We start from the raw sequence: 96,174 nt of genomic DNA, 5'->3' as shown, positions 1-96,174 counted from the left end.
CAACCGCACCACGCTTGAACTCCGCACTGAACTTCCTTCGCTTCGACATGAACACTCCTCACGGCCTCGATCGGCCTTCTCGTAAGTGTCCGGGATAACGGGGGTGAACCCATTCCACTTCTGGCGTCAGCTAATCTGCGGGTGGATTACCGAACAACCTACTGAGAGATCACACCTGCGATCAGGATGAGTGTTGCCCACTGACGCGCGAATCGAGGTGCATTAGCGCCTCTTTCAGAAAGGGCTTCCCGAAGGCCAACCGCTCAACGGCGCTGCAGATATTGCCCACAAGCTCCGCCGACGAGCCAGCCTGAATGGTCGAGTCGATCAGCCCTTTCGCTTCACCGATGCTCGAAATGTCCCCTCGCTCAATCTTGTTCATGCTGCTGCTCTCCACTGGTTGAGCAAGAAGAAAAGCACAGAATTTCCGCGAGTCAAAACTGCTGTAACACCTGAAAACAGAGGGGAGACCACCGAGAAATGCGCGCGTAGCAAACGCGAAACGGCCGCAATACTTTCGCGAGATGAGACACAGCAGCGTGCGCTGGCCTTAGCCGGCGACGGTCGCGGGAGGGCGAGTGACGCGCGCACGTGCTGTGGTCACAAGGTGCGGAGATGCCGGAATTGGGAGCATCGGTAGGCGCCGCGATCAGATGTCGGAAAGATCCGGCGCTGAATTCTCAGGACCCGCTGAAAGTCAGGGATCGGATTTGGGATCCGACCCTTTTCGATCTGATCCGTTTACCGTGCAATAGTTCCGACCGAAGGGAGGATTCTGATGGCTGACCTGGTCTCAACAGTGGTGGGCGGCGCGCTTGTTCTAACCGCCACCTTCGTCATGGAAAAAACGAAGAGGTTCTGGGCGAAAAAGGAGAACTCCGGACATCTCGGCGTGGTCGTGCTAATCCAACTAGAGCGTCTCATAGCGGACTGCGCAGCCGTCGTAGGGGACGACGGCACGAGCTCCGGCCAGATGTTCCGAGACGGCAATGGTGAGGAGTACTACATGCCCCAGGTGAAGCTTCCTACCTTCGAGTTAGGTGGCCTCGGGGTTGAGTGGCGCTCGATATCGCCTTCCCTGATGTATGAGATCCACGCCATTCCGCTGGCACTAGACGAGGCAAAAGCCTATCTGGACTTCTACTCGGATCACGATTTCCCGCCTTACGCCGACTACATGTTCGAAAGGCAGCTGAAATTTGCCTCCCTCGGAATTCAGATCCTTGGGACGACCGAGCGTCTTCGATCTGAAACGAAAATTCCCGCCCGTCCAGCAAGGGACTGGACCCCCGAGAGCTATCTACTGGAACGACATAAGTCACTCACGGAGCAGCAGGAGGCGAGCCAAGCCGCCCAAGCGCAGTCTTGGAAGGAGCTCTCAGAGCTAGTCGAGCGGCGCAACCTAGCACAGAGCGATACGCCGGTGTAATCCCGGTGTAACCGTGTCAGGAAATCGCGGGAAATTGGAGGTACGGGAAGGAACGCCACTACAACCTGATCCGCGAAAAACCCCTAGGAAAAGGCTCTAGGAGTGGTGGCCGGGGAGGGAATCGAACCCCCGACACGGGGATTTTCAATCCCCTGCTCTACCAACTGAGCTACCCGGCCACTGCGGGACGCGCATGATACGGGGCGCGCCGCAGAACGGCAACCGTTTCGTGATCGTCCCTTTTCGACGGCGGCTCGACCAGGCATCGGCCGGGTGCGGCGACGCGTTAACATCGTGGGCCCACCCTCGACGGAGCGCTGCGATGAAGCCGTGGAAGTTGCTGACGATCCTGCTGGCGACCTGCGTGGTCGCGGCCTGCGCCACCACGCCGCGCCGGGTCTCCGAGCCGGCGGCGAGCATCCAGCAGCTGAGCGTTGCGGCCGATGGCAGTTGGTCGGTGGACCTGCGGGTGCAGAACTACAGCAGCGTGCCGATGCGCTTCGAGTCGATCCGGCTCGACCTGACGGTCGGCGGCGACGCGGCCGGCACGCTGGCGTCCTCGACGCCGATCACGATCGGGCCGGAGTCGGCCGATGTGCTCACGCTGGCGTTCGCGCCGAGCGCACAGGCGCGGTTGCAGACGGCCGATGCGCTGGCTGCCGGACGCGGCCTGCCCTATCGCATCGACGGCACGCTGCGCGCCGCCCCCAACGACCGCGGCGCCGCCCGCGACTACACCGTCCGCCGCGACAGCGCGCTCAGCCCCGTGCCGGGCCTGCCCGGCGTGCTGCGCTGATCCCGGCGCACGTCCAGCCGCGCACGCATCGCGTGCCCGCCCTCCTCCTGCAAGAGCCGATGCCATGAGCACCTACCACGCCCCGCTGACCGATATCCGCTTCGCGCTGCACGATGTGCTGCAGGTCGAGTCCCTGTTCGCCGCTCTGGGCTTCGAGGACGCCAACCGCGAGACGGTCGATGCGGTGCTCGACGAGTGCGCCCGGCTGTGCGAGACCGTGCTCGCACCGCTCAACCGCATCGGCGACGAGCAGGGCGTGCGCTACGACAAGGCCACCGGTGCGGTGACCACGCCCGACGGGTTCAAGGACGCCTACGACCAGTTCGCGCAAGGCGGCTGGACCGGCATGAGTGCACCGGCCGAGTTCGGCGGCATGAACATGCCGCACACGGTCGGCATCTGCCTGGAGGAGATGATCGATGCGGCCAACCTGGCGTGGAGCAACTTCCCGCTGCTCTCGCACGGCGCGGTCAACGCCTTGCACCACCACGGCGAGGCGTGGCAGAAGGAAGTCTTCCTCAAGCCGCTGATCGCCGGCACCTGGACCGGCACGATGTGCCTGACCGAGCCGCACTGCGGCACCGACCTCGGCCTGCTCAAGACGCGCGCCGAGCCTGCGGCCGACGGCGCCTATGCGATCACCGGCACGAAGATCTTCATCACCGCCGGCGAGCACGACCTGACCGACAACATCATCCACCTGGTGTTGGCGCGCCTGCCTGATGCGCCGGCCGGCAGCAAGGGGATCTCGCTGTTCGTCGTGCCCAAGGTCAAGGTCGGGCGCGACGGTACGCTCGGCACGCGCAACGCGGTGCGCTGCGGCGCGGTCGAGCACAAGATGGGCATCCACGGCTCGGCAACGTGCGTGATGAACTTCGACGGCGCCGAGGGCTGGCTGGTCGGCCAGCCGCACAAGGGTCTGCTGGCGATGTTCACCATGATGAATACTGCACGCTTGGGCGTCGGCGTGCAGGGCCTGGGCCTGGCGACGCGCGCTTACGAGAACGCATTGCGCTATGCACGCGAGCGCCTGCAGTCGCGGTCGCTGTCGGGCCCCAAGTTGCCCAGCAAGCCGGCCGACCCGATCCTGGTGCAGCCCGACGTGCGCCGCATGTTGCTGACCTGCAAGGCGCTGACCGAGGGCGGCCGCCTACTCGCTTACCACGCTGGCTCGCTGGTCGATGCGGCGCACGGCGCCGGCGACGAGACCGCGCGCCGCCAGGCCGACGACCTGCTCGGCTTCCTGACCCCGATCGTCAAGGCCTGCCTCACCGAGTGGGGCAACGAGTGCACCTATCACGCGCTGCAGTGCTTCGGCGGCCACGGCTATATCGCCGAGCACGGCATGGAGCAACTGGCGCGCGATGCGCGCATCACCACGCTCTACGAGGGCACCACCGGCATCCAGGCGCTGGACCTGGTGGGCCGCAAGGTGCTGCAGTTGCAGGGCGCAGGGCTGCGTGTGTTCCTGGGCATGATCGAGGCGTTCTGCAGTGAGCACGAAGGCGATGCGCAGTTGGCCGAGTTCGTCGGCCCGCTGCGCGAGAAGGCCGCGCAATGGCAGGCGCTCACCCGCGCCATCGCCGAGCGCGCAGCGGCCGACCCCGAGGAGATCGGCGCCGCCGCGCACGATTACCTGTTCTTCTCCGGCTACGTCGCCCTGGCGTACTGGTGGGCGCGCAGCGTGGCCGTCGCCGACGCCTCGTCGCGGTCGGAGACGTTCAAGGCCGGCAAGCGCGAGACCGCGCGGTTCTATTTCGCGCGTCTGCTGCCGCGCACGCTGGCGCACGCCGCGGCGATCGAAAGCGGCCCGGCACCGCTGTTGTCGCTGGCCGACGAGGCCTTCGACAGCTGACCCAGGCCGGGCGCGCCACTGCGCTGATACAGCCAGTGGCGCGCCCGGCCCGTTGACCTGCGGCGCCTCCACGATCCAGCCGGCGCGCGCCTTGCACAAACCGTCACAGTTCGGGTATATGCTCGATTCCCGATGGAGACCGACTGCGCGCGCCCTCGCCTCGTCCCCACCGGTTCCGATCCGGCGCCGGTCGCCGAAGCATCGGCGTTCGATTCCGCCCCCCGCCCCCACACTGCCGGCGTGCGTCTGCTTGCCCTCGACGCGCATGGCCGGGCATTGAACTGGATCAGCTGGCAGGATGCGGCGTGTCTGTACGCGCGCGACGCGGTGGCCTGGACGCTCGGCGATCCGTGCATCACGGTGCTGGGCGGGCTGTGCCGGGCGACCGGCCACCGCAGCCGGCTGGACCTGCACCCGATCATCGCCGGCCGCAGCCATGCCCGCGCCAGTGCGATCGATCCGACCCCGGCCTTGACCAATCCCGCGCTGTTCGCCCGCGACCATCACCTGTGCCTGTACTGCGGCCGCCAGGTCGGGCGCCAGTCGCTGACCCGCGACCATGTCGCCCCGCTGTCCCAGGGCGGGCTCGACATCTGGGAGAACGTGGTCTCGGCCTGCGTGGCCTGCAATTCCCGCAAGGGCGGGCGCACGCCGCAACAGGCCGGCATGCCGCTGCTGGCAGTGCCTTTCCGGCCGAGCTGGATCGAGCATCTGATCCTGAGCAACCGCAACATTCTTGCCGATCAGATGAGCTTTCTGAGCGCCCATCTGCCCCGCCGCGGCCCGCGCGCCGTCATCTGAAGGTGACACGGGCATCGGCGCGGCGCGTTGACGCCCCGCGTGTCGCATTGGCCTGTCCACCGGGTGACCCCACAGTACGCGGGGCGTCGCCCGGCGCGTGCGTGACTGCGGCATGACGCCCGGACGGGGCCAGGCCTTACAATGCGCAAATGATCGATTCCTCGCGCTACCCGCGCCTTGCGCGCATCGACGCGCCGTCCGACCTGCGCCAGTTCGACGAGAGCGAACTGCCGGCGATCGCCGACGAGCTGCGCGCCTACCTGATCGAGTCCGTCGGCCGCAGCGGGGGCCACTTCGGCGCCGGGCTGGGCGTGATCGAGCTCACGACCGCGCTGCACTACCTGTACGAGACGCCCGAAGACCGCATCGTCTGGGACGTCGGCCACCAGACCTACCCGCACAAGATCCTCACCGGCCGCCGCGACCGCATCCATACGGTCAAGCAGAAGGATGGCGTGGCGCCGTTCCCCAAGCGCGAGGAATCGGAGTTCGACACCTTCGGGGTGGGCCACTCGAGCACGTCGATCTCGGCCGCGCTGGGCATGGCCATCGCCAACGCGCACGCCGGCAACGAGCGCCGCGTGGTCGCGGTGATCGGCGACGGCGCGATGACCGCCGGCATGGCTTACGAGGCGCTCAACCACGCCGGCGGCATGGAGCCCGAGCCCGACCTGCTGGTGGTGCTCAACGACAACCGCATGTCGATCAGCGAGGCGGTCGGTGGCCTGACCCAGATGCTCGGCCGCATGACCGGCAGCCGCACGCTCAATGCCCTGCGCGAAGGCGGCAAGAAGCTGCTTGGCGACAAGAACAACCCGACGGCGAAGTTCGTGCGCCGCTGGGAAGAACACTGGAAGGGCATGTTCGTGCCGTCCACGCTGTTCGAGGAGATGGGCTTCCATTACACCGGCCCGATCGACGGCCATGACGTGAAAGCGTTGGTGGGCGCGCTCAAGACGCTGCGCGGTCTCAAGGGGCCGCAGCTGCTGCACGTGATCACGACCAAGGGCAAGGGCTATGAGCTCGCCGAGGGCGACCAGATCGGCTACCACGCCGTGTCGCCGTTCGACCCGAACACAGGCGTGGTCGCCAAGGGCGGTGCGAAGAAGCCGACCTATACCGATGTCTTCAGCGACTGGCTCTGCGACATGGCGGCCGCCGACGACCGCCTGCTGGGCATCACCCCGGCGATGCGCGAGGGCTCGGGCCTGGTGCGGTTCTCGAAGGAATACCCCGAGCGCTATTTCGACACCGCGATCGCCGAACAGCACGCCGTGACGCTGGCCGCAGGCATGGCCTGCGAGGGCGCCAAGCCGGTCGTGGCGATCTACTCGACCTTCCTGCAGCGCGCCTACGACCAGCTGGTGCACGACGTCGCGGTGCAGAACCTCGACGTGCTGTTCGCGATCGATCGCGGCGGTGTCGTCGGACCGGACGGCGCCACGCATGCGGGCAATCTCGACCTGAGCTTCCTGCGCTGTGTGCCGAACATGGTCGTCATGGCGCCCGCCGACGAGGACGAGGCCCGGCGCATGCTCACCACAGGATTCCGCTATGAGGGCCCGGCCGCGGTGCGCTACCCGCGCGGCACCGGCCCCGGCGCCGAGATCGCGCCCGGCCTGGAGACGCTGCCGATCGGGCAGGCGCAGATCCGCCGGCAAGGCCGCCGCATCGCCCTGCTCGCCTTCGGCGCCATCGTGCCGGCCGCCGAGGTCGTCGCCACCGAGTTGGATCTGACGATCGTCAACATGCGTTTCGTTCGCCCGCTCGATCGTGCGCTCGTACTCGAGCTCGCGCGGTCGCACGACGGCTTCGTGACACTGGAGGACAACGTCGTGGCCGGGGGCGCCGGTTCGGGCGTGGCCGAACTGCTCAACGCCGAGGGCATCGCGCTGCCGGTCCTGCACCTGGGCCTGCCCGATGCGTTCCAGCACCACGCCAGCCGCGAGGATCTGCTGGCCGAGGCCGGACTCGATATCGCCGGCATTCGTGCCGCCGTGCTGGCACGCTGGTCGGATCTGGCGGTGGCTGCCACACCGGCTGTGGGCAGCGCCGCAGGCTGAGCCTGCGGCGCGTCCTGGCCCCCGCCGCCGGTGGTGACCCGCGCACCGGGCGGACCACCGGACCAACAAGCGTTGACTGACGCCCGCGCTACCGGGCGCGTGCCTCGATCTTGTCGGGCAGCGCGAAGCAGCCGATGAACTGCGCGGCCAGCGCGCGGTCACCGCTCAGGCGCAGCGCGCCCGCGGCTTCGGCCTCGTCGAACGACAGGCCGCCATAGACCAGACCGGCGAAGGCCGTGGTCGTCTCGGTCTCGAATACGACATCCACGCTATCGGAGTCGCCTCGCTCGATCGCCAGCCCCGCTGAAGTCAGCCGGCCGATGAAGGCACTGCCGGGAAAGCGGAAGGCCACCGACATCGTCAGCGGCGCACGATCGGGCCGCAGCATCGTCCGCAGCGACAGCATCGTCGAGACCGCCGACAGCGGCCGCGTCGGGTCGTGCAGCGGCGAACGCACCGCCCAACGGCCCAGCACCTGGAAGATCGGCTCGGCCTCGTAGCCCCAGGCCGTTAGTTCGTAGGCCTGCACCCGAGCCGGCGGCGGCAGCTGGCATTTGCGCAGCACGCCGATGCGTTCCAACCCCGCCAGCCGCTGCGTCAGCACGTTCGCGCTGATCCCGGTGAGGTCGGCCTTGAGATCGGAAAAGCGGCGTGGGCCGAACATCAGTTCACGGATCACCAGCAGCGCCCAACGCTCGCCGACGAGTTCCAGCGCGAGCGCGGCGCCGCAGGCGTCGTCGTACCAGCGGCCGGCCATCGCCTGGGTTATTTCAGTTTCTTTTTCTAACTTCATAGTTGTTTTTTATAACTTCATAGCGCAGGATCGGCAACGCGTCCTCCAGGACGCCTCGTTCCATTCGACAGGAGATGACGCATGACCTATGTCCAGGGTTTCGTGGTTGCGGTCCCGACCGCCAACAAGGACGCATATGCACAGCATGCCCGCGATGCGTTCAAGGTGTTCAAGACGTATGGACACGTCCGGTGCGTGGAGGCCTGGGGCGACGAGGTGCCACGGGGCAAATGCAACGATTTCCAGGGCGCTGTGCAGGCGACCGACGCGGAGACCGTGGTGTTCAGCTGGATGGAGTATCCCGACCGCGCCGCCCGCGACCAAGCCCACGAGAAGATGATGGCCGACCCGCGCATGCAGCAGATGCCGGAGATGCCCTTCGACGGCAAGCGCATGATCCTGGGCGGCTTTGCGCCCTTGGTCGACGTCGGCACCGGCCGCGGCGACTATGTCGACGGCATCGTGCTGCCGGTCCCGGCGCGTGCACGCGATGCGTACACCGCGATGGCGCGCAAGACCGCCGAGGTCTTCCTGGAATACGGCGCGGTCCGCGTGGTCGAGGCCTGGGGCGATGACGTGCCCGAAGGCAAGCACACCGATTTCCAGCGCGCAGTTCTGCGCAAGGACGACGAGCAGGTCGTGTTCTCGTGGATCGAATGGCCCAGTCGGGAGCTGCGCAATGCGGCGTGGCCGAAGCTGATGGAGGACCCGCGGATGCGCCCCGACGGCGAAATGCCGTTCGATGGCAAGCGCATGATCTATGGCGGCTTCGCCCTGCTCGTGGAGGCCTGAGCCCGCGCACGCCGAACGCACGCGTCCGCCACGCCGTGGGTGCCGGCGGACCTGCGCTAAGGCGCTTGGACCTCGTAGCCCTTCGCCGCCAGCTTGGCGAGATAGCCATGCTCGCCAAGCACGAGCGACATCGGCAGCACCGCGAACGTCGTCCGGTTCTGCGCGAGCGCGGTCTCGGCAGCTTCGAGCCAGCGCGCCTCGACGCGCCGGTCGACGTCTTCGACACCGAGTCGCTTCGCCAACGCGCCCTGGGTGAAGGTCCGCATGCAGACGGTGTAGGCGTTCTCGCCCTGCAGCGCGCGCAGCGCATCGATGTCGCCGACGGCCCAGGCATTGGCGCGCTCGCCCATGTGCTGCAAGTCGCGCTCGATCCGCGCGAGCATGCGCTCGAAACAGGGCAGATCGTCGAGTGGCGCGCCGCCGAACTCGCGCAGCGCCGCCTTCGTGTCCGCAACCCGGATCTCGAGGTCGGTCCGGACGATGGGCACCCGATGCGCCTTCGCCAGGCGCGTGACCACCGGCTCGATGATGCCGTCCTGGCGCATGCGCATGCGTGCGATCGCCGAGGCATAGAGCTCGCCGGCCGCGAACACCGGCCGCCAGCGCTCGACGCGATCGCTGCGCCCGATCCATCGCGCCTTCAATGGCGCCCAGCGCGCGTAGAGCGCGGGCGGCACGACATCCTGCAACTGCTTACCGTCGGGATTGCGCCGGGCCCGCAGCAGCGCCGGCACCATCAGCAGCGTCCGGAACCGGCCGACATCGGCGCGCAGTTCGATCTGCGGCGCGGCGATCACCGTCTGCGCGCGCGCGATGACCGCCTCGACCTCATCGGTGTTCCAGTCGATGTCGCGCGGCAACGGCGACACCTCGCCGAGCACATAGAGTGTGTGATCACCGCGGCGCACCTGCCAGAGCCCCGGGCCCGGCTGGACGCCCGAAACCACGACCGGCCCCATGTCGACGATGCCCGCCTCACCGGACGGCGGCGGCGCCGCGCCCGCAGCGGGCGCCTGCGCCCACGCCGGGGCCGCGCCTGCGATCAGCGCCATGCCCATCACGATTCCGACGATTCGCCCGCGCATCGATGGCTTTCCAGATCCGAAGCCGCGATTGGAGGCCGGCCTGGCCCGCCGGGCAAGCCTACGGCGATCCAGCCACCAGGCCGCAGTCAGGTGGGCGCGCCAAAAAAAGACCCGCGCAAGGCGGGCCTCAATATTTGGTCGGGGTAGCCGGATTCGAACCGACGACCACTTGTCCCCCAGACAAGTGCGCTACCAGGCTGCGCTATACCCCGGAAAGCTGAGCAGTATACCCGTTGGAGGGCGTTTCGCCCATGCCTGCGTCAACGCTTGAGCAGTTGCAGCACGTCCTCGAGCTCCATGCGCACCTGGCGCACGATCTGGCTGCTGAGCGCCGACTCCTGCTTGGCGCCCTCGCCTTCCAGCCGCAGGCGCGCGCCGCCGATCGTGTAGCCCTGCTCGTAGAGCAGGCCGCGGATCTGGCGCACCATCAGCACGTCGTGGCGCTGGTAGTAGCGGCGGTTGCCGCGGCGCTTGACCGGGCTCAGGCTCGGGAACTCGGTCTCCCAGTAGCGCAGCACGTGCGGCTTGACGTCGCACAGCTCGCTGACCTCGCCGATCGTGAAGTAGCGCTTGGCCGGGATCGGCGGCAGTTCGCGGTTGCTGCCCGGATCAAGCATGAGCAGCTCCCACGCCAACGGTGCCGGTGTAGGCCTCGACCCGCTCCTTGAGCTTCTGCCCTGGGCGGAAGGTGACCACCGTGCGCGCGGAGATCGGAATCTCCTCGCCGGTCTTGGGGTTGCGGCCGGGGCGCTCGTTCTTGCGCCGCAGGTCGAAGTTGCCGAAGCCCGACAGCTTGACCTGACGGCCGTGCTGCAGCGCTTCGCGCAGGACGTCGAAGAACGCATCGACGAACTCCTTGGCCTCGCGCTTGTTCAGCCCGACTTCTTCGTAGAGCTTCTCGGCCATGTCCGCCTTCGTCAACGCCACGCCCGCATCCCCTTGTGCACCTCAGCCTCGGATCTTCGCGCCGTGATCGCGCGCCAGCGCTTCGACCACGTTCGCGACCACTGTTTCGACATCGCGATCGGTCAGAGTGCGTGAAGTTTCCTGCAGAATCAAGCCCATGGCGAGACTCCTGAAACCCGATTCGACGCCCTGCCCGGCATAGCGGTCGAACAGCCGGATCCCGGTCAGCAGCGGACCGGCGGCCGCGCGTGCGGTGGCCTCCAGCGCGGCCCAGTCGACGGCGTCGGGGGCGACGATCGCCAGGTCGCGACGCACCGACGGAAAGCGCGAGAGCGGCGCCACACGCGGCAGCGCGCGGGCCTGCAGCGCCGCGGCATCGAGCTCGAACGCCACGACCGACACGTCGATATCCAGCGCGCGCAGCAGGCGCGGATGCAGCTCGCCGATCCAACCGACCTGCACGCCATCGCGCAGCACGTCCGCCGAGCGGCCGGGGTGGCCATGCGCCGCGGTCGAGCGCCTGAACGTCAGGTGCGCACCCGCGACCGTGGCCAGCGCCTCGAGGTCGCCCTTGAGGTCGAAGTAATCGACCGGCCGCGCCGGTTGGCCCCACTGCTCGGCCTGCGCATCGCCGGCCACGGCCGCTGCGACCCGGAGCGTCTCCACCGGCGCGCCCGCCGTTCCCGATGCCCGATCCGCGCTTTCGAACACCTTGCCGAGTTCGAACAGCCGCACGCGCGTCTGCTGGCGGGCGAGGTTGCGCGCCAGCGTCGCGACCAGCCCCGGCAGCAGCGCGGTCCGCATGACGCCCAGTTCCGCGCTGAGCGGGTTGGCCAGCGGCACGGCGCCGTCTTCGGCCTGCCAAGCCGCAAGCAGTGCGGCGTCGACGAAGGCGAAATTGACCGTCTCCAGGCAGTCACGGGCCACCAGTTGGCGACGCAGTTCGGCCTCGGCAACCCGGGTCTCGCTGGGGGCGGCGATGCGCGTCGCGCCGCCGGGCAACGTCGTGGGCACGCGGTCGTAGCCGTGGATGCGCACGACCTCTTCGATCAGGTCCTCCTCGATCGCCAGGTCGAAGCGCCGCGTCGGCGCAGTGACCTGCCAGCCCTCGGCATCGGCGACGACCGCCAGCCCGAGCGCGCGCAGGATGCGCTCGACCTCGGCGTCGTCGACGGTCAGCCCGAGGACGCGCGCCAGCCGTGCGCGGCGCAGCGCGATCGTGCGCGGCTGCGCGAGATGCGCATCGAGCTCGGCGGCCGTCACCGGGCCCGCCCGGCCACCGGCGACATCCAGGATCAGCCGCGTCGCGTACTCGAGTGCGGTGCGCGGCAGCTCGGGGTCCACACCGCGTTCGAAGCGATGCGCGGCATCGGTGTGCAGGCCCAGGCGTCGGCTGCGACCGATGATCGCGTCGGGGGCGAAATGCGCCGATTCCAGGAACACGTTGCGCGTGGCCTCGGTCACCCGCGTATCGAAGCCGCCCATCAGGCCGGCAAGCGCGACGACGCGGTCGTTGTCGGTGATCGCCAGGAACTGCGGGTCGAGCGTCGCGTCGCGGCCGTCGAGGAGCTTGAGCGTCTCGCCCTGGCGCGCACGGCGCACGCCGACCGGACCGGCCAGCAGGTCGCGGTCGAAGGCGTGCATCGGCTGGCCGAGTTCGAGCATCACGTACTGGGTGACGTCGACGAGGAAGCTGACCGGGCGGATGCCGCTGCGGCGCAATCGCTCGGCCATCCACACCGGCGTCGGACGCGTCGCGTCGACGCCCTCGATCACCCGGCCCAGGTACCGCGGCGCGTCGCTGCCGGCATCGAGGGTGACCGGCAACGCGGCGTCCGATGCGACGTCCACGGGCGGCGCCTGCAGCGGCGCGACCTGGCTGCCGAAGGCGGCGGCCACGTCGAACGCGATGCCGCGCACGCTGAAGCAGTCGGCGCGGTTGGGGGTCAGTTTGAGCTCGATCGTGGCGTCCGGCAGGCCGAGATAGTCGGCCAGCGGACGACCGACCGGTGCGTCGTCGGGCAGCTCGAGCAGTCCCGAGGCATCCGCATCGAGCCCCAGTTCCTTGGCCGAGCACAGCATGCCGTTGGACGCGACGCCGCGCAGCTTCGCCGCCTGGATCGTCAGTTCGCCCACACGTGTGCCGATCGTCGCCAGCGGCGCAACCAGGCCCGGGCGCGCATTCGGCGCACCGCAGACGATCTGCAGCGGCGCCGCGCCGCCGACGTCGACCTGGCACACCTGCAGCCGGTCGGCTTCGGGGTGCTTGTCGGCCGAGACGATGCGCGCCACGACCACGCCCTCGAGCGCGCCGCCCAAGGGCACGATGTCCTCGACCTCCAGGCCGATCGCGGTCAGCGTCGCGGCCAGATCCTCGCGCGATGCCTCGGTGCGCACGTGCTGGCGAAGCCAGCTTTCGGAAAATTTCATGCTGAAATTCCGTGATTCGTCATAAGTGAGTCGTGATTCGAAAAGGTGGCGTGGCCCGATGGCGCGGCGTGCGTGATCCGTCTGTGTCGATCACGGATCACGCATCGCCGATCCCGGCCCTCAGGCGAACTGCCTGAGAAACCGCACGTCGTTTTCGAAGAACGCGCGCAGGTCGTCGACGCCGTAGCGCAGCATGGCGAAGCGCTCCACGCCCATCCCGAACGCGAATCCGGTATAGCGCTCGGGGTCGATGCCGACGGCCTTGAGCACATTGGGGTGGACCATGCCGCAGCCCAGCACCTCCAGCCAGCGGGTGCTGCCGTCGGCCTGCTGCCAGGCGATGTCGACCTCGGCGCCGGGCTCGACGAACGGGAAATAGCTGGGACGGAAGCGCATTTCGAAATCGCGCTCGAAGAAGGCGCGCACGAATTCGCTGAGCGTGCCCTTGAGGTCGGCGAACGTCGCGTGCTCGTCGACCAGCAGGCCTTCGACCTGGTGGAACATCGGCGAGTGGGTCTGGTCGCTGTCGGAGCGATAGACCTTGCCGGCGGCGATCATCCGCAGCGGCGGGCGGTGCTCGCCCATGTAGCGCACCTGCACGCCGGAGGTGTGCGTGCGCAGCAGGCGCGCGACGCCGGCCGCGTCGGGCGCGAAGTAGAACGTGTCGTGCATCGCGCGCGCCGGATGGTGCGGCGGGAAGTTCAGCGCCTCGAAGTTGTGCCAGTCGTCCTCGATCTCCGGACCGTCGGCCAGTTCGTAGCCCAGCCGGCCGAAGATGTCGGCGATGCGCTCGAGGGTGCGACTGATCGGATGCACGCCGCCGCGACCGGCGTCGCGTCCGGGCAGGGTCACGTCGATCGTCTGCGAGGCCAGGCGCGCATCGAGCGCGGCGTCCTCGAGCGCCGTCTTGCGCCGGGCCAGCGCCGCGCCGATCGCATCGCGCGCGCGGTTGATCGCCTCTCCGGCGGCCTTGCGCTGGTCGCCGGGCAGCGCGCCGAGCGCCTTGAGCTGGGCGGTGATGCTGCCGCTCTTGCCCAGCAGCGACACCCGCAGCGCTTCGAGCGCCTCGGGCGTGGCCGCCGCGTCGATGTCGGCCAGCGCCTGGCTCGACAGGGATTCGATTTCGCTCATCTACAGGCCCGTCACTGATGAAAGGTCCGCGTCGCGCAGACGCCCGGAACCGGGGCGCCGCACGTTCGGATGCCGCAAAAAACGATGGGGAAGGACTTGCGCCCTTCCCCACGTGGCCGCCGGACGGATCCGGCGGCAGTACCGCTTTACGGTGGAGACGACGGCCTTTAGGCCGCCAGCGCGCCCTTCGCCTTCTCGGCGAGCGCGGTAAAGCCGGTGGCATCGTGCACCGCGATATCGGCCAGGACCTTGCGGTCCAGCGTGATGCCGGCCTTGAGCAGGCCGTTCATGAAGCGGCTGTAGCTGATGCCGTTCAGACGGGCCGCCGCGTTGATGCGCGTGATCCACAGCGAACGGTAGTCGCGCTTCTTCTGCTTGCGACCGATGTAGGCGTACTGGCCGGCCTTGATGACGGCCTGCTTGGCGACGCGGAAGACCTTGCGACGGGCGTTGTAGTAGCCCTTCGCGCGGCCGAGGACCTTCTTGTGACGGCGGCGCGCTTGGACGCCACGCTTGACTCGTGCCATGGTTCAGTCCTCCTCAGAGATACGGCAGCATGCGGTCGAGACGACCGCTGTCGCACGCCGGAATGTGGTTCGTCTGGCGGAGATTGCGCTTCCGCTTCGTCGCCTTCTTGGTGAGGATGTGGCTGCGATTGGCGTGGCCGGCCTTGTACTTGCCGGAAGCCGTCTTCCGGAAACGCTTGGAAGCGCCCCGGTGCGTCTTGATCTTGGGCATTGCGAGAGTCCTTGTGGGATACGAGTACTGACCGGGCGGTGGCCTTCACCACGCTTTCCATCCATGCCCATGCCGGTGTTCAGGCCTCGATCCCCGCGGGATTCCGGCCGGTCCTGATACCGCTCAAACCACCCGGACAGGCCGGGAGCCGCGCATTATGCCGCGCGCCGCTTTGGCTTGCAAATCATCGGCTTGGCCTTGCTGCAGCAGGCGCCCGCGCGCGCCTGGGCCACGAACATGAGAGCGCCCAGAGACCGAGCGGCCGGGCGGTGGCGTTGCAGGGACGCAAAAAAGGCGCCTTGCGGCGCCTCTTTCGGAGCCTGCCCCGTGGCCGGGACAGGCAAGCCGGATCCTGCGTCGCGCCCGAGAGCGCGACCGGTCAGCGCTTCTTCGGCGCGATCATCATCACCATCTGCCGGCCCTCCAGGCGCGGCCGCGACTCGATGACGATGTCCTCGCCCAGGTCGGCCTCGATCCGCGCCGCCATCTCGCGGCCCAGCTCCTGGTGGCTCATCTCGCGGCCACGGAAGCGGATGTTGACCTTGATCTTGTCGCCTTCTTCCAGGAAGCCCCGCATCTTGCGCAGCTTGATCTGGTAGTCGCCCTCGTCGGTGACCGGCCGGAACTTCAGTTCCTTGATCTCGACCTGCTTGGTCTTCTTCTTGGCCTCGTTGGCCTTCTTCTGGGCTTCGAACTTGAACTTGCCGAAGTCCATGATCTTGCAGACCGGCGGGTCCGCATTGGGCTGGATCTCGACGAGGTCGAGCCCCTCCTCCTCGGCGGCGCGCAATGCATCGTCGCGCGAGAGCACGCCGATCATTTCTCCGTCCGAACCGATCACGCGCACACGGGGTACGCGGATATCCTGGTTACGCCGATTCTGCTTGTCAGGGGTGCTAATACTGCAATCTCCGAAATGGAACATGCCGCCGGCTCGTCAACCAACGGGGCGACCGGCGCGGCCGATGATGGCGCCGCGCCGGTGAAGAACTCATGCTGACACCGGCTCCGCGCGGAGGCGCGAAACGAAATCGCCGACCGGCATTGTGCCCAGATCTTCCCCGGACCGCGTCCGAACCGCGATTGCGCCGTTTTCCTTCTCGCGGTCCCCGACCACGAGCAGATACGGCACCCGCTGCAGCGTGTGCTCGCGGATCTTATAGCCGATTTTCTCGTTCCGCAAATCCGCCTCGACCCGGACACCTTGATTCGCAAGGGATTTCCGCATCGCCTCGACGAAGTCGGCCTGGGCGTCGGTGATGTTCATCACCACCGCCTGCACCGGGGCCAGCCAGGCGGGGAACTGCCCGGCATGGTGCTCGATCAGGATGCCGATGAAACGCTCCATCGAACCGACGATTGCCCGGTGCAGCATGACCGGGGTGCGGCGCTGGCTCTGCTCATCGACGTACTCCGCGCCCAGGCGCCCGGGCATCATGAAATCGACCTGCATCGTGCCCAGCTGCCAGGTCCGGCCGATAGCGTCCTTGAGGTGGTACTCGATCTTCGGGCCGTAGAACGCGCCCTCGCCCGGCAATTCCTCCCAGGCCACGCCGCAGGCCGACAGCGCATTGCGCAGCGCGGCCTCGGCCTTGTCCCAGGTCGCGTCATCGCCGAGCCGCGACTCGGGCCGCAGCGCGATCTTGATCTGGATGTCCTGGAAACCGAAATGCGCGTAGACCGCCAGCGCCTGCTGATGGAATGCGGTCACCTCCGACTCGATCTGCGCCTCGGTGCAGAACACATGGCCGTCGTCCTGGGTGAAGCCGCGCACGCGCAGAATCCCGTGCAGCGCGCCGGACGGTTCGTTGCGATGGCACGAGCCGAACTCGCCGTAGCGGATCGGCAGGTCGCGGTAGCTGTGCAGGCCCTGGTTGAAGACCTGCACGTGGCCGGGACAGTTCATCGGCTTCACCGCATAGGTCCGCTTCTCGGACTCGGTGAAGAACATGTTGTCCTTGTAGTTGTCCCAGTGGCCGGACTTCTGCCACAGCGAGACATCGAGGATCTGCGGACACCGCACCTCGCCGTAGCCGCTGTCGCGGTAGACGCGGCGCATGTACTGCTCGACGACCTGCCACAGCGCCCAGCCCTTGGGGTGCCAGAACACCAGGCCCGGCGCTTCTTCCTGCAGGTGGAACAGGTCCTGCGCCTTGCCGATGCGACGGTGGTCGCGCTTCTCGGCCTCCTCGATGCGCTGGATATAGGCCTTGAGCTGCTTGGCGTCGGCCCAGGCGGTGCCGTAGATGCGCTGGAGCTGCTCGTTCTTGGAGTCGCCACGCCAGTACGCGCCGGAGATGCGCGTGAGCTTGAACGCCTTGAGGAAGCGCGTGTTGGGCACGTGCGGGCCGCGGCACATGTCGACGTACTCCTGGTGGAAGTACAGCCCCATCTCGGTGATGTCCGGGCCCATGTCGTCGATCAGCCGCAGCTTGTAGTCCTCGCCGCGCGCCCGGAACGTCTCGATGACCTCCGCACGCGGGGTCATCTTCTTGATCACGTCGTACTCGGTGTCGATCAGCTCGCCCATGCGCTTCTCGATCGCCGCCAGGTCCTCGGGCGTGAACGGCCGCTCGCTGTAGACGTCGTAGTAGAAGCCCTCGTCGATCACCGGGCCGATGACCATCTTGACCTCGGGGTAGAGCTGCTTGACCGCATGCCCGACCAAGTGCGCACAGGAGTGACGGATGATCTCCACGCCCTCCGGGTCCTTGGGCGTGAGGATCTGCAGCGAGGCGTCGTGGTCGATCAGATCGGACGCGTCGACCTGACGGCCGTCGACCTTGCCGGCGACCGTGGCCTTGGCCAGGCCCGGGCCGATCGACTGAGCGACCTGCATGACCGTGACGGGGTGTTCGAACTCGCGGCGACTGCCGTCGGGAAGCGTGATGGTGATCATGGACGTAAAGGGTCTAAGAGAGGTAGTGGTGGCGAAAGCGGGCCGATCGCAGACTGGCGACCGCCGTTCCCGACGCGATGCGCGGCGCACAAAAAAAGCGCCGCGAGGGCGCCGTCAAGGACCCGCGGGAACGATCAGTGCTGGAAGGGGGTAGTGCTCATGTCGCACGCTCGGCCGGCGCAAACGCGGGCCACCTGTCGGCTGGAGGGACGCCAGTGGCCGATTCTAGCCCAGAACGCCCGACCGGCGCTGCGCGCGCGGCGGCCGTGGCATCATGCGGTCGGCCCCAGCGCCGCAACCGCGTGCGATGACGATCAAAGGCAAGCCCACCTCCCTCGATATCGCCCACCTGGCCGGCGTGTCCCAGCCGACCGTCTCGCGCGCATTGCGCGGCCACCCGTCGGTGAGCCGGGACACGCGCGAACGTATCCTCACGATCGCCCGCGAGCTCAACTACAAGGTCGACAAAAACGCCTCCAACCTGCGCTGCCAGCAGTCCGGCACACTGGCGTTGCTGTTCTTCGAAGAACCGGCGGACGACGCGATCAATCCGTTCTTCCTGTCGATGCTCGGCGCGATCACCCGGGCCTGCGCGCTGCGCGGCTACGACCTGCTGATCTCGTTCCAGCAGCTGTCCAGCGACTGGCACGCCGATTACGAGGACTCCCACAAAGCCGATGGCCTGCTGCTGCTGGGCTACGGCGATTACCTCCAGGCCCGCGACCGGCTGCAGCAACTGGTCGAACAGGGCACCCGCTTCGTGCGCTGGGGTGCGGCGCTGCCGGGCCAACCGGGGGTGTCGATCGGCAGCGACAACTTCCAGGGCGGCCGGGCAATGGCCGAGCACCTGCTCGCGCAGGGGCGCCGGCGCATCGCGTTCCTCGGCGATGCCTCCGCGCGCTATCCGGAGTTCCAGGAGCGCCATCGCGGCCTGGTCGCGGCGCTGGCCGAGGCCGGGCTGACCGCCGGGCATGCCTTGCAGGTCGATGCGGTCACCAGCGAGCAGTCCGGCTTCGAGGCCGCCCGCGCCCTGCTCGACCGCGGCACGCCGTTCGACGCGATCTTTGCCGGCAGCGACCTGATCGCGATCGGCGCAATGAAGGCGCTGCACGAGCAGGGCCTGCGGGTGCCCGACGATGTCGCAGTCGCCGGCTTCGACGACATTCCGCTGGCCGCGTTCGTGACCCCGGGGCTGTCAACCGTGCAGCAGGACACGCGCCAGGCCGGCACGCTGCTGGTCGACACGCTGATCGCGCAGATCGAAGGGGCGCCGGTCGAAAGCCGGACGATTCCCGGCCGGCTGGTGCTGCGCGGCTCGACCGGCGCGCCGCCGCCCGCTCAGCCGCGTGCGTCGCGGTAGCGCGCCAGGAACGTCGCGGCGACCCGCTCGGCCATCTCGTCGGCCAACTGCTGCATCGGCGCATTGCCCAACTCGGCGGTGGTCTGGCGGAACAACGCCAGCCAGCGCGCAAACATCGCCTCGTCGAGCCCGTCCAGTCGCATGTGCCGCTGGACCGGCGCCCCGCGGAACCGGCGCGTCCCGCGCAACATCGCCGACCAGAAGTCGACCAGCAGCGCCAGGTGGGCCGGCCAGTCCTCGACATGCGCCTCGAACACCGGCCCCAGCCGCGCGTCCGCGCGGACCCGTGCGTAAAAGGCGCGGACCAGCCGGGCCACCTCCTCCTCGGTGCACAGGGCAGGACCGGGTGCGGCTATCGAGCTGTCGGGCATGGGCGGTGCGCCGGGCCGTAAGCGCCCGGGATGAACGGCAGGAAAGCGCATCATCCCGTGGCGCGAGCTGGAAGGCCAGGAATGATCCAGATCAAGGCGCGGCGGTCGACAACGCGGGAAGATGCCCCACGCAAGAAGACCAGACCCCAACGGAGACGCTCCATGAACACCCGTACGATGCTGCTCGGCCTCGCCCTCCTCGGTGCCGCCGGCATGGCCCACGCCACCCCGAACTGCAAGGTCAGCCTGAAAGGCAATGACCAGATGCAGTTCGACCAGAGGACCGCCACGGTGTCGGCGAGCTGCCGCACGGTCACGATCGAACTCGCCCACGTCGGCAACCTGCCGGTCACGGCCATGGGCCACAACGTGGTCCTGACCGCGACCCCGGACGCCGATGCAGTCGCCCGCGATGGCATCAAGGCTGGCGCTGCCGCCGACTACATCCAGGCCGGCGACAAGCGCGTGCTGGCGCACACCAAGCTGATCGGTGGCGGCCAGACGGCCACGATCACCCTGCCCGGCTCGGCGCTCAAGGCCGGTGGCGACTACACCTACTTCTGCTCGTTCCCGGGCCACTCGGCGATCATGCGCGGCAAGCTGGTCGTCCAGCCCTGACCGCTCACTCCGGGCCGCTGGCCCGAATCGCGACACCAGGCGCCACCTTCGGGTGGCGCCTTTTTTTGGTCTCCGCCGCAATGCGGGACTGGGCACCACGTCGCATGGCTGCGCCCCCGCAAGAACCGGGGTCAGAGTGCAATTTCGCGAGGCGAAATTGCACTCTGCCCCCGGTTTCTCGACCCCGGTCTTTCTTTGCTGTTTCGCTTCGATGACGGCGACTTCGAAGACCTGGACCGCACGATCACTGGGCTTCCAGACCGGCCAAGATCAATTTCTCAGCATGGCATTCCAAATCGATTGATTTGAATCAACATCATCCCTGATCGAAATCAATTGATTCGAATTGAACAATCAACAATGGATTATTTGCTCACATATTCTTGATCCCGATCAAGGCGGCAGATAATCCCAGGACACATAGTGTTTTCACGCCAATAACAAGCGAACGGAAACAAAGGAGACACCCCAGATGAATGTCCTCAAGACCAGCCTGCTCGCCGCCGCGATCGCACTCGCAGCCTCCCCTCTGCTGTCCAGTCCGGCCCAGGCGGTCGACGCCAAGGACCTCGTCAACGCGACGCTGCGCGATGCGCCGGATCTGGCCAACCTGCCGCGCCAGCATGTCGAACTCAAGCGCCCGCCGTTCGTCCACGACCACGACCAGGTGGCCAAGGGCGGCCCCAAGGTCATCCAGTTCACGCTGCCAATCGTCGAGAAGGAAATCGTCATCGACGGCCAGGGCACCACGATGCATGCGATGACGTTCGGCGGCTCGGTGCCGGGTCCGCTGATGGTCGTGCACGAAGGCGATTATGTCGAACTCACGCTGGTCAACCCCGCGACCAACTCGATGGTGCACAACATCGATTTCCATGCGGCCACCGGCGCGCTGGGCGGCGGCGACCTGACGGTCATCCAGCCCGGTGAGGAAGTGGTGCTGCGCTGGAAGGCCACGCGTCCGGGCACGTTCGTCTACCACTGCGCGCCCGGCGGCCCGATGACGCCCTGGCACGTGGTCTCGGGCATGCAAGGCACGGTAATGGTGCTGCCCCGCGACGGCCTGAAGGACGGTGACGGCAAGCCGCTGCACTACGACCGCGCCTACTACGTCGGCGAGACGGACTTCTACGTCCCGCGCGATGCCGACGGCAACTTCAAGACCTATGGCTCGCATGCCGAGGCGCTGCCCGACACGTTGGCCACGATGAAGAGCCTTACGCCCTCGCACATCGTGTTCAACGGTGCCGTCGGTGCACTGACGGGTGAGCACGCAATGACCAGCAAAGTCGGCGAAACGGTGCTGCTGGTGCATTCCCAGGCCAACCGCGACAGCCGCCCGCACCTGATCGGGGGCCACGGCGACTACGTCTGGGAAGAAGGCAAGTTCAACAACGCGCCGGCCAAGGACCTGGAGACCTGGTTCATCCGCGGCGGCTCGGCCGGTGCCGCGCTCTACACCTTCCGTCAGCCGGGCCTGTATGTGTACCTCAACCACAACCTGATCGAGGCCGTCCTGCTCGGTGCGGCCGCACACATCAAGGTCGACGGCGACACGTGGAACCACGACCTGATGACCACGCCGGCCCCGGCCGGCCCGATCAAGGCCAGCACCAGCCTGGCGCTGCCTGCCGACAAGTAAGTCACGCGCTCTCTCCAGCGCCCTGGGCCACCTCTGCATTGCAGGGGTGGCCTGTCTTGTTGCGGCCTGCGTCGGATCGGCGGCGTGGCCGCACGACCGAACACACCGGAAGCCACACGCCCCGAATGCATGCCCACCCATGCCGATAGCACCGCCCTCCCCCGCGCGCCGGGAAGGTGAGACAAGAGGCCGGCTCGCGACCCCATGCGCAGCGCGCGGGAATCCGGGGATTCATTGTCCAAGGCGCTCTGCCGGCGATGCGCACCGGGCGTGCACGACCGCATGCTGACCGTCGCGAGAGGCGCGCGCGGCAGTGACACGGCGCGCGCATCGGTGCGGCGATCCGCCCATGGCTCGACTTGCGCGACGACCTCGACGTCTGCGTATCGTCGAAGACACGCAGGCCATCGCCGTGGCATCGATTTTGAGCGCTCCTGTCTCGCCCGTGGCGGCGCACGCTCAGAGCAGGTAGAAGAGCCCCAATGGGTGATGCGCACGGGCGATGCAATAGATCTGCCCGAACACCAGCAACGCGACGACATAGAGCACGATGCGTGTACGCCACGACCGCTTGTCGCCGAAGGCCAGAATGCCCAGCACGACGTAGACCACGATCAGCACCAGCTTGGTCGCCAGCCAGCCGTTGGCATAAAGCGCGCCAGGCAGGATGGTCAGCAGCATCATCGCTGCGGTCAGCAGCGCGGTGTCGATCGTATAGCTGGCGTAACGCACGACGGCGGCCTTCGGCCAGCGCATGCCGGCAAGCAGCGCCGCACCCCGCAGCGCGAACAGCGCGCCGCTGGTCAACGCCAGTCCCATGTGCGCGTGCTTGATCTGGGGGTAGAACTCGATCATCGAAACGGACCCTCGACGCGAAGCCGGCCAGCGCGCCAAGGTCGCGACACGGCCGGCGATGAAAGCAGCAGCATGCCCGACGCCCCTGCGACCATCATCCGGGCTTGCCGTCGGCGCGCGGCGACAGATAGATGGCGCCGATACGGGCGACCCACGGGCCGAGCACGAACAGCCATCCAAGCGCGGACACCGCCAGCCACAGCATCGTGTCGGGCAGCACCTCGGCCGAGATCCGCAGCGCGGCGACGACCTGGATGCCGACAAATGCCCACCACGCCGTGCCGGTCATGCGCAGCGGGCGCCCGGAATGGCCCTGGGTGACGCGCGTCACCATCGCGACCAGCACGCTGCCGAACAGGCCGATGAACAAGGCGTGGGCCGGCGCACGACCGAGCAGGAACGTGCCGGTCTGCAGATACAGCAGGCTCTGCGCGGCATGCAGTACGAACGTCACCGGCCACCACAGCAGCCCGAAGAACAGTGTCGTCAGCAGCCCAGGCGCAGCGCCCCGCGGCCACCAGCGCCACAGGGTATACAGAGCCAGAGCGAGCATCGGCAGATCGACCAGCCACAACCAGGCGTAGGCGTGTACGAGCTCGAGCGCCAGGTGCGCGATCAACAAGGCCCACATCGCGCCGAGCCACCACATCGGCCGCCAAGCGACGTAACCAGGCACGGCATTACCGGCGAAGAACGGAAACATCCGGTGCGCGACGGTGAGGTATACAGGCGCCAGCAAGCCGAAGGTACCGAGCTTGATGCTGACGAACACCAGCCAGGGCGAGCCGGTCGCAACGAACCCGGCGAAGCACAGCAGCCCGGCCATGCCCAACCACAACGCGGCCAGACACGACCAGGCATGCCAGGTGCGACCGCGCTCGGCCAGCACCAGCCGCGTCAGCAGCCACAACCCGGCGCCCCAGCCAGCCAGTGTCATGAGCAGGCCGATCGTCAGCGCGACCTCCAGCCCCATCGCCGCGCACAGCAACAGCCCCTGGCCGCCCATCAGCCCGATGCCGACCGGCAGGTACTGCCAGCGCGGCACCTCGCGCAGGCCCATCCAGCGAGGGAACGTGGTCAGCAGGAAGCCGAAGAAGAAGCTCGGCAGCACCTGGTACTGCATCACGAACGCATGCAGCCAGCCCGGATAGGTCGCGGCCTGCGGCATCGCGGCGCCCAGCGACCCGCGCTGGGACACGAGCCAGGCCGCCCACCACAGCATGGCCAGCAGCAGATTGCCCGCACCGATGAAAAACATCAGTCGGTGCGGCGCCACGGTCAACCACTGCGGGGAAAGACGGAATGCAGGTATTTTCATGCGGGCATCTTCGGCCCTGCGCCACCGGAACGTCGTTGACATGGGTCAACCCACCGCGCGACGGCGCCTCGAACGTCCGCGTCGGGTGTTCCGGTCCACGGTCGCACTCGCGTCCAACGTCATGCAGCGCGACCGCTCTGAACCAGCAGGCGTCGTGGATGGGACATCCTCACCCCGGCACGCACAAAGGGCCGGGGCCGCATCAGCCCGACCGCGACCTGCGGTTGGTACACATCAACGAAGCGGGGGACACCATCCCGTCGCCGGGGGCTGCCTGTGCGCCCGCATCCACGGCCGAACGGCGCTCAGTCGCGCAGCACGTGGTGGGCCAGGGCCTCCAGCGCCACCGGCTGCAGGATCTCCAGGTCGCGGCGGTCCACGCGCAGCACGCCGTCGTCCTGCATCCGCCGCAGCACGCGGCTGACGGTCTCCGGCGCCAGGCGCAGGTAGTTGGCGATATCGGTGCGCGGCATCATCAACCGCAGCCGCGTGGCCGAAAAGCCGCGCGCCGCGAAGCGGCGCGAGAGCGTGACCAGGAACGCGGCCAGCCGCTCCTCGGCGCTGAAGTTGCCGGTCAACAGCGAGGCCTTGCCGATGTCCTGGCTCAGCAGGTTGAACAGGTGCCGCTGCAGCCCGGGCATGCGCCCGGCGAGCGTGGCCATCATCGGGAACGAGAACCTGCACAGCATCACCGTATCCAGCGCGACCGCATTGCAGGGGTAGCGGGCGCTGTGAATGGCGTTGAGGCCGATGACCTCGCCGGGCAGAAAGAAGCCCAGCACCTGCTCGCGGCCATTGCCGTCGATGACGTAGGTCTTGATGGTCCCGGCGCGCACCGCGGCGATCGCGTTGAACGGCGCCCCCTCCCGGAACACGTAGTCGCCCTCGCGGAACGGGCCGACGTGTTCGACCAGCACATGCAGGTCGCGCAGATCGGACTTGTCGTAGCCCTCGGCCAGGCACGCCGAGGAGAACGCACAGGTGCTGCAGAAGCGGATCTCGTCGCCGTCGTCGGCCATCGGGCTGGGCCGCGCTCGCGGCTCAAGGCCGGCCATGGGCGAACTCCGGACGCGCGGCGTCAGATCGTGCGGGAATAGCGGGGCTGCTCACTCGGCTTCTGCAGGTACCGGTCGAAACACATCGCGATGATACGCAGCAACGGACGTCCTCTGGACGTGGCCCGGATCGTCGTGGGCGTGCACTCGACCAGCGCATCGGCCTGCAACGGCGCCAGCGCCGCCAGCTCACCGGCGAAATAGGCTGCAAAGTCGAGTTCGTAGGCGCGCTCGATCGCGCCGATGTCGATCTCGCCCTGGCACATCAGCCGCTGGATCAGGTCGGCGCGCAGCACGTCGTCGTGGCCGAGCACCAGGCCTCGCCAGATCGGCAGCGTGCCGGCGTCGATCGCCGCTTCCCACTCGCTCAGGCCACGGTGGTTCTGCGAGAAGCTGTCGCCGACATGGCTGATCGCACTCACGCCCAGCCCCACCAGATCGGTCTGCGCGTGCGTGGTGTAGCCCATGAAGTTACGGTGCAGCCCGCCCTCGCGCTGGGCCCGCGCCAGTTCGTCGTCGGGCAGTGCGAAGTGGTCCATGCCGACGTAGCGGTAGCCCGCCGCCGCCAGTTTCTCGACCGCCAGGCCCAGCAGCGCGAGTTTCTCCTCGGGTGCCGGCAGCGTGGCGGCGTCGATCTGGCGCTGCGGCCGGAACACATCCGGCAGGTGCGCATAGCCATAGATCGCGAGCCGGTCGGGACGCACCTGCATCACGGTGTCGAGCGTGCGGCCGAAGCCCTCGAGCGTCTGCTTGGGCAGGCCGTAGATCAGATCGACGTTGAGCGAGCGCATGCCGTAGCGACGGCTGGCCTCGATGATCTCCAAGGTCTGCTCGACGCTCTGGATGCGGTTGACCGCAGCCTGCACGGCCGGGTCGAAATCCTGCACGCCGAGGCTCGCGCGGTTGAAGCCGATCTCGGCCAGGCGGCCGATGTCGTCGGGGGTGACGAAGCGCGGGTCGAGCTCGATCGAAAAATCGCGCGCCGGGTCCTGGCTGAAGCGGAAGTGCGACCCGAGGCTTTCGACCAGCTCGGCGATCTGGTCGGGGCCGAGGAAGTTCGGTGTGCCGCCGCCCAGGTGCAGCTGCACCACCTCGCGATCGGCGTCGAACAGCGGCGCGACCATCGCGATCTCGCGATGCAGGCGGTCCAGGTAGACCTGCCCGCGTGCCTCGTCGCGGGTGATGATGCGGTTGCAGCCGCAGTAGAAGCAGGGGCTGCGGCAGAACGGCACGTGCACGTACAGCGACAGCTGGCGTGGGATCGGGTCGTCGTTGCCGCGCCTCGCGAGCGCCTGGAAGTCGACCTCGCCGAAACCGGGCAGGAACTGCGGCGCGGTCGGGTACGAGGTGTACCGGGGCCCGGGCCGGTCGTAGCGGCGCAGCAGGTCCGGGTCGAAGGGCCAGTCCTGCGGACAGGCGGAAGCGATGGTGGTCATGCGGCCAGTATCCGCGACAGTGTGTCGCTCCCGCCTTGACTGAAGTCAATCCGATCAACCGGATACGCGCATTCAGGTACAACGAGTCGCGGGGCGCGTGCGCCGCGGCACACGCGAAGACTCGGACCGGTGTCCGCTGCGGTGCCGGGCGGACGCAAGACGCCCGTGCACAGGCCTCAGAGCCGAGGTCCGAGCCGCCCCTCCATCGCCTGCGCAAGCCGGGCGCGCAGGTCGGCGCGCCGCGGCGGCGCGTCGAGCACGAACACCCGCAGCCCGTGCGCGGGCACGGTGGCCTGCAGCCGGTCGGTCACCGCACGCGTGCCGCCGTCGAGCGCGTCGCGCCAGGCCCCTGGCTCGAGCCAGCGGGTCACTTCGGCCTGCCACGGCGCTTCGCCCTTGTTGAGCAGCACCAGCGCGATCTGCGCACGACCGTCGACATCGAGCACGCGGTAGAACGCAGCATGGTCGCCGACGAGCCCGAGATCGAGCTGCAGCCCGCGCTGCAAGGCCGGGGTCGTGCGGCGCAGGTTCGCGACCCTTGTCAGCGCGACGTGGATCGGATGCGCGGCGGCGGCATCGACGCGCGCCTGGCCGAAGTAGGCGCGATTGCCGGCATGCTCGGCGCGGCCGCGCATGAAGCCGGTCTCCGAGCCGTAATAGATCACCGGGATGCCGCGCGCCGTGAACAGCCAATTGTGCGCGTCGATGAAGCCGGCATCGCTGGCGTCCATGCGCGGCATGTCGTGGTTGTCGTAGAACGTCGTCAGCTCGTACGGGTTCGCGTACGGCCCGTTTTCCAGATACAGCGACGATGCCAGACGCTCGAAGCCCGCGCCTTTGGCGAAGACCTCGTCCATCGCCTGCTTCATCGGGAAATCCAGCACGCTGATGCCGCCATTGCCGGGCCATGTGTGCTCGGCGATCCGGTTGGCATCGAACTCGAACGCCTCGCCGAACATGAAGAAGCCCGGATGCCGGGCGCGGATGCGCTCGGCGAAATCGCGCCAGAACGCATGCGGCATCCAGGCGATGGTGTCGACCCGGAACGCATCCGCGCCCTGGTCGATCCACTGCAGGTAGGCACCAGCCAGATAGTCCATGACCGCAGGATTGGCGGCGTCGAAATCGCCGAGCTGGGCGAGGTTGCCGTCGAAGATCGAACCGGTCTTCGCGTCGACCGGGCCGACGTTGCTGTAGAACGCGTGCAGCGGGTTGCCCGCCGGGTCGAGTTGCTGCGGCGGCAGATTCTGGTGGTCGGCGACCAGCCTGCCCTGCGCATCGAAGATCTGGCCGAACCCGGGCTGCGCGCTGGGCATCGTCCACGACGGCGAGCCGTGGTTACCGACGATGTCGAGCACGGTCTTCAGGCCCGCGGCGCGCATGCCGTCGGTGAAACCGCGGAAATCGAGATCGGCGCTGGGCAGGTGTTCGTCGAGCCTGTAGAAGTTCGTGCCCCAGTAGCCGTGGTAGCCGGTCTTGCCGCGGTCGCTCAGCGTGCTGTTGCAGGCGATCGGATCGCCGCCGGTGAACGCCTCGTCGGGATTGTCGACGATCGGCGTGATCCACACCGCGCCAAAGCCCATGGCGCGGATGTAGCCGGCGTTGTCGAGCACGCCGCGGAAGTCGCCGCCCAGGTAGCCGATGTTGCCATCGATGCCGTCCGGACACCGGACCGGGATGTCGAACGTGCGGTGCGCCCCGCCCTGCTCGCGGCGGTCGTTGCTCGGATCGCCATTGACGAAGCGGTCGGTGACCACGAAGTACACCGCGTGCTCGGCGAACGGCTCAAGCGTGCCGTAGACGCCTGTCGTCTCGGCGACACCGGGTGCATCGCGCGTCGCGACATGGCTGCAGCCGGCGCACAGCAGCGCGGCGAGCAGAAAGAGGGACGTTCGCGGCATCGCGCGGCTCCTGACGTGGGAACGGGAGGAAAGATCGGCCGGTCGGGCCGCGCGGCTCACGCGCCACGCGGGCGCGAGACCCGCAGCACGCACAGCCCCGCGAGCGCTAGGCTGGCGCCGCCGAGCATCAGCACCCGCATCGGTTCGCCATCGAACACGCGCCCGAGCAGGAAGCCCAGCGTACTGACCGCCACCAGCTGCGGAATCACGATGAAGAAATTGAAGATGCCCATGTACACGCCCATCTTCTCGGCCGGCAGGCTGTCGGACAACAGCGCATAGGGCAGCGACAGGATCGAGGCCCAGGCAAACCCGACACCGACCATCGAGGCGAGCAACCAGCGCGGATCGTCGACGAATGCGATCGACAGCAGACCCAGCGCACCCAGCATCAGGTTGACCAGGTGCGCGCCGCGCAGGCCCACACGACGTGCCAACCACGGGATCACGATCGCGGCCAGCGCGGCGAAGCCGTTGTAGGCGGCGAACAACACGCCGACCCAGTTGGCGCCATCGTTATAGGCCGCCGACTGCGGATCGCTGCTGCCGTAGTGGGTCTGCGCCACCGCCGCGGTGGTGTAGATCCACATCGCGAACAGGCCGAACCACGAGAAGAACTGCACGACCGCCAACTGGCGCATCGTCGTGGGCATCGCATGCAGGTCGGCAGCGATCGTGGTCAGCATCCGCTGCGGCGCGAGCCGCGCGGCGACCAGCCGCAGCAGGCCGTAGCCCAGCGGCAGGCCCGCCAGCACATAGAGCATGCGGTCCAGGCCGAGCGCGGCCACCGCGACGATGCCGGCCACGCCGACCAGCAGCCAGGCGAGTCCGCCACCGGCCGGCGGCACCGACGCGTCGGCGGCCGGCAGCGCGCCTTCGGGCGTCGCGTCGTCGAATGTGCGCAACACGTCGGGCGGGTACTCGCGCGTGCGCACCACCGTCCACAACACGGCCAGCAGCAGCACCGCACCGCCGAACCAGAACGCATAGCGCACCGTATCGGGCACCTCGCCCGCCGCGGCGGTATTGGCGACGCCCGCCTTGGCGAGCACGAACGGCAGCGCACTGGCGATCACCGAGCCGACGCCGATGAAAAAGCTCTGCATCGCGTAGCCGGTCGGACGCTGGCGCGGCGCCAACTGGTCGCCGACGAAGGCGCGGAACGGTTCCATCGACACGTTCAGCGACGCGTCGAGCACCCACAGCGTGCCGGCGGCGATCCACAGCTCGGGCGAGGTCGGCATCACCACCAAGGCGGCGGTCGAGAACAGCGCGCCCCACAGGAAGTACGGGCGACGGCGGCCCAGCCGCGTCCAGGTACGGTCGGAGAAGTAGCCGATCACCGGCTGCACCAGCAGGCCGGTCAACGGGGCGGCGATCCACAGGCCGGGCACCTGCTCGATGTCGGCGCCGAGCGTCTGGAAGATGCGGCTGACGTTGGCGTTCTGCAGGGCGAATCCGAACTGGATGCCCAGAAAGCCGAAGCACATGTTCCAGATCTGCCAGAACGACAGTGACGGTTTGCGGTTGCCCATCGCTGGCAGGCCCCTCCCAAGGTCCGCTGCGCCGACGCAGGCTGCGCAGGCCAAGCCATGGTAGCGAGCGCGCGCTCAGCGGCGGCGACCTGCATACGTATTCACGGCGCAGGCTCGGGACGTGCGCTTTCGCAGGCGACACGGCATCGTCTACCGTCCCACCGCGCCACAGAAGGCGACAGAAGGCAGAGAGCGATGAGCGACAGCAGGTGGTGGCGGGGCGCGGTGATCTACCAGATCTATCCGCGCAGTTTCATGGACAGCGACGGCGACGGTGTGGGCGATCTGCCCGGCATCATCGACCGCCTGGAGCATGTCGCCAGCCTGGGCGTGGATGCGATCTGGATCTCGCCGTTCTTCCGTTCGCCGATGGCCGACTACGGTTACGACATCGCCGACCAGTGCGACGTCGATCCGATGTTCGGCACCCTGGTCGACTTCGATGCGTTGCTGACCAAGGCGCACGCGCTGGGCTTGAAGGTCATGATCGACCAGGTCTTCAGCCACACGTCCGATGCGCATGCCTGGTTCGAGGAGAGCCGGCAATCGCGCGACAACCCCAAGGCCGACTGGTACGTCTGGGCCGATGCCAAACCCGATGGCACGCCGCCCAACAACTGGCTGTCGATCTTCGGCGGCCCGGCCTGGCGTTGGGACCCGCGGCGCTGCCAGTACTACCTGCACAACTTCCTGTCGAGCCAGCCCGACCTGAACTTCCACAACCCCAAGGTGCAGCAGGCCACGCTGGACTATGTGACGTTCTGGCTCGACCGCGGGGTCGATGGCTTTCGCCTGGATTCGATCAACTTCTGCTTCCACGACGCGCAGCTGCGCGACAACCCCGCCAAGCCCGAAGCGCTGCGCGTGGGCCGTGGCTTCGCACCCGATAATCCGTACGCCTTCCAGTACCACTGGTACAACAACACCCAGCCGGAGAACATCGGCTTCCTCGAGCGGCTGCGTGCGCTGATGGACGAGTACGGGGATGTCGCTGCGCTGGGCGAGATCTCAGCCGAGGATTCGTTGGCGACCACCGCCGAGTACACCAGCCCCGGCCGCCTGCACATGGGCTACAGCTTCGAGCTGCTGGTCGACGATTTCAGCGCCGGCTACATCCGTGGCACGGTCGAACGCCTGGAAGCGGCGATGACCGACGGCTGGCCGTGCTGGGCGATCTCCAACCACGACGTGCAGCGCGCGGTCACGCGCTGGGGCGGTGCCCAGCCCAGCGACGATTTCGCCCGGCAGCTGGTCGGCCTGGTCTGCGCGCTGCGCGGTTCGGTCTGTCTGTACCAGGGCGAGGAACTGGGGCTGCCGGAGGCCGAGGTGCCGTTCGAGCAACTGCGCGACCCCTACGGCATCGCGTTCTGGCCGAACTTCAAGGGCCGCGACGGCTGCCGCACGCCGATGCCGTGGACCGCCGACGCCGGTGCCGGCTTCACCACCGGACAGCCGTGGTTGCCGATCCCCGATGCGCATCGCGCGCGCAGCGTCGAGGCGCAGTCGCGCGACGACGGCTCGGTGCTCGCCACCGTGCGCCGCTTCCTGCACTGGCGCCGCGGCCAGCCGGCGCTGGTCGCCGGCGCCCAGCACTTCGTCGATGCGCCGGAGCCGATGCTGGCCTTCGTGCGCGGCGACGGCGACGACCGCGTGCTGGCCGTGTTCAACCTGTCGGGCGATACAGTCGACTGGACGCTGCCCGCCGAGCTCGCACGCCTGCGTGTGCTCGACGGCCATGGCCTGCCGGCCGGTGCAGTCGATGCCGGCCACCTGCGCCTGCCGCCGCACGCGGCCCTGTTCGCTGCGGTGGACTGAGGCCGTGCGCCCATCGCGCATCGCGCGGTACGGCATGCTCGCCGCCGGTCTGCTGGCCTGCGGCGGCGCCCTCGCCGCCCCGGCCGGACTGGCCGACTGCGACACGCCGGACTTCGCGCGCACGCTGCACCCCGTCCAGGCCCGCGCGCTGCCCGATCACGCCCGCGCCCACTGGCTCGATCGCCATCTGCTGCGCTGGCCCGGCACCGTCGCCGCATCGGGGACCCGCTTCCGGCTGTATCACGCCGCCGGCGCCACGCTGGCCGCACTGACGGGCGCGACCGTGCGGGGCCACGATGGCGCGCTCGAACTCGCGGTCCGCACCGCTCCGGTGCCTGCGGCGTTGATCGACCGCTTCGCGTTCGTCGGCGAGGGCGTCACGTTGGAGACCGATGCGGACGCCGCCGCGCTGTCGACGCTGCATCGCGGCCAGCTCCTGCTGGTGCACGAAGACGTGCACGGCCGCGTCCTCGACGCGACCGCACTCCAGCATGCCGGCGCCCTCGACGACCTCTACGCCGCCGCGACCACGCTGCCGGACCTCGGCGTGCACCCCGGCCCCACGGGAACCGCGTTCCGGCTGTGGGCGCCCACGGCGCAGTCGGTCGCACTGTGCCTCTACGACGATGCCGACGCGCCGGCCGCCGCGGTCCGCACGCTCGAGCGCGATGCCGCGACCGGCAGTTGGTCGACAGTGGCCCCGGGCGATCTGTCGGGCCGGTCCTACCTGTGGCTGGTCGACGTGTTCGTGCCAGGCACCGGCATCGTCCGCAACCGCGTCACCGATCCCTACTCGGTCGCGCTCACGGCCGACTCGCGGCGCAGCGTCGTGTTCGACCTGGACGCGCCCGCGCTCAAGCCCGAAGGCTGGGACACGCATGCCGCGCCCGCGCTGCGCGCCGCGACCGACCAGGTGGTCTACGAGCTGCACGTGCGCGACTTCTCGCGCGACGACGGCAGCGTGCCGGCCGCCCAGCGCGGGCGCTACGCCGCGTTCGCGCAGCCCGATTCGCACGGCGTGCGCCACCTGCGCCGGCTGCGCGCAGCCGGCGTGACCGATGTGCATCTGCTGCCGGTCTTCGACCTGGCCACGGTGCCGGAGGTCGGCTGCCGCTCGCCCGACGTGCCCAACGCTGCGCCCGACAGCGAGGCGCAACAGGCCGCGGTGATGGCGTTCGCGGCGCACGACTGCTTCAACTGGGGCTACGACCCGCTGCACTTCAACGCGCCCGAAGGCAGCTTGGCCAGCGACGCGGCGGACCCGGCCACGCGTATCGTCGAGTTCCGGCAGATGGTCCAGGCGCTGCATGCGCTGGGCCTGCGCGTGGGCATGGACGTGGTCTACAACCACACCAGCGCCTGGGGCCAGGACCGGCACTCGGTGCTCGACCGCATCGTGCCCGGCTACTACCACCGCTACGATGCCGACGGCCGCGTCGCACACTCGACCTGCTGCGCCAACACCGCGACCGAGCACGCGATGATGGCCAAGCTCATGATCGATTCGGCCGAACTGTGGGTGCGCCACTACCGCATCGATTCGTTCCGCTTCGACCTGATGGGCCACCAGCCGCGTGCGGCGATGCTCGCGCTGCAGGCGCGCGTGGACGCCGCGGCCGGACGCCCGGTGCCGTTGCTGGGCGAAGGCTGGAACTTCGGCGAAGTCGCCGACGGCGCGCGCTTCGTGCAGGCCTCGCAGCAGTCGCTGGGCGGCACCGGCATCGGCAGTTTCAGCGACCGGGCGCGCGACGCGGTACGCGGCGGCGGGCCCTCGGACAGCGGCGCGGCCTTGCACGCCCACCGTGGCTGGATCCACGGTCACGCCGACGCTGCGCTGCTGCGGCGCCAGGCCGAGCTGGTCCGCGTCGGTCTGGCCGGTACGCTGCGCGACTACCGCCTGCCCGACGGCCGCACGCTCGCGCAGGTCGACTATGCCGGCCAGCCGGCCGGCTTTGCGACCCAGCCCACCGAGGTCGTGAACTACGTCGAGAACCACGACAACCAGACGCTGTTCGACATCAACGTGTTCCGCCTGCCGGCCGATGCCGACATCGAGGCACGCGTCAACGCGCAGGTGCTGGCCATCGCCACCACCGCGTTCAGCCAGGGCATCGCCTACCTGCACGCCGGCGTCGAGCTGCTGCGTTCCAAGTCGCTGGACCGCAACAGCTTCGACTCGGGCGACTGGTTCAACCGCATCGACTGGACCGGTGCCGTCCACGGCTTCGGCGCCGGCCTGCCGCCGGCCCCCGACAACCGCGCCAACTGGCCGCTGATGCGCCCGCTGCTGGCCGATGCGATGCGCATCCGCCCCAGCCAGGGCGATGTGCTGCGCACGCGCGACATGAGCCTGGACCTGCTGCGCATCCGCGCCAGTACACCGCTGTTCCGGCTGCCCGACGCCGCACAGGTCCAGGCCCGCCTGCGCTTCCCCGGCGCCGATGCCGACCCGACGCTCGTCGCCGGGCATCTGGATGGCCACGGCCTGGACGACGCCGGCTTTGCCGACGTGCTCTACGCGATCAACGTCGCCGATGAGGCACGCACCCTCGAGGCGCCCGAACTCGCCGGCCGTGCGTGGATGCTGCACCCGGTGCACCGCGCACCCGAGGCCGCCGACCCGCGCCCGCGCGAGCGGGCCAGGATCGATGCCGCGCGCGGCCGCTTCACCGTGCCGCCGCGCACAGCGCTCGTCTTCGTCGTGCCCGCCGACGCAGCCCGACCGCCCACCAGCGGGCAGTGACACCACGCCGCCGGCGCGATCGGCTCAGGCGCGCAGCGTCGCGCCGCCGTCGACGTACAGGTCCTGCATCGCGATGTGGCCGGCCTGCTCGGACAGCAGGAACATCGCGGCATGCGCGATGTCGACCGGCTCGGCGAGCTTGCCGAGCGGGATGCCGCTCTTGAACGTCTCCAGGCTGCCGGCGATGACCTTGGCCTCGCCGTGGGCGTCGGCCCACATGCCGGTCTGCATCGGCGTGCGCGTGGAACCCGGCGCCACAAGGTTGCAGCGGATGCCCAGCGGCGCGAGCTCCAGCCCCAGACAGCGCACGAACATCGTCGCCGCGGCCTTCGACGCGGCGTAGGCCGCCATCGCATGGCGCGGAATGCCCGCGGCATTGGACCCGACGACGACCAGCGCGCCGCGGCGGCGTGGCGCCATGACCCGGGCGAGCGCGCGGCCGACATGAAACACGCCGTCGGCATTGACCGCGAACGTGCGCCGCCACTCCGCATCGCTGGTTTCGAGCACCGGGGTCGTCGACAGCACGCCGGCGACATGCGCGGCGAGGTCGATCGGCCCGACCTCGGCCTCCACCTGCGCGACCAGCGCATCGACTGCAGCCGCGTCGGTCACGTCCAGCGCGAACGCATGCATCGGCGCGACGCCGGGCGCCTCGGTGCGTTCGGGCGCGCGCACGTCGGTCGCGATCACCGTCGCGCCGCTGGCGCGCAGCAGCGCCACGACCGCCTTGCCGATGCCACCAGCCGCGCCGGTCACCAGCGCGATCCGGCCTTCGAATCCTGTGAGTTGCATGGGATGTCTCCGCAATCAGTGTTCGTGGACGCGCGCGTGCGATGTCCTTGTCCTGGCCTTTCGATCGCGCCAGGACATCGCACGCCGCGCTCAGGGGCGTGGGTCGAATGCCGCCAGCCGCGCGTCGAGCAGCGGTGCGATCGCCGCCGTCGCATCGCGCCCGGTCAGTTCGCCGTGCCGGAACGGCAACTCGACCGCCTCGACCCGCGCCGCGTGCGCCTGCCACAGCGCCGACTGCAACTGCGGCCGGTCGACATGGTCCAGGCCGGCGCGCACGTGCAGCAGTGTGCCGTCATAGCGTGTGTGGTGGTGCAGGCGCACGAGCCGGTTGGTGTCGACGACCGCACGCACCACGCCGTCGAGCACATCGCCCGGCAGGTTGCCGAGTGCGCTGTCGCCGCGGCGCAGGAACTCGACGATCGCCTCGCGGCTGCGCAGGTCGGGATGGCGGTCCGGGTCGTAGCCGGCGATCGCCAGCAACGCACGCAGCGCATCGACCGCGTCGGGCTCGGGCTCGGCGCGCCAGCACTCGCTGGGATAGGCGTCGAGCAATGCGAGCAGACCGACCTTGCGACCAAGCGCCTGCAGCCGCACCGCCATCGCCTGGGCGAGGATGCCGCCGACTGACCAGCCAAGCAGGTGCAGCGGACCGTCCGGCTGCAGCGCGGCCACGCGGTGGGCATAGTCGTCGGCCAGCGCGTTGATGCTGCCCGGCAGCGGCTGCGCCAGGTCCAGCGCCGGCGACTGCAGGCCGTGGACGTCGCGCCGCGGGCGCAGCGCGCGCGCCAGCTCCCGGTAGCACCACGCGATGCCACCGGCCGGATGCACGACGAACAAGGGCGCGTGCGCGGGCGCCCCGTCGCCACGTGCCAGCGCGATCGTCGGGCCGAGGCCGTGGTCGGGCGTGGCGGCGTCGGCATCGAGCAGCGCGGCGATGCCGGCCACTGTCGGCGTCGCGAACAGCGCGCCCAGGCCCGGATCGCGACCGAACTGGTGCTGGATCGCCAGCAGCAGGTGCACGGCCGACAACGAATCGCCGCCCAGCGCGAAGAAGTCGCCATCGCCGCCGACACGCGCGACGCCCAGCGCCTGCGCGAACAACCCGGCGACTGCGACCTCGGTCGGCGTGCGCGGCGCCACGAACGCCCCGGTGTCGAACGCCGGGGCCGGTAGCGCATCGCGGTCGAGCTTGCCGTTGGCGGTGACCGGCCAGGTGTCCAGCGCGACGAAAGCGGCCGGCACCATGTAGTCGGGCACCTGCGCGGCGACAGCCGTGCGTAGCGCCTGCGCATCGAACGCTCCGGCGTCGACCGGCTGCAGGTAGCCCACCAGGCGTCGATCGCCGGCGCGGTCTTCGCGCACGATCACCGCCGTCTGCGCCGCCTGCCCGCTGGCGACGATCGCCGCCTCGATCTCGCCCAGTTCGATGCGCAGCCCGCGCAGCTTGACCTGGTGGTCGCTGCGGCCGAGGAACTCGATGGCGCCATCGTCGCGCCAGCGCGCGAGATCGCCGGTGCGGTACAGGCGCCCGCCGGGCCGATGCGGATCGGCGATGAACCGCTCGGCGGTCAGATCGTCGCGGCCGAGATAGCCGCGCGCGAGCTGCACGCCGCCCAGGTACAGGTCGCCGACCACACCGGGCGGCAGCGGACGCATGCGCGCGTCGAGCACGTCCAATTGCGTGTTCCAGACCGGAAAGCCGATCGGCACCGGGCGCGACGTGTCGTCGGGCGAGGCCGGCCAGAAACTCACGTCGACCGCGGCCTCGGTCGGCCCGTAGAGGTTGTGCAGTTCAGCGCGTACGCAGCGGTGGAAGCGATCGCGCAGCTCGGCATCCAGCGCTTCGCCGCTGCAGAACACCCGGCGCACGGCCAAGCCATCGGCCTCGGGCGCCGCCAGGAATGCGGCCAGCATCGACGGCACGAAATGCAGCGTGGTGATGCCGCGCTCGCGGATGAGCCGGGCCAGCGCGACCGGATCGCGATGCGCGTCCGGCGGCGCGACATCGAGCACCGCGCCCGCGATCAACGGCAGGAAGAACTCCCAGACCGAGACATCGAAGGTCGCCGGCGTCTTCTGCAGGATGCGATCGGACGCGTCGATACGATAGTGCGTGCGCATCCACTCCAGGCGGTTGACGATCGCGCGATGCTCGACGACCACGCCCTTCGGCTCGCCGGTCGAGCCCGAGGTGTAGATCACGTAGGCCGCATCGCCGGGCTGTGCAGGCGACACGAATGGCGCGTCGGCCGCCCCACCTCCCCCGCCTGCGGGGGAGGGCTCGATCGCCACGGTCGGCGCCAGCATCCGGGAAGCCCCACCTCCCCCGCCTGCGGGGGAGGTCGGCGCCGAAGGCGACGAGTGGGGGCCGGACGCGCCGAGGCGGTCGCCCCCACCCAACCCTCCCCCGCTCGCGGGGGAGGGCTCGATCGCCGCGTTCGTTGCGAACATCCGGGAAGCCCCACCTCCCCCGCCTGCGGGGAAGGGTTCGGTTCCCGTCGCGGTCACCCGGAGGACAGGCCAGTCGTCCGGTGCAAACAGCGACACGTCGCCGGGCCACCGGGGCGCCGTGTCGCGCGCAGCCAGGACGCAGAGCGGCTGCGCCGAGCGCAGGATGCGGGCGAGCCGGTCGTTCGGATGCGCGAGGTCGAGCGGCAGGTAGGCGCCGCCGGCGCGCAGCACCGCGACCAGGGCGATCACGAGGTCCAGCGAACGCGGCAGCGCGACGGCGACGACGCCGTCCCGTGCGAGCCCGCGCGCCCGCAGTGCCCGCGCCAGGGCGCGGGTCCGGCGATCGAGCTCGGCGTAGGTCAGCGTCGTGTCGCCGAAGACCAGCGCCGGTGCGTCCGGCGTTGCCGCCATCGCCGCCTCGAGCAATGCGGCCAGCGTCGTGTCGGGCAACGGGTGCGCGGTCGCGTTGAAATCCACCAGTGCGCGTCGCGCCTCGTCCGGCGTCGCCAACGGGATATCGTCGATGCCCTCGGCCGTGCAGGCCGCGGCGAGAAACGCCTGCAGCCGCTGCGCGTGCGCGGCGATCTCGTCGGCGCGATACAGGTCCGGATTGGCCTCGAACTCCAGCTCGAGCGCGCTCGCCCCATCGCCGCGGAAGCCGATCGTCACATCGTCGATCGGCCCGGTCCCCAGGATCTCCAGTCGCACCTGCGCGCCATGCAGCCGCGGCGGGCGGTAGAACGGCTGGACGTTGACCAGCGGACCGTGCAGCCGGCGCTGGCCGCCGATCAGGCCGAGGTCGCGGCGCAACTGCTCGCCGCGGTAGCGGCCGTGGCGTCGCCCGCGCACCAGCGCACGCGCAGTCGCCTGCACGAACTCGGCCAGCGAGGCGCCGGGCATCGCCGGCACGCGCAACGGCAGCACGTTCATGACCATCGCCGGCACCCGCGCGCTCGCGCTGCCCAGCCGGCCCATGTACGGCACCCCGATCACCGCCTCGGCCTGCCCGGCCATGCGTCGGCAATACTCGGCCGCCAGCGCGGTCAGCACGTCCGGCCAGGGCTGCTCGAGCCGCTGCGCGAGCGCAAGCAGGCCGGCGCGCAGGTCGGCGTCGAGCCCGACGCTCAGACGATGGCAGCCGTGCGCGGCCGGCGCGAACCCCGCGCCGAGGCCGGAGACCGCCGACATGCCAGCGAGCGTCTGGCGCCAGTAGGCCGCGTCCTGGCCGCACTTGTCCGAAGCGGCATAGGCCGCGTCCTCGGCGATCGCGCCCGCGAACGGCGCGAACGGCGCGCCCGCGTCATCTCCGCCGCACGCGGCGCCGTACAGCGCCAGCGCACGCTCAGTCAGCAACGCCATGCCGTAGCCGTCGATCGCCAGATGGTGCACGCGCAGATACCAGACGAAACGCGCGTCGCCGAGCACGTACAGCCGCTGCAGCGCCAGCCGGTCGCGCGTCGGGTCGACCGGCGTATCGCGGTCGCGCACCATTGCCGCCCGCGCAGCGCGGTCGGGCGCATCCAGGTGCGACAGATCGACGACCTCCAATGGCGGCAGATGCGCGGGATCGACGCCCATCCGCGGACCGTCGGCGGTATCGCGCATGCGCAGCGACAGCGCCGGCGCCTCGGCCGCCGCCTGCTCGGCCGCGCGCACGAATGCGGCCACGTCCAGCGCCCCGTCGATCCACAGCGCATGCGCAGTGTTGAACGCCGGGTTGTCCGGCGCCAGCCGCTGCGCGTACCACAGGCCCGACTGCGCCTGGGTCAGCGGCCAATCGCCGGACACCGACACCACGGACGCCTCCACCGCCTCGGCCATCAGACGGTCTTCTGCTGCAGGCCCTGCACCACGCGCCACCAACCGGCCAGTGTGGTGTGCTCGGCCAGGTGCGAGAACTCCAGCGGCAGGCCGGACTCGCCCCACTTCATCACCAACCCGAGCACGCGCATCGAGTCCAGGCCCAGGTCCATCAGATTGTCGTCATCGCCGATGTCCTCCGGCGCCTCGCCCAACTGCCGGGCGATGTCGGCGCGCATGCGCGCCAGGGTCAGCGGATCGCTCATGGCAACAGCTCCAGAATCCGGTCGGTGGTCAGCGGAACGCCGCAGGTGCGCGCGATCCAGTGCAGCGCCCTATCGTGGTCGGCGCGGGTGAAATCAGCGACGGCATCGGCGGCGACGAACGTCTGGATGTCGCGCTGGAACGCCTCGGTCGCCGTCGAAAGCACACCGATGTGGGCGTAGACGCCCGCGATCAACACCTGGTCGCGACCGCGCGCCCGCATCAGCGTCTCGAGATTGCTGCGCTGGAACGCGCTGTAGCGATGCTTGACCAACACATGGTCGCCCTCGACCGGCGCGAGCGCGTCGACGATCGCCTCGTGCTCGGGCGTCGCACGCATGCCCGGCCCCCACAGATCAGCCTGCAGCCCGCGATCGCGCCGGTCCTGATTGCCGCGCTGGGCGGTGTAGAACACCGGAATGCCCCGGCTGCGCGCATGCGCCAGCAACCGCGCCAGGTTGGCGATCGCCGGCGCGATCGGCGCCGCCTGCGCTTCGTAGGCCGCCAGGAAGTAACGCTGCATGTCATGCACGAGCAACGCAAGACGCTCCGTCTCGGGCTGCCATGGCCCACGCGCGTCCGGCAGCTCGGCCGCCGTCGGCAACGCGTACGCAGGAATCGTCGGAAGGCCCATGTCTACTCGCTCAATCCTTCTGCAGTCGTCAGTGCACGCCCGACATTCGCCTCGAAAGACAGTGTCACGCAGGCCAAGGACCTGCTTGCCGGTTCGGTCAGGCCACTTCCGGCTTCACAGGTATCAGCACGTACCGAAGGCACCATCGACACGTCGCCGGCAGCGGACTGATGGCCGGTGGCCGCGCCAAGCGCGCCATGGGTGAGCCCGCTCTGCCTGCGCGGCGCATGCCGCGCGAGCGGGCGAACGCCCGGCGTGCTGCGCCGGGCCGGACCGATCCGCGAAGCGGAGCGGGTGTGCGCCCAAGTCATGGCACGGTGCCCTGACCGAGGGACAAGCGGCTGCCGGCCAGCAAGCCGATGCCCAACCAACGCGGCAACCGCGAACGGATGACCGATAGTGCGCACCCAAGTCAGGACACGACGCCCTGACCGAGGGGAAAGCGGCTGCCGGCCAGCAGGCCGAGGCCCATCCAACGCAGAAGCGAAAGACAGTGCCGCGCTCACCGAAGGCACCATCGAAACGTTGCCAGCAGTGGACTGGTGGCCGGTGGCCGCGCCAAGCGCGCCAGGGACGGTGCGCGCCCGAGTCAGGGCAGGATGCCCTGACCGAGGGACAAGCGGCTGCCGGCCAGCAGGCCGATGCCCAACCAACGCGGCAACCGCGAACGGATGACCGACAGTGCGCACCCAAGTCAGGACACGACGCCCTGACAGAGGGGAAAGCGGCTGCCGGCCAGCAGGCCGAGGCCCCACTAACGCGGCAACAACGAACGGATGACCGGCGGCCACGCCAAGCACACCATCGGTGATACGCGCCCTGATCACGCACCCTGCTCCGCAAGAAACCGCGCGCGCAACTGCGCACGCAACTCACGGCGGCTCACCTTGCCCACCGCCGTCGTGCCGAACGCATCCACGAACACGATCTGATCGGGCACCTTGAACCCCGCCAAGCCCCGCCCACGCACCCAAGCCTTCAACTCGGCAAGCCGCGGCCGCGCCTCCCCCGGAATCACGAACGCACAGCTGCGCTCACCGAGGAAATCGTCCGGGATGGACACCACCGCCGCATCGAACACCTGCGGATGCGCAAGCAGATGATCCTCGATCTCCTCGGCCGAAATCTTCTCGCCCGCCCGATTGATGTGATCGGTCGCCCGCCCCTGCACCACCAGATTGCCCTCGACCGTGCGCAGGACCATGTCGCCCGTGCGGTACCACCCATCGTCGGTGAACGAGCGCGCATTCGCCGCCGGATCATTGTGATAGGCGCGGATCGTATACGGACCGCGCGTGAGCAGATGCCCCGTACTGCCCTGAGGCACCGGCGCGCCGTGATCGTCGACGATCAACACCTCGTCGTCGGGACTGATCGGCCGCCCCTGCGTGTGGATCACGACCTCGTGTGGATCGTCGAGCCGGGTGTAGTTGACCAGGCCCTCGGCCATGCCGAACACCTGCTGCAGCGTGCAGCCCAACCCCGCGATCACCCGCCGCGCCGCTTCGGGCACCAGCTTGGCACCGCCGACCTGCACCACGTGCAGGCTCGACAGATCGTGCGCCGTCTTGCCGGCCGCATCGGCCCACAGCAGCGCCAACGGCGGCACCAGACCGACGCAGGTCACGCGCTCGCGCGCGATCAACGGGAAGGCCACATCCGGCCCCGGCCCCGGACTCAACACCACGCGTGCGCCTGCGTACAGCGCGCCGAAGAAGCCCGGCGAGCTCATCGGGAAATTGTGCGCTGCTGGCAGCGCGACCAGGTACACGCTGCCACGATCGATCCCGCAAATGGCGTTGCTGGCGCGGAAGCTGTAGATGTAGTCGTCGTGCGTGCGCGGGATCAGCTTCGACAGCCCGGTGCTGCCGCCGGAGATCTGCAGGAACGCGACCGACTGCGGATCGGGATCGCCCGGCAACGCGGTGCGATCACCATCGAGCGCGGCGACCGACGCGAACTCCGCGCCATCGCCGACCACGCACACGTGACGTACCGCCGGCACCTCGCGCTGCAGGTCGCGGGCCAGCGTGCGGTAATCGAACTGCTCGTACGTCTCCGCAGCGATGTAGCCGCTGGCCTCGGCCTTGCGCGCGAAATGCGCGACCTCGGTCAACCGGTGCGCCGGCAACGCATACACCGGCACCAGCTGCGCGCGGAACAGCGCGCAGACCACCGCAATGAACTCGGGCACGTTGCCCAACTGCACGACCACCCGATCGCCCGGTGTCAGGCCTTGCGCCAGCAAGCCGGCGGCGATGCGCTCGGCCTCGGCCCACAGCTGCGCGTAGGTCCAGCGCACCGCACCGCCGACTACAGCGATCGCATCGGGATGCGCCGCGACGCGCGCGCGCAGGAAGCCGGGAAAGGTCTCGCCGCGCCAGTAACCGGCCGCGCGGTAGTGCGCAACCCGCTCATCGGGCCAGACCTGGCGCAGCGGCAGGCGCTGCGGGACGGAAGTGTCGCTCATGGCATCCTCGATCGAATCAGGCAGCGCGCACGTCGTCGATGTCCAGCGCATCGAGCAGCGCGCGGAACTTGGCCGCGGTCTCGTCGACCTCGAGCGCCGGCTGCGAGCCGGCCACGATACCCGCACCGGCGAACAGGCGCATCGTGCGGCCCTGCACGCGCGCGCAGCGGATCGACACGTACCAGTCGCCGTCGCCCTGCGCATCGGTCCAGCCCACCGCGCCCGCATAGAAACCGCGACCCACTGGCTCAAGTGCACGGATCGCCGCCAGTGCGCTCTCGCGCGGCGTGCCGCAGACCGCCGGCGTGGGATGCAAAAGACCCGCGAGCGCGGCCGAGGACAGCGACGGGTCCTTCAAGGTGCCAACGATGCGTGTGCCCAGGTGCCACATCGTCGCGGTCGCATGCAGCGCCGGCCTTGGCGGCGCCTGCAGCCGGCTGCACAGCGGCGCGAGCGCATCGACGATCGCCTCGACGACATGGCGATGCTCGTCGTGGTCCTTGGCCGAATCCAGCAGCGCCTGCGCGGCGCGCGTGTCCTGCGCCGGGTCGCGCACGCGGCGCGCCGAGCCGGCCAACGGATGCGAGACCACCTCCAGGCCGCGCCGCGACACCAGCAGTTCGGGCGTGGCCCCGACCAGCCAGGCCGGCGCCTCGCCCACCGCCACCGGCAGTGGCGCGACATACGCGGTCACGCTGGCATCGGTGCCCAGGCGCGCCGCCAGGGCCAGGGGATCGATCTTTGATGCGGCATCGATGCGCAGGCTGCGTGCGAGCACGACCTTGCGCAGCGGCGCAGCGGCGTCCTCATCGTGCAAGCGGTCGAGACAGCGCGCGACCGCTGTCGCGTAGGCCTCGGCGGCCGGCTCGGCCACATGGCCGCACAGCAGTGGCGGCCAGGCCACAGCCGCCACCGCATCATCGGACGTCGACAGGCGTGCAGGCTGGTACAGCGCATCGTCGCCGTGCGGGTCGAACGGCAACGCCCCGACCAGCAGCGCCGGCCCGGCACGATCGTCGGCGAAGAACGCAGCCACCCGGGCGCCGAGCGTCGACGTCGGCCCCGCAGGCAGCGATGCCAGCCGGCCTTCGGCGGCCATTCGCCGCGCTGGGCCGAGCAGGCGAAACCAGGTCGATGCCGCAGTCTGATCGCCATCGCCGACGATCGCCTCGGGCCCGGCGGTGTATGCCGCCTCGGTCATCGCGCCGCCTCACGCGGGTGCAACGCCGCAGCCGCCGACAGCACCAGCAGCACGGCACCGATCAGCAGATAAGGCGCACTGGGCGAGACGCGGTAGAACAGCGTGCCCAGCAACGGGCCGACGACCATGCCCAGGCCTTGGACCGAGGCAATCGTGCCGGCGGCCGCGCCCTGCTCGTGCGCCTCGACCGAATCGGCCGCCAGCGCCTGGAACGACGGAAACACCATGCCCATGCCGAAGGCCGCCACGCTGTAGGCCAGCAGCAACTGCCATTGCACGGCCACCAGCGCCGATGAGGCGAAGCCCGCCGCCGAAATCAGCGCGCCGACCGTGATCCAGCGCGCCGGCGGCACCGCGCGCAGCCGCATCACCAGCGCCTGGGCACACATCAGCCCCAGGCCGACCGCAGTCAACGACAGCCCGGCCGCGCGCGCGCCGTCGGTCGGCGACAGGCCCAGCCGATCGATCGCGAAAAAGCCGACGACGACCTGCGCGATCGTCACCGAGACCATCGCCGCGAACACCGCGTAGACCGGCAGGCGCAGGCGGCGATCGGCGACCGACATCGCCGGACGCGGGCCGGACCGCGGCGTCGATGCGACCGGCGTCGCGGGCAGCCGCCACCACAGCACCAGCAGCGACAGCAGCGGCAACGCCGCCGCCAGGTACAGCGCCAGCGCGATGCTCCGGTAGGCGATCCAGCCGGCCGCCGCCGGGCCCAGCACCATGCCGACCGCGTTCGCGCTGCCCAGCCGCGCCATCACCGCACCGCGGCCGCCCGGCGGCACTGCGTCGGCGACCAGCGCCGCGGCGGTCGGCGGCACCGCGGCATAGAACAGTCCGACCAGCGCCCGCGTCGCCACCAGTGCGACCACCGACAACAACACTGCCGGCGGATGCCGCAGCGCCAGGTCGACGAAGACGGCCATCGCGATGTAGACCAGGGCATAGCCGACCAGGCCGGCGAGCAGGACGCGCCGGCGTCCGATACGGTCGCTCAGCGCGCCCCAGCGCCGCGCGGACAGCATCCACAGCACGCCGGCGGCGGTCACCGACAGACCGGCATGCCACTCCGCCAGCCCCAGCAGTCGCACCACCGGTCCGACGACGGCAACGAAGGCCATCATCGCCATCGTCCCGGCGAACGCGGTGAACACCAGCGCCGACAGGCCGGGCACGCGGGGGGACGACGCGGGGACAGCGGACATGCACAGATCTCGATCCGCCGGCGGGGCCGGCGACAGGGGACGGAGACGACGGATCCGTCGCCTCGCGCCGGCCGGCACCACCAGAAGCGGGCGACGCGACGCCCTCAAATGATACCAACTCTCATTTACGACCCATAGCCGCCACGGTTATTGAGAATCGTTCGCAAACAGGTATCATTCATATTCATGCCAGCGCGCGACGCCGCTGGCGCGCCGGCAAGACCCGCCTATTCAGTACTGACGCCCTTCGGAGTTCCGATGTCACACCGTCTCGCCCTCTCCCCGCTCGCGGCCGTGGTCGCGCTCGTCCTGGCGCAGCCCGCCGCCGCCCAGTCCCCCGCGACGGCTCCGGCGGCGACCGACTTCGACACCGTCGTGGTCACCGCGACCGGCGTGCAGCAGTGGATCCGGGACGCACCGGCGAGCATCAGCGTGATCACCCGTGAGGAGATCGAACGCAAGCCGGTCGGCAGCCTCGGGCAGTTGCTGAGCACGATCCCCGGCGTGACCGGCGGCTATGCCCTGTCGGGCGCGCAAGCCAAGATCCGGCTGCGCGGTCTGCCCGAGCAGTACACGCTGATCCTCATCGACGGCCGCCGCCAGGGCAATTCGTCCGGCGTCAACTACCGCGACAATCTGGGCGCACAGGATCTCGACTGGCTGTCGCCGGACATGATCGAACGCATCGAGGTGGTTCGCGGCCCGATGTCGTCGCTGTACGGCTCCGACGCCATGGGTGGCGTGATCAACATCATCACCCGCAAGATCGCGCCCACCTGGGGCGGCACCGCCACCTACAACTACAGCCGGCCCGATGCCTCCGACCGCGGCGACACGATCCAGCTTGGCGCCCGGTTCAGCGGCCCGCTGACCGAGCGCCTGGGCCTGCGGGTCGGCGCCAACCTGACCGATCGCGATTCCGACACCGGGACCGGCATCGGGCGCACCCCCGGCACGCGCGCCGAGACCGCCAATGCGCTGCTCCAGTGGCGCGTCAACGACGACCACGCCATCGGATTCGAGGCCTCGCGCGGCGTGCAGCGCAACGTGGGCGGCGAAGCGCTGAACGCCTTCGGCCTGTCGAAACTGGTGCACACCGGCTACGTGCTCAGCCATGACGGTCGCTACGGCGACGCCTCGACCTCCAAGGCGACCCTGGTCCAGAACGACTACGAAGACAAAGGCAGCGCGGTGGGCAACCACGCCAAGGAGACCGTGCTCGATGCCGTCTTCAATACCGGCTTCGACTGGGGCGTGCCGCATGCCCTCAACGTCGGCGGCCAATGGAAGCGGGAGGTCCTGCAGAACGTCAACACGATCGGCACCGTGCCGGTGACCTGGACCGGCAGCGGCCGGATCAGCCCGAAGAACGAGGCCGACGCCTGGGCGCTGTTCGTCGAAGACCACCTGTCGCTGCGCGAGAACCTCACGCTGACCCTGGGCCTGCGCTGGGACAACACCGAGAACTACGACGACAACCTGAGCCCGCGCGTCTATGCGGTCTGGCATCCGTCGCGCGACTGGACGGTGCGCGGCGGTGTATCGCGCGGCTTCCGCGCACCCAACCTCAAGCAGGGCTCGGCCGGCGCGGCGACCCAGTCCGGCGGCAACGGCTGCCGCAGCCTCTCGCCCGAGGGCTGGACGACCGACACCTCCTCGCCGACCTACCGCCCCAACGCCGACGGCACCCGCGGCTGCTACATGGCCGGCAATCCGAATCTCGAGCCGGAGACGAGCACCAACTACGAGATCGGCGCCGGCTTCGACCGCAATGGCTGGTCGCTGGCGGCGACCTACTTCCACACCGACTTCGAGGACAAGATCGAGCAGATGCCGCTCAGCGCCCTGCCCGGCTTCGACAGCAGCTATGTCAACGGGTTCTGGTGGACGGTCGCGCAGAACCTGCAAGAGGCGCGCACCCGCGGCGTCGAGGCCAGCATCGTGGTGCCGCTGCACGAGCGCCTGACCTGGTCCACCAATGCCACCCGGATGCTCGAGTCGAAGAACCGCACCACCGGCGCCAACCTGCTGGTGGTGCCCAAGCTCACTGCCAACACCTCGCTGGACTGGCGCATCGACGACGCCTGGGTGCTGTCGCTGAGCGCCCAGCATGTCGGCGAGCAATTGATCTCGGCCACCAGCCCGACCTTCGCCAAGGCTTACACCACCTGGGACCTGGTCGGTGGCTTCGACGTCAACGCCCATCTGACGCTGCGCGCAGGCGTGCGCAACGTCACCGACGTATCGACGCTGGAAGACGGCAGCAACTACGACGGCGGCGGCCGCACGTGGTTCGTCGGCGCCACCGCGCGCTTCTGAGCGGCCATCGCCGTGCGTGGGGCGGCCTGTCCGCCCCATGCACCGGACGTCACGATTGAGAATCAATCTCATAAACCCTAAAATAACGAGACCTTCACGCGCCTCGCCTGCGCCGTCTCCCGGATCCCCCATGCCCGCCCGCCCCCATCCGCCCGTCCGTCCTGCCCTGCTGGCCTGCGCCATCGCCGCGCTGCTGCCGCTCACGGCACTGTCGCAGACCCCGAGGGACGCGACGACGCTCGACACCGTGCGGGTCACCGCCGAGCAGATCGCCCGCCAGGCGCTGGGCGCTTCGGTCGTGCTCGCCGACGACATCGAGCGCCAGCCGCCGCGCAACGACATCGCCGAGTTCCTGCGCACGCTGCCGGGCGTCAACCTGACCGGCAATTCGACCAGTGGCCAGCGCGGCAACAACCGCCAGATCGACATCCGCGGCATGGGCCCGGAGAACACCCTGATCCTGGTCGACGGCATCCCGGTGTCGAGCCGCAACGCGGTGCGCTACGGCTGGCGCGGCGAGCGCGACTCGCGCGGCGACACCGGCTGGGTGCCGCCCGAGCAGATCGAGCGCATCGAAGTGCTGCGCGGTCCGGCGGCGGCACGCTACGGCAGCGGCGCGGCCGGCGGCGTGGTCAACATCGTCACCCGTGCGCCGGGCCCGCAGTTCGGCGGTTCGCTGAATGTCTACGGGCTGGTGCCCACCCACGGCGTCGACGGCGGCAGCCAGCGCGCCGGCTTGCAGATGAGCGGGCCGCTGACCGACCGGCTGTCGTTCCGCCTGTCGGGCAGCGCCGGCAAGGCCGAATCCGACGACTTCGCCATCAACCGCGATCACGCCTCGGCACGCAGCGGCAGCAATGCCGGCACCTTTCCCGCCGGACGCGAAGGCGTGCGCAATCGCAACGCCTCGGCCAAACTGCTGTGGGACGTGTTGCCCGGCCACCGGATCGATGTGGGCGCCGGCTTCAGCCGCCAGGGCAACCTCTACGCCGGCGACACCCAGAACACCAACCGCAATCCCGAAGTGCTCAAGTGGATCGGCGCGGAGACCAATCGGCTCTACCGCCGGACCTTCGACGTCAGCCATCGCGGCGAGTACGGTCAGGCCACCCGCTCGCTGGCCTACGCCGCCGTCGAGAAGACCCGCAACACCCGCCTGCTCGAAGGCCTGGCTGGTGGCACCGAAGGCATCTTCATCGTCGACGGCGGCTTCGGCGACATCGACCTGCGCACGCTCACCCTGCATGGCGAGGTCAACCACACCGTGGCCGGCGACACCATCGATCACGTGCTGACGGTCGGCGCCGAATGGGTCGATAGCCGGCTCGAGGACGGTGCATCCGGGCTGAAGGACCGCAATCCGCAGCCGAACGTGCCGGTGCCGCCGACCCAGTGGAGCGGCCGCACCGATGCGCGCATCGCCTCGGTGTTCGTCGAGGACAACATCTACATCGGCGACGCGCTGACCGTGACCCCGACGCTGCGCTACGACCACCATGACCGGCTGGGCGGCAACCTCAGCCCGGCGGTCAGCGCCGCGCTCGAATTCCTGCCGTCCTGGACCCTGCGCGCCGGCATCGCCCGCGCCTACAAGGCGCCCAACCTCTATCAGAGCAATGCCGACTATTCGCTCTACAGCGCGGGCATCGGCTGTTGGGGCGGTAGCGGCCCGTGCTTTCTGGTCGGCAACGACGCGCTCGACGCCGAGACCAGCGTCAACAAGGAGCTGGGCGTGCAGTTCGCCGACGGCCGCGTGCAGGCCGGCCTGACCTGGTTCCGCAACGACTACCGCGACAAGGTCGAGGCCGGCCACGTCGCGATCGATCGCGTCGGCAACGTCGACGTGTTCCGCTGGGACAACATTCCCAAGGCGGTGATCGAGGGCCTGGAGGGCAGCGTGGAGCTGCCGCTGGCCGACACGTTGCGCTGGAACACCAATGTGACCTGGATGCTCGAGTCGAAGAACCGCAGCACCGGCGATGCGCTGTCGACGATTCCCGAGTACACGATCAACACCGCGTTCGACTGGCGCGCCAGCGCGCGCCTGTCGCTGCTGGCCAAGGCGACGTTCTACGGCGAGCAGGTGCCGCAGCGTCTCGATTACCAGGGCCGGCCGGTCACCGGCAGCGCCGCCGACCGCATGCCGCCCTACGCGCTCGTGGGCCTGAGCGGGCGCTACCGCATCACCGACCGGGTCAGCGTCACGCTGGGCGTCGACAACCTGCTCGACAAGCGCATCTTCCGCCGCGGCAACGCCTCGGGCGTCAACCTCGGCACGCCCAACGAGATCCACGGCGCGGGCGCCTACACCTACAACGAGCCTGGACGCGCCTGGTTCGTCAGCACCAACATCGGGTTCTGAGCCCTCGATGCGTACACCCATGCACACCCGTCGCCCCCCCGCTCACCGCCCGATCCGCCTGGCGACGCTGGCCGCAGCTGCCGGCCTGCTGCTGGCACTGCAGGCTGTGCCGTCGACCGCGGCCGCGCAGCAGCGCGATCCCACGCGCGCGATCGGCCAGACCGTCGCCGACCATGTCTCGCGGCACTACATCTTCGAACGCTTCGACATCACCAGCCGCGACGGCCAGCGCACGTGGCGCGTGCATGTCGCGGTGCCGAAGGCGCCGGCACCGGCGGCCGGCTATCCGGCACTGTGGATGCTCGATGGCAACGCTGCGCTGATCGAGTTCGACGATGCGCTGCTGGCCGAACTCGCCGCGCAGCCGGTCCCGCACGCATTGGTGTTCGTCGGCTATCCCAACGACCTGCGCATCGATTCGCAGTCGCGCACGCGCGACTACACCCCGTTCGAAGGCGAACGGCCGGTGCGCGGCGGCGGCACGATCGTCGGCGGCGGCGGTGCCGATGCGATGCTCGAGACCCTCGAGCGCACGATCCGGCCCGAGGTCGCGCGCCGGGTGCAGACCGATCCGGCGCGGCAGACGCTGTGGGGCCATTCATTGGCCGGCCTGTTCGCGCTGCATACGCTGTACACGCGCACCGGCGCCTTCGACACCTATGCTGCCGGCAGCCCGTCGCTGTGGTGGGGCGACGGCGCGCTGCTCGGTGCGCCCGAACAGCGGTTCGTGGCCAACAACGCCGGGCGCCGGGCGCGCGTGCTGATCGGCCTGGGCGAGGGCGAGCGCACACGGCAGGTGGCGCACCGCGACCTGTCGGACCCGCGCGTGCAGGTCCACCTGCGCCGCATCGAAGCCGCACCGCCGGATTCGGCGCGCAACCTCGCCGACCGCCTGTCCGCCGTCGACGGCTTGCAGGTGACCTATCGCGAGTTCCCCGAACTGACCCACGGCCCGATGTTCCGGGCCTCGCTGATGTGGACGCTGCACGTCGTCACCGGCATCGCCGACCACAGCGACACCCCGAGCCACGCAGATGGCGTGGACCCCGGCCGATGATTCCGGCGTGGCCGTGCCCACGCCCCGCCCGACCCGGACGCCGGCACTGCCGGCGTCCGCCATCGCCACGACGCCCGGCGTCCCAGCCATCGTGTTTCCCCTTCTCCGGCCCCGCATCCCGCCGGTCCTTTCAGTGCTCCAGGAGTCCGTCATGACAACCTCGCCTTCCCGCCGCCTGCGGCTGGCCGCCCTCGCTCTCGCCCTGTCGGCCGTGACCGGCCTCGCCGGCGCCCAGGTCTTCAGCCAGCCCGACGTCGATTTCAAGGGCACCGTCCGCGCCGCCGGCCCGGTCGTGCTGCCCGGCAGCGAAGTCGAGCTCACCGGCAGCGGCTTCAAGCCCGGCCAGCAGGTCACGCTGCAGCGCGGCGAGACCGTCCTCAACGCGCAGCCGTTCGTCGCCGACGCCCAGGGCGCCTTCAAGGGCCGGGTCGCGATCCCGGCCGATGCCGCCGTCGGCGTGCACCCGGTGCTCGTGCGCACCAGCGGCCCGGACGCGGCCTCGATCCTCGAACTGAAGGTCTCCCAGCAGTTGCCGGTGTCGGGCGAGGCGCGCTTCGACGTGCGCAGCGCCAAGCTCGCCCAGGGCCTGTACCAGGTCGCCTACAGCGCGAAGAACGACGCCCTGTTCGTGACCAGCGCAGTCGGCCGCCCGCCGGTCACGGCATCGGCGCTGCAGAAGGTCGACCCGCAGTCGCTGCAGGTCGTGGCGAGCGCCACGCCCGGCGCGGCACCGGCAGGGGGCGTGTTCGCCGTGTATGGCGTGGGCGTCGACGATGCCAACGGCAACGTCTGGGTCACCAACACCCGCCAGGACACGGTCGCCGTCTACCGGCAGTCCGACCTGTCGCTGGTCAAGCAGTTCCCGGTCGGCGCCGTACCGCACGCGCGCGACGTCGTCGTCGACACCCAGCGTGGCCGCGTCTATGCCACGGCATCGGGCGAGAACTTCATCTCGGTGTTCGACGCCAAGCGCCTGACCCAGCTCGACAACATCGTCATCGAGTCCGGCGTGCGCGGCGAATCCTTCGCGCCGACCAGCCTCGATCTGGACATTGCGACCGGCAAGCTCTACACCGCGAGCATGTCCACGCCGGAAGCTGCGGTCATCGATACCGCCACCAACACCGTGGACAAGGTGGTCCCGCTGGTCAATGCCCGCAGCGCGATCGGCGTGGCCTGGAATCCGGTCGGCCAGCGCCTGCTGGTGGTGTCGCAGGGCAGCGACAATTTGCTCATCGTCGACCCCAAGACCGGCACGATCGACCATGACGTCTACGTCGGCGCCGGCGCGTTGAACGTGTCCTACGAACCGAGCCAGCGCCTGGCCTACGTCGTCAATCGCGGCGCCGACACGATCACTGTCGTCGACGACAACGGCCAGGTCGTGGCGAACTTCGACGGCGGCAGCTTCCCCAACCACGTCAGCAAGGGCGCAGACGGCGTCGTCTACTCGGTCAACAAGGCGCGCGGCGCCGAGGATCCGAAGGGCGACCACATCCGCCGGATCGCACCCAAGGCTCGCTGATCGCAGCGCGCCGTCGCCCACCGCCACGTCCGCGCTGCGCTCCCTGGCGCAGGCGTTGCGGCCAGTGCGCGACGTCCCCGACGGACGATAGGGGCTAAAATCGTCGTCTTGCAGCGGCCGGCCTCCCGCCGGCCGCTGCGTCTTCATCCGATTCGACAAGGTGACAGGCCGATGTTCCAGCGCCTCACGATCCGCCATGCGGCCCTGCTCGCCGCCAGCCTGGCCTGTGCCCTCGCCGGCTGCGCCCGCAACGGCGACGACGGCGCCGGCTCCCCGCAGGCCGCCCCCGACGTCGCGGACACGGCGCTGCCCGACGGCTGGCGCCGCGTCGCCGGCACCGACATCCCGCAGGTGCCGCGCTCGACCCAGGACCTGCCAACGACCGTCCGCTCCGACGACGGCGTCGAGGTCACCATCACCGACACCAGCCGCACGATCGTCGGCAACGACGACATCGTCATGGTCATGGACGCGCTCGGCCTGTCGGACCAGGTGTTCGCCGCGCCGGTCAACAGCGTCACTGAGACCGGGCGCAAGGCGCCGCACCATTTCCTGTTCAACCGCACCACCGGGGTCGAAGGCGTGTTGAGCCTCGACGGCACCTTGTTCGTCGGCAACAGCCTGCGTCGGCACGGCAAGCTCGCACAACCGCTGCGCGATGCCGGCCACGCGATGATCATCGTCGACGAACTGCAGCCCGCGCCGGACAAAGTGCGCAAGATCGCCGCCGCATTCGGCCACGCCGACGAGGGCGAACACCTGGCCGCGCGCGTGCAGGCCCAGCTCGACGAGGCCGCCGGCATCGCCGCGCGCCACACCCGCCGCCCGCGGGTGATCCATGTCTCGGCCACCGGCGGCGGTGGCGCGCCCACGGTCGGCGGCGCCGACACCGCGGCGGCCGAGGCCATCCGCCTGGCCGGCGGCATCAACGTCGGTGACGAGGCCCGCGTGGCCAACTATTCGCAGCTGAGCAACGAGGGCATCATCGCCGCCGACCCGGAGGTGATCCTGGTCAGCGAGGACGACCTGCGCGTGTTCGGCGGACCCGACGGCCTGTGGAAGGCCTACCCGAGCCTGCGCCAGACGCCGGCGGGCATCGCCCACCGCGTCTGGGTGATGCCCGACCTGCAGCTCAAGGCGACCAGCGTCGCCAGCGGGACCGGCGCCCTGGCACTGGCGACCGCGCTGGCCGAGCTGGCCGCCGAGCTCGACGCCCAGCCCGGCGCATGAGTGCCGAAGGCCGCGCGCGTCCGCGGCGCACCGGCCAGGTCCGGCGGCCGCCCGGCGGCCTGTTGTTCGTCGGCATGCTCGCGCTGCTGGCGCTGGTGATCGTACTGTCGTTCGGCGTCGGCCCGCTGCGGATTCCGCCCGGCGACGTGGTGCACGTGATCGCGCACCAGCTGGGCCTGGCCGATGCCGGCACGCTGAGCCAACGCGACATCTCGGTGGTCTGGAACCTGCGCGTACCGCGTGCGCTGCTGGCGGTCATCGTCGGCGCCTCGCTGGCGATGGCCGGCGCCGGGCTGCAGGGCCTGTTCGGCAACCCACTGGCCGACCCGGGCATCGTCGGCGTGACCCACGGCGCGGCGCTCGGCGCAGTGGCGGCGATCGTGCTCGGTGCGACGGTGCTCGGCGCCTGGACGATCCCGGTCGCGGCGTTCGCTGGCGGCGCGGTGACGACCACGCTGATCTATTTGCTCGCCCGCCCCGACCGCGGCGGCGGCACCGCGACGTTGCTGCTGGTGGGCATCGCGATCGCCGCAGGCTGCTCGGCGGCGATCGGCTTCTTCACCTATATCGCGCGCAGCGACGAACTGCAGTCGCTGGTGTTCTGGCAGATGGGCTCGCTGGCGATGGCCGACTGGGGCGACCTGCTGGCCGCGGTGCCCGCGTTCGCGATCGGCGCGGTCGCGCTGGCGAGCCTGGCCACGCCACTGGACATGCTCGCGCTGGGCGAACGCCAGGCCCAGCACATCGGCCTGGACGTGCGGCGTACGCGCGCGCTGCTGGTTGCGGTCTGCGCGCTGCTGGTCGGCTCGGCGGTCGCGTTCGCCGGCGTGGTCGGCTTCGTCGGCCTGGTCGTACCGCATTTCGTGCGCCTGCTCGCCGGCCCGGGCCACCGCTGGCTGCTGCCGCTGTCGGGCGCGACCGGCGGCCTGCTGGTGGTGCTGGCCGACACCGCTGCGCGCAGCCTCGATCCGCCCTCTGAAATCCCGTTGGGCCTGTTCTCCGCCGCACTCGGTGCGCCGTTCTTCCTGTGGTTGGTACTGCGCAGCCGCAAGCGGGGCGGCGCGTGAGCGCAGCCGATGCCGCCGACGACGTGCTGGCGATCGAGCGCGCGAGCGTGCGCATCGACGGCCGCGCGATCCTCGACGACGTCGATCTGCGCTTCGCGCGCGGCACGCTGACCGCGCTGGTCGGCCCGAACGGCGCCGGCAAGTCGACCCTGCTCGCCGTCGCCTCCGGCGACCTCGTACCCGTTGCCGGTCATGTCCGGCTTGCGGGCGCACCGCTGCGCGAATGGAAAGCGCGCGCGCTGGCGCGCGAGCGCAGCGTGCTGCCCCAGGACCATGCAGTGCGCTTTGCCTTCAGTGTCCGCGAGGTCGTCGCGATGGGCCGGCTGCCGCACCCGCCGGCCCCGGCGCAGGACACCCGCATCGCCGAGGCGGCGATGGCGACGGCCGATATCGTCCACCTCGCCGGTCGCGACGTGCAAACGCTGTCCGGCGGCGAAGCCTCGCGTACCGCGTTCGCGCGGGTGCTCGCGCAGACCACGCCGGTGGTGTTCCTCGACGAACCCACCGCTGCGCTCGACCTGCAGCATCAGGAGGCCGTGCTGCGGACCGCACGCCAGTTGGCCGACGACGGCGCCTGCGTCATCGTCGTGCTGCACGACCTCAACCTCGCCGCCGGCCATGCCGATCGCATCGTCATGCTGCAGCACGGCCGCGTCGCCGCCGACGGCAGCCCGCGCGAAGTGCTGACCCGCGAGACCATCGAGCGGGTGTACCGGCAGCCTGTGCTGGTGCTCGAACACCCGACCCGCGGTGTGCCGCTGGTGGTCAGCGACGATCCCAGATGAGCAGACGCGCGCCGGGCGCGCGCGCCTGCCGGGGCCATCCCCCCATCTGATACGCACCGCATGTCATGCGCACCGGAGCGGTGCGTCGGCAGCCGCCAAGGCGACGTCGTGGGGCCCCCTCGACCACACGATCGCGTCGCCCCGTGTTGTCTCGCCCGCAGGTGGCGGGCGCGCTCAGCCGGCGGCTTGGGCCTGCGCACCCAGGCGCGCGACGACCGGCGCGACCTGCGCCTGTCGGTCCAAAACCTCACCCAGCTCGACCAGGCGCTGAGCCAGCGTCTGCGCATCGTCGGCACGGACCGTCGCATGACCGACCTTGCGGCCCTCGCGCGGTTGCTTGCCGTAGTCGTGCCAGTGCACGCCGGGCACGGCCAGTGCGGCCGCGGCGTCGGGCATCGCGCCGAGCCAGTTGAGCATGCACGACAGGCCGCGCGGGGCGGTGTCGCCCAGCGGCAGGCCGAGCACGGCGCGCAGGTGGTTCTCGAACTGCGACGTCTCGGCGCCTTCGATGGTCCAGTGCCCGGAGTTGTGCACACGCGGCGCCAACTCGTTGCCGAGCAGCTCATCGCCGCGGCAGAACAGTTCCAGCGCGAACACGCCGACGTAGTCCAGCCGTTCGGCGATCGCGCGGGCATGCGCAGTCGCGGTGCGCGCCGTCGCCGCATCCGCGGCCGCCGGCGCCAGGCTCGTCGACAACACGCCATCGACGTGGCGGTTCTCGGTCAGCGGCCAGGTGCGGAACGTGCCGTCGCGCCCGCGTACCGCGACCACGCTGAGCTCCCGCTCGAACGCCACGAAGCCCTCGAGGATCAGGCCGGTCGCCTGCACCTGGGCGCCGAGCGCGTCCCAGGCGGCGTCGATGTCGGCCGCCTCGCGGATGCGGAATTGGCCCTTGCCGTCGTAGCCCAGCCGCCGTGTCTTGAGGATGCAGGGCATGCCCAGCCGCGCGACCGCGGCGTCGAGATCGGCGCGGGTGACGATGTCGGCGAACTCGGGCACCGGGATGCCGAGTTCGCGGAACAGCGTTTTCTCGGCGAGCCGGTCCTGGGTCAGCGCCAGCGCATCGGGATTGGGGAACACCGGCACGTCCGCGGCAAGCCGGCGCGCACCATCGGCGGGCACGTTCTCGAAATCGAACGTCGCCACGTCCACCCGCGCGGCCAGGTCGGCCAATGCCGCCGGATCGTCGTAGCCGCCCAGCAGCAGCGGCGCGCACTGTCCGGCGCAGGCGTCGGCGGCGCCGTCGAGAACGAGGACATTGACTCCCAGCGGATGGCCCGCCAGTGCCAGCATGCGTGCCAGCTGGCCGCCGCCCAGAATCCCGACCGTCGTCATGCCCGCGCGCGCTCCGACGCTACAAGCGCGCTCATCGACGCGGATCGTCATTGGCGGCGACCTCCTCGGTCTGCCGCTGCCGGAACTCGTCCAGTGCGCCCGCCACCACCTCGTCGCCAGCGGCCAGCATCGCCGCGGCGAACAGCGCGGCGTTGGCCGCGCCGGCATTGCCGATCGCGAAGGTGGCGACCGGCACCCCCGCCGGCATCTGCACGATCGACAGCAGCGAATCGAGCCCGTTGAGGGCTTTGGACTGCACCGGCACACCGAGCACGGGCACCGCGGTCTTGGCGGCGAGCATGCCCGGCAGATGCGCGGCGCCGCCGGCGCCGGCAATGATCGCGCGCAGGCCCCGCGTGCGCGCCGAGGCGGCGTAGTCGAACAGTACGTCCGGCGTGCGATGCGCGGAGACCACGCGGACTTCGTGCGGGACACCGAGCTGTTCGAGCTTCTGCGCGGCGTGCTGCATCGTCTCCCAGTCCGAACGCGACCCCATCACGATCCCCACAAGCGGGGCTCTGCCCGAGGTGCTCCGCTCGCCGGACGCGGCGAGGGCGGTCGTGCTGCTCTGGACGTTGGCTGACATGCGCGGGCTCCGGCCTCAAACGGGCATTTTAGAGGTTCTTCCCTATGGGCGGGAACGGCGCTTCAAAGCCCCCCAACAAACCGGGGTCAGGGTGCAGTTTCGCAAGACAACAATCCGGAGTCAGGGTCCCGGCCTTTCCGCAGCCGCGGGATCGCAGTTCGAAAGACGGCGCCCGCCTGAAGGCGTCGTGCGTGGGGCTTGCGCCGGCGTCGGCGATGCGAGGTGGTACGCTTCCGCGATTCCCGACATGCCCGGAACCCCCGCACCATGGACCGCAAGTTGCTCGACATCCTCGTCTGCCCCGCCAGCCGCCAGCCGCTGTCGCTGCTCGACCGCGCCGGCCTGGATGCGCTCAATGCGGCGATCGCCGCCGGCACGGTGCAGCGCGAGGACGGCACGGCGCAGAACGCGCCGCTGCGCGAGGCGCTGATCACCCACGATCGCAAGCGCGTCTACCGCGTCGACGACGGCATTCCGGTGCTGCTGGTCGAGGACGGCATCGCGACCGGACAGATCGCCGACTTCCCGAAGGACGGCGCACGCGCCTGATGGATGCGGGCGTTCGCATGTGATCGCGCGCCCGGCCACGACCGGCCCGGCCGCAGGTGCCGCGCCCCCGCCACGACCGGCCACCGTCGCCATCGGACAGGACCCATGACCCCGCCCACCGCCTCGCACCGCATCGCCCCGCCGGATCCGGACACGGTCGCCGCCAACGTCGCCGCGGCGCTGGCCGAGGACCTGGGCACGGGCGATGTGACCGCGGCCCTGCTGCCCGACCGCGCGGCCACCGCCAGGCTGTTGTGCAAGCAGGAGGCGGTGATCTGCGGCCGGCCGTGGTTCGACGCCTGCCATCGTGCGCTGGACCCGGACGTGCGCATCGACTGGCACGTCGCCGAGGGCGACCACGTCGTCGCAGGCACCGTGCTCGCCACACTCGCCGGGCGCAGCCGGGCACTGGTGTCCGCCGAGCGCACCTCGCTGAACTTCCTGCAGACCTTGAGCGCGACGGCCACCGCCACCGCGCACCATGTCGCCGCACTCGCCGGCACCCGCACGCGCCTGCTCGACACCCGCAAGACGCTGCCGGGCCTGCGCCTGGCACAGAAGTACGCGGTGCGCGTGGGTGGTGGCCAAAACCACCGCATCGGGCTCTACGACACGGTGATGCTCAAGGAGAACCACATCCGCGCCGCCGGCGGCATCGCCGCCGCGATCGCCGATGCCCATGCCCGGGCCCCCGGCCTGCCGCTGGTGGTCGAGGTCGAAACGCTCGACGAATTGCGCGAGGCGCTCGCCGCCGGCTGCACGCGCATCCTGATCGATGACTTCGACGCCGCGACGCGGCGCGCGGCCGTCGCCATCGCACACGCTGCGCCGTTCGAAGGCCGCATCCCGCTCGAGGTGTCGGGCAGCGTCGACCTCGACGCCCTGCGCACCATCGCCGCCGACGGCGTGGACTATGTCTCGGTCGGTGCGCTGACCAAGCACGTGCAGGCGATCGACCTGTCGCTCAAGCTCCAGGACGCCTGATTCCCAGCGGCCCGGTCTGTTCCGGCCGGCCCCGAGCACGCCCCATCCGCCCTGCCGGACGTCTGCGTGCACGCGGCTTGCAAGCGCCGCCCGGCGCCGTCACATTGCGCGCATGCCCGATTTCCCGACGATGATCTTCGCGATGCTGGCCGCCTTCGCGGCGTTCCTGTGGTGGAGCGCGGCACGCGGCGCCGCCGAACGCGCCGGCCAACTCGGCCGCGAGGCCTGCGAGCGCGCTGGCGTGCAGTGGCTCGACCAGAGCGTGCACGCCTATGCGATGCGTCTGCGCCGGGACGACAGCGGGCGCCTGCGCGTGGAGCGCAGTTTCCGCTTCGAGTACTCCGAGGACGGCATCGAGCGCCATGTCGGCCAGCTGGTGCTGCGCGGCGAGCGACTGGTCGCGTTCAGTGGACCGACCCGCCGCGACGCCGCAGTGCTGCCCTGAACGCGCTTCCGCGGCCCGACCGGCAACGCCGGGCGTGCTCGAAACCTACTTGATGACCCGCAAATGCCCACGCCGCGGCTCGGGCGGGGTATCGTCGTCCGGCGGACCGTCGGTGTCGTCGTCGCGCTCGGGCGCGCCGCCGTCCACCGATGCGAAGGTCGGCCGCGCGGACGCCGGTGCGGGGGCCTCGTCGGCCTGTGCCTGATCCGCGTCGCCGGACGCGACGATGTCCTCGGGCAGCGCCATGCCCTGCCCGGTCTCGCGGGCGTAGACCGCAAGCACCGCGGCGATCGGCACCACGACCGACTGGCTGACGCCGCCAAAGCGCGCGGAGAAGCGCACGCTGTCGTTGTCCATCTCCAGCCGCGCCACCGCACGGTCGGCGATGTTGAGCACGATGCGCCCGTCCTGCACCGCATGCGCAGGCACGCGCACGCCGGCGCGGCGCGCATCGACCAGGATATGGGGGGTCATGCCGTTGTCGGCGATCCACTCGTACAGCGCACGCAGCAGGTACGGGCGGTGGCTGGTCATCGCAGGCGCTTGGTCCGTCATGCGCGACAGTCTAACGGCTCGTGCAGGCTGGGGGCACAGATGCGGCACCGGCAGGTGGCCGGCGCCGGGCACGCGTCTACTCGGGCAGTGCGCGCAGCGCGCGTTCCTGCGGAGTCAGGCTGCGGACAAAACCGGGGCTGCGGAAGATGCGGTTGCCGTAGTCCTCGATCGCCTTGACGCCATCCTTGGGCAGCGGGATCTCCAGTGCCTGCAGGCGCCAGACGATCGGCGCCATCGCGCAGTCGGCCAGGCTCATTTCCGGATTGAGAAAGAATTTGCTGGCCTTGAACAGCGGCACCGACGCGGTCAGCAGTTCCTTGAGCCGCTTGCGACCGGCTTCGGCCTGGGCCTTGTTGCCCATCTGGATCGCCTGGACCTGCGGCACCCAGTCGTGCTCGATGCGCAGCATCGCCAGGCGTAGGCGCGCGCGCGACAGCGGATCGACCGGCATCAGCGGCGGATGCGGATAGCGTTCGTCGAGATACTCGCTGACCACACTGGCCGCGTAGAGCACCAGCTCGCGCTCGACCAGGGTCGGCACCGAGTGGTAGGGATTGAGGTCGATCAGGTCCTCGGACGGATTGCGCGGGTCCACCACGACCATGTCGTAGGTAACGCCCTTGGCCGCGAGCACCAGGCGTGCCCGATGGCACAGCACATCATCGACCGAGGAAAACAGTGTCAGCACGTTTCGCATGGATGCACCCGTGGCCTGCATCGGCCTGTCCGTAAGACTGGCTCCGCCAGCCCTCGCGATGCCGCCTGCCCCTCGCAGACGATTGTCGCGGTGCCCGAGTCTCGCATTTCCGTGAGCCGCCCGGCAATGGCACCGGGTCGATGCCGGGCCGGGCGGCACCCACCCGGCCGGCAGCCGTCAGTGGACGTCGCGCCAGTATTCCTTCTTCAGCAACCAGGCGAGGAAGGTCAGAAACACCAGGAACAGCAAGACCCAGACGCCCATCTGCTGACGCTTGAGCGCGGCCGGCTCGCCGACGTATTCCAGGAACGTGGTGATGTCGCGGACGGTCTGGTCGAACTGCTGCGCGTCCTGGGTGCCCGGGGTGGCGATCTCCAGATGCTCGACCACCGGATCGGCGCCCTCGGTCGCCTCGGCGTAGACCGGACGCTGCAGGCCCTGCATCTCCCACAGCGGGTTGGGCATCGAGGCGTTGGGGAACAACGCGTTGTTCCAGCCCAGCGGCCGGGTCTCGTCGAGATAGAACGACTTGAGATACGTGAAGATCCAGTCGGCACCGCGCACGCGGGCGATCAGGCTCAGGTCCGGCGGGGTCTGGCCGAACCACTTGGCCGCGTGCTCGGCCGGCATCGACGACAGGATGTGCTCGCCGTAGGCCGCGCCGGTGAGGTTGAGGTTGTTCATCACCTCGTCCTCGGTCAGCCCCAGATCCTGGGCCATGCGCGAGTAGCGCATGAACTTGAGCGAGTGGCAGCCCGCGCAGTAGTTCATGTAGGCCTGCGCGCCGCGCTGCAGCGAGGCGCGGTCCCCCAGGTCCGTGCCGGCATGCTGGACCGGTCCGCCGGCCGCGGCCAGCGCGCCGAACGACAGCAGCAGGCCGGCCGCCGCGACGGCGATGCGGGCAATGAGTCGGTTAGTCATGCATCGTCACCCGATCGGGCACGGCCTTGGTCCTGTCGAGCTTGGTCCACAGGGGCATCGTGATGAAGAAAGCGAAGTAGAGGAACGTCAGCACGCGACCGATGATCGTCTCGACCGGGTCGGTGCCCGGGCCGGCGCCGATCTTGCCCAGCCAGACGAAGCACACGGCCAGCAGCGCCAGCATGATCTTGGTCAGCGGGCCGCGGTAGCGGTGCGACTTGACCTTGCAGCGGTCCAGCCACGGGATCAGGAACAGGATCGCGATCGCGGCGAACATCACGATCACGCCACTGAGCTTGTGCGGCACCACCCGCAACATCGCGTAGTACGGCGTGTAGTACCACACCGGCTTGATGTGCTCGGGCGTGACCAGGTGGTTGGCCGCGGTGAAGTTGTCGTGCTCGAGGAACCAGCCGCCGAACGCCGGGGCGAAGAAGATGATGAACGCCGCGATGATCAGGAAGAAGCAGACGTAGAAGCCGTCCTTGACCGAGTAGTACGGATGGAACGGGATGCCGTCGGCCGGCGCGCTCTTCGACCAGCGGTTGCCCTTGGGGCCCTTCTTGATCTCCACGCCGTCGGGGTTGTTGGACCCCACCTCGTGCAGCGCGCCCAGGTGCAGCACGACCAGCAACAGCAGCACCAGCGGCAGCGCGATCACGTGCAGCGCGAAGAAGCGGTTGAGGGTGGCGTCGCTGGGCAGATAGTCGCCCATAATCCATTCGGTCAGGCCGTTGCCGATGACCGGGATCGCGCCGAACAGCGAGATGATCACCTTCGCGCCCCAGAACGACATCTGGCCCCACGGCAGCACGTAGCCCAGGAACGCCTCGGCCATCAGCACCAGGTAGATCAGCATGCCCAGGATCCACACCAGTTCGCGCGGCTTCTGGTAGGAGCCGTACATCAGGCCGCGGAACATGTGGATGTAGACGACGATGAAGAACAGCGAGGCGCCGGTGCTGTGCATGTAGCGGATCAGCCAGCCCCACTCCACGTCGCGCATGATGTACTCGACCGAGGCGAAGGCTTCCGCCGCGCTCGGCTTGTAGTGCATCGTCAGGAAGATGCCGGTCAGGATCTGGTTGACCAGCACGACCAGCGACAGCACGCCGAAGATGTACCAGATGTTGAAGTTCTTCGGCGCGTAGTACTCGGTCATGTGCTTGCGGTACATCGGCATCAGTGCCGGTGCACGCTCGTTGACCCAGTTGAAGACGCCGGTGGCGCCGCGGACGAGGACATTGGCCATCACGCGGCTCCCTTCGGATCGACGCCGATGACCAGCGTGCTGTCGTCGACGTAGTGGTGCGGCGGCACCAACAGGTTGGTCGGCGCAGGCACGCCGTCGTAGACCCGGCCGGCCATGTCGAACTTCGACTTGTGACAGGGGCAGAAGTAGCCGCCCTTCCAGTCGGCGTCGAACGGCGCCGGACGGATCTCGGCGACCATCTCCGGCGAGCAGCCCAGATGCGTGCACAGGCCGACGAGCACCGAGATGTCGGGCTTGATCGAGCGCAGTTCCGGGTTCGCCTCGCGCACGTACGCCGGCTGCTGGTCGACGTTGCTCGACTCGGGATCCTTGAGCCTGTCGTCGAGCGTGGGCAGCGCGTCGAGAATCGCCTTGGAGCGCTTGACGATCCAGATCGGCTGGCCGCGCCATTCGGCGATCAGGCGCTGCCCTTCTTCGAGGGCGCTGATGTCGACAGTCACCGGCGCGCCGGCGAGCTGCGCACGTGCGCTGGGGTTCCAGGACTTGATGAAGGGAATGGCCGTGATGCCCGCCCCCACCGCGCCCACGACCAGGGTGCTCGCGGTCAGAAACCTGCGCCGCCCCACATTGACTGGCTCATCCCCGCCGCCAGGTCCGATCACCGCTTCGTCGACCATCGGTACTCCGCAAAACTTCGGTAGCTACTGTGCGCTGGCTGCCACGGACCACCCCGTTCCGCGGGCGGCCGCATCGATGTGTGCCAGTGTAGCTGAACCCTGAATCGAGCGACAATTGGGTCGAAATGTCGCACCCGCGCCGCACTCAGCGGCTGGCGACCTGCCCGCGATAGCGCTCTGCGAGCGTGCCCACACGCTGCACGTAGCGCTGGGTTTCGCTGTAGGGCGGCACGCCCTTGTGGCGGTCGACCGCGCCTTCGCCGGCGTTGTAACCGGCCGCGGCCAGGGTCAGGTCGCCATCGAAGCGCCGCAGCAGCCAGGCCAGGTACGCGACGCCGCCGCGGATGTTCTGCTCCGGGTCGAAGGCATTGACCACGCCAAAGCGCCGTGCGGTCGCGGGCATGAGCTGCATCAGGCCCTGCGCACCGGCGCGCGAGAGCGCATTGGGGTTGAACGCCGACTCGGCATGCATGATCGCGCGCACGATCGCTTCCTCGACGCCGAACTCGCTGGCCGCACGCGCGACCTCATCGCGATAGGCCTCGCGGTTGAGCCGCACAGTGCCGAAGTTGACCCCCGGCGCCGCGCCGCAGGCGTAGCAGGTCTCGAAGAAGCTGTAGCGGATGGTGCGCACCGACGCCACCTGCGCACCGCCGGCCGGCCGGGTGCTGCTGTAATGGCGCACGCCGTCGCGGACATAGGAATAGACCTGGCCCTGCTGCAGCCGCCGCTGGCCCCCGCTACGGGCCGGGGGCGCCGAGGGCGCCGGGGCCGGGCTGGCCGCGGCGACCGGCTTGGGCGTCGCACCGCCCATGAAGGTCGCCGGCGCGCCGCGATCGGCGCTGGCCGGTGCAGGTCCGGGCTGGGGCTTGGCCGTGGCGGCCCGGCGCGGCGCGGCCGGCGCACTGGCGACCGCGCGGCAGCTCGCACCCGAGACCCGCTTGCTGACGTACTGGGGGATGCCGTCGCCGCTGTCGCAGCGATACAGCGTGCTGCCGGCGGCCGGGCAGGCCACCAGCAGACCAAGCATCGCGATGCGTCCCCATCCCCGTTTCACGCGGCGGAGTGTCGCGTCTTCGGGCAGCGTTGCCAAGTGCTTGATTGTGAAAGGGCGGCCCGAGCGCCCGACGCGCCCGGTACACTTTGCGCCCCACCCGCCATCCGGCCCGGACTCAGCGCCGTCGCCCCGGACACGCCATGACCCAGCCCGCATCCCAGGCGCCCGTCGCGCCGACCCTCGACCTTCCCGTCCTGCCCGCCGACGGCGCACCCGCGCCCGGTGCGGTGCTGCCTGCACGCGGCAAGCTCTACATCCAGACCCACGGGTGCCAGATGAACGAGTACGACTCGGCCAAGATGGCCGACGTGCTCGCCGCTGCCGAGGGCCTGGAACTCACCGACGATGTCGAGGAAGCCGACGTGGTGCTGGTCAATACCTGCTCGATCCGCGAGAAGGCGCAGGAGAAGGTGTTCAGCCAGCTCGGGCGCTGGAAGGCCCTCAAGCAGGGCGGCAAACCGGTGCTGATCGGCGTCGGCGGCTGCGTCGCGTCCCAGGAGGGCGAGGCGATCGTCAAGCGCGCACCGTACGTGGACCTGGTGTTCGGCCCACAGACGCTGCACCGCCTGCCCGAGCTGATCCGCGCCAAGCGCGCGACCGGCCAGCCGCAGGTGGACATCAGCTTTCCGGAGATCGAGAAGTTCGACCGCCTGCCCGAGCCGCGCGCCGAAGGCCCGAGCGCATTCGTCTCGATCATGGAAGGCTGCTCGAAGTACTGCTCGTTCTGCGTGGTGCCCTACACCCGCGGCGAAGAGGTCAGCCGGCCGTTCGAGGACGTGCTGGTCGAGGTCGTGCAACTGGCCGGCCAGGGCGTGCGCGAGATCAACCTGCTGGGGCAGAACGTCAACGCCTACCGCGGGCCGATGGGCGACGACGAGGTGGCCGACCTCGGCCTGTTGATCCGCACGATCGCGCAGATCGACGGCATCGAGCGCATCCGCTTCACGACCTCGCACCCGCTCGAGTTCTCCGACTCGCTGATCGAGGCCTACCGCGACGTGCCGCAGCTGGCCAACTACCTGCACCTGCCGGTGCAGGCCGGCAGCGACCGCATCCTGTCGGCGATGAAACGCGGCTATACCGCGCTGGAGTTCAAGCAGAAGATCCGCAAGCTGCGCGCCGTGCGCCCGGACATCTCGATCTCCTCGGACTTCATCGTCGGCTTCCCGGGCGAGACCGAGGCGGACTTCGAGAAGACGATGAAGCTGATCGAGGACGTCGGTTTCGACCAGTCGTTCTCCTTCATCTACTCGCGCCGCCCGGGCACCCCGGCCGCCGATCTGGAAGACACGGCGACCCAGGCCGAGAAGCATGCCCGGCTCACGCGCCTGCAGGCGCACATCAATGCGTACGCAGCCGGGATCTCGCAGCGGATGGTCGGCAGCGTGCAGCGCGTGCTGGTCGAGGGCCCGTCGCGCAAGGACCCCAACGAACTGACCGGCAAGACCGAGAACATGCGCTCGGTGAACTTCCCCGCCCCGGCGCGCCTGATCGGCCAATTCGTCGATGTCGAGATCACCGCCGCGCTCAGCAACTCGCTGCGCGGCCGCGTGCGACTGAGCGAGGACGCCGCAGCCGCGTAGTGCGTCTTGTTGCGCCGCGGCGGCGGGTCAGTCGAGGCGCTTGCGGAATCGCGCGATCGCCAGCGCCATCGTGACCGCGGTGAACGCGCACAGCACCAGGATCGACGGCCACAACTCCCAGATGCTCGCACCACGCAGCATGATGCCGCGCACCAGGCGCAGGAACTGGGTCATCGGCAACGCCTCGGCGCCCCACTGCACCACGTCCGGCATGCCGGCGAACGGGAACATGAAGCCCGAGATCAGGATCGACGGCAGGAACACCAGCATCGCCACCTGGATCGCCTGGAACTGGGTGCGCGCATGCGTGGAGATCAGCAGGCCCATCGCCAGGTTGGCGAAGATCAACAGCAGCGAGGCCAGATAGACGTCGAGCAGGCTGCCGCGCAGCGGCACGTCGAAGAACCAGATGCCCAGCACCAGGATCAGCGTGGTCTGGATCAGCCCGATCGCCGCATACGGCAGCACCTTGCCCACCATCAGCTCGCCGCGCGCCAGCGGGGTGGCGATCAGCAGTTCCATGTTGCCGCGCTCGCGCTCGCGCACGATCGCCATCGCGGTGAACATGGTCATGGTCATCGTGAGGATGATGCCGATCAGCCCGGGCACGATGCTCACCGCCGAGCGCCGCTCGGGGTTGTAGAAACTCACGACCTCGATCGGCGGCGCAGCGCGCGTGGCCCGATGGCCGCCAGGGTCTTCGAGCGGCAGCTGTGCGATCTGGTTCGCAGCTGCCTGCACGACGGTGTCGGTGCCGTCGACCATCACCTGCATCGCCGGCCGGCCGTCGAGGATGCGGCGCTCGAAATCCGGCGGGATGGTGATCCCGACGCTGATCTCGCCCCGCCGCAGCATCTCGACCAGTTGCTGCGGGCTGTCGACAACCGCGATGGTGTCGACGACGCCGGTCGCCTGGAGATCCATGACCGCCGCGCGCGAGGTCGCGGTCACCGCCTGGTCGGCGATCGCCGCGTCGAGTCCGCGCGGGTTGTAGTTGATCGCGTAGCCGAACAGCAGCAGGTCGACGACCGGAATCATCACGATCATCACCAGGCTGATCCGGTCCCGGCGGATCTGCCGCAGCTCCTTGATCACCACCGCCCACAGCCGGCGCAGGGCGTTCATGCCGCGTCCTCCGTCCCGTCACGGCGGGTCGCGGCGACGAACACGTCCTCCAGGTTCGGCGTCGCCGGCCCCACCTCGGCCTCGAGCCCGGCGCCACGCAGCGCCTCGGCCAAGCCCCCGTCTCCACCTGCGCGGTCGCGCGCGAGCACGCGCAGGCTGTTGCCGATCTGCGCGACGCTGAGCACGTTGGGCAGACGGGCGAGCACCTGCTGCGCACGCCGCGGCTGCGCGGCGCGCACCTCGACACTGCGACCCGACAGTTCCGCCGCCAGGTCGCCCGGCGCACCGTCGGCGACCAGCACACCGCGGTCGAGAATCGCAATGCGGTGGCAGCGCTCGGCCTCGTCCATGTAATGCGTGGAGACCAGCAGCGTGGTGCCGCTGTCGGCCAGCTCGAAAAGCTTGTCCCAGAAGTCGCGCCGCGACTCGGGATCGACCGCGCTGGTCGGCTCGTCGAGAAACAACAACTCCGGCCGGTGGATCACCGCGCCGGCCAGCGCCAGGCGCTGCTTCTGGCCACCGCTCATCGTGCCGGCGAGTTGGCCCTGGCGGTCGGCGAAATGGTAGAGCTCGACCAGTTCGTCGACCCGGGCGCGCGCCTGCGCACGCGGCAGGCCGTAGACCGCCGCGAGAAACTCCAGGTTCTCGCGCACCGTCAGGTCCTCGAACAGCGAAAATTTCTGGGTCATGTACCCGATGCGCAGGCGCAGCGCGTCGGCCTGGTCGGGAATGCGCAGGCCGAGCACCTCGATGTCGCCCTCGCTCGGGGTCAACAGGCCGCAGAGCATGCGGATCGTGGTCGACTTGCCCGAGCCGTTCGGCCCGAGGAACCCGTAGACGCTGGCGCGCGGCACGGTCAGATCGACATGGTCGACTGCGACCAGCCCGCCGAAGCGCTTGACCAGGCCACGGGCGTGGACCGCGGCATCGCTGGCTGCCGCAGATGGCATTGCGCCCGTCGAAGGTCCATCGCCCATCGTCAGAACTCCACCCACAGCGGCAGGCCCGCCGGGAGGTCGTCGGCGTCTTCGAGCTCGACCTCGGCCAGATAGCTCAGGCGTGCGGCGTCCTTGCCGCTGAGCGCGTAGTAAGGCGTGAACGTCGGCTCGCTGCGCACCATGCGCACGCGCCCGGCGTAGACGCGCTCCCCTGCCGCACCGACGCGCACGGTGGCGCGATCGCCGACTTGCACACCGGGCCGCAGCGGCTCGGGCACGTAGACCCGCGCATAGGGCTGCGCACCGACCAGCAGCACCGCCAGCGGTGCGCCGACCGGGGCCTCGTCGCCGAGCCGGTACGGCAGGCTGTCCACCCGCGCCGCGCGTGGCGCGACGACATCCAACCGCCCGGTGCTGACCGACTGCGTCCGTGCCTGGGCCTGCGCGGCCTCGAGCGCGGCCTGGGCCTGCGCGATCTGCTCGGGGCGGGCGCCGTTCTGCAGCTCGGCCAACGCGGCCTGGGCGCCGGCGACCTGCGCCTGGGCGTTACCGGCCGCCGCGCGCGCGCGATCCACATCGGCGGCCGAGACCAGTTGCCGGCCGCCCAGCGGCTGCAACCGTTCGTAGTAGGCGCGCGCGTCGCGCGCCTGCGCCTGGGCAGCGGCGAGATTGGCCCGCGCCTGGTCGATGTCCTCGCGACGGGCGCCGTTGCGCAGTTCGTCCAGCGCCTCGCGCTGGCGTGCGACCTCGGCCTGGGCAGCCGCGAGCTGGGCATCGCCACGGGTCCGCTCCAGCGTCAGGATGCGCTCGCCGGCCTCCACGCGCTGGCCCTCGCGTACCGCGATCTCGGCGATGCGCTCGGCGGCCGGGGCCGGCAGCGTGATGCGGTCGTACTCCAGAGTGCCGAGCGCATGCGGCGGCTCCCGGCGGCAGCCGGCGACCAGCAGGACCGCGAGGATGAGAATCGGGATCGGGGCGAGACGGGTCATGCGGGCAGCTCCAGGCCGCGATCGAGCAAGGCGAGCGCGTGCCGTCGGATGTCGTCGATCCCCAGCTCGTCGCTGGCGAACAATTGCCGCCAGATCGGCGTGCCGGCAGCGGGAAACAGCGTCAGCCCGACCAGCGAGACCATCAGCAGCCGCGGATCGAGCGCTGGATTGAGCCGGCCGGCCTGCTGCTCCTGGGCGAAGCGCGCGGCCATGAACGCGCTGATCTCCGGTGCCAGCCGAGTGACCAGCAGATCGCGCAGGTCGCCGCCCTCGCTGACCACTTCGCGGATCCACAGCGCCGGCATCCACGGGTGCCGCGCGACCAGCGCGCACAGCAGCTCGACGAACGCGACCAGCACCGTGCGCAACGACGCGTCCGCCATGCCCAGCAGGGTGCCGCGGACTTCGTCGAACACCGGCATCAGCCGTTCGGCGATCACCGCATCGCGCAGGCCGGTGGCATCGCGAAAGTAGTAATGCAGCAGCGCCGGCGTCACCCCCGCCTCGGTGGCGATGTCGCGCAGCGAAGTCGCCGCGATGCCGCGGCGCACGTAGCAGGCGAGCGCGGCGTCGAGCGCGCTGCCGCGCCGGTCGGTGTCGCCGGCGGGCGGACGCCCTGGCGTCCGGGCGGGATCGGAGGAGCGGGATCTGGCCATGCCGGCGATATTAATTGACTAATCAATTAATGCTCGAATGCGCGCTGAATCCCGCGCTGCGACGGCACCCGGCATGGCGATGCGCTACCCTGCGCGCCCTATGCAGACCAGCCCCCAGACCGACTTCGTCCTCGAACCGGACGACACCGAGCGCCTCGCCAACCTCGCCGGCCCGTTCGACGGCCACTTGCGCCAGATCGAATTGCGCCTGGGCGTGGAGATCGCCAACCGCGGCCACGTGTTCCGGATCACCGGCCGCGACCGCGATGTGGTCGCACGCGCCGAAGCCTTTGTGCGCGCGCTCTATGACGAGACCAAGACCGAGACGCTCGACAGCCAGGCCGTGGCGATGCGGCTGTCGGACGCCAACGTGGCGCGCGACGAGGACGTCGTGCCGCAGGAGGTGGCCGTCCGGGTCAAGCGCGGCACGGTCCGCGGGCGCGGCGCCAACCAGGCTCGCTACCTGCACCGCATCGCCACCCACGACATCAATTTCGGGATCGGCCCGGCAGGCACCGGCAAGACCTTCCTCGCGGTGGCGATGGCGGTCGAGGCGCTCAACGAATCCAAGGTCCAGCGGCTGGTGCTGGTGCGCCCGGCGGTCGAGGCCGGCGAGAAGCTGGGCTTTCTGCCCGGCGACCTGAGCCAGAAGGTCGATCCGTACCTGCGCCCGCTCTACGACGCGCTGTACGAGATGCTCGGCGTGGAGAAGGTCGCCAAGCTGCTGGAACGCAACGTCATCGAGATCGCGCCGCTGGCCTACATGCGCGGGCGCACGCTCAACGATGCGTTCGTGATCCTCGACGAGGCGCAGAACACCACGATCGAGCAGATGAAGATGTTCCTGACCCGCCTGGGCTTCGGCTCGACGGCCGTGGTCACCGGCGATCTGACCCAGATCGATCTGCCCAAGCACGTGAAGTCCGGCTTGCGCGACGCGCTGGACGTGCTGCGCGAGGTCGAGGGGGTGAGCTTCACGTTCTTCGAGGCGCGCGACGTCGTGCGCCACCCGCTGGTTGCGCGCATCGTCGGCGCCTATGAGCGTCGCGATGCCAGTGACGCGGCCACCGGACCGGCCTGAGCCATGCCCCTGCGGCGCGCCTGCGCACTCGTCTTGGCATGTGCGCTGCCCTTGGCCGGCGCAGCGCAACCGCACGACACCGACATGCACCCCGAAAGGCGGGTCGCCACGGCCAGCCGCATCACCCCCCCTTGCCTGTCGATCGAAATCGAGACGGCCCGGGTGAGCCTACCGCTGGCGACGCTCGAACATGCGGTCGCGGCGCGACCGCAGCCCCCGCAGGACGAAAGCGATCGCGTGGCCGACCTCGAGGCCCCGCTGTGGCGCGACGAGTCCGAACGCCTCGCACTGATCCGAGGCAATCGCGCGGCCGAGCTTCTGGCCTCGTCCCGGCTGCCAGGATACGACCGCTACGGCTGCCTGCGCGTGGCGCTGGACGACGTACCGGGCGATGCGCGCTACTTGATCAGTGCGATGCTCGAGAGCGGCGACGCCGCGGTGTGGCGTTCCGGCGAGGCTAGCCTGCGCGATGCGGTCTTGGTCACGCGCACCGATTACTGTCCGGAACGGGGTCCCATGGGGGCCGTGCTCTATCGGCTGGACGAGGGCGAACGCCCGTTCCTGATGCTGGTCGAATGGATCGCCTGACCGCCCGCCCCTCGATTTTCCTGCCTGCACGAGACCTGCCATGACCAAGGCCGCGCCCCATCTCGACATCGCCGTCGGCTATGCGCTGCCGCGCAAGGGCATTCCCTCGGCCGCCAGCTTCCGACGCTGGGCAAGTGCCGCGCTCGATGGCCGGATCCGCGACGCGGACCTGGCGATCCGCGTGGTCGACGAGGACGAGGGCCGTGCGCTCAACCGCCACTACCGCGGCAAGGACTACGCGACCAACGTGCTGAGTTTCCCGGCCGAGCTTCCCGAGGGGTTGCCCGAAGGCGTGCGTTTGCCGCTGCTGGGCGATCTGGTGATCTGCGCGCCGGTGGTGGCGCGCGAGGCCGACGAACAGCGCAAGCGCCCCAACGACCACTACGCCCACCTGACCGTGCACGGCGTGCTGCATCTGCTGGGCTGGGACCACGAGAACGACAAGGACGCCGAGGCGATGGAACAGCTCGAGCGCGAGGTCCTCGCCTCGCTCGGCATCGACGACCCCTACCGGCTGCCCGGCTGAGCAGCCGGCCCGTGCGCGGCGCTCAGAGGCAGTCGACCAGCCCGTCGAAGATCGAGTGCCCGCCCGGGAGCACGGCGTGCAGCGCGTCCCCAGCGGCCACCGCGTCGAGCATCGCCGGCAGCGTGGCGCCGGCCGCCAGCGGGGTGTGGCAGTGCCAGGCCTTCGGCTGCACGACGATCCGGCCCGTGCGCGCCACCAGAAACTCGTCGCTGGCCGCGAAGCTCCACACGCACATGCCGATCCGCCCGTCGTCCCGGCGCACCGAGCATTCGAAGCGCAGTGGCTGAATGTTGGTGTATTCGCCCTCGCAGAAGGTGTCGCCGCAGACCTGGTCGAACTGCCGCGGCAATTGGTAGGTCATCGCGTACCAGGCTTCGACCAGCGCGTCGTCGCCGCGGGCGTAGGTCGCGGCGTCGATATACGGCCCGTCCAGGCGCGCCTGGGCGCTGGCCAAGCCAGGCAGGACGAGCACGGCGGCCAGCGCAAGGGCGGCCAGGCGGGCGGGACGGATTGCAGCAGGCATGTCGGTGCTCCTGAATGGATGTGTGGCCAGCATCGCAGCCAGCCGCGTACCGCCGCGATCGGGCATCGTCGCGGCGCGGCGTCGGACATCGCCGCACCCGGCGCCGGAGTTCCGGCCGTGACGGCCGCCTGGACATCGGCGGCGGCGGACGCGCTAGACTTTCGCCGCACGCCCCACCATCGCCCCTCCCCCCTGGGGCGCCCATACCAACGCAATGTCAGAAGACGACAGTAGTCAAACCGCCACCGAGCCTCACGAAAAACGCCGCAGCTGGCTGGACCGGATCAGTTCGGCGATCTCCGGCGAGCCCACCAACCGCGAGGACCTGGTGGAGTTGCTGCGGGACACGCATGCCGACGGCCTGATCGACGCCGACACGCTGCGCATGTTCGAAGGCGCGCTGAGCATCTCCAGCAAGACGGTCGGCGATGTCATGGTGCCGCGTGCGCAGATGGTCGCGCTGCCGGCCGACGCCAAGTTTCTGGACCTGATGAAGCAGGTGGTCGAATCGGGCCATTCGCGCTTTCCGGTGCACGGTGACGACAAGGACGAGGTGCTCGGCATCCTGCTCGCCAAGGACCTGCTGCGCGGCGTGGTCGCCGACAACGGCCCCGGTTCGATCCACGAGCTGCTGCGCCCGGCGGTGCTGATCCCCGAGTCCAAGAAACTCAATGTGCTGCTGCGCGAGTTCCGGCTCTCGCGCAATCACATGGCGATCGTCATCGACGAGTACGGCGGTGTCGCCGGGCTGGTGACGATCGAGGACGTGCTCGAAGAGATCGTCGGCGAGATCGACGACGAACACGACGACGCCGAGGACCCGAATGCGCTGATCGCCGCCCAGGCCGATGGCCAGTTCGCGGTCAGCGCACTGACCCCGATCGCCGACTTCAACGAGCGCTTCGGCGCCGACTTCGACGACGACGAGTACGACACCATCGGCGGGGTGATCATCGGCGCGATCGGCCACCTGCCCGAGGTCGGCGAGGAACTGGCGCTGGGCCGGTTCGCCTTCCGCGTCACCGATGCCGACTCGCGCCGGCTGCATGCGCTGCACGTCAGCGTGCATGCCCAGGACTGAGGCGCCGCACACGTCCGTCGCACGCGCGTGGCGACGGGCGTTCGCGCTGCTGCTCGCGCTGATCGCCTGGCCGGCATTGGCCCAGGTCGGGAGCGACGCCCCGCGGGTCGGTGTGGCGACGATGCAACCGGGCGAAGTGTTCTTCGAACGCTTCGGCCACAACGCGATCGTGATCGACGACCCGGCCGCCCCCGGCCCGGTGTCCTACAACTTCGGTTTCTTCGACCCGTCGGAGCCCGACTTCGTCGCGCGCTTCGTGCGTGGCGACATGCGCTATCAGCTCGCCGCGCTGCCGCTGGCCGACGACCTGGCCTACTACCGAGATGTCGGGCGCGGGGTGTCGATCCAGTGGCTGGACCTCGATCCGGCCCAGGCCCGGCATCTGGCGACAGCTCTGGCCTGGAATGCGCGTCCCGAGAACGCGCATTACCGCTACGACTACTTCACCGACAACTGCTCGACGCGCGTGCGCGACGCGCTCGACGACGCCTTGGGCGGATTGCTGCACCGGCAACTGCAGGGGCGTTCGCGGGGCAACACCTTCCGCGGCGATGCGGTCCGACTGGCCTCGCCGGCACCATGGATGTGGCTGGGCTTCGATATCGGCCTGGGCCCGGCCGCCGACCGGCCGAACGCGTTGTGGCAGGACATGTTCGTGCCGATGCGGCTGGCCGAAGCGCTGCGCGGCATCCGCCATGCCGACGGCCGGCCGCTGGTCGCCGAGGAAGTCGAGGTGCTGCCGCACCGCCAGCCAGCCGAACCGCCCGAGCGCGCGCGCCAATGGTGGCCGTGGCTGCTGGCGGGCCTGCTGCTGGGCGCCGCTGCCTTCGGGCTGGGGCGGCGCGCACCGCGCGCGCTGGCCGCAAGCGCGCTCGGGTTCTGGATGCTCTGCGCGTTGCTGGGCGCGGTGATGCTGTTCCTGTGGCTCGGCACCGAGCACGTGTTCGGCTGGCGCAACCACAACCTGCTGCTGTTCAACCCGCTGTGCCTGCTGTTGCTGCCGGGCGGCTGGCGGCTCGCGCGCGGCCGCGCGCCTGGGCGTCTGTTCGCGGTGGTGCTGCCGACGGTCGCCGCGCTCGGCATCGTCGCCTTGTTCCTGCACTGGCTACCGGTGCTGCCGCAGCGCAACGCGGCCTGGCTGTCGCTGGTGCTGCCGGTGCATGTCGCCCTGCTTGCGGCGCTGCGCGCCAAGCAGCCGCCCGCCCTCCCCTAGGCCCGCCCGCACCCGCGACCGGACGGCTGCGGCTCGCAGCCCTGTTCGCTACCGCATCCCGGACGCCGCGCCCGCTGCGCCGCATACGTATGCAGCCACGGCGCCTGGGACCTGCGTGACAGAATCGGGACGACCGCACGCGAATGCGCTTGGGAGGGCGCTGCACATGTCGAACCGGTTCACGCTCTGTCTCGCCCTGCTGCTGCCGCTGTCGGCGTTTGCGAATCCTTCGTCCGGATCGGCCGCCCGCGTCACCTCGCCCGACGCGACGATCGCCGTCGAGGTCACGACCGACAACGAAGGCCGCGCCAGCTACCGCATCAGTCGGGTCGGTCGGCCGGTGATCGCTGATTCGCGCCTGGGCATGCTGTTCGCCGATGCGCCGAAGTTCGAACGCAATCTCGCCATCGTCGACCAGCGCACGCGCAGCCATGACGAGGCCTGGGAGTTGCCGTGGGGCGAGCGCCGGCACATGCGCGACCACCACAACGAACTGCGCGTCACCTTCGCCGAGACCAGCGGCGCCAAGCGCCGTTTCGACGTGGTGTTCCGCGTGTTCGACGATGGCGTCGGTTTCCGCTACGACTTTCCCGACCAGCCAGGGCTGCGCCGCCTGGCGATCAGCGAAGAGCTGACCGAATTCGTCGTCGCCGATGCGGCGACGGCCTGGTGGATCCCGGCCTTCGAGTGGAACCGCGAGGAGTACCTCTACCACCGCACCCCGATCGAGCAGGTCGGCGACGCGCAGACGCCGATCACGCTGCGCACCGATGCCGGCCTGCATCTGTCGATCCACGAGGCGGCGCTGGTCGACTACTCGGGCATGAACCTGACCCGCGTCGACGGCCGCAAGCTCAAAGCTGCACTGACGCCGGGCATCGGCGAGGCCAAGGTCGAAGTCGCCGCGCCGTTCGCAACGCCGTGGCGCACCATCCAGATCGCCGATCGCGCCGGTGGCCTGGTCGAGTCGGGACTGATCCTCAACCTCAACGCGCCCAACGCACTCGGCGACGTCTCCTGGATCCAGCCGATGAAGTACGTCGGCATCTGGTGGGAGATGCACCTCGACCGCAAGACCTGGGCCTCGGGCCCCAAGCACGGCGCGACCACCGCCCACGCCAAGCGCCACATCGACTTCGCCGCCGCCAACGGCCTGGGCGGCGTGCTGGTCGAAGGCTGGAACGTCGGTTGGGATGGCGAGTGGTTCGGCAACGGCGAGACCTTCAGCTTCACCCGCGCCTACCCCGACTTCGACCTCGAAGAAGTCACCCGCTATGCGCGCGAAAAGGGCGTGATGCTGATCGGCCATCACGAGACCTCGGGCAATGCCGCGCATTACGAACAGCAGCTCGACGACGCGTTCGACCTGTACGCGCGCCTGGGCGTGCACGCGGTCAAGACCGGCTATGTCGCCGACGCAGGACAGGCCAAGGTGCGCGATGCCCAGGGCCGGCTCCGCTACGCATGGCACGAGGGCCAGGCGATGGTGCGCCACCACCAGCGGGTGGTCGATGCTGCCGCCAAGCGCCATATCGCGGTCAATCCCCACGAGCCGGTCAAGGACACCGGACTGCGCCGCACGTATCCCAACCTGATCACGCGCGAGGGCGCGCGCGGGATGGAGTTCAACGCCTGGGGCAATCCCGGCAACCCGCCCGAACACGAGGCCACGCTGGTGTTTACGCGACTGCTGGCCGGGCCGATGGACTTCACGCCCGGCGTGTTCGGCATGGACACCAAGTCCGGCGAGCCGATGGCCAGCACGCTGGCCAAGCAACTGGCGCTGTACGTGGTGATCTACAGCCCGCTGCAGATGGCCGCCGACCTGCTCGAGCATTACGAGGCGCGTCCCGAGGCCTTCCAGTTCATCCGCGACGTGCCGGTCGACTGGGAGGACACCCGCGCGGTCGCCGGCGAGGTCGGCGAGTATGCGGTGATCGCGCGTCGCGCCCGCGATGGCGACGACTGGTACCTGGGTGCGGTCACCGACGACGCCGCGCGCACCATCGAAGTCCCGCTGGACTTCCTGGCCGCCGGCCGACGCTACACCGCGCAGATCTACCGCGACGGCGACAACGCCGGCTGGCGCGACGACCCCCACGACCTGGTGATCGAAACGCGCAGTGTCGATGCCGGCGACACCCTGTCGGTCCGACTGGCCCCTGCCGGCGGCCTGGCCGTCCGCCTCGTCGCCCTCTAAACAAAACCGGGGTCAGAGTGCAATGTCTCGCCACGCGGCGGGAAATTGCACTCTGACCCCGGTTTCGCGGAGGATGCGTCGATGAGCAATTCTCCTGCGACCAATCCGCCGAGCGTGGTGAACTGCGCGGTCTACGGCCCCGGCGGCAAGCGCGACGTCGCGTTGGCCGATGTCGGGGAGGCGCTGGTTGACGACCCGTCGTGCTTTGCCTGGATTGGTCTCTACGAACCCGACCAGAGCGTGCTGGCGCAGTTGCAGGCCGAGTTCGACCTGCACGACCTAGCGATCGAGGATGCCGGCAAGGCGCACCAGCGCCCGAAGATCGAGGCCTACGGCGATTCGCTGTTCATCGTCGCCAACACCGCGCAGGCGGTCGACGAGCGCATCGCCTACGGCGAGACCCACCTGTTCCTCGGCGCCCGCTACCTGGTGACCGTGCGCCATGGCGCCTCGTTGTCGTATGCGCCAGCCCGCCGTCGCCTGGAGCGCGAACCGGTGCTGCTGGCGATGGGGCCGTCGTCGGCGCTGTACGCGGTGCTCGATGCGATCGTCGACAACTACTTGCCGGTGGTCGAGGAGTTCCGCACCACGCTCGACGCGCTCGAGCGCCACATCGTCAGCGCGCAGTTCCATCGCCGCATCCTGATCCGCCTCTACGAGCTCAAGCGCGAGCTGACCTGGATGCGGGTCGCGGCCACGCCGCTGCAGGACGTGCTCTCGCAACTGATGCGCAACACCGGGCCGCTGGTCCCCGCCGACATGAAGCCCTACATCCGCGACGTGCTCGACCACTCCGCCCGCATCAACGAAACCGTCGACGCCTTGCGCGACATGCTGGGCACTGCGCTGGCGGTGAATCAGGCGCTCGTCACGCTGACCCAGGGCGAGATCGTCAAAAAGCTCGGCGCCTGGGCCGCGCTGCTCGCCGCACCGACGCTGATCACCAGCTGGTACGGCATGAATTTCCACAACATGCCCGAGCTCGACGAGCGCTACGCCTACCCGCTGTTGATCGGCGGCACGGCCGTGGTCATGGGCCTGCTCTACCGGATGTTCAAACGGGCGGGCTGGCTGTAGCGCCGACGCTTGGGCAGCGCCAAAGGCCGCCCGCGGCCGGCGCTACGCCGGCCACAAGCGCGTGAGCGCCTCTCGGATCGCCAGCCCGCCGCCGCCGATCAGCACCGCGAAGTAGACGATCGTCAGCACATTGGCCAGGTGGCCCAGCAGCACCATCATGCCGTCGCGCTGCAGCAGGCCGATCGCCAGGCACATCAGCGCCACGCCGGGCACGGTGTTGCTGAAGGGGATGAAGCCAAACGGGGCCATCAGCAGCACCGCGCCCAGGATCAGCGCCGCGTCGTTGAACAGCCCGATGCCGCGGCCGTGGGTCAGGCCGGCCAGACGGCCGGGCCGGGTGATGCGCTCCAGCCGGCGCACCCACCGCAATCCGGCGTCGAGCGCGCCGCGCATGCGCCCGGCCGGCACCGAGCGGCGACGCACCGCGGCGGGCAGCCACAAGGGCCGCCCCATCATCCGGGCCGCGCCGACCAGGACGATGACCGCGCCGAACACTGTGCTGACGCCCGGAATCGAGACCGGGATCAGGAAGACCAGGGTCAGCAGGATCACCAGCAGCAGCATGCCCTGCGCGCCAAGTTCGTCGACCAGGGGGCCGACCTGTACATCGCCGTCGGGCAGCCCCGCGATCAGCGACTGCAACTGCTCGCGCAGCGACGCCTCCATCGGTGCGTTCATCGTCGGGCGACCGGTCGGCGCCCCTGGGGCGTGCGCGGGGCGAGCGGCAGAATCGGGGGCACTGGGGGGGATCCGGCTCGGAAGGCGCGTCATCCTAGCAGGCGCTTCGCCCGGCCCCATTCACCCTTCGGGCGCGCCGTCTAAGACGAAAGTCGTAAGCCTTCGCGCCGCGATCGGCGTCGATCCGCATTGACCGCGCCGTCCCCCGGCGCGACCCTGTGCGCGGTCTTTCCGGGGAATCGCTATGAAGGGTGTCGTCAACCACGTCGTCTGGGGCGCGGTCGCGCTGCTGGGCGCCGCCTGCATGGGCGTCGTCGCCCTGCGCCAAGGCGAACAGATCAGCGCGTTGTGGATTGTGGTCGCGGCGGTCTCGATCTATCTGGTCGCCTATCGCTACTACAGCCTGTACATCGCCAAGAACGTGATGGGGCTGGACGTGCGCCGCGCAACGCCCGCGCACGTCAACAACGACGGTCTGGATTACGTACCGACCAACAAGCACGTGCTGTTCGGGCACCACTTCGCTGCGATCGCGGGTGCTGGTCCGCTGGTCGGCCCGGTGCTGGCGGCGCAGATGGGCTACCTGCCCGGCATGCTGTGGCTGATCGTCGGCGTGGTGCTGGCCGGCGCGGTGCAGGACTTCATGGTCCTGTTCGTGTCCACCCGCCGCAACGGCCGCTCGCTCGGCGACCTGGTTCGCGAGGAGATGGGCCAGGTGGCCGGCACCATCGCGCTGTTCGGCGCCTTCATGATCATGATCATCATCCTGGCGGTGCTGGCGATGATCGTCGTCAAGGCGCTGGCCGAGAGCCCCTGGGGCATGTTCACGGTGATCGCGACGATGCCCATCGCGATCTTCATGGGTCTGTACATGCGCTACATCCGACCCGGCAAGATCGGCGAGATCTCGGTGGTCGGCATCGTGCTGCTGCTGGGCGCGATCTGGCTGGGCGGCAAGGTCGGCGCCCACCCGACCTGGGGTCCGGCGTTCACCTTCACCGGCACCCAGATCACCTGGATGCTGATCGGCTACGGCTTCGTCGCCGCGACGCTGCCGGTGTGGCTGCTGCTGGCGCCGCGCGACTACCTGTCGACGTTCCTCAAGATCGGCGTGATCGTTGCGCTGGCGATCGGCATCGTCATCGCCAGCCCCGAGGTCACCTCGCTGAAGATGCCGGCGTTGACCGAGTTCGCGTCCACCGGCGACGGCCCGGTCTGGAAGGGCGGCCTGTTCCCGTTCCTGTTCATCACCATCGCCTGCGGCGCGGTGTCGGGCTTCCACGCGCTGATCTCCTCGGGCACCACGCCCAAGCTGCTCGCCAACGAGACCCACGCCCGTTACATCGGCTACGGCGGCATGCTGATGGAATCGTTCGTGGCGATCATGGCGCTGGTCGCGGCCTCGATCCTCGATCCGGGCATCTACTTTGCGATGAACAGCCCCGCGGCGATCGTCGGCACCGACGTGCACAGCGCGGCGGCGGCGGTGAGCCAGATGGGCTTTGTGATCACCCCCGAGGCGCTGGAACTCAAGGCCCAGCAGATCGGCGAGCACACCATCATCTCGCGCGCCGGCGGCGCGCCGACGCTGGCGGTGGGCATCGCGGTGATCCTGCACGACGCCCTGCCCTTCACCGGCGAGGCGGCGATGGCGTTCTGGTACCACTTTGCGATCCTGTTCGAGGCGCTGTTCATCCTGACCGCGGTGGACGCGGGCACGCGCGCGGGCCGGTTCATGCTGCAGGACCTGCTCGGCAACTTCGTGCCGGTGCTGCGCAAGACCGACAACTGGGGCGCCAATGCCCTGGGCACGGCCGGCTGCGTGGCGCTGTGGGGCTACTTCCTCTATCAGGGCGTGGTCGATCCGCTGGGCGGCATCAACACCTTGTGGCCGCTGTTTGGCATCGCCAACCAGATGCTGGCCGGTATCGCGCTGATGCTGTGCACGGTGGTGTTGTTCAAGATGAAGAAGGACCGCTATGCGTGGGTGACGGTCGTGCCGGCGGTGTGGTTGCTGATCTGCACCACCGCGGCGGGCCTGATCAAGCTGTTCGACCCCAAGCCGGCCGTCGGCTTCCTCGCCCAGGCCAGCCACTACAAGGCGGCGCTGGCCAACGGCGAACTGCTGGGCGCGGCCAAGACCGCCGGCCAGATGCAGCAGGTGGTCGTCAACGCCTACGTCAACGCGGGCCTGACGGCACTGTTCCTGTTCGTGGTGTTCAGCACGCTGTTCTTCGCGATCCGCGCGATCGTACGTGCCCGCCGCGTGGCCACGCCGACCGCGCGCGAGACCCCGTACGTCGAGCTCTCGCCCGACCAGCAGAAGGCCTGGCTGTGATGCGGGCCGTCGCCGGAGCGATGCGCTGATGGCCGGCACCCTGGTCCCGGTCGACTACTTCGCCACACACAAACGTGTGTGGCGAAGAGTGGTGCAGACCGCGCGGCTATGCTGCGGCGTGCCCGACTACGACAACTACGTCCGCCACATGCTCGAGAAGCATCCCGATCGCGAACCGATGGACTACAAGACCTTCTTTCGCGAACGCCAGGAAGCCCGCTTCGGCGGGCGCAGCGGTTTCCGCTGCTGCTGACCCCACCCTGCAAACCGGGGTCAGAGTGCAATTTCGTGAGCGAAATGCACTCTGACCCCGGTTACTACTCCGGTTATTGGCCGGCCATGACGCGCAGGATCTGGCCGACGAAGTAGGCGATCACCGTGCCGGTGGCGTAGCCGACGGTGCCCAGCAGCACACCGACCGGGGCCAGTGAGGGATGGAACGCGGCGGCGATGACCGGCGCCGAGGCGGCGGCGCCGATGTTGCCCATCGAACCCACGCCGACGTAGAACATCGGCGCCTTGACCAGCCGCGCCGCGCCCCAGATCACCAGCACGTGGACCGTCATCCAGATCGCGCCGATTGCGATCAGCTCCAGCCGGTCGAACAGCTTCATGAAATCCATCTGCATGCCGATACAGGCGATCAGGAAATACAGGCAGACGGTGCCGATCCGCGACGCCCCGGCGTTCTCCAGCTTGCGCGCGGGCGTGAAGCTCAGCAGCAGGCCGGCGGCGGTCGAGATCAACACGACCCAGACGAACGAGGAATCGAGACTGAAACGCGCCGCCCATTCGAATTGAGCGAACCAGGCCGACAGCGGCCCGGCGATCGCGTGCGCCAGGCCGACGAAGCCGAATGCGACCGCGATGATGACCATCAGGTCGGTGAGTGTGGGGATACGCGCATTGGCCGCCTCGTAGGCGGCGATGCGCGCTTTCATCTCGTCAATCGCCGCGGTGTCGGCGCCCGAGCGCAGGTCGATCTGCGTGGCACGGTTGGCCAAAAACAGCAGCGTGGCCATCAGCAGGCTGGCCATGGCGACATCGACCACCGCGAACTGCCCAAACAGGGTCGCGTCCACGCCGTAGACCTCGCGGATCGCGACCATGTTCGCACCGCCGCCGATCCAACTGCCCGCTAGTGCCGCCATGCCTTTCCAGGTATCGCCGGCGACCGCCGGCGGATGCACCCACTCCATGATCTGGAACGAGACGATCGCGCCCAGCACAATGCCGACGGTGCCGGCGACGAACACGAACAGCAATTTCGGCCCGAGCTTGAGGATGCCTTTGAGGTCGATCGACAACGTCAGCAGCACCAGCGCCGCGGGCAGCAGCACGCGACTGGCGATCGGGTTGTACAGACTGTTGTTCTCGCCGTCGATCAGCCCGACGGTGTTGTAGAACGCCGGCACGAAGTAGCACAGCAGCAGCGCCGGCACCCAGGTGAAGACCTTCTTCCAGAACGGCGTCGGGCCGCTGGAGAGCCAGAAGATCAAGCCCAGGGTCGCGGCGAGCAGGCCGAACAGGACGATGTCGCTGGTGATCAGCGCGGTATTGGGTGCAGCAGAGTCGATCGCCATGCGGTCGGGCCTTCAGGAAAACGGAGTCGGATCAGAACACCCCGCGTCCAGCCATATGCCGGACGCGCGGATGCAGGCCCCCGTCGGTTGCGACGAGGCGCGCGACGCTTACTGGCCGATGTGCTGCTTGAGCCAGGCGTTGACGGTGTCGTGCCACAGCACGCTGTTGTGCGGCTTGAGCACCCAGTGGTTCTCGTCGGGGAAGTACAGCAGCTTCGATTCGATGCCCTTGCGCTGCAGCGCGGTGAACGTCGACAGGCCCTGGTCCACCGGCACGCGATAGTCCTTTTCGCCCTGCACCACCAGCATCGGCACCTTCCAGTTGGCGACGTGGTTGACCGGGTTGAAGCGCTCGTAGTTCTTGGGCTGGTCGAACGGCGTGCCCTGGTTCTCCCATTCGGTGAACCACAGCTCCTCGGTCACGTAACCCATCGAGCGGGTGTCGAACACGCCGTCGTGGTTGACCAGACACTTCCACGGCGAATTGCCGCTGCGGTCGAACCAGTTGCCAGCGATCCAGTTGATCATGTAGCCGCCATAGCTGGCACCCAGCGCGCAGGCGCGGTCCCCGTCGAGGAAGGCGTACTTGTGCTGCGCCGCCGCCCAGCCTTTTTGCAGATCCTCGAGCGGCTTGCCGCCCCAGTCGCCGCTGATCGCGTCGGTGAACGCCTGGCCGTAGCCGGTGGAGCCGTGGAAATCGATCATCACCACTGCATAGCCCTGCCCCGCATAGGTCTGCGGGTTCCAGCGGTAGCTCCAGCCGTTGCCGAAGCTGCCCTGCGGGCCGCCATGGATCAGGAACGCGACCGGATAGGTCTGCCCTTCCTGGTAGTTCCAGGGCTTGACCACATAGCCATAGACGGTCTCGTTGCCTGCGCCCTTGAACGAGAACTGCTCGTAGTCGCCGAAGGCAACATCGGGCAGGCGCTCGGCGGCGGTCGGGGTGATCTGGCGCAGTTGCGTATCGGCGCCCAGCGACTGCAGCGAACCGGTGTAGAGGGTATCGCCACTGCGGATCGAATTGCGGCTCAGCGCGATGGTGTCGCCCGCAATCGCGAACGAGGAGATCGAACCATCGGCGATGAGCTTGGTGACCTCGCCGGTGGCGACATCGACGCGGAACAGCGGGTATTCGCCGGTGTCCTGCGCAGCGACATACAGCGTGCGGCCATCGGCCGACGGCTGCAGGCTGCTCGGCGAGCGGTCCCACTGCGGCGCGATCTCGCGCGCCTGGCCGCTGGCGACATCCAGCGCCATCAGCGCGTAGCGGTCGGCCTCGAAGCCCGGTCGCTTCATCGCGCGGTAGAACAGCGTGCGGCCATCGGCGCTGAACACCGGGCCGGCATCCCAGGCCGGGTTCGATGCGGTCAGATTGACCGGCGCAGCATCGCCGGCAGCGTCGATGCGGTAGAGATCGAAGTTCGTCGACCACGGCGCCTCACGACCCGCGACCTTGACGCTGGCCACGACCGAGCGGCCGTCTGGGGCCCAAGTGTAATCCTCCGCGCCGCCGAAGGGCTTGGACGGGATATCGCCTTGCAGTGCATGCCCCAGCGCACGCACGGTGGCGACCGGGCGCGCACCTGCGGCCGGCAGATCGGCGACGAACAGGCGGCTCATCGTGCCGTCCTTCCAGGTGTCCCAGTGGCGCACGAACAGTTGGTCGTAGACCACGCCGCTGGCGTTGGCGTCCTTCTGCTCGCCGAGCTTGCGCTGGGTGCACGCCAGATCGGCCGCGCAATCACCGAAGGTGTCGGCGCTGAAGGCCACGCGACGGCCATCGGGCGACACCTGGAAGCTGCCGATGTCCACTGCGACGTCGGTCAACTGGCGCGGGGCGCCGCCGCCCAGCGGCATCGCGTAGACCTGTGAGCTGCCGTGCTTGCTGCTGAGGAAGTAGACCGTCTGACCATCGGCCGACAACGCAGGCGAGTTGACGTTCCAGCCATCGGGCGTGATCCGCTTCGGCGGCGCCAGGTCACGAGTCACCAGGTTGCGCGCGTAAAGCGCCGTGGTCGCCTTGCCCGAATCGAAATCCAGCGTGCGCTGGGCAAAGACCAGCTGGCGGCCATCGGCGGTCAGCAACGGCGAGGACACACGGTCGAGCTTGACCAGATCACGGACGTCGAGCCCGCGCTCCTGGGCGGCAGCCGGCAATACGGCGAGCAGGCACAACGACAGCAGGGCAGGACGCAATGACATGGGGCGGGCTCCGGGCAAAGAGTCCGCATGGTAGGCCGGTGCCGCCGGGCTGGCAAAGCGCCGGACGGCGCCCCGCATGTGCAGGGCGCTGCATGACCGGGCGTCCTGCCGGCGCCGGCCCGCATTCATTCCTTCGCGGTGGCGCCGCCCAGATGGGTGGACAGGAACGCGAGCAATTGGGTGTAGAACGCGCGTTTGTTCTCGGGCTTGTAGAAGCCGTGTCCCTCTTTGGCGACATACAAGGTCTCGACCGGCACCTTGGCTGCCCGCAGCGCACGCTCCATCCGGCGCGTGTGTTCGACCGGCGCGACCTCGTCCTCGCCGCCGGCCACCAACAGCACCGGCACGCGGATCTGCGTCGCCAGACGCGTGGGCGAACGCGCCGCCAGTTGCGCGGTATCGTCACCGACCCATTCGTCGGTCCAGGTTCCCGCCCAGGCCGCGGATCGCCGGTTTTCCGCCCGCATCAACGGCAAGTCGTAGACGCCGACATAGCCCACCGCGCAGCGATACAGATCCGGCTCGCGCGCCACCCCCATCAACGACGCATAGCCGCCATAACTACCGCCGTAGAGGCAGATACGCTCGGCGTCGGCGATGCCCTGCGCGACCGCCCAGCGGGTCGCATCGGTCAGGTCGTCCTGCATCGTCGTGCCCCAGCCGCGTGCACCGGCCTGGCGGAAGCTGCGCCCCTGGTTGCCCGAGCCGCGATAGTTGATCTGCAGCACCGCGTAGCCGGCCTGCGCCAGCACCTGCACGTCGGGATCGAATGCCCAATCGTCAAAGATGCCGAACGGCCCACCATGCGGCAGCACCACGAGCGGCAGCGAGCCGTCTTCGTGCCCGGCCGGCCGCGTGAGATAGCCATGGAGCACCAGCCCGTCGCGGGCCGGCAACGAGACTGCGCGCATCGGGGCCATGCGCGTCGGGTCGACGCCGGCGCGCCGCGCGAGCGCGAAATCCGCCTGCTTGGTGGCCGCGTCATAGGTGTAGAACGTGCCCGGGTCGACGTCGCTGGTCGCCAGCAGCAGCTTGGTCGAGGCATCGCGCGTGGCCGAAGCGATCCGCACGACCTGGCCAGGGAACGCCTGTTCGAACATGCGCCCGAGCCTGGCGTCGGCCGAGGTGTCGTCGAAGAACGCCTGCCGCGGCGTCGCGCCCAGGAACCGCGCGCCGACCGGCGTCTCCGTGCCCGGCCGATAGATGATCTCGGGATCGACGACGGCGTCGCGCAGCACCTCGCGCCGCGTGTCCGCGGCGATGTCCCAGGCGACGATCGCGTCGGGCCCGGTGGGCTGGGAAACGCGCAGATAGGCGATGCGGTCGTCATCGGAAAATCCGACCGGGAACTCCTGGCGTCCACTCTGGCGTTCGTCGTTGATCAGCCGCCAGCCTTCTCCGCGGCCGACGCGGTAGTAGAGCTGGCTGAGGTTGTCGGACCGCGCGCCGACTGCGAAGCGCACCTCGCCGGCATGGTCGGTGGTGAACGTTGCGCGCCCGACCTGCACCGTGGCCTCGGTGGTACGCCGACCGGTATAGACGTCCAACCGATCGACCCGGGTCAGCGGATCGCGGGTCAAGGGCGCCACCGACACCAGGATATTGCGCGCATCGCCGGCCAGCAGGTCGATCGGCCACGCCTGGACCAGTTCGGCCTTGCCACCGGCGGGGATCCGGGTGCCGGTCGGCGTGCCGCGCACGCGCCAGCCCACGAGCAACTGCGCGCGCGAGCCGTCGGCGTTCATCGCGTACAGCTCGCCGGTCGGGTTGGGATAGTCGCGCGCGCCGAAGCGCTCGGCCAATGCGAAGACCAGGCGGTCGTCCTTGGCCCACCAGAACTCGGCGATGTGGGTGTTGCGCGGCAGCCGGTAGCTGCCGACGATGCTGCGGTCGGCCCAGCGGACCACGCCGATTGCGGTGCTGTCGCCGTACGGCATCGTCGCGGCGAAGTACTCGCCGGTCGGCGAGATCTTGATGTCACGGAAACCGTCGTCCTCGACGAACGGCGCCAGGTCGACCTGCGCATACGCGCCCGCGCACGCGGCCGCCACGACGAACGCAAGCATCCATTGCAGTCCCTTGCGGACCATCCTTCCGACTCCTTTTGATGGGCGGCCGCCGCCAGAGGGCCGGCCGATGACGCGCTCCCCGCGCGTGCCGCTTAGTGTAGCGCGCGGCAGGCGCCCGCGGATGCCGCCTATACTCGCGCCTTCCGCCATTTCACGACGACGCGCCCATGGCCGCAGCCCCCATCACCGCCCGGAGCGGCACCGACGACTTCCTCGGCCACCCCAAGGGGGTTTTCGTCTGCTTCTTCACCGAGATGTGGGAGCGCTTCTCCTTCTACGGCATGAAAGCGCTGTTGCTGCTGTACATCCTCAAGTACCACCTGTTCGGCGACGACGCCGGCTTCGATCTGCTCGGCGCCTATGGCGGCCTGGTCTACGCCATGCCGGTGCTCGGCGGCCTGCTCGCCGACCGCTACCTGGGTATGCGCAAGGCAGTGGTGCTGGGCGGCGTGCTGCTGGTGCTCGGCCATCTGGGCATGGCTTTCGAAGGCGAACAGGCGCGCATCGTCGACGGTACGGTCGTGCGCGACGACACCGCGCTGCAGGTGTTCTACCTGTCGCTTGCACTGATCATCATGGGCGTGGGCTTTCTCAAGCCGAACATCTCGACGATCGTCGGCAAGCTCTACGCCCCCGAGGATCCGCGTCGCGATTCGGGCTTCACGCTGTTCTATGCCGGCATCAACGTCGGTGCCTTGTTCGCCAGCCTGGTCTGCGCGTTCCTCGGCGAGACCTATGGCTGGAAGTACGGCTTCGGCGCCGCGGGCATCGGCATGGTCGCCGGCCTGATCGTGTTTTTATGGGGACAGAAATACCTCGGCGGCCACGCCGAGCCGAACGATCCGGCGAAGTTGACCGAGAAGCTCGGGCCGTTGAGCCGCGAGTGGTGGATCTACGCCGGCAGCTTCGGCGGCGCGCTGGTGGTGTGGCAGCTGATCCAGCGCACGTGGACCGTGCACGGCGCGATGCACCTGATCGCCGCCGCGCTGGTGGTCTGGTTCGTCTGGTTCCTGATCCGGCACTGCAGCCGGGTCGAGCGCGAGCAGATGCTGGCGCTGGTGCTGCTGATCTTCGGCGTGCTGATCTTCTTCACGCTCTACGAGCAGACCTACGGCTCCTGGGTCACCTTCACCGACCGGATGCTGACCAAGGACCTGTTCGGTCTGACCCCGGGCGGCTACACGCCGGGCGTGCCGTGGGCGATCTTCGCACTGGGCGCGAGCCCGCTGCTGATGGTGCTTGCGCTGCGCGCCAGCGATCGCGGCCGCACCGGCACCGCGCGCGCGGCGGCGATCGCGATGGTCGTGGCGCTGGCGATCGCACTGGTGCACGACGTCGTGCTGGTCCCCCAGACGGCCGGCTCACTGACCTTCCTCGGCGCGTTCTTCATCGTCGTGCTCGCCCCGGTGTTCTCCTGGCTGTGGCCCTGGCTCGACCGCCGCGGGCTCAACCCCGGCAAGCCGACGAAGATGGCGATCGGCCTGGTGTTCGCGGGGCTGGCGTTCGTGCCGCTGCTGCTGGCCGCGCAGGCGGCGGGCAACGGCGTGCTGGCCAGTGTGTGGTGGCTGGTGCTGGCGTACTTCCTGCTGGAAATCGGCGAGATGTGCCTGTCGCCGATCGGGCTGTCGGCGGTCACCCAGTTGTCGGTCGCACGCGTGGTCGGCCTGATGATGGGCGCCTTCTGGCTGGCGACCGCGTACTCGGAAGTCCTGGCCGCACAGTTCGGCAAGCTCACCGCGCTCGAGGTTGCCGAGGGCGAGGCGATCGACATGGCCGTGGCCGCAGCCAAGTACGCCGAACTGTTCCAGATCATGCTGTGGATCGGGGTCGGCTCGGGCCTGGCCTACTTCGTACTCTCGCCACTGGTGCGGCGCTGGATGCACGGCCTGCGCTGAACGGCGGTGCGCGCTGCCTTTCGGTCGCGGCGGCCCGCGCACCGCTCACAGCCACGGCACGCCCCACGGCCGGTCGAACGGTTGCTCTGATCCAGATCAAGGCGTGGCGTGCGCGAGCGGGCGAGGATACCCGTGAACCAGGAGGCCTCTCATGCACGGATATCAGGATCTTGCGGGCGACCAGCTGCCGGTGTCCCCGCCGGACCACGACACCGCACGCGGCGCGTTGATCGAGCGCTTCGCCGCGACCGCCAGCGACTTCGGTGCGCTGGATGCGGAGTCGCTGGCCGGCCTCTCGCTATGAGCGAGGCGTTGACGATCGCCGCGCCGCGCAGGCGGCAGCCGGCGCTGGAAGTCGACGGCGCACTGGTCGCCGCCCGCCTGGGCCTGGCTGGCGACGCGTTCCGCCAGCTGATGACCGACGGCAAGGTCAGCGTGCTGTGCGAACGCGGCATCGGCGAGGATGCCGGCCGTTACCGCGCGACGTTCTACTACGCCGGCCGTCGCGCGCGGCTGCTGCTCGACGCGTCCGGACGCCTGCTCGAGGCCACCGGCGAAGCGCTCGCGCGCCCCGGGCCCGCGGCGTCCTGACCGACGCGTCCCCTGCCCACTCATCCCAACCCGTGCCCCTGAGATCAGCCGATCGAAGCCCGGCACGCAGGTGCCGCATCGACGCTCAGTTGGCGGATCGCGGCGGCGGCGTACGGCAGGCGGCGAACAGATCCAGGCCCGGCGCATACACGCTACTGCGCACATCGAACAGGCCGAGCATGGCGTGATAGAAGTTGTCGTGGCTGTATGCCCGGCGTGCGGCAGCGCCGCGCAGGCAGGCGAGGTCGAGCCGGGCATGCTGCGCGAACGCCGGCGAGAACCACATCAGCATCGGCACCTTCTTCTGCTCGTCGGGCGCGATCATGTAGGGCGTGCCGTGCAGGTACATGCCGCGCTCGCCCAACGATTCGCCGTGATCGGACAGGTAGATCATGGCCACATCGCGCCGGTCGGCGTAGCGCTGCAGCAGATCGAGGGTGTTGGCGAGCATCCGGTCGGTGTAGACCAGCGTGTTGTCGTAAGTGTTGGTCAGCGCCTCGCTGCTGCACTTCTGGATCTGATTGCTGTCGCAGGTGGGGGTGAAGGCGCGCGCCTGGGGCGGATAGCGCTCGAAGTAAGTCGGCCCATGGCTGCCCAGCTGATGCAGAACGATCAATGCGTCACCGTGCATCGTGTCGATCCGCGCCTCAAGCTGGTGCAGCAGCACATCGTCGTAACAGGTGCCGTCCTTGTTGACGCAGTGCTCAGCAACCCGCAGCTTGGGCATGTCGTCGGTAGGCACGCGCGCGCACACGCCCTTGCAACCGCCATTGTTGTTGTTGCGCCAGAGGATCTCGATTCCGGCGCGCTGCAGAATGTCGAGCAGATTTTCTTCCGTCGCCGCCCGCACCTCGTCGTACTGCGGGCGGGTCATGCGCGAAAACATGCACGGCAACGAGATCGCAGTGGCGGTGCCGCAGGACGACACATCCGAGAAACTGATGATGTCCGCGCGCTTGGACAACACCGGGTTGGTCGGACGCGGATACCCATTGAGCTGGAAATTCTGCGCACGCGCGGTTTCCCCCACGACTGCGATCACCAGTTTCGGCCGCGCACCCGCAACCGGCGCTGGGCGCGTGGCGTCTTCGGCAACGGTCCGCAGCGGCTGCGAAGTCGCGCTGTACTTGCGCTTGAGATACCCATTGGTATTGCGCACGAAATTGAACGGCAGCAGCTGATCGCGAATATGCCCGTTGTTGCGCAGCAACGACGCATAGTCCTTGTAGAACCCCATCGTGACCGCGATCAGTACGATCGAAGTGACCACCACATTGCCCAGCCACCAGGCCAGCGTCCGCATCGGCGTGCCGACCGATTTGGTCTGCAGGAGCAGCGTGGCCACTGCCGGCACGATCCCGAGCCCGAGAATGGTGAGCAACAGCGGAAGGGAGAAATAGGAGGCCATTTCGGCCTGATTGGTCTCGAAAAAGTTCTGCACCATGCTGCGGTCGATCAGCACGTTATAATGCAACATGAAGTAACTGCATCCGGCGCTGATCACCACCAGGGTGGCCAGCAGGGGTTTTCTGATGTACGGCAGCGCCACGACCGGCGTGAGCAGCAGGTTGATGATGCAGAACAGAAAGACCGGCAGGCTGAGGAAGAACGACAGGCTGCGCAGGCCGTCGATCTCCACCTCCAGCCACAACGTCCGCCAGAGCACCACGTTGCCGATGGTGGCGAAGAACAACGCCGCCACCCAGGTCAGCTGCACGGGATTGAGCCGCAGGGGCGTCGAAGGCGGTGACATGCGCAGGATCCAGCCGGGGAAAGTGCGCGCAGTCTTTGAAACCTATCGTCAGGAAGTTGTTAGAGCACACGCCCCATGACCCGACTGCTCATCATCGAGGACAACCCGGAACTGGTGGCCAACCTGTACGGCTTTTTCGAGCCGTTGGGCTACGTTCTCGACGACGCCCGCGATGGCGTCACCGGCCTGTACATGGCCACCCAGAACGATTACGACGCCATCCTGTTGGATCTGATGCTGCCGCGACTCGACGGCATGACGCTGTGCCGCAAGTTGCGCGAGGAGTTCCAGAACCCGGTGCCGATATTGATGCTGACCGCACGCGATCCGGTCGACGATCGCGTGCAGGGCTTCGCGCTGGGCGCGGACGACTACCTGGTCAAGCCGTTCTCGCTCAAGGAACTGGACGCACGCATCAAGGCCCTGGTGCGCCGCGCACAGGGCCGTCAGGTGCAGGGCATGCTGCGCTGGGAGGATTTGCAGGTGGACACCCGCGCCCCGCAGGCCTGGCGGCAACACCAGCCCATCGGACTGACGCCCAGCACCCACAAGCTCCTGCTGTGTCTGATGCGCGCCGCCCCCGCCGTGGTCCGGAAGCAGGAAATGGAGTACCTGCTCTGGGGCGACGACCCACCCGACAGCGGCGCCTTGCGCACCCATATCCACGAACTGCGGCAGCAGATCGACAAGGGCTTCGAGCCGGCGTTGATCGAGACGGTGCACGGCGTGGGCTGGCGCCTGCTGGCGCCCGCATCCACGATGCCGGACTGATCGAGGACGCTCCGACGTGATGATCCTGCGCACCACCCTCCGCCAGATGACGCTCAAGACCCGCATCACGGTGTCGTTCGTGCTTGCGATGGTGGCGGCGATGACGCTCGTGGTGCTGGCCGAGCAGCTCGATTACGACGAACTCCGGGAGAATGTGATCTCCCACAGCCTGATCCGCACGGCGCAGCGGCTGGAGGCCGACCTCGCGCAAGGCGTCGCACCCACGCTTGCCCAGGACACCCGGCTCTACGACGCGCAGAGCGTGCCCGAGACACTGCACTGGTATCCGCTCGGTTACCACGGCGCCGAGCGGCCGGGCGACTGGCACCTGTTGGTCTTCGAGCGCGATGGCGAACGCTACTACCTGCAGCAGGCCGATGCGCACTTCGCGTATCTCGAGCTTGCGATCAACATCTACGCGCTGTTCATCATCCTGTTGTGCATCCTGTGCGCATTCTGGATCGGGCGCGCCACCGCGACCCGGGTCATCGCGCCGATCACCCGCCTGGCCGAGGCGGTGGAGCGCAAGCAAAAACCCTTTCCGTTTCAGGAGGCGCGCGACGAGATCGGCATCCTGGCCCGCGCATTCGCCCAGCACAGCGACGAAGCGGAACAGTTCCTGCAGCGCGAGCGCTGCTTCGTCGGCGACGCCAGCCACGAACTGCGCACGCCGCTGGCCATCATCGCCGGCGCTGCGGAGACGATCGCGCACCAGCTGCCTGCCGACAGCCGCCTGATCGGCAGTGCCGAACGGATCGTGCGCACCACCCAGGAGATGCAGCGGCAGCTCGCGTGCATGCTGCTGCTCTCGCGCGACCCGCAGAGCCTGACCCGCACCGACGTCGCACTGCAGCCGCTGATCGAGGAGAGCATGGTGCGCTGCCGGCCATGGCTTGCAGGCAAGCCTGTGGCCCTGCTCCTGGACGCGCCGCAGGATGCCCACCTGCACACCAACCCGGAGCTAGCCCGCAGCGTGATCTGGAACCTGCTGCGCAACGCCTGCCAGTACACCGACGAAGGCGAGGTGCGCATCGCCCTGCATGGCACGACCCTGGTGATCGCCGACACCGGCCCCGGCCTGCCGCCCAGCATCGACCCACAGCAGTTCCAGCGCTTCCAGCCCAGCGCACGGCAGAGCGGTGAAGGCTTGGGCCTGTCGATCGTGCAGCGCATCGTGGAGCACCTGAACTGGCGCATGACGGTCGACAGCTCGGAGGACGGATGCCGGTTCACGCTCGACATGCGGGACGATGCCCGACCCAATGGCCGGTCGCTCCGCGTCGACCGCCCGCCCGGATCCCAAGGCGCCGCGGCTGACGAAGATCTGACGGGCCCCGCGCCACGCTCGTGCTGATCCAACGTCGCAGGATATGCAGATGCCATCGCCAGGCCCCGCCGAGACCGGTAAGTACCCACACGGCAAGACCGGCCTGAGCCGGATCGCGCACACCTTGCTCTACTCGCGCGACGGCTTCCTCGCCGCCGTTCGCAGCGAGGCCGCGTTCCGCCAACTGCTGGGCCTGCACGGCGTGCTCATCGTCGCAGCCTGCGTGCTGGACGTGGGGCCGCTCGCACGCGCCCTGATGCTGGCGGTCTGCTTCATCAGCCTGCTGACCGAACTGCTCAACTCGGCGATCGAAGCAGTGGTCGATCGCATCTCGCTCGAACGCCATCCGCTGTCCAAGCGCGCCAAGGACATGGGCAGCGCCGCCCAGAGCATTGCGCTGCTGATGGTCGGCACAGTCTGGGCCTCGATCCTGCTGGGATAGCCGCCATCGCAAGTGCCGCGGTCCTGCAGGTCCGGCCACGGCACCAGGCGGCCGCTCGCGGCCCCGGGTGGTCGGCAGCGCGATCGCGGTGCCGCAAGGCCCCAGGCATCCGACCAAACAAAAACCCCAGCGTGCATGGGCCCGCTGGGGTTCGTCGTCGACGCGGTGTTGCCCGCGATCAGAACGGGATGTCGTCGTCGGAGAAGTCGTCCATCGGGGCCGGACGCTGCTGCTGGGGGGCCTGGCGCTGCGCGGGGGCGCTGCGCTGCGGCGGGCCGTCGTTGCCCGGGCCGCGCTGCGGACGGCTGGCGCGCTCGTAACCGCCGCCGCCACCGCCGCCACCGCCCTCGCCGCGGCCACCGAGCATCTGCATCTCGTTGGCGACGATATCGGTCGAGTACTTTTCCACGCCATCCTGGCCGGTGTACTTGTCGTAGCGGATCTCGCCTTCGACATAGACCTGGCTGCCCTTGCGCAGGTACTCGCCGGCAATCTCGCCGAGCTTGCCGAAGAACACCACGCGGTGCCATTCGGTGCGCTCCTGCTTGTTGCCGTCGCGGTCGTTGCGCACGCTGGTGGTGGCCAGGCTGATGCGGGTCACGGCCATGCCGCCCTGGGTGTACTTGGTGTCGGGATCGTTGCCGAGGTTGCCGACCAGGATCACTTTGTTGATGCCACGGGCCATGAGGAGTCCTTGGAATTGCGCCGGCGCGGGTGTCCGGGAATGAAGAGGGGGCGCGGACAGTGAATTATACCGGTCGCCGGGGTGCGATCCGGCAACCCCCTGGCGTGGGGCCGGGAAAGCGCCCCCGCCGCCGTCGGGGCTCTCCTATAATTCCGGGTCTGCCCGTCCCGGATCCCGCATGAACAACGCCGCCGCCCCGGCCGCCAGGCTCGACCTGCCGGCGATCCAGTCGCTCGCCGCCGCGGACATGGCCCAGGTCGATGCGCTGATCCGGCGCCGGCTGGCGTCGGATGTGCTGCTGATCAACCAGGTGGCCGAGCATATCGTCTCGGCGGGCGGCAAGCGGCTGCGGCCGATGCTGGTGATGCTGGCCGGCCAGGCCACCGGGCAGGTGCGCGGCGACCACCACCAGCTTGCGGCGATCGTCGAGTTCATCCACACCTCGACCCTGCTCCACGACGATGTCGTCGACGAGTCCGACCTGCGCCGCGGCCGCAGCACGGCCAACGCAATCTGGGGCAACGCCGCCAGCGTGCTGGTCGGCGATTTCCTGTATTCGCGCAGCTTCCAGCTGATGGTCGAGCTCGACAGCATGGCGGTCATGCGCCTGCTCGCCGACACCACCAACCGCATTGCCGAAGGCGAGGTGCTGCAGCTGCTGCACGTGCGCAACCCCGACACCGACGAGGCCGCGTACCTGCGCGTGATCGAGCGCAAGACCGCGGTGCTGTTCGCCGCCGGCACCCGCCTGGGCGCGATGGCGTCCAACGCCGACGAGACCGTCCAGCAGGCGCTCTATGACTACGGCATGCAGTTGGGCTACGCATTCCAGATCGCCGACGACGTGCTCGACTACTCGGGCGACGCCACGGCGCTGGGCAAGAACCTCGGCGACGACCTGGCCGAGGGCAAGGCGACGCTGCCGCTGATCCACGCGATGGCCCAGGCCACGCCCGAGCGCCGCGCGCGGCTGCGCACGATCGTCGAGCAAGGCGACACCACGGCGCTGCCCGAGGTGCTCGCCGCGATCGCCGATGCCGGCAGCCTCGCCTACAGCCGCGCCCGCGCCGTGGAGTACGCCGACGCCGCCGAACGCGTGCTCGACGGCCTGCCGGACAACGAGGCCGTGGCCGCACTGCGCGGTTTGGCCCGTTACGCGGTCGAACGCGGGTACTGACCCGCGGCCGGACGCACGCCGGGATCACGCCACAAGCCCGCCTCAGCGACTCGGCGACGCCAGCACCTCGGCGAAGAAGTCGCCCATCTGCCGCCACGCACGCTTGGCGGCGCGTTCGTCGTAAATGCAACCCGGCGGACTCGCGGCATCGACCTCGGCAAAGCAATGCACCGCGCCGCTGTAGTTGACGAACTGCCAGTCGGCGCCGGCCGCGTCCATCTCACGCTCGAAACCGGCGATGTCCTCGGCGCTCACGCTGCGATCGGCGGCGCCGTTGAGCACCAGCACCGACGCCTTCACCGCATCGGCCGCCGCCGGCAACGGCGTCGTCAGGCCGCCGTGCAGGCTCACGACGCCAGCGAGCGCCTCGCCGGCGCGGGCCAGTTCGAGCACGGTGGTCCCACCGAAACAAAAACCGAATGCGGCGATCCGGCCCGCAACGACCTGGGGCTGCGCTTTGAGCACCTCCACCGCCTTGCGTGCGCGTGCGCGCAGCGTCGGCCGATCGTCGCGCAGCGCCTTGGCGACC

General features: G+C 69.2%; 83 protein-coding genes, 2 tRNA genes and 1 pseudogene (1 of these 86 running past the window's edge). 39 read left to right on the top strand and 47 right to left on the bottom strand.

Going from position 1 to position 96,174, the window contains the following annotated elements; translation table 11 throughout:
* Positions 1-181: 181 nt before the first annotated feature.
* Complete coding sequence (locus ABE505_RS07770; RefSeq protein ID WP_346443527.1) at positions 182-382, bottom strand: hypothetical protein; 201 nt, start codon at positions 380-382, stop codon at positions 182-184.
* Positions 383-778: 396 nt separating this feature from the next.
* On the opposite strand from ABE505_RS07770, the gene ABE505_RS07765 reads away from it, so the two are divergent.
* Positions 779-1,429, top strand: a complete 651-nt coding sequence (locus tag ABE505_RS07765) for a hypothetical protein (RefSeq protein ID WP_346443525.1) — start codon at positions 779-781, stop codon at positions 1,427-1,429.
* Positions 1,430-1,532: 103 nt separating this feature from the next.
* Here ABE505_RS07765 and ABE505_RS07760 read toward each other — a convergent pair.
* Positions 1,533-1,608: transfer RNA gene (locus tag ABE505_RS07760), tRNA-Phe, on the bottom strand.
* Between the two features lie 143 nt (positions 1,609-1,751).
* Here ABE505_RS07760 and ABE505_RS07755 point away from each other — a divergent pair.
* The 4 genes from ABE505_RS07755 to dxs all read left to right on the top strand — a co-directional run bounded on the left by ABE505_RS07755 (position 1,752) and on the right by dxs (position 6,944).
* Complete coding sequence (locus tag ABE505_RS07755; RefSeq protein WP_346443523.1) at positions 1,752-2,225, top strand: LEA type 2 family protein; 474 nt, start codon at positions 1,752-1,754, stop codon at positions 2,223-2,225.
* 64 nt (positions 2,226-2,289) lie between these two features.
* Positions 2,290-4,080, top strand: a complete 1,791-nt coding sequence (locus tag ABE505_RS07750; RefSeq protein ID WP_346446167.1) for an acyl-CoA dehydrogenase C-terminal domain-containing protein — start codon at positions 2,290-2,292, stop codon at positions 4,078-4,080.
* A gap of 132 nt (positions 4,081-4,212) precedes the next feature.
* On the top strand, positions 4,213-4,881 hold the full coding sequence (locus ABE505_RS07745; RefSeq protein WP_346443537.1) for an HNH endonuclease: 669 nt from the start codon (positions 4,213-4,215) through the stop codon (positions 4,879-4,881).
* Between the two features lie 149 nt (positions 4,882-5,030).
* On the top strand, positions 5,031-6,944 hold the full coding sequence (dxs, locus tag ABE505_RS07740) for a 1-deoxy-D-xylulose-5-phosphate synthase (RefSeq protein WP_346443521.1): 1,914 nt from the start codon (positions 5,031-5,033) through the stop codon (positions 6,942-6,944).
* 88 nt (positions 6,945-7,032) lie between these two features.
* On the opposite strand, the gene ABE505_RS07735 is transcribed toward dxs, so the two are convergent.
* Positions 7,033-7,701 carry a winged helix-turn-helix transcriptional regulator gene (locus ABE505_RS07735; protein ID WP_346443519.1) on the bottom strand — a complete coding sequence of 223 codons (669 nt, stop codon included), beginning with the start codon at positions 7,699-7,701 and terminating at the stop codon, positions 7,033-7,035.
* A 117-nt stretch (positions 7,702-7,818) separates the two neighbouring features.
* On the opposite strand from ABE505_RS07735, the pseudogene ABE505_RS07730 reads away from it, so the two are divergent.
* Together ABE505_RS07730 and ABE505_RS07725 are read left to right on the top strand one after the other, a co-directional pair.
* Positions 7,819-8,169 (top strand): annotated as a pseudogene (locus tag ABE505_RS07730) (DUF1428 domain-containing protein); the annotation flags it as partial.
* On the top strand, positions 8,155-8,529 hold the full coding sequence (locus ABE505_RS07725) for a DUF1428 domain-containing protein (RefSeq protein ID WP_346443535.1): 375 nt from the start codon (positions 8,155-8,157) through the stop codon (positions 8,527-8,529). The pseudogene ABE505_RS07730 and the gene ABE505_RS07725, both read left to right, overlap by 15 nt.
* Before the next feature lie 56 nt (positions 8,530-8,585).
* Here ABE505_RS07725 and ABE505_RS07720 read toward each other — a convergent pair whose 3' ends face one another.
* From ABE505_RS07720 to thrS, 10 genes are all read right to left on the bottom strand, one after another.
* On the bottom strand, positions 8,586-9,614 hold the full coding sequence (locus ABE505_RS07720; protein WP_346443517.1) for a TraB/GumN family protein: 1,029 nt from the start codon (positions 9,612-9,614) through the stop codon (positions 8,586-8,588).
* A 135-nt stretch (positions 9,615-9,749) separates the two neighbouring features.
* Positions 9,750-9,826, bottom strand: a tRNA-Pro gene (locus ABE505_RS07715).
* 48 nt (positions 9,827-9,874) lie between these two features.
* Positions 9,875-10,231, bottom strand: a complete 357-nt coding sequence (locus ABE505_RS07710; RefSeq protein WP_047136502.1) for a MerR family transcriptional regulator — start codon at positions 10,229-10,231, stop codon at positions 9,875-9,877.
* The gene (locus ABE505_RS07705; RefSeq protein ID WP_346443515.1) at positions 10,224-10,541 is read right to left on the bottom strand and encodes an integration host factor subunit alpha; all 318 of its coding nucleotides are present in this window, start codon (positions 10,539-10,541) and stop codon (positions 10,224-10,226) included. The genes ABE505_RS07710 and ABE505_RS07705 overlap by 8 nt, the downstream gene beginning before the upstream one ends.
* A gap of 21 nt (positions 10,542-10,562) precedes the next feature.
* Entirely contained in the window at positions 10,563-12,950 is a 2,388-nt protein-coding gene (pheT, locus tag ABE505_RS07700) for a phenylalanine--tRNA ligase subunit beta (protein WP_346443513.1), read from the bottom strand.
* Positions 12,951-13,070: 120 nt separating this feature from the next.
* Positions 13,071-14,081 carry a phenylalanine--tRNA ligase subunit alpha gene (gene pheS, locus ABE505_RS07695; protein WP_346443511.1) on the bottom strand — a complete coding sequence of 337 codons (1,011 nt, stop codon included), beginning with the start codon at positions 14,079-14,081 and terminating at the stop codon, positions 13,071-13,073.
* A gap of 167 nt (positions 14,082-14,248) precedes the next feature.
* Positions 14,249-14,608, bottom strand: a complete 360-nt coding sequence (gene rplT, locus ABE505_RS07690) for a 50S ribosomal protein L20 (RefSeq protein WP_047136498.1) — start codon at positions 14,606-14,608, stop codon at positions 14,249-14,251.
* Between the two features lie 13 nt (positions 14,609-14,621).
* Entirely contained in the window at positions 14,622-14,819 is a 198-nt protein-coding gene (gene rpmI, locus ABE505_RS07685; RefSeq protein WP_047136497.1) for a 50S ribosomal protein L35, read from the bottom strand.
* Positions 14,820-15,198: 379 nt separating this feature from the next.
* Complete coding sequence (infC, locus tag ABE505_RS07680; protein ID WP_241943914.1) at positions 15,199-15,744, bottom strand: translation initiation factor IF-3; 546 nt, start codon at positions 15,742-15,744, stop codon at positions 15,199-15,201.
* A gap of 66 nt (positions 15,745-15,810) precedes the next feature.
* Positions 15,811-17,718, bottom strand: coding sequence for a threonine--tRNA ligase (thrS, locus tag ABE505_RS07675; RefSeq protein WP_346443508.1), 1,908 nt, complete (start codon positions 17,716-17,718; stop codon positions 15,811-15,813).
* Between the two features lie 307 nt (positions 17,719-18,025).
* Here thrS and ABE505_RS07670 point away from each other — a divergent pair, with 307 nt between their 5' ends.
* Positions 18,026-19,078, top strand: a complete 1,053-nt coding sequence (locus ABE505_RS07670) for a LacI family DNA-binding transcriptional regulator (protein ID WP_346443507.1) — start codon at positions 18,026-18,028, stop codon at positions 19,076-19,078.
* Here ABE505_RS07670 and ABE505_RS07665 read toward each other — a convergent pair.
* A complete protein-coding gene (locus tag ABE505_RS07665; RefSeq protein ID WP_346443505.1) occupies positions 19,057-19,449 on the bottom strand; it encodes a group III truncated hemoglobin in 393 nt (130 codons plus the stop codon). The two genes, ABE505_RS07670 and ABE505_RS07665, sit on opposite strands and share 22 nt — an antisense overlap.
* 162 nt (positions 19,450-19,611) lie before the next feature.
* On the opposite strand from ABE505_RS07665, the gene azu reads away from it, so the two are divergent.
* Together azu and nirK are read left to right on the top strand one after the other, a co-directional pair.
* Positions 19,612-20,067 carry an azurin gene (azu, locus tag ABE505_RS07660; protein WP_346443503.1) on the top strand — a complete coding sequence of 152 codons (456 nt, stop codon included), beginning with the start codon at positions 19,612-19,614 and terminating at the stop codon, positions 20,065-20,067.
* 472 nt (positions 20,068-20,539) lie between these two features.
* A complete protein-coding gene (nirK, locus tag ABE505_RS07655) occupies positions 20,540-21,709 on the top strand; it encodes a copper-containing nitrite reductase (RefSeq protein WP_346443501.1) in 1,170 nt (389 codons plus the stop codon).
* A 459-nt stretch (positions 21,710-22,168) separates the two neighbouring features.
* Here the strand turns inward: nirK and ABE505_RS07650 are convergent, their stop codons facing one another.
* The 6 genes from ABE505_RS07650 to ABE505_RS07625 all read right to left on the bottom strand — a co-directional run bounded on the left by ABE505_RS07650 (position 22,169) and on the right by ABE505_RS07625 (position 29,809).
* Positions 22,169-22,564: a SirB2 family protein gene (locus ABE505_RS07650; RefSeq protein ID WP_346443499.1), complete on the bottom strand. Its 396-nt coding sequence runs from the start codon at positions 22,562-22,564 to the stop codon at positions 22,169-22,171.
* Positions 22,565-22,658: 94 nt separating this feature from the next.
* A complete protein-coding gene (locus tag ABE505_RS07645) occupies positions 22,659-23,882 on the bottom strand; it encodes an NnrS family protein (RefSeq protein WP_346443498.1) in 1,224 nt (407 codons plus the stop codon).
* A gap of 305 nt (positions 23,883-24,187) precedes the next feature.
* Complete coding sequence (locus ABE505_RS07640) at positions 24,188-24,937, bottom strand: helix-turn-helix domain-containing protein (protein WP_346443496.1); 750 nt, start codon at positions 24,935-24,937, stop codon at positions 24,188-24,190.
* Between the two features lie 23 nt (positions 24,938-24,960).
* Positions 24,961-26,373, bottom strand: coding sequence for an oxygen-independent coproporphyrinogen III oxidase (gene hemN / locus ABE505_RS07635; RefSeq protein ID WP_346443495.1), 1,413 nt, complete (start codon positions 26,371-26,373; stop codon positions 24,961-24,963).
* A 176-nt stretch (positions 26,374-26,549) separates the two neighbouring features.
* The gene (locus ABE505_RS07630) at positions 26,550-28,274 is read right to left on the bottom strand and encodes an alpha-amylase family glycosyl hydrolase (RefSeq protein ID WP_346443493.1); all 1,725 of its coding nucleotides are present in this window, start codon (positions 28,272-28,274) and stop codon (positions 26,550-26,552) included.
* Between the two features lie 56 nt (positions 28,275-28,330).
* Positions 28,331-29,809: an MFS transporter gene (locus tag ABE505_RS07625; RefSeq protein ID WP_346443492.1), complete on the bottom strand. Its 1,479-nt coding sequence runs from the start codon at positions 29,807-29,809 to the stop codon at positions 28,331-28,333.
* A gap of 195 nt (positions 29,810-30,004) precedes the next feature.
* Between ABE505_RS07625 and ABE505_RS07620 the strand changes: the two genes are divergently transcribed.
* Together ABE505_RS07620 and ABE505_RS07615 are read left to right on the top strand one after the other, a co-directional pair.
* On the top strand, positions 30,005-31,624 hold the full coding sequence (locus ABE505_RS07620) for an alpha-glucosidase (RefSeq protein ID WP_346443490.1): 1,620 nt from the start codon (positions 30,005-30,007) through the stop codon (positions 31,622-31,624).
* Between the two features lie 4 nt (positions 31,625-31,628).
* Positions 31,629-34,367, top strand: a complete 2,739-nt coding sequence (locus tag ABE505_RS07615; RefSeq protein ID WP_346443488.1) for an alpha-1,6-glucosidase domain-containing protein — start codon at positions 31,629-31,631, stop codon at positions 34,365-34,367.
* Positions 34,368-34,391: 24 nt separating this feature from the next.
* Here ABE505_RS07615 and ABE505_RS07610 read toward each other — a convergent pair whose 3' ends face one another.
* The 7 genes from ABE505_RS07610 to ABE505_RS07580 all read right to left on the bottom strand — a co-directional run bounded on the left by ABE505_RS07610 (position 34,392) and on the right by ABE505_RS07580 (position 45,190).
* Positions 34,392-35,162 (bottom strand): 2,3-dihydro-2,3-dihydroxybenzoate dehydrogenase, encoded by a 771-nt coding sequence (locus tag ABE505_RS07610; RefSeq protein ID WP_346443487.1) that lies wholly within the window; start codon positions 35,160-35,162, stop codon positions 34,392-34,394.
* Positions 35,163-35,252: 90 nt separating this feature from the next.
* Entirely contained in the window at positions 35,253-39,434 is a 4,182-nt protein-coding gene (locus ABE505_RS07605) for an amino acid adenylation domain-containing protein (protein ID WP_346443486.1), read from the bottom strand.
* Positions 39,434-39,679 (bottom strand): phosphopantetheine-binding protein, encoded by a 246-nt coding sequence (locus tag ABE505_RS07600; protein ID WP_346443484.1) that lies wholly within the window; start codon positions 39,677-39,679, stop codon positions 39,434-39,436. Before ABE505_RS07600 ends, ABE505_RS07605 begins: the two co-directional genes overlap by 1 nt.
* Positions 39,676-40,311 carry an isochorismatase family protein gene (locus ABE505_RS07595; RefSeq protein WP_346443482.1) on the bottom strand — a complete coding sequence of 212 codons (636 nt, stop codon included), beginning with the start codon at positions 40,309-40,311 and terminating at the stop codon, positions 39,676-39,678. Before ABE505_RS07595 ends, ABE505_RS07600 begins: the two co-directional genes overlap by 4 nt.
* Before the next feature lie 823 nt (positions 40,312-41,134).
* Positions 41,135-42,781: an AMP-binding protein gene (locus ABE505_RS07590; protein ID WP_346443480.1), complete on the bottom strand. Its 1,647-nt coding sequence runs from the start codon at positions 42,779-42,781 to the stop codon at positions 41,135-41,137.
* Between the two features lie 16 nt (positions 42,782-42,797).
* Positions 42,798-43,982 (bottom strand): isochorismate synthase, encoded by a 1,185-nt coding sequence (locus ABE505_RS07585; protein ID WP_346443478.1) that lies wholly within the window; start codon positions 43,980-43,982, stop codon positions 42,798-42,800.
* Positions 43,979-45,190, bottom strand: a complete 1,212-nt coding sequence (locus tag ABE505_RS07580; RefSeq protein WP_346443476.1) for an MFS transporter — start codon at positions 45,188-45,190, stop codon at positions 43,979-43,981. The genes ABE505_RS07585 and ABE505_RS07580 overlap by 4 nt, the downstream gene beginning before the upstream one ends.
* A gap of 258 nt (positions 45,191-45,448) precedes the next feature.
* On the opposite strand from ABE505_RS07580, the gene ABE505_RS07575 reads away from it, so the two are divergent.
* The 7 genes from ABE505_RS07575 (at position 45,449) to ABE505_RS07545 (ending at position 55,535) form a co-directional block, all read left to right on the top strand.
* Complete coding sequence (locus tag ABE505_RS07575) at positions 45,449-47,509, top strand: TonB-dependent receptor (protein WP_346443474.1); 2,061 nt, start codon at positions 45,449-45,451, stop codon at positions 47,507-47,509.
* 130 nt (positions 47,510-47,639) lie between these two features.
* Positions 47,640-49,871, top strand: a complete 2,232-nt coding sequence (locus ABE505_RS07570) for a FepA family TonB-dependent siderophore receptor (protein ID WP_346443472.1) — start codon at positions 47,640-47,642, stop codon at positions 49,869-49,871.
* A 7-nt stretch (positions 49,872-49,878) separates the two neighbouring features.
* Positions 49,879-50,928, top strand: a complete 1,050-nt coding sequence (locus tag ABE505_RS07565; protein WP_346458271.1) for an alpha/beta hydrolase-fold protein — start codon at positions 49,879-49,881, stop codon at positions 50,926-50,928.
* Positions 50,929-51,079: 151 nt separating this feature from the next.
* The gene (locus tag ABE505_RS07560; RefSeq protein ID WP_346443468.1) at positions 51,080-52,453 is read left to right on the top strand and encodes a YncE family protein; all 1,374 of its coding nucleotides are present in this window, start codon (positions 51,080-51,082) and stop codon (positions 52,451-52,453) included.
* A 171-nt stretch (positions 52,454-52,624) separates the two neighbouring features.
* Complete coding sequence (locus ABE505_RS07555; protein ID WP_346443466.1) at positions 52,625-53,683, top strand: ABC transporter substrate-binding protein; 1,059 nt, start codon at positions 52,625-52,627, stop codon at positions 53,681-53,683.
* A 74-nt stretch (positions 53,684-53,757) separates the two neighbouring features.
* Positions 53,758-54,750 carry an iron ABC transporter permease gene (locus ABE505_RS07550; RefSeq protein WP_346443533.1) on the top strand — a complete coding sequence of 331 codons (993 nt, stop codon included), beginning with the start codon at positions 53,758-53,760 and terminating at the stop codon, positions 54,748-54,750.
* On the top strand, positions 54,747-55,535 hold the full coding sequence (locus ABE505_RS07545; protein ID WP_346443465.1) for a heme ABC transporter ATP-binding protein: 789 nt from the start codon (positions 54,747-54,749) through the stop codon (positions 55,533-55,535). The genes ABE505_RS07550 and ABE505_RS07545 overlap by 4 nt, the downstream gene beginning before the upstream one ends.
* Positions 55,536-55,709: 174 nt before the next feature.
* Here ABE505_RS07545 and ABE505_RS07540 read toward each other — a convergent pair whose 3' ends face one another.
* Entirely contained in the window at positions 55,710-56,870 is a 1,161-nt protein-coding gene (locus ABE505_RS07540) for a 5-(carboxyamino)imidazole ribonucleotide synthase (protein ID WP_346443463.1), read from the bottom strand.
* Between the two features lie 31 nt (positions 56,871-56,901).
* Positions 56,902-57,366 carry a 5-(carboxyamino)imidazole ribonucleotide mutase gene (purE, locus tag ABE505_RS07535; protein WP_346443531.1) on the bottom strand — a complete coding sequence of 155 codons (465 nt, stop codon included), beginning with the start codon at positions 57,364-57,366 and terminating at the stop codon, positions 56,902-56,904.
* A 357-nt stretch (positions 57,367-57,723) separates the two neighbouring features.
* Between purE and ABE505_RS07530 the strand changes: the two genes are divergently transcribed.
* The 3 genes from ABE505_RS07530 (at position 57,724) to ABE505_RS07520 (ending at position 59,434) form a co-directional block, all read left to right on the top strand.
* Entirely contained in the window at positions 57,724-58,005 is a 282-nt protein-coding gene (locus ABE505_RS07530; protein WP_346443461.1) for a Trm112 family protein, read from the top strand.
* Between the two features lie 105 nt (positions 58,006-58,110).
* Positions 58,111-58,989 carry a carboxylating nicotinate-nucleotide diphosphorylase gene (gene nadC, locus ABE505_RS07525; protein ID WP_346443459.1) on the top strand — a complete coding sequence of 293 codons (879 nt, stop codon included), beginning with the start codon at positions 58,111-58,113 and terminating at the stop codon, positions 58,987-58,989.
* 112 nt (positions 58,990-59,101) lie between these two features.
* Complete coding sequence (locus tag ABE505_RS07520; RefSeq protein WP_346443458.1) at positions 59,102-59,434, top strand: DUF3301 domain-containing protein; 333 nt, start codon at positions 59,102-59,104, stop codon at positions 59,432-59,434.
* A gap of 45 nt (positions 59,435-59,479) precedes the next feature.
* Here ABE505_RS07520 and ABE505_RS07515 read toward each other — a convergent pair whose 3' ends face one another.
* From ABE505_RS07515 to ABE505_RS07490, 6 genes are all read right to left on the bottom strand, one after another.
* Positions 59,480-59,968 (bottom strand): ClpXP protease specificity-enhancing factor, encoded by a 489-nt coding sequence (locus ABE505_RS07515; RefSeq protein ID WP_346443456.1) that lies wholly within the window; start codon positions 59,966-59,968, stop codon positions 59,480-59,482.
* A gap of 97 nt (positions 59,969-60,065) precedes the next feature.
* Complete coding sequence (locus tag ABE505_RS07510) at positions 60,066-60,686, bottom strand: glutathione S-transferase N-terminal domain-containing protein (protein ID WP_241943943.1); 621 nt, start codon at positions 60,684-60,686, stop codon at positions 60,066-60,068.
* Positions 60,687-60,863: 177 nt separating this feature from the next.
* Positions 60,864-61,607, bottom strand: a complete 744-nt coding sequence (locus ABE505_RS07505) for a cytochrome c1 (RefSeq protein ID WP_346443453.1) — start codon at positions 61,605-61,607, stop codon at positions 60,864-60,866.
* Entirely contained in the window at positions 61,600-62,859 is a 1,260-nt protein-coding gene (locus ABE505_RS07500) for a cytochrome bc complex cytochrome b subunit (protein WP_346443451.1), read from the bottom strand. Before ABE505_RS07500 ends, ABE505_RS07505 begins: the two co-directional genes overlap by 8 nt.
* Positions 62,859-63,497 (bottom strand): ubiquinol-cytochrome c reductase iron-sulfur subunit, encoded by a 639-nt coding sequence (gene petA, locus ABE505_RS07495; protein WP_346443449.1) that lies wholly within the window; start codon positions 63,495-63,497, stop codon positions 62,859-62,861. The genes ABE505_RS07500 and petA overlap by 1 nt, the downstream gene beginning before the upstream one ends.
* Positions 63,498-63,642: 145 nt before the next feature.
* The gene (locus ABE505_RS07490) at positions 63,643-64,527 is read right to left on the bottom strand and encodes a lytic transglycosylase domain-containing protein (protein WP_346443447.1); all 885 of its coding nucleotides are present in this window, start codon (positions 64,525-64,527) and stop codon (positions 63,643-63,645) included.
* 167 nt (positions 64,528-64,694) lie between these two features.
* Here ABE505_RS07490 and miaB point away from each other — a divergent pair, with 167 nt between their 5' ends.
* Positions 64,695-66,137 (top strand): tRNA (N6-isopentenyl adenosine(37)-C2)-methylthiotransferase MiaB, encoded by a 1,443-nt coding sequence (miaB, locus tag ABE505_RS07485; RefSeq protein ID WP_346443445.1) that lies wholly within the window; start codon positions 64,695-64,697, stop codon positions 66,135-66,137.
* A 27-nt stretch (positions 66,138-66,164) separates the two neighbouring features.
* Here the strand turns inward: miaB and ABE505_RS07480 are convergent, their stop codons facing one another.
* Genes ABE505_RS07480 through ABE505_RS07465 form a run of 4 tightly spaced genes read right to left on the bottom strand, consistent with a single transcriptional unit; the run spans position 66,165 to position 69,845 of the window.
* Positions 66,165-67,262, bottom strand: a complete 1,098-nt coding sequence (locus ABE505_RS07480) for an ABC transporter permease (RefSeq protein WP_346443443.1) — start codon at positions 67,260-67,262, stop codon at positions 66,165-66,167.
* Positions 67,259-68,212 (bottom strand): ABC transporter ATP-binding protein, encoded by a 954-nt coding sequence (locus ABE505_RS07475; RefSeq protein ID WP_346446175.1) that lies wholly within the window; start codon positions 68,210-68,212, stop codon positions 67,259-67,261. Before ABE505_RS07475 ends, ABE505_RS07480 begins: the two co-directional genes overlap by 4 nt.
* Positions 68,213-68,241: 29 nt before the next feature.
* The gene (locus ABE505_RS07470) at positions 68,242-69,189 is read right to left on the bottom strand and encodes an HlyD family efflux transporter periplasmic adaptor subunit (RefSeq protein WP_346443440.1); all 948 of its coding nucleotides are present in this window, start codon (positions 69,187-69,189) and stop codon (positions 68,242-68,244) included.
* Entirely contained in the window at positions 69,186-69,845 is a 660-nt protein-coding gene (locus tag ABE505_RS07465; RefSeq protein ID WP_346443438.1) for a TetR/AcrR family transcriptional regulator, read from the bottom strand. The genes ABE505_RS07470 and ABE505_RS07465 overlap by 4 nt, the downstream gene beginning before the upstream one ends.
* Before the next feature lie 100 nt (positions 69,846-69,945).
* Here ABE505_RS07465 and ABE505_RS07460 point away from each other — a divergent pair, with 100 nt between their 5' ends.
* The 3 genes from ABE505_RS07460 to ybeY all read left to right on the top strand — a co-directional run bounded on the left by ABE505_RS07460 (position 69,946) and on the right by ybeY (position 72,040).
* On the top strand, positions 69,946-70,926 hold the full coding sequence (locus ABE505_RS07460; RefSeq protein ID WP_346443437.1) for a PhoH family protein: 981 nt from the start codon (positions 69,946-69,948) through the stop codon (positions 70,924-70,926).
* An 84-nt stretch (positions 70,927-71,010) separates the two neighbouring features.
* Positions 71,011-71,514: a hypothetical protein gene (locus tag ABE505_RS07455; RefSeq protein WP_346443435.1), complete on the top strand. Its 504-nt coding sequence runs from the start codon at positions 71,011-71,013 to the stop codon at positions 71,512-71,514.
* A gap of 40 nt (positions 71,515-71,554) precedes the next feature.
* Positions 71,555-72,040, top strand: a complete 486-nt coding sequence (ybeY, locus tag ABE505_RS07450; protein WP_346443433.1) for an rRNA maturation RNase YbeY — start codon at positions 71,555-71,557, stop codon at positions 72,038-72,040.
* A 22-nt stretch (positions 72,041-72,062) separates the two neighbouring features.
* Here ybeY and ABE505_RS07445 read toward each other — a convergent pair whose 3' ends face one another.
* On the bottom strand, positions 72,063-72,563 hold the full coding sequence (locus ABE505_RS07445; protein WP_346443431.1) for a hypothetical protein: 501 nt from the start codon (positions 72,561-72,563) through the stop codon (positions 72,063-72,065).
* 214 nt (positions 72,564-72,777) lie between these two features.
* Between ABE505_RS07445 and ABE505_RS07440 the strand changes: the two genes are divergently transcribed.
* The 4 genes from ABE505_RS07440 to ABE505_RS07425 all read left to right on the top strand — a co-directional run bounded on the left by ABE505_RS07440 (position 72,778) and on the right by ABE505_RS07425 (position 78,134).
* The gene (locus ABE505_RS07440) at positions 72,778-73,644 is read left to right on the top strand and encodes a transporter associated domain-containing protein (RefSeq protein ID WP_346443429.1); all 867 of its coding nucleotides are present in this window, start codon (positions 72,778-72,780) and stop codon (positions 73,642-73,644) included.
* Entirely contained in the window at positions 73,631-74,857 is a 1,227-nt protein-coding gene (locus ABE505_RS07435) for a DUF4105 domain-containing protein (RefSeq protein ID WP_346443427.1), read from the top strand. Before ABE505_RS07440 ends, ABE505_RS07435 begins: the two co-directional genes overlap by 14 nt.
* 166 nt (positions 74,858-75,023) lie before the next feature.
* Complete coding sequence (locus ABE505_RS07430; protein ID WP_346443425.1) at positions 75,024-77,057, top strand: glycoside hydrolase family 97 protein; 2,034 nt, start codon at positions 75,024-75,026, stop codon at positions 77,055-77,057.
* Between the two features lie 81 nt (positions 77,058-77,138).
* The gene (locus ABE505_RS07425; RefSeq protein WP_346443423.1) at positions 77,139-78,134 is read left to right on the top strand and encodes a magnesium and cobalt transport protein CorA; all 996 of its coding nucleotides are present in this window, start codon (positions 77,139-77,141) and stop codon (positions 78,132-78,134) included.
* Between the two features lie 42 nt (positions 78,135-78,176).
* Here the strand turns inward: ABE505_RS07425 and ABE505_RS07420 are convergent, their stop codons facing one another.
* On the bottom strand, positions 78,177-78,812 hold the full coding sequence (locus ABE505_RS07420) for an exopolysaccharide biosynthesis protein (RefSeq protein ID WP_346443421.1): 636 nt from the start codon (positions 78,810-78,812) through the stop codon (positions 78,177-78,179).
* 244 nt (positions 78,813-79,056) lie between these two features.
* On the opposite strand from ABE505_RS07420, the gene ABE505_RS07415 reads away from it, so the two are divergent.
* Positions 79,057-81,150 (top strand): carbon starvation CstA family protein, encoded by a 2,094-nt coding sequence (locus ABE505_RS07415; protein ID WP_346443419.1) that lies wholly within the window; start codon positions 79,057-79,059, stop codon positions 81,148-81,150.
* A 28-nt stretch (positions 81,151-81,178) separates the two neighbouring features.
* Entirely contained in the window at positions 81,179-81,403 is a 225-nt protein-coding gene (locus ABE505_RS07410) for a CstA-like transporter-associated (seleno)protein (RefSeq protein WP_346443417.1), read from the top strand.
* 73 nt (positions 81,404-81,476) lie between these two features.
* On the opposite strand, the gene ABE505_RS07405 is transcribed toward ABE505_RS07410, so the two are convergent.
* The 3 genes from ABE505_RS07405 to ABE505_RS07395 form a co-directional block, all read right to left on the bottom strand.
* Positions 81,477-82,733: a DUF819 family protein gene (locus tag ABE505_RS07405; protein ID WP_346443416.1), complete on the bottom strand. Its 1,257-nt coding sequence runs from the start codon at positions 82,731-82,733 to the stop codon at positions 81,477-81,479.
* Positions 82,734-82,841: 108 nt separating this feature from the next.
* Positions 82,842-84,935 (bottom strand): S9 family peptidase, encoded by a 2,094-nt coding sequence (locus ABE505_RS07400; RefSeq protein WP_346443414.1) that lies wholly within the window; start codon positions 84,933-84,935, stop codon positions 82,842-82,844.
* 125 nt (positions 84,936-85,060) lie between these two features.
* The gene (locus tag ABE505_RS07395; RefSeq protein ID WP_346443412.1) at positions 85,061-87,025 is read right to left on the bottom strand and encodes a S9 family peptidase; all 1,965 of its coding nucleotides are present in this window, start codon (positions 87,023-87,025) and stop codon (positions 85,061-85,063) included.
* A gap of 146 nt (positions 87,026-87,171) precedes the next feature.
* Here ABE505_RS07395 and ABE505_RS07390 point away from each other — a divergent pair, with 146 nt between their 5' ends.
* The 3 genes from ABE505_RS07390 (at position 87,172) to ABE505_RS07380 (ending at position 89,490) form a co-directional block, all read left to right on the top strand.
* The gene (locus ABE505_RS07390) at positions 87,172-88,899 is read left to right on the top strand and encodes an oligopeptide:H+ symporter (RefSeq protein ID WP_346443410.1); all 1,728 of its coding nucleotides are present in this window, start codon (positions 87,172-87,174) and stop codon (positions 88,897-88,899) included.
* A gap of 151 nt (positions 88,900-89,050) precedes the next feature.
* Positions 89,051-89,203 carry a hypothetical protein gene (locus ABE505_RS07385; protein ID WP_346443408.1) on the top strand — a complete coding sequence of 51 codons (153 nt, stop codon included), beginning with the start codon at positions 89,051-89,053 and terminating at the stop codon, positions 89,201-89,203.
* Positions 89,200-89,490 carry a DUF6522 family protein gene (locus tag ABE505_RS07380; RefSeq protein ID WP_346443406.1) on the top strand — a complete coding sequence of 97 codons (291 nt, stop codon included), beginning with the start codon at positions 89,200-89,202 and terminating at the stop codon, positions 89,488-89,490. Before ABE505_RS07385 ends, ABE505_RS07380 begins: the two co-directional genes overlap by 4 nt.
* Before the next feature lie 85 nt (positions 89,491-89,575).
* Here the strand turns inward: ABE505_RS07380 and ABE505_RS07375 are convergent, their stop codons facing one another.
* Entirely contained in the window at positions 89,576-91,243 is a 1,668-nt protein-coding gene (locus tag ABE505_RS07375; RefSeq protein WP_346443405.1) for a phosphoethanolamine--lipid A transferase, read from the bottom strand.
* Positions 91,244-91,318: 75 nt separating this feature from the next.
* On the opposite strand from ABE505_RS07375, the gene ABE505_RS07370 reads away from it, so the two are divergent.
* The 3 genes from ABE505_RS07370 to ABE505_RS07360 are packed head-to-tail and all read left to right on the top strand — an operon-like array spanning position 91,319 to position 93,783.
* On the top strand, positions 91,319-92,014 hold the full coding sequence (locus ABE505_RS07370; RefSeq protein WP_346443403.1) for a response regulator transcription factor: 696 nt from the start codon (positions 91,319-91,321) through the stop codon (positions 92,012-92,014).
* Positions 92,015-92,033: 19 nt separating this feature from the next.
* A complete protein-coding gene (locus ABE505_RS07365) occupies positions 92,034-93,368 on the top strand; it encodes a HAMP domain-containing sensor histidine kinase (RefSeq protein WP_346443530.1) in 1,335 nt (444 codons plus the stop codon).
* Between the two features lie 22 nt (positions 93,369-93,390).
* Positions 93,391-93,783: a diacylglycerol kinase gene (locus ABE505_RS07360; RefSeq protein WP_346443401.1), complete on the top strand. Its 393-nt coding sequence runs from the start codon at positions 93,391-93,393 to the stop codon at positions 93,781-93,783.
* A gap of 178 nt (positions 93,784-93,961) precedes the next feature.
* Here the strand turns inward: ABE505_RS07360 and ssb are convergent, their stop codons facing one another.
* Positions 93,962-94,468 (bottom strand): single-stranded DNA-binding protein, encoded by a 507-nt coding sequence (gene ssb / locus ABE505_RS07355; RefSeq protein WP_346443399.1) that lies wholly within the window; start codon positions 94,466-94,468, stop codon positions 93,962-93,964.
* Between the two features lie 178 nt (positions 94,469-94,646).
* On the opposite strand from ssb, the gene ABE505_RS07350 reads away from it, so the two are divergent.
* A complete protein-coding gene (locus ABE505_RS07350; RefSeq protein WP_346443397.1) occupies positions 94,647-95,645 on the top strand; it encodes a polyprenyl synthetase family protein in 999 nt (332 codons plus the stop codon).
* A 42-nt stretch (positions 95,646-95,687) separates the two neighbouring features.
* On the opposite strand, the gene ABE505_RS07345 is transcribed toward ABE505_RS07350, so the two are convergent.
* Positions 95,688-96,174, bottom strand: the 3' portion of a protein-coding gene (locus tag ABE505_RS07345) for a dienelactone hydrolase family protein (protein ID WP_346443396.1). It continues 296 nt past the right edge of the window; the window shows 487 of its 783 coding nt (coding positions 297-783); its start codon lies off the right edge, out of view; it ends in the stop codon at positions 95,688-95,690.

It is taken from the genome of Luteimonas sp. TWI382 (assembly GCF_039674545.1).
In the GTDB taxonomy this organism is placed as follows: domain Bacteria; phylum Pseudomonadota; class Gammaproteobacteria; order Xanthomonadales; family Xanthomonadaceae; genus Luteimonas.
This window is presented reverse-complemented; position numbering and strand designations above follow the sequence as displayed.

Bases quoted from the DNA above. Each gene is read 5' to 3' on its own strand.
- ABE505_RS07770 (WP_346443527.1), bottom strand. From the start codon at position 382: ATGAACAAGATTGAGCGAGGGGACATTTCGAGCATCGGTGAAGCGAAA.
- ABE505_RS07765 (WP_346443525.1), top strand. From the start codon at position 779: ATGGCTGACCTGGTCTCAACAGTGGTGGGCGGCGCGCTTGTTCTAACC.
- ABE505_RS07755 (WP_346443523.1), top strand. From the start codon at position 1,752: ATGAAGCCGTGGAAGTTGCTGACGATCCTGCTGGCGACCTGCGTGGTC.
- ABE505_RS07750 (WP_346446167.1), top strand. From the start codon at position 2,290: ATGAGCACCTACCACGCCCCGCTGACCGATATCCGCTTCGCGCTGCAC.
- ABE505_RS07745 (WP_346443537.1), top strand. From the start codon at position 4,213: ATGGAGACCGACTGCGCGCGCCCTCGCCTCGTCCCCACCGGTTCCGAT.
- dxs (WP_346443521.1), top strand. From the start codon at position 5,031: ATGATCGATTCCTCGCGCTACCCGCGCCTTGCGCGCATCGACGCGCCG.
- ABE505_RS07735 (WP_346443519.1), bottom strand. From the start codon at position 7,701: ATGGCCGGCCGCTGGTACGACGACGCCTGCGGCGCCGCGCTCGCGCTG.
- ABE505_RS07720 (WP_346443517.1), bottom strand. From the start codon at position 9,614: ATGCGCGGGCGAATCGTCGGAATCGTGATGGGCATGGCGCTGATCGCA.
- ABE505_RS07710 (WP_047136502.1), bottom strand. From the start codon at position 10,231: ATGCTTGATCCGGGCAGCAACCGCGAACTGCCGCCGATCCCGGCCAAG.
- pheT (WP_346443513.1), bottom strand. From the start codon at position 12,950: ATGAAATTTTCCGAAAGCTGGCTTCGCCAGCACGTGCGCACCGAGGCA.
- pheS (WP_346443511.1), bottom strand. From the start codon at position 14,081: ATGAGCGAAATCGAATCCCTGTCGAGCCAGGCGCTGGCCGACATCGAC.
- rplT (WP_047136498.1), bottom strand. From the start codon at position 14,608: ATGGCACGAGTCAAGCGTGGCGTCCAAGCGCGCCGCCGTCACAAGAAG.
- rpmI (WP_047136497.1), bottom strand. From the start codon at position 14,819: ATGCCCAAGATCAAGACGCACCGGGGCGCTTCCAAGCGTTTCCGGAAG.
- infC (WP_241943914.1), bottom strand. From the start codon at position 15,744: ATGTTCCATTTCGGAGATTGCAGTATTAGCACCCCTGACAAGCAGAAT.
- thrS (WP_346443508.1), bottom strand. From the start codon at position 17,718: ATGATCACCATCACGCTTCCCGACGGCAGTCGCCGCGAGTTCGAACAC.
- ABE505_RS07670 (WP_346443507.1), top strand. From the start codon at position 18,026: ATGACGATCAAAGGCAAGCCCACCTCCCTCGATATCGCCCACCTGGCC.
- ABE505_RS07665 (WP_346443505.1), bottom strand. From the start codon at position 19,449: ATGCCCGACAGCTCGATAGCCGCACCCGGTCCTGCCCTGTGCACCGAG.
- azu (WP_346443503.1), top strand. From the start codon at position 19,612: ATGAACACCCGTACGATGCTGCTCGGCCTCGCCCTCCTCGGTGCCGCC.
- nirK (WP_346443501.1), top strand. From the start codon at position 20,540: ATGAATGTCCTCAAGACCAGCCTGCTCGCCGCCGCGATCGCACTCGCA.
- ABE505_RS07650 (WP_346443499.1), bottom strand. From the start codon at position 22,564: ATGATCGAGTTCTACCCCCAGATCAAGCACGCGCACATGGGACTGGCG.
- ABE505_RS07645 (WP_346443498.1), bottom strand. From the start codon at position 23,882: ATGAAAATACCTGCATTCCGTCTTTCCCCGCAGTGGTTGACCGTGGCG.
- ABE505_RS07640 (WP_346443496.1), bottom strand. From the start codon at position 24,937: ATGGCCGGCCTTGAGCCGCGAGCGCGGCCCAGCCCGATGGCCGACGAC.
- hemN (WP_346443495.1), bottom strand. From the start codon at position 26,373: ATGACCACCATCGCTTCCGCCTGTCCGCAGGACTGGCCCTTCGACCCG.
- ABE505_RS07630 (WP_346443493.1), bottom strand. From the start codon at position 28,274: ATGCCGCGAACGTCCCTCTTTCTGCTCGCCGCGCTGCTGTGCGCCGGC.
- ABE505_RS07625 (WP_346443492.1), bottom strand. From the start codon at position 29,809: ATGGGCAACCGCAAACCGTCACTGTCGTTCTGGCAGATCTGGAACATG.
- ABE505_RS07620 (WP_346443490.1), top strand. From the start codon at position 30,005: ATGAGCGACAGCAGGTGGTGGCGGGGCGCGGTGATCTACCAGATCTAT.
- ABE505_RS07610 (WP_346443487.1), bottom strand. From the start codon at position 35,162: ATGCAACTCACAGGATTCGAAGGCCGGATCGCGCTGGTGACCGGCGCG.
- ABE505_RS07605 (WP_346443486.1), bottom strand. From the start codon at position 39,434: ATGGCCGAGGCGGTGGAGGCGTCCGTGGTGTCGGTGTCCGGCGATTGG.
- ABE505_RS07600 (WP_346443484.1), bottom strand. From the start codon at position 39,679: ATGAGCGATCCGCTGACCCTGGCGCGCATGCGCGCCGACATCGCCCGG.
- ABE505_RS07595 (WP_346443482.1), bottom strand. From the start codon at position 40,311: ATGGGCCTTCCGACGATTCCTGCGTACGCGTTGCCGACGGCGGCCGAG.
- ABE505_RS07590 (WP_346443480.1), bottom strand. From the start codon at position 42,781: ATGAGCGACACTTCCGTCCCGCAGCGCCTGCCGCTGCGCCAGGTCTGG.
- ABE505_RS07585 (WP_346443478.1), bottom strand. From the start codon at position 43,982: ATGACCGAGGCGGCATACACCGCCGGGCCCGAGGCGATCGTCGGCGAT.
- ABE505_RS07580 (WP_346443476.1), bottom strand. From the start codon at position 45,190: ATGTCCGCTGTCCCCGCGTCGTCCCCCCGCGTGCCCGGCCTGTCGGCG.
- ABE505_RS07575 (WP_346443474.1), top strand. From the start codon at position 45,449: ATGTCACACCGTCTCGCCCTCTCCCCGCTCGCGGCCGTGGTCGCGCTC.
- ABE505_RS07570 (WP_346443472.1), top strand. From the start codon at position 47,640: ATGCCCGCCCGCCCCCATCCGCCCGTCCGTCCTGCCCTGCTGGCCTGC.
- ABE505_RS07565 (WP_346458271.1), top strand. From the start codon at position 49,879: ATGCGTACACCCATGCACACCCGTCGCCCCCCCGCTCACCGCCCGATC.
- ABE505_RS07560 (WP_346443468.1), top strand. From the start codon at position 51,080: ATGACAACCTCGCCTTCCCGCCGCCTGCGGCTGGCCGCCCTCGCTCTC.
- ABE505_RS07555 (WP_346443466.1), top strand. From the start codon at position 52,625: ATGTTCCAGCGCCTCACGATCCGCCATGCGGCCCTGCTCGCCGCCAGC.
- ABE505_RS07550 (WP_346443533.1), top strand. From the start codon at position 53,758: ATGCTCGCGCTGCTGGCGCTGGTGATCGTACTGTCGTTCGGCGTCGGC.
- ABE505_RS07540 (WP_346443463.1), bottom strand. From the start codon at position 56,870: ATGACGACGGTCGGGATTCTGGGCGGCGGCCAGCTGGCACGCATGCTG.
- purE (WP_346443531.1), bottom strand. From the start codon at position 57,366: ATGGGGTCGCGTTCGGACTGGGAGACGATGCAGCACGCCGCGCAGAAG.
- ABE505_RS07530 (WP_346443461.1), top strand. From the start codon at position 57,724: ATGGACCGCAAGTTGCTCGACATCCTCGTCTGCCCCGCCAGCCGCCAG.
- nadC (WP_346443459.1), top strand. From the start codon at position 58,111: ATGACCCCGCCCACCGCCTCGCACCGCATCGCCCCGCCGGATCCGGAC.
- ABE505_RS07520 (WP_346443458.1), top strand. From the start codon at position 59,102: ATGCCCGATTTCCCGACGATGATCTTCGCGATGCTGGCCGCCTTCGCG.
- ABE505_RS07515 (WP_346443456.1), bottom strand. From the start codon at position 59,968: ATGACCAGCCACCGCCCGTACCTGCTGCGTGCGCTGTACGAGTGGATC.
- ABE505_RS07510 (WP_241943943.1), bottom strand. From the start codon at position 60,686: ATGCGAAACGTGCTGACACTGTTTTCCTCGGTCGATGATGTGCTGTGC.
- ABE505_RS07505 (WP_346443453.1), bottom strand. From the start codon at position 61,607: ATGACTAACCGACTCATTGCCCGCATCGCCGTCGCGGCGGCCGGCCTG.
- ABE505_RS07500 (WP_346443451.1), bottom strand. From the start codon at position 62,859: ATGGCCAATGTCCTCGTCCGCGGCGCCACCGGCGTCTTCAACTGGGTC.
- petA (WP_346443449.1), bottom strand. From the start codon at position 63,497: ATGGTCGACGAAGCGGTGATCGGACCTGGCGGCGGGGATGAGCCAGTC.
- ABE505_RS07490 (WP_346443447.1), bottom strand. From the start codon at position 64,527: ATGCTTGGTCTGCTGGTGGCCTGCCCGGCCGCCGGCAGCACGCTGTAT.
- miaB (WP_346443445.1), top strand. From the start codon at position 64,695: ATGACCCAGCCCGCATCCCAGGCGCCCGTCGCGCCGACCCTCGACCTT.
- ABE505_RS07480 (WP_346443443.1), bottom strand. From the start codon at position 67,262: ATGAACGCCCTGCGCCGGCTGTGGGCGGTGGTGATCAAGGAGCTGCGG.
- ABE505_RS07475 (WP_346446175.1), bottom strand. From the start codon at position 68,212: ATGCCATCTGCGGCAGCCAGCGATGCCGCGGTCCACGCCCGTGGCCTG.
- ABE505_RS07470 (WP_346443440.1), bottom strand. From the start codon at position 69,189: ATGACCCGTCTCGCCCCGATCCCGATTCTCATCCTCGCGGTCCTGCTG.
- ABE505_RS07465 (WP_346443438.1), bottom strand. From the start codon at position 69,845: ATGGCCAGATCCCGCTCCTCCGATCCCGCCCGGACGCCAGGGCGTCCG.
- ABE505_RS07460 (WP_346443437.1), top strand. From the start codon at position 69,946: ATGCAGACCAGCCCCCAGACCGACTTCGTCCTCGAACCGGACGACACC.
- ABE505_RS07455 (WP_346443435.1), top strand. From the start codon at position 71,011: ATGCACCCCGAAAGGCGGGTCGCCACGGCCAGCCGCATCACCCCCCCT.
- ybeY (WP_346443433.1), top strand. From the start codon at position 71,555: ATGACCAAGGCCGCGCCCCATCTCGACATCGCCGTCGGCTATGCGCTG.
- ABE505_RS07445 (WP_346443431.1), bottom strand. From the start codon at position 72,563: ATGCCTGCTGCAATCCGTCCCGCCCGCCTGGCCGCCCTTGCGCTGGCC.
- ABE505_RS07440 (WP_346443429.1), top strand. From the start codon at position 72,778: ATGTCAGAAGACGACAGTAGTCAAACCGCCACCGAGCCTCACGAAAAA.
- ABE505_RS07435 (WP_346443427.1), top strand. From the start codon at position 73,631: ATGCCCAGGACTGAGGCGCCGCACACGTCCGTCGCACGCGCGTGGCGA.
- ABE505_RS07430 (WP_346443425.1), top strand. From the start codon at position 75,024: ATGTCGAACCGGTTCACGCTCTGTCTCGCCCTGCTGCTGCCGCTGTCG.
- ABE505_RS07425 (WP_346443423.1), top strand. From the start codon at position 77,139: ATGAGCAATTCTCCTGCGACCAATCCGCCGAGCGTGGTGAACTGCGCG.
- ABE505_RS07420 (WP_346443421.1), bottom strand. From the start codon at position 78,812: ATGAACGCACCGATGGAGGCGTCGCTGCGCGAGCAGTTGCAGTCGCTG.
- ABE505_RS07415 (WP_346443419.1), top strand. From the start codon at position 79,057: ATGAAGGGTGTCGTCAACCACGTCGTCTGGGGCGCGGTCGCGCTGCTG.
- ABE505_RS07410 (WP_346443417.1), top strand. From the start codon at position 81,179: ATGGCCGGCACCCTGGTCCCGGTCGACTACTTCGCCACACACAAACGT.
- ABE505_RS07405 (WP_346443416.1), bottom strand. From the start codon at position 82,733: ATGGCGATCGACTCTGCTGCACCCAATACCGCGCTGATCACCAGCGAC.
- ABE505_RS07400 (WP_346443414.1), bottom strand. From the start codon at position 84,935: ATGTCATTGCGTCCTGCCCTGCTGTCGTTGTGCCTGCTCGCCGTATTG.
- ABE505_RS07395 (WP_346443412.1), bottom strand. From the start codon at position 87,025: ATGGTCCGCAAGGGACTGCAATGGATGCTTGCGTTCGTCGTGGCGGCC.
- ABE505_RS07390 (WP_346443410.1), top strand. From the start codon at position 87,172: ATGGCCGCAGCCCCCATCACCGCCCGGAGCGGCACCGACGACTTCCTC.
- ABE505_RS07385 (WP_346443408.1), top strand. From the start codon at position 89,051: ATGCACGGATATCAGGATCTTGCGGGCGACCAGCTGCCGGTGTCCCCG.
- ABE505_RS07380 (WP_346443406.1), top strand. From the start codon at position 89,200: ATGAGCGAGGCGTTGACGATCGCCGCGCCGCGCAGGCGGCAGCCGGCG.
- ABE505_RS07375 (WP_346443405.1), bottom strand. From the start codon at position 91,243: ATGTCACCGCCTTCGACGCCCCTGCGGCTCAATCCCGTGCAGCTGACC.
- ABE505_RS07370 (WP_346443403.1), top strand. From the start codon at position 91,319: ATGACCCGACTGCTCATCATCGAGGACAACCCGGAACTGGTGGCCAAC.
- ABE505_RS07365 (WP_346443530.1), top strand. From the start codon at position 92,034: ATGATCCTGCGCACCACCCTCCGCCAGATGACGCTCAAGACCCGCATC.
- ABE505_RS07360 (WP_346443401.1), top strand. From the start codon at position 93,391: ATGCCATCGCCAGGCCCCGCCGAGACCGGTAAGTACCCACACGGCAAG.
- ssb (WP_346443399.1), bottom strand. From the start codon at position 94,468: ATGGCCCGTGGCATCAACAAAGTGATCCTGGTCGGCAACCTCGGCAAC.
- ABE505_RS07350 (WP_346443397.1), top strand. From the start codon at position 94,647: ATGAACAACGCCGCCGCCCCGGCCGCCAGGCTCGACCTGCCGGCGATC.